Annotated in this window: 108 protein-coding genes, 1 pseudogene and 1 riboswitch (2 of these 110 only partly in view); of the genes and pseudogenes, 55 read left to right on the forward strand and 54 right to left on the reverse strand. The window is 68.1% G+C overall.

The features are described 5' to 3' along the window. On the reverse strand, nt 1-858 hold the beginning of the coding sequence (locus tag H6844_01325; protein ID MCB9928047.1) for a N,N-dimethylformamidase large subunit. The gene continues 1278 nt to the left of window position 1, outside the view; only the first 858 of its 2136 coding nucleotides appear in the window; its start codon is at nt 856-858; its stop codon lies beyond the left edge, outside the window. Nucleotides 859-1016: 158 nt separating this feature from the next. On the opposite strand from H6844_01325, the gene H6844_01330 reads away from it, so the two are divergent. Continuing rightward, nucleotides 1017-2579, forward strand: coding sequence for a GNAT family N-acetyltransferase (locus H6844_01330; protein ID MCB9928048.1), 1563 nt, complete (start codon nt 1017-1019; stop codon nt 2577-2579). Between the two features lie 165 nt (nt 2580-2744). Beyond that, on the forward strand, nt 2745-3392 hold the full coding sequence (locus H6844_01335) for a CoA transferase (protein ID MCB9928049.1): 648 nt from the start codon (nt 2745-2747) through the stop codon (nt 3390-3392). Nucleotides 3393-4117: 725 nt separating this feature from the next. Here H6844_01335 and H6844_01340 read toward each other — a convergent pair. The 5 genes from H6844_01340 to H6844_01360 all read right to left on the reverse strand — a co-directional run bounded on the left by H6844_01340 (nt 4118) and on the right by H6844_01360 (nt 10430). After that, nucleotides 4118-5284: an acyl-CoA dehydrogenase gene (locus H6844_01340; protein ID MCB9928050.1), complete on the reverse strand. Its 1167-nt coding sequence runs from the start codon at nt 5282-5284 to the stop codon at nt 4118-4120. 92 nt (nt 5285-5376) lie between these two features. After that, a complete protein-coding gene (hflB, locus tag H6844_01345; protein ID MCB9928051.1) occupies nt 5377-7209 on the reverse strand; it encodes an ATP-dependent zinc metalloprotease FtsH in 1833 nt (610 codons plus the stop codon). Between the two features lie 70 nt (nt 7210-7279). Beyond that, on the reverse strand, nt 7280-8632 hold the full coding sequence (locus H6844_01350) for a GTPase (GenBank protein ID MCB9928052.1): 1353 nt from the start codon (nt 8630-8632) through the stop codon (nt 7280-7282). Nucleotides 8633-8727: 95 nt separating this feature from the next. Continuing rightward, nucleotides 8728-9621, reverse strand: a complete 894-nt coding sequence (locus tag H6844_01355) for an LLM class F420-dependent oxidoreductase (protein MCB9928053.1) — start codon at nt 9619-9621, stop codon at nt 8728-8730. Between the two features lie 23 nt (nt 9622-9644). Then, nucleotides 9645-10430, reverse strand: a complete 786-nt coding sequence (locus H6844_01360) for an aldolase (protein ID MCB9928054.1) — start codon at nt 10428-10430, stop codon at nt 9645-9647. Between the two features lie 156 nt (nt 10431-10586). On the opposite strand from H6844_01360, the gene H6844_01365 reads away from it, so the two are divergent. Further along, nucleotides 10587-11693, forward strand: coding sequence for a FliM/FliN family flagellar motor switch protein (locus tag H6844_01365; GenBank protein MCB9928055.1), 1107 nt, complete (start codon nt 10587-10589; stop codon nt 11691-11693). 3 nt (nt 11694-11696) lie between these two features. Here H6844_01365 and H6844_01370 read toward each other — a convergent pair whose 3' ends face one another. The 5 genes and pseudogenes from H6844_01370 to maiA form a co-directional block, all read right to left on the reverse strand. After that, the gene (locus H6844_01370) at nt 11697-12455 is read right to left on the reverse strand and encodes an aspartate/glutamate racemase family protein (protein ID MCB9928056.1); all 759 of its coding nucleotides are present in this window, start codon (nt 12453-12455) and stop codon (nt 11697-11699) included. Beyond that, nucleotides 12455-13300: an LLM class F420-dependent oxidoreductase gene (locus H6844_01375; GenBank protein MCB9928057.1), complete on the reverse strand. Its 846-nt coding sequence runs from the start codon at nt 13298-13300 to the stop codon at nt 12455-12457. The genes H6844_01370 and H6844_01375 overlap by 1 nt, the downstream gene beginning before the upstream one ends. A 76-nt stretch (nt 13301-13376) precedes the next feature. After that, nucleotides 13377-13991 (reverse strand): 2-hydroxychromene-2-carboxylate isomerase, encoded by a 615-nt coding sequence (locus H6844_01380; protein MCB9928058.1) that lies wholly within the window; start codon nt 13989-13991, stop codon nt 13377-13379. 44 nt (nt 13992-14035) lie between these two features. Then, nucleotides 14036-14801: pseudogene (locus tag H6844_01385) on the reverse strand (SDR family oxidoreductase). A 111-nt stretch (nt 14802-14912) separates the two neighbouring features. Further along, nucleotides 14913-15593: a maleylacetoacetate isomerase gene (gene maiA / locus H6844_01390; GenBank protein MCB9928059.1), complete on the reverse strand. Its 681-nt coding sequence runs from the start codon at nt 15591-15593 to the stop codon at nt 14913-14915. Nucleotides 15594-15748: 155 nt separating this feature from the next. Between maiA and H6844_01395 the strand changes: the two genes are divergently transcribed. Next, on the forward strand, nt 15749-16690 hold the full coding sequence (locus tag H6844_01395) for an NADP-dependent oxidoreductase (protein ID MCB9928060.1): 942 nt from the start codon (nt 15749-15751) through the stop codon (nt 16688-16690). Nucleotides 16691-16705: 15 nt separating this feature from the next. Here H6844_01395 and H6844_01400 read toward each other — a convergent pair whose 3' ends face one another. The 5 genes from H6844_01400 to H6844_01420 all read right to left on the reverse strand — a co-directional run bounded on the left by H6844_01400 (nt 16706) and on the right by H6844_01420 (nt 21128). Then, nucleotides 16706-17914 (reverse strand): MFS transporter, encoded by a 1209-nt coding sequence (locus H6844_01400; GenBank protein MCB9928061.1) that lies wholly within the window; start codon nt 17912-17914, stop codon nt 16706-16708. Next, a complete protein-coding gene (mntR, locus tag H6844_01405; GenBank protein MCB9928062.1) occupies nt 17911-18354 on the reverse strand; it encodes a manganese-binding transcriptional regulator MntR in 444 nt (147 codons plus the stop codon). The genes H6844_01400 and mntR overlap by 4 nt, the downstream gene beginning before the upstream one ends. Before the next feature lie 137 nt (nt 18355-18491). Continuing rightward, nucleotides 18492-19457, reverse strand: coding sequence for a complex I NDUFA9 subunit family protein (locus H6844_01410; GenBank protein MCB9928063.1), 966 nt, complete (start codon nt 19455-19457; stop codon nt 18492-18494). A 115-nt stretch (nt 19458-19572) separates the two neighbouring features. Next, nucleotides 19573-20271 (reverse strand): hypothetical protein, encoded by a 699-nt coding sequence (locus H6844_01415; protein ID MCB9928064.1) that lies wholly within the window; start codon nt 20269-20271, stop codon nt 19573-19575. Between the two features lie 188 nt (nt 20272-20459). Then, nucleotides 20460-21128, reverse strand: coding sequence for a glutathione S-transferase family protein (locus H6844_01420; protein ID MCB9928065.1), 669 nt, complete (start codon nt 21126-21128; stop codon nt 20460-20462). Between the two features lie 127 nt (nt 21129-21255). Here H6844_01420 and H6844_01425 point away from each other — a divergent pair, with 127 nt between their 5' ends. The 3 genes from H6844_01425 (at nt 21256) to H6844_01435 (ending at nt 23252) form a co-directional block, all read left to right on the forward strand. Further along, nucleotides 21256-22077 (forward strand): undecaprenyl-diphosphate phosphatase, encoded by an 822-nt coding sequence (locus H6844_01425; protein MCB9928066.1) that lies wholly within the window; start codon nt 21256-21258, stop codon nt 22075-22077. 30 nt (nt 22078-22107) lie between these two features. Next, nucleotides 22108-22791: a tRNA (adenosine(37)-N6)-threonylcarbamoyltransferase complex dimerization subunit type 1 TsaB gene (tsaB, locus tag H6844_01430; GenBank protein MCB9928067.1), complete on the forward strand. Its 684-nt coding sequence runs from the start codon at nt 22108-22110 to the stop codon at nt 22789-22791. Between the two features lie 80 nt (nt 22792-22871). Continuing rightward, nucleotides 22872-23252: a GNAT family N-acetyltransferase gene (locus tag H6844_01435; GenBank protein ID MCB9928068.1), complete on the forward strand. Its 381-nt coding sequence runs from the start codon at nt 22872-22874 to the stop codon at nt 23250-23252. A 3-nt stretch (nt 23253-23255) separates the two neighbouring features. On the opposite strand, the gene H6844_01440 is transcribed toward H6844_01435, so the two are convergent. Beyond that, nucleotides 23256-24797 carry a long-chain-fatty-acid--CoA ligase gene (locus H6844_01440; protein MCB9928069.1) on the reverse strand — a complete coding sequence of 514 codons (1542 nt, stop codon included), beginning with the start codon at nt 24795-24797 and terminating at the stop codon, nt 23256-23258. A gap of 125 nt (nt 24798-24922) precedes the next feature. After that, nucleotides 24923-25125, forward strand: a riboswitch (cobalamin riboswitch). 190 nt (nt 25126-25315) lie between these two features. Between H6844_01440 and H6844_01445 the strand changes: the two genes are divergently transcribed. Continuing rightward, a complete protein-coding gene (locus H6844_01445) occupies nt 25316-27232 on the forward strand; it encodes a TonB-dependent receptor (protein ID MCB9928070.1) in 1917 nt (638 codons plus the stop codon). 14 nt (nt 27233-27246) lie between these two features. Here the strand turns inward: H6844_01445 and H6844_01450 are convergent, their stop codons facing one another. The 5 genes from H6844_01450 to H6844_01470 all read right to left on the reverse strand — a co-directional run bounded on the left by H6844_01450 (nt 27247) and on the right by H6844_01470 (nt 32634). Then, nucleotides 27247-28413 (reverse strand): acyl-CoA dehydrogenase family protein, encoded by a 1167-nt coding sequence (locus H6844_01450; GenBank protein ID MCB9928071.1) that lies wholly within the window; start codon nt 28411-28413, stop codon nt 27247-27249. A 22-nt stretch (nt 28414-28435) separates the two neighbouring features. Further along, nucleotides 28436-30205, reverse strand: a complete 1770-nt coding sequence (locus tag H6844_01455; GenBank protein ID MCB9928072.1) for a DHA2 family efflux MFS transporter permease subunit — start codon at nt 30203-30205, stop codon at nt 28436-28438. Between the two features lie 18 nt (nt 30206-30223). Then, complete coding sequence (locus H6844_01460; protein ID MCB9928073.1) at nt 30224-31300, reverse strand: HlyD family secretion protein; 1077 nt, start codon at nt 31298-31300, stop codon at nt 30224-30226. A 74-nt stretch (nt 31301-31374) separates the two neighbouring features. After that, the gene (locus tag H6844_01465) at nt 31375-31821 is read right to left on the reverse strand and encodes a MarR family transcriptional regulator (GenBank protein MCB9928074.1); all 447 of its coding nucleotides are present in this window, start codon (nt 31819-31821) and stop codon (nt 31375-31377) included. Between the two features lie 87 nt (nt 31822-31908). Continuing rightward, on the reverse strand, nt 31909-32634 hold the full coding sequence (locus tag H6844_01470) for an SDR family oxidoreductase (protein MCB9928075.1): 726 nt from the start codon (nt 32632-32634) through the stop codon (nt 31909-31911). Nucleotides 32635-32736: 102 nt separating this feature from the next. Here H6844_01470 and H6844_01475 point away from each other — a divergent pair, with 102 nt between their 5' ends. The 7 genes from H6844_01475 (at nt 32737) to H6844_01505 (ending at nt 39852) form a co-directional block, all read left to right on the forward strand. Beyond that, on the forward strand, nt 32737-33138 hold the full coding sequence (locus H6844_01475; protein ID MCB9928076.1) for a carboxymuconolactone decarboxylase family protein: 402 nt from the start codon (nt 32737-32739) through the stop codon (nt 33136-33138). A 148-nt stretch (nt 33139-33286) separates the two neighbouring features. Then, nucleotides 33287-34537 (forward strand): MFS transporter, encoded by a 1251-nt coding sequence (locus H6844_01480; GenBank protein MCB9928077.1) that lies wholly within the window; start codon nt 33287-33289, stop codon nt 34535-34537. Between the two features lie 31 nt (nt 34538-34568). Further along, nucleotides 34569-35912, forward strand: a complete 1344-nt coding sequence (locus tag H6844_01485) for a TldD/PmbA family protein (GenBank protein MCB9928078.1) — start codon at nt 34569-34571, stop codon at nt 35910-35912. Between the two features lie 6 nt (nt 35913-35918). Beyond that, nucleotides 35919-36635, forward strand: coding sequence for a lysophospholipid acyltransferase family protein (locus H6844_01490; protein MCB9928079.1), 717 nt, complete (start codon nt 35919-35921; stop codon nt 36633-36635). Between the two features lie 13 nt (nt 36636-36648). Continuing rightward, complete coding sequence (locus H6844_01495) at nt 36649-37944, forward strand: 3-deoxy-D-manno-octulosonic acid transferase (GenBank protein ID MCB9928080.1); 1296 nt, start codon at nt 36649-36651, stop codon at nt 37942-37944. After that, nucleotides 37931-38902 carry a tetraacyldisaccharide 4'-kinase gene (locus tag H6844_01500; protein MCB9928081.1) on the forward strand — a complete coding sequence of 324 codons (972 nt, stop codon included), beginning with the start codon at nt 37931-37933 and terminating at the stop codon, nt 38900-38902. The genes H6844_01495 and H6844_01500 overlap by 14 nt, the downstream gene beginning before the upstream one ends. Next, a complete protein-coding gene (locus H6844_01505; GenBank protein ID MCB9928082.1) occupies nt 38899-39852 on the forward strand; it encodes a lauroyl acyltransferase in 954 nt (317 codons plus the stop codon). The genes H6844_01500 and H6844_01505 overlap by 4 nt, the downstream gene beginning before the upstream one ends. 131 nt (nt 39853-39983) lie before the next feature. On the opposite strand, the gene H6844_01510 is transcribed toward H6844_01505, so the two are convergent. The 7 genes from H6844_01510 to H6844_01540 form a co-directional block, all read right to left on the reverse strand. Continuing rightward, entirely contained in the window at nt 39984-41057 is a 1074-nt protein-coding gene (locus H6844_01510) for a hypothetical protein (GenBank protein MCB9928083.1), read from the reverse strand. Between the two features lie 115 nt (nt 41058-41172). Then, complete coding sequence (locus H6844_01515) at nt 41173-42312, reverse strand: amidohydrolase/deacetylase family metallohydrolase (GenBank protein MCB9928084.1); 1140 nt, start codon at nt 42310-42312, stop codon at nt 41173-41175. Continuing rightward, nucleotides 42305-42829: a paraquat-inducible protein A gene (locus H6844_01520; GenBank protein MCB9928085.1), complete on the reverse strand. Its 525-nt coding sequence runs from the start codon at nt 42827-42829 to the stop codon at nt 42305-42307. The genes H6844_01515 and H6844_01520 overlap by 8 nt, the downstream gene beginning before the upstream one ends. Beyond that, a complete protein-coding gene (locus tag H6844_01525) occupies nt 42826-44142 on the reverse strand; it encodes an LLM class flavin-dependent oxidoreductase (GenBank protein MCB9928086.1) in 1317 nt (438 codons plus the stop codon). Before H6844_01525 ends, H6844_01520 begins: the two co-directional genes overlap by 4 nt. A 45-nt stretch (nt 44143-44187) precedes the next feature. Further along, entirely contained in the window at nt 44188-45087 is a 900-nt protein-coding gene (locus tag H6844_01530; protein ID MCB9928087.1) for a C40 family peptidase, read from the reverse strand. Beyond that, complete coding sequence (locus H6844_01535; GenBank protein ID MCB9928088.1) at nt 45084-45983, reverse strand: PhzF family phenazine biosynthesis protein; 900 nt, start codon at nt 45981-45983, stop codon at nt 45084-45086. Before H6844_01535 ends, H6844_01530 begins: the two co-directional genes overlap by 4 nt. 29 nt (nt 45984-46012) lie before the next feature. Continuing rightward, nucleotides 46013-47212 carry a CoA transferase gene (locus H6844_01540; GenBank protein ID MCB9928089.1) on the reverse strand — a complete coding sequence of 400 codons (1200 nt, stop codon included), beginning with the start codon at nt 47210-47212 and terminating at the stop codon, nt 46013-46015. Nucleotides 47213-47490: 278 nt separating this feature from the next. On the opposite strand from H6844_01540, the gene H6844_01545 reads away from it, so the two are divergent. From H6844_01545 to H6844_01625, 17 genes are all read left to right on the forward strand, one after another. After that, a complete protein-coding gene (locus tag H6844_01545) occupies nt 47491-49383 on the forward strand; it encodes a type I secretion system permease/ATPase (GenBank protein MCB9928090.1) in 1893 nt (630 codons plus the stop codon). A 3-nt stretch (nt 49384-49386) separates the two neighbouring features. Continuing rightward, nucleotides 49387-50760, forward strand: a complete 1374-nt coding sequence (locus H6844_01550; protein MCB9928091.1) for an HlyD family type I secretion periplasmic adaptor subunit — start codon at nt 49387-49389, stop codon at nt 50758-50760. Nucleotides 50761-50794: 34 nt separating this feature from the next. Further along, nucleotides 50795-51601 (forward strand): YdcF family protein, encoded by an 807-nt coding sequence (locus H6844_01555; protein ID MCB9928092.1) that lies wholly within the window; start codon nt 50795-50797, stop codon nt 51599-51601. 2 nt (nt 51602-51603) lie between these two features. After that, entirely contained in the window at nt 51604-52614 is a 1011-nt protein-coding gene (locus tag H6844_01560; protein ID MCB9928093.1) for a lytic murein transglycosylase, read from the forward strand. 20 nt (nt 52615-52634) lie between these two features. Further along, nucleotides 52635-53495 (forward strand): septal ring lytic transglycosylase RlpA family protein, encoded by an 861-nt coding sequence (locus H6844_01565; GenBank protein ID MCB9928094.1) that lies wholly within the window; start codon nt 52635-52637, stop codon nt 53493-53495. Between the two features lie 34 nt (nt 53496-53529). After that, on the forward strand, nt 53530-54657 hold the full coding sequence (locus H6844_01570; GenBank protein ID MCB9928095.1) for a D-alanyl-D-alanine carboxypeptidase: 1128 nt from the start codon (nt 53530-53532) through the stop codon (nt 54655-54657). Continuing rightward, nucleotides 54654-55301, forward strand: coding sequence for a dTMP kinase (locus H6844_01575; protein ID MCB9928096.1), 648 nt, complete (start codon nt 54654-54656; stop codon nt 55299-55301). The genes H6844_01570 and H6844_01575 overlap by 4 nt, the downstream gene beginning before the upstream one ends. Further along, nucleotides 55295-56305 carry a DNA polymerase III subunit delta' gene (locus H6844_01580; GenBank protein MCB9928097.1) on the forward strand — a complete coding sequence of 337 codons (1011 nt, stop codon included), beginning with the start codon at nt 55295-55297 and terminating at the stop codon, nt 56303-56305. The genes H6844_01575 and H6844_01580 overlap by 7 nt, the downstream gene beginning before the upstream one ends. A 75-nt stretch (nt 56306-56380) precedes the next feature. Next, the gene (locus tag H6844_01585) at nt 56381-57049 is read left to right on the forward strand and encodes an ATP phosphoribosyltransferase (GenBank protein ID MCB9928098.1); all 669 of its coding nucleotides are present in this window, start codon (nt 56381-56383) and stop codon (nt 57047-57049) included. Next, nucleotides 57033-58331, forward strand: a complete 1299-nt coding sequence (hisD, locus tag H6844_01590; protein MCB9928099.1) for a histidinol dehydrogenase — start codon at nt 57033-57035, stop codon at nt 58329-58331. The genes H6844_01585 and hisD overlap by 17 nt, the downstream gene beginning before the upstream one ends. Then, nucleotides 58294-58818 (forward strand): UPF0262 family protein, encoded by a 525-nt coding sequence (locus H6844_01595; GenBank protein MCB9928100.1) that lies wholly within the window; start codon nt 58294-58296, stop codon nt 58816-58818. The genes hisD and H6844_01595 overlap by 38 nt, the downstream gene beginning before the upstream one ends. A 17-nt stretch (nt 58819-58835) precedes the next feature. Continuing rightward, a complete protein-coding gene (locus tag H6844_01600; protein ID MCB9928101.1) occupies nt 58836-59267 on the forward strand; it encodes a low molecular weight phosphatase family protein in 432 nt (143 codons plus the stop codon). Nucleotides 59268-59286: 19 nt separating this feature from the next. Further along, a complete protein-coding gene (gene maf, locus H6844_01605) occupies nt 59287-59865 on the forward strand; it encodes a septum formation protein Maf (protein MCB9928102.1) in 579 nt (192 codons plus the stop codon). Beyond that, on the forward strand, nt 59862-61256 hold the full coding sequence (locus H6844_01610) for a ribonuclease E/G (GenBank protein MCB9928103.1): 1395 nt from the start codon (nt 59862-59864) through the stop codon (nt 61254-61256). The genes maf and H6844_01610 overlap by 4 nt, the downstream gene beginning before the upstream one ends. Before the next feature lie 10 nt (nt 61257-61266). Further along, a complete protein-coding gene (gene yacG, locus H6844_01615) occupies nt 61267-61488 on the forward strand; it encodes a DNA gyrase inhibitor YacG (protein ID MCB9928104.1) in 222 nt (73 codons plus the stop codon). A 9-nt stretch (nt 61489-61497) separates the two neighbouring features. After that, a complete protein-coding gene (locus H6844_01620) occupies nt 61498-61908 on the forward strand; it encodes a hypothetical protein (protein MCB9928105.1) in 411 nt (136 codons plus the stop codon). Nucleotides 61909-61965: 57 nt separating this feature from the next. Beyond that, nucleotides 61966-62838: an enoyl-CoA hydratase gene (locus tag H6844_01625; protein MCB9928106.1), complete on the forward strand. Its 873-nt coding sequence runs from the start codon at nt 61966-61968 to the stop codon at nt 62836-62838. Nucleotides 62839-63023: 185 nt separating this feature from the next. On the opposite strand, the gene H6844_01630 is transcribed toward H6844_01625, so the two are convergent. Continuing rightward, entirely contained in the window at nt 63024-63635 is a 612-nt protein-coding gene (locus H6844_01630; GenBank protein MCB9928107.1) for a 2-hydroxychromene-2-carboxylate isomerase, read from the reverse strand. 14 nt (nt 63636-63649) lie between these two features. After that, the gene (locus H6844_01635; protein MCB9928108.1) at nt 63650-65383 is read right to left on the reverse strand and encodes a hydantoinase B/oxoprolinase family protein; all 1734 of its coding nucleotides are present in this window, start codon (nt 65381-65383) and stop codon (nt 63650-63652) included. 128 nt (nt 65384-65511) lie between these two features. Here H6844_01635 and H6844_01640 point away from each other — a divergent pair, with 128 nt between their 5' ends. Then, nucleotides 65512-66729 (forward strand): CoA transferase, encoded by a 1218-nt coding sequence (locus tag H6844_01640; GenBank protein MCB9928109.1) that lies wholly within the window; start codon nt 65512-65514, stop codon nt 66727-66729. A 41-nt stretch (nt 66730-66770) separates the two neighbouring features. After that, nucleotides 66771-67640, forward strand: a complete 870-nt coding sequence (locus H6844_01645; protein MCB9928110.1) for a TIGR03620 family F420-dependent LLM class oxidoreductase — start codon at nt 66771-66773, stop codon at nt 67638-67640. Nucleotides 67641-67784: 144 nt separating this feature from the next. On the opposite strand, the gene H6844_01650 is transcribed toward H6844_01645, so the two are convergent. Further along, on the reverse strand, nt 67785-68960 hold the full coding sequence (locus H6844_01650) for a CoA transferase (GenBank protein MCB9928111.1): 1176 nt from the start codon (nt 68958-68960) through the stop codon (nt 67785-67787). A gap of 225 nt (nt 68961-69185) precedes the next feature. Between H6844_01650 and hslV the strand changes: the two genes are divergently transcribed. Continuing rightward, complete coding sequence (gene hslV / locus H6844_01655; GenBank protein ID MCB9928112.1) at nt 69186-69746, forward strand: ATP-dependent protease subunit HslV; 561 nt, start codon at nt 69186-69188, stop codon at nt 69744-69746. Then, nucleotides 69743-71053 (forward strand): ATP-dependent protease ATPase subunit HslU, encoded by a 1311-nt coding sequence (hslU, locus tag H6844_01660; protein ID MCB9928113.1) that lies wholly within the window; start codon nt 69743-69745, stop codon nt 71051-71053. Before hslV ends, hslU begins: the two co-directional genes overlap by 4 nt. A 151-nt stretch (nt 71054-71204) precedes the next feature. Here hslU and H6844_01665 read toward each other — a convergent pair whose 3' ends face one another. From H6844_01665 to H6844_01675, 3 genes are read right to left on the reverse strand one after another with little or no spacing between them, the layout of a single operon-like run. Then, nucleotides 71205-72083, reverse strand: coding sequence for a 4-(cytidine 5'-diphospho)-2-C-methyl-D-erythritol kinase (locus H6844_01665; GenBank protein ID MCB9928114.1), 879 nt, complete (start codon nt 72081-72083; stop codon nt 71205-71207). A 17-nt stretch (nt 72084-72100) separates the two neighbouring features. Further along, nucleotides 72101-73735, reverse strand: coding sequence for a tetratricopeptide repeat protein (locus tag H6844_01670; protein MCB9928115.1), 1635 nt, complete (start codon nt 73733-73735; stop codon nt 72101-72103). A gap of 57 nt (nt 73736-73792) precedes the next feature. Beyond that, nucleotides 73793-75433, reverse strand: a complete 1641-nt coding sequence (locus H6844_01675) for an electron transfer flavoprotein-ubiquinone oxidoreductase (protein MCB9928116.1) — start codon at nt 75431-75433, stop codon at nt 73793-73795. A 158-nt stretch (nt 75434-75591) separates the two neighbouring features. Here H6844_01675 and H6844_01680 point away from each other — a divergent pair, with 158 nt between their 5' ends. The 3 genes from H6844_01680 to moaB all read left to right on the forward strand — a co-directional run bounded on the left by H6844_01680 (nt 75592) and on the right by moaB (nt 78904). Continuing rightward, a complete protein-coding gene (locus tag H6844_01680) occupies nt 75592-76443 on the forward strand; it encodes a uracil-DNA glycosylase (GenBank protein ID MCB9928117.1) in 852 nt (283 codons plus the stop codon). A gap of 90 nt (nt 76444-76533) precedes the next feature. Continuing rightward, nucleotides 76534-78372 carry a transglycosylase SLT domain-containing protein gene (locus H6844_01685; GenBank protein ID MCB9928118.1) on the forward strand — a complete coding sequence of 613 codons (1839 nt, stop codon included), beginning with the start codon at nt 76534-76536 and terminating at the stop codon, nt 78370-78372. Next, complete coding sequence (gene moaB, locus H6844_01690; protein ID MCB9928119.1) at nt 78359-78904, forward strand: molybdenum cofactor biosynthesis protein B; 546 nt, start codon at nt 78359-78361, stop codon at nt 78902-78904. Before H6844_01685 ends, moaB begins: the two co-directional genes overlap by 14 nt. A gap of 24 nt (nt 78905-78928) precedes the next feature. On the opposite strand, the gene H6844_01695 is transcribed toward moaB, so the two are convergent. Next, entirely contained in the window at nt 78929-80224 is a 1296-nt protein-coding gene (locus tag H6844_01695) for an O-acetylhomoserine aminocarboxypropyltransferase (protein ID MCB9928120.1), read from the reverse strand. A gap of 127 nt (nt 80225-80351) precedes the next feature. Between H6844_01695 and H6844_01700 the strand changes: the two genes are divergently transcribed. From H6844_01700 to H6844_01715, 4 genes are read left to right on the forward strand one after another with little or no spacing between them, the layout of a single operon-like run. Further along, nucleotides 80352-80654, forward strand: a complete 303-nt coding sequence (locus H6844_01700) for a DUF4387 domain-containing protein (GenBank protein MCB9928121.1) — start codon at nt 80352-80354, stop codon at nt 80652-80654. Next, a complete protein-coding gene (locus tag H6844_01705; protein ID MCB9928122.1) occupies nt 80651-82066 on the forward strand; it encodes an acyclic terpene utilization AtuA family protein in 1416 nt (471 codons plus the stop codon). The genes H6844_01700 and H6844_01705 overlap by 4 nt, the downstream gene beginning before the upstream one ends. A 58-nt stretch (nt 82067-82124) precedes the next feature. After that, complete coding sequence (locus tag H6844_01710) at nt 82125-83351, forward strand: acyl-CoA dehydrogenase family protein (protein MCB9928123.1); 1227 nt, start codon at nt 82125-82127, stop codon at nt 83349-83351. Beyond that, complete coding sequence (locus tag H6844_01715) at nt 83351-84430, forward strand: acyl-CoA/acyl-ACP dehydrogenase (protein ID MCB9928124.1); 1080 nt, start codon at nt 83351-83353, stop codon at nt 84428-84430. Before H6844_01710 ends, H6844_01715 begins: the two co-directional genes overlap by 1 nt. Before the next feature lie 174 nt (nt 84431-84604). Here the strand turns inward: H6844_01715 and H6844_01720 are convergent, their stop codons facing one another. From H6844_01720 to H6844_01740, 5 genes are all read right to left on the reverse strand, one after another. Continuing rightward, the gene (locus tag H6844_01720; protein ID MCB9928125.1) at nt 84605-85036 is read right to left on the reverse strand and encodes a peptidylprolyl isomerase; all 432 of its coding nucleotides are present in this window, start codon (nt 85034-85036) and stop codon (nt 84605-84607) included. A gap of 399 nt (nt 85037-85435) precedes the next feature. Beyond that, entirely contained in the window at nt 85436-85711 is a 276-nt protein-coding gene (locus tag H6844_01725; GenBank protein ID MCB9928126.1) for a hypothetical protein, read from the reverse strand. A gap of 132 nt (nt 85712-85843) precedes the next feature. After that, nucleotides 85844-86242 (reverse strand): hypothetical protein, encoded by a 399-nt coding sequence (locus H6844_01730; protein ID MCB9928127.1) that lies wholly within the window; start codon nt 86240-86242, stop codon nt 85844-85846. A gap of 65 nt (nt 86243-86307) precedes the next feature. Continuing rightward, complete coding sequence (locus tag H6844_01735; GenBank protein ID MCB9928128.1) at nt 86308-87261, reverse strand: ABC transporter permease; 954 nt, start codon at nt 87259-87261, stop codon at nt 86308-86310. A gap of 24 nt (nt 87262-87285) precedes the next feature. Then, nucleotides 87286-88257 (reverse strand): ABC transporter permease, encoded by a 972-nt coding sequence (locus H6844_01740; GenBank protein MCB9928129.1) that lies wholly within the window; start codon nt 88255-88257, stop codon nt 87286-87288. A 152-nt stretch (nt 88258-88409) separates the two neighbouring features. On the opposite strand from H6844_01740, the gene H6844_01745 reads away from it, so the two are divergent. Next, nucleotides 88410-90041 (forward strand): long-chain-fatty-acid--CoA ligase, encoded by a 1632-nt coding sequence (locus H6844_01745; protein MCB9928130.1) that lies wholly within the window; start codon nt 88410-88412, stop codon nt 90039-90041. A 22-nt stretch (nt 90042-90063) separates the two neighbouring features. On the opposite strand, the gene H6844_01750 is transcribed toward H6844_01745, so the two are convergent. The 6 genes from H6844_01750 to gloB all read right to left on the reverse strand — a co-directional run bounded on the left by H6844_01750 (nt 90064) and on the right by gloB (nt 96310). Beyond that, complete coding sequence (locus H6844_01750) at nt 90064-90909, reverse strand: metallophosphoesterase (GenBank protein ID MCB9928131.1); 846 nt, start codon at nt 90907-90909, stop codon at nt 90064-90066. Nucleotides 90910-90939: 30 nt separating this feature from the next. Further along, nucleotides 90940-93162, reverse strand: a complete 2223-nt coding sequence (locus H6844_01755; protein ID MCB9928132.1) for a mechanosensitive ion channel family protein — start codon at nt 93160-93162, stop codon at nt 90940-90942. Next, nucleotides 93159-94061 carry an ABC transporter permease gene (locus H6844_01760; GenBank protein MCB9928133.1) on the reverse strand — a complete coding sequence of 301 codons (903 nt, stop codon included), beginning with the start codon at nt 94059-94061 and terminating at the stop codon, nt 93159-93161. Before H6844_01760 ends, H6844_01755 begins: the two co-directional genes overlap by 4 nt. Then, entirely contained in the window at nt 94058-95020 is a 963-nt protein-coding gene (locus H6844_01765; protein ID MCB9928134.1) for an ABC transporter permease, read from the reverse strand. Before H6844_01765 ends, H6844_01760 begins: the two co-directional genes overlap by 4 nt. A 70-nt stretch (nt 95021-95090) precedes the next feature. Further along, nucleotides 95091-95525 (reverse strand): cupin domain-containing protein, encoded by a 435-nt coding sequence (locus H6844_01770; GenBank protein ID MCB9928135.1) that lies wholly within the window; start codon nt 95523-95525, stop codon nt 95091-95093. 14 nt (nt 95526-95539) lie between these two features. Continuing rightward, the gene (gloB, locus tag H6844_01775; protein ID MCB9928136.1) at nt 95540-96310 is read right to left on the reverse strand and encodes a hydroxyacylglutathione hydrolase; all 771 of its coding nucleotides are present in this window, start codon (nt 96308-96310) and stop codon (nt 95540-95542) included. Between the two features lie 66 nt (nt 96311-96376). On the opposite strand from gloB, the gene H6844_01780 reads away from it, so the two are divergent. Next, nucleotides 96377-97177, forward strand: a complete 801-nt coding sequence (locus tag H6844_01780) for a methyltransferase domain-containing protein (protein ID MCB9928137.1) — start codon at nt 96377-96379, stop codon at nt 97175-97177. Between the two features lie 175 nt (nt 97178-97352). Here H6844_01780 and H6844_01785 read toward each other — a convergent pair whose 3' ends face one another. Next, nucleotides 97353-98756: a FliI/YscN family ATPase gene (locus tag H6844_01785; protein MCB9928138.1), complete on the reverse strand. Its 1404-nt coding sequence runs from the start codon at nt 98754-98756 to the stop codon at nt 97353-97355. 121 nt (nt 98757-98877) lie between these two features. On the opposite strand from H6844_01785, the gene H6844_01790 reads away from it, so the two are divergent. From H6844_01790 to H6844_01830, 9 genes are read left to right on the forward strand one after another with little or no spacing between them, the layout of a single operon-like run. After that, the gene (locus H6844_01790; protein MCB9928139.1) at nt 98878-99270 is read left to right on the forward strand and encodes a flagellar biosynthesis protein FlgG; all 393 of its coding nucleotides are present in this window, start codon (nt 98878-98880) and stop codon (nt 99268-99270) included. Nucleotides 99271-99314: 44 nt separating this feature from the next. After that, the gene (gene flgC / locus H6844_01795) at nt 99315-99710 is read left to right on the forward strand and encodes a flagellar basal body rod protein FlgC (protein ID MCB9928140.1); all 396 of its coding nucleotides are present in this window, start codon (nt 99315-99317) and stop codon (nt 99708-99710) included. A 15-nt stretch (nt 99711-99725) separates the two neighbouring features. Further along, nucleotides 99726-100073 (forward strand): flagellar hook-basal body complex protein FliE, encoded by a 348-nt coding sequence (locus H6844_01800; GenBank protein MCB9928141.1) that lies wholly within the window; start codon nt 99726-99728, stop codon nt 100071-100073. A 30-nt stretch (nt 100074-100103) separates the two neighbouring features. After that, nucleotides 100104-100370 carry a flagellar biosynthesis protein FliQ gene (gene fliQ / locus H6844_01805; GenBank protein ID MCB9928142.1) on the forward strand — a complete coding sequence of 89 codons (267 nt, stop codon included), beginning with the start codon at nt 100104-100106 and terminating at the stop codon, nt 100368-100370. Between the two features lie 16 nt (nt 100371-100386). Then, nucleotides 100387-101031 (forward strand): lytic transglycosylase domain-containing protein, encoded by a 645-nt coding sequence (locus H6844_01810; protein MCB9928143.1) that lies wholly within the window; start codon nt 100387-100389, stop codon nt 101029-101031. A 20-nt stretch (nt 101032-101051) separates the two neighbouring features. Further along, complete coding sequence (gene flhA / locus H6844_01815; GenBank protein ID MCB9928144.1) at nt 101052-103136, forward strand: flagellar biosynthesis protein FlhA; 2085 nt, start codon at nt 101052-101054, stop codon at nt 103134-103136. 20 nt (nt 103137-103156) lie between these two features. Continuing rightward, nucleotides 103157-103915, forward strand: a complete 759-nt coding sequence (locus H6844_01820) for a flagellar biosynthetic protein FliR (GenBank protein MCB9928145.1) — start codon at nt 103157-103159, stop codon at nt 103913-103915. Between the two features lie 15 nt (nt 103916-103930). Next, entirely contained in the window at nt 103931-105061 is a 1131-nt protein-coding gene (locus H6844_01825; protein MCB9928146.1) for a flagellar biosynthesis protein FlhB, read from the forward strand. Beyond that, complete coding sequence (locus tag H6844_01830; GenBank protein MCB9928147.1) at nt 105051-105479, forward strand: hypothetical protein; 429 nt, start codon at nt 105051-105053, stop codon at nt 105477-105479. The genes H6844_01825 and H6844_01830 overlap by 11 nt, the downstream gene beginning before the upstream one ends. Nucleotides 105480-105701: 222 nt before the next feature. Here H6844_01830 and H6844_01835 read toward each other — a convergent pair whose 3' ends face one another. From H6844_01835 to H6844_01855, 5 genes are all read right to left on the reverse strand, one after another. After that, nucleotides 105702-106457: an SDR family NAD(P)-dependent oxidoreductase gene (locus tag H6844_01835; protein MCB9928148.1), complete on the reverse strand. Its 756-nt coding sequence runs from the start codon at nt 106455-106457 to the stop codon at nt 105702-105704. A 15-nt stretch (nt 106458-106472) separates the two neighbouring features. Continuing rightward, a complete protein-coding gene (locus H6844_01840; protein ID MCB9928149.1) occupies nt 106473-107066 on the reverse strand; it encodes an outer membrane lipoprotein carrier protein LolA in 594 nt (197 codons plus the stop codon). A gap of 43 nt (nt 107067-107109) precedes the next feature. Next, entirely contained in the window at nt 107110-109563 is a 2454-nt protein-coding gene (locus H6844_01845; GenBank protein MCB9928150.1) for a DNA translocase FtsK 4TM domain-containing protein, read from the reverse strand. Between the two features lie 211 nt (nt 109564-109774). Continuing rightward, nucleotides 109775-111127: an ammonium transporter gene (gene amt, locus H6844_01850; protein ID MCB9928151.1), complete on the reverse strand. Its 1353-nt coding sequence runs from the start codon at nt 111125-111127 to the stop codon at nt 109775-109777. A gap of 36 nt (nt 111128-111163) precedes the next feature. Continuing rightward, nucleotides 111164-111502: a P-II family nitrogen regulator gene (locus tag H6844_01855; protein ID MCB9928152.1), complete on the reverse strand. Its 339-nt coding sequence runs from the start codon at nt 111500-111502 to the stop codon at nt 111164-111166. 197 nt (nt 111503-111699) lie between these two features. Here H6844_01855 and H6844_01860 point away from each other — a divergent pair, with 197 nt between their 5' ends. Further along, nucleotides 111700-112923 carry a UbiH/UbiF/VisC/COQ6 family ubiquinone biosynthesis hydroxylase gene (locus H6844_01860; protein MCB9928153.1) on the forward strand — a complete coding sequence of 408 codons (1224 nt, stop codon included), beginning with the start codon at nt 111700-111702 and terminating at the stop codon, nt 112921-112923. 193 nt (nt 112924-113116) lie between these two features. Here H6844_01860 and H6844_01865 read toward each other — a convergent pair whose 3' ends face one another. Further along, nucleotides 113117-113242 carry the 3' end of an AsmA family protein gene (locus H6844_01865; GenBank protein MCB9928154.1) on the reverse strand. The gene runs 2082 nt beyond the window's last position, so the window shows 126 of its 2208 coding nt (coding positions 2083-2208); its start codon lies off the right edge, out of view; it ends in the stop codon at nt 113117-113119.

Here is a 113242-nt window from a genome sequence, read left to right on the forward strand (position 1 = left end):
ATGGATGGCGCCATAGTGTTCGGGCTTGTGCTGCCAGTTCATGGCCGAACCGTCCCAGGCGGAACCGGTCATGGCGCGGGCCGGGTGGTTGACCAGGCGCCCGTGATGGCCGCCCGGGCCAACATCCTCGACGGTGAGAGAGGAAGACTGGCGGGCGAAGTCCCAATAGGCCGCCAGCCGGCCCGGATCGGCGGACGCGGCGGCATAGATCGCCGGCGCCTCGATCTTGCCGTCGAAATGGCGGTCGGCATGACCGTCACATAGCGCGGCCGCGATCAGCAGCGGCCGGCCGGCGTCATAGGCGGCGCCCGGCGCGGCGGTATGCGCATCCGCCGCCTCGCCCCAGATGCCGTAGGGGCTCTGGGCCACGGTGAGGCTGCCGTTGGCTGCGTCATAGGACAGGCGCACGTCGCACCACTGTCGCGCCAGCAGCGGCTTGCCGGTCGACACCGCCACAGCGCCGGCCTTGGCGGCCAGTGCGCCGGTCGCGTCCAGGTACAACTCGAAGCCGCCGGCGGACAGAATGGCCTGTTCGCCGTCGCCGGGCAGGGTCGGCCAGATCGTGGCGGCCAGGGTCACGTCGCCCGCGACCGCCGGTCCCCGCTCGACACGGGCATAAGAACCGGGATTGAAGGCTTGCTGCCGGCAGGGATAGTCGCCGGCCAGGGCGGCTTGTACCGGCTGTTCGACGATGCCGGGGCCGTCGCGGTTTGGGTCGGCGCAGATCGAGCGCAGCAGCCGGGCCGAGAACGCCCCGGGTTCGGCGCACGAGACCTTGAAGCCGATGGTCTCCCCGGGCCGTACCGAGAGCGGATCGCAATAGCCGATGACTGGGATGCGCGGAAACTGGCGGGACATGGGACAAGGCTCTCTGGCGACCGGGGGAGGGAAGGCCGCGATTGTTCCGCAAGGCGCAGGCCGCGTCCAGAGGGCGCAACGCTCCCTTGCGTTTATGCGAAGAATGCCCTTATAGGCTGCCGAACGCCATCGCTACGACGGTATCGGGACCAAGTTCTATGCAAGACACAAAAGCCAAGTTGCTGATCCGCAATGCGTCACTCGACGACGTGGCGGAAGTCGTGGCGCTCTCTCGCCGTGTCTATGCGGCGGAACTCGCCTATTCGCCGCAACAGGTGCGCGGCCAGATCAACAATTTCGCCGACGGCGTGTTCGTCGCCGTCTATGACGGCAAGATCGTCGGCTATTGCGTCACCTGCATCGTCGAGGAGCGGATCGCCCGGCGCCAGCACACTTGGCAGGAGATCAGCGGCGGCGGCTTCAGTTCGCGCCACAATCCCGAAGGCGACATCCTCTATGGCCTGGATGTGTCGGTCGACCCCGACTATCGCCGCCTGCGCATAGGCCAGCGCTTTTATCGTGCCCGGCGCGAACTCTGCCGGCGGTTGGAGCTGAAAGGCATCATCTTCGGCGGGCGCATGCCCGGTTATCAGCGCCGGCGGCGGGACTATCCGGAGCCGGAAACCTATCTGGAGGCGGTGCGGGGGCTGGCGGTCAAGGACCAGGTCATCAATTTCCAGATGAAACAGGGCTTCGAGCCCATCGGCATCCTGAAAAACTACCTGCCGGACGACAAGCCGTCGGGCGGGCACGCGGTGCACATGCTCTGGACCAATCCGCTGGCGGCGGAAATCCCGACCTCGCGCACCACAAGGCCGGACCACCGGCTGCCGGCCCAGGTGCGGGTGGCGACGGTGCAGTTCCAGATGCGCCGCATCGCCAATGTCGAGGAGTTCGAGCAAAATATCGAGTATTTCGTCGACGTCGCCTCCGACCACCGCGCGGACTTCGTTACCTTCCCCGAACTGTTCACCACCCAGTTGCTGTCGCTGGAAACGGAGAAAAAGCCGCCGCAGGAAGCCATTATCAAGGTGACGGAATACACCGAGCGCTACAAGGCACTGATGTCGCGCCTGGCGGTATCCTACAACATCAACATCATCGGCGGCTCGCACCTGACCATGACGGAAGGCGGGTCGATCCGGAACACCTGTTTCGTGTTCCTGCGCGACGGTGCCATTTACGCCCAGGACAAGCTGCACCCGACGCCGTCGGAGAACGAATACTGGAACATCGAAGGCGGCGACGGCGCCACGGTGATACCCACGGACTGCGGCCCGATTGGCGTCATGATTTGCTATGATAGCGAGTTTCCGGAACTGGCCCGCATTCTGGCCGACCAGGGCGCGCTGATGCTGTTCGTACCCTTCTGCACCAACGAGCGGCGCGGCTATCTGCGTGTGCGCTATTGCTGTCATGCCCGCGCCATCGAAAACCAATGCTACATGATCCTCTCCGGTGTGGTCGGCAACCTGCCGAACGTGGATGCGATGGACGTGCACTATGCGGAAAGCTGCATCCTGACGCCCTCCGACTTTCCTTTCGCCCGCGACGGCGTGGCGGCGGACACGGCGCCCAACACCGAGACCATCGCGCTGGCCGATCTGTCGCTGCCCTCGCTGCTGACCAGCCGGCACACGGGCACGACCCGCAATTACGCCGACCGCCGCTTCGACCTCTATCGCATCACCTGGTCGAAAACCGCGTTTCCGCCGTTGTAGTCGCGCCGCCTCGCCAATCGGGAAAAACCGCGACACAATGGCGCCGGGAATGTGCGGCCTCGGCGCGGTCACCCGGCGCCGGCAAGCTGGAGGAAACACCATGCAGCCGTTGGAGGATATCCGCGTGCTCTCGGTCACCGTCTTTCTGGCGGGGCCGTTTCTCGCATGACGCTGGCGCGGTTCGGCGCCGAGGTGATCAAGGTGGAGGCGCCCGGCATCGGCGACCTGATCCGCAATGTCGGCCCTTATGCCGGTCCGAAGGGTATCCACCCGGACCGGCAGACCGACGACGACCTGTCCGTCCGCTTCCTGAAACGCTCGGAAGGGGTGAAGAGCGTCACGCTGAACCTGAAACACCCGGAAGGCCGCCGCCTGTTTCTGGAGATGGCGAAGCAGGCGGATGTGGTGATCGAGAACCTGTCGCCGGGCTCGATGCGGCGTATGGGCCTCGGCTACGAGGACGTGGCGGCGGTCAACCCGGGCATCGTCTATTGCTCGATTGCCGGCTATGGCCAGACCGGGCCCTACAAGGACCTGCCGGCGCACGACCACCAGATTCAGGCCATGTCCGGCATCATGGATATGAACGGCCCGGCGGACGGTCCGCCGACCCCGTGTTGGCTTTTTCGTCGGCGACCTGGTGACGCCGCTCTATGCCGCCTACGCGATCCTGGGGGCGCTCCGGGTGCGGGACAAGACCGGCCAGGGCCAGTATCTCGACGCCTCGATGGCCGACACGCTGGCCACCCTCATGTTCATGGAGCCGGTGGAGCACGTGGTGGCGGCGCGGTCGGTGCCGCGTGCCGGCAATGACAGCCGCGACGACGTCACCGGCCTCTATCGCCTCACCGACGGCGACGTCATCATCACCGTTGGCGGGGAAGAGCGCTGGCGGAAGCTTTGGCAACCTGCAGCGCACTGGGCGCGGACGACCTGCTGAACGATCCGCGCTATGCCACCAATGCGGGCCGGCACGAACACGTGGCGGAGCTGCGCCGGAGGTGCAAAGGCGGCTTGGCCCGTATTCCTGTGCCGAAGGGATCGCGCTGCTGGAGGCCGGCGGCATTCCCGTCGCCCGGGTGCGCACCCTGCCGGAGGTCATGGACGACCCGCATTTCCGCGAGCGCGGCACGTTGCGGCCGATGCTCCGCTATGGCTCGGACCAACCGGTGGAGCCGGGCATTCTTCGGGCTTTCCCATCATCTTTCCGGTGGCGACCTGCCAAAGCTGGATGGCGGCGCACCGCTGGGCCAGCACAACGACGAGGTGTTCTGGCAACCTGCTGGGACTGGACCGGGCCGCACTCGACCGACTGCACGACCAGGTGGTCTAACCCGCCCGGCTCGGTCGATACGGAGCGCCGATCCGAGGCAGCGCCAGCCAGCCTCGCGTCCTACCCGCCTTCCGTTCTCGCAAAAATCGAGATTCCCCGGCCTGTGGGCCGGGGAATCTCGGAGCGTGTCTCCCCAAAACCTGGTGCAGCGGGAGACTCTCGGGCTTGGCCCCGCATTGGGTGCGGGCCCGCAGTGGAAGCGCGATCAGCCCAATTCGCGCAGGGTGCGCCGCGAGATCACCATGCGGTGCACCTCGCTCGGGCCTTCATAGATGCGCATCAGCCGGGCGCGCTGGGCCATGAGTTGCAGCGGCAATTCCTTGGTCATGCCCATGGCGCCGAAGGTCTGCATGGCATGGTCGAGGACCTCGCTCACCATCTCGGTCGCAAAGAGCTTGATCATGCTGGCCTCGGTGCGCAGGTCGGCGACGCCGGCGTCCTGTTTTTCCGCCGCGTCCAGCACCATCAGCTTGGTGGCGTGGATCTTGGTGGCGGCATCGGCGATCCACCACTGGATGGCCTGCTTCTCGGCCAGGCGCGATCCGAAGGTGACGCGCTGCTGCGCCTGCTCGCACATCATTTTCAGCGCCCGGTTGGCCATGCCGACGCACCAAGCCCCCATTTGCAGGCGGCGCACGGTGAGGCGGTGCTGCATCGGGCCAAAGCCGTTGCCGATCTCGCCCAGCACCTGGCTTTCCGGCAGGCGCATATCCTCGAACACCAGTTCGTAGGTGCGGGCGCCGGCCAGCATCTTGATTTCGCGCTCGATGGTGAAGCCGGGCGTGCCCTTGTCGACGAGGAAGGCGGTGATGCCGCCGCGAGCCTTCTTGGCCGGATCGGTGACCGCCATCAGGATCAGGAAATCGGCCTTGGGCACGCGGCTGACCCAGATCTTGCGGCCGTTGATCACCCAGTGGTCGCCGTCCTTCACAGCGCGGGTGCGCATTTCCGCCGGATCGCCGCCGGCGCCGGGCTCGGAAATGCCGATGGCGGAGCCGAAATCGCCTGTCACATAGGGGTTCAGGTATTTGCGCTTCTGCTCCTCGTTCGCGACCTTCACCATCATATGCATGTTGGGCGCGTCCGGCGGGAAGACGAAGGGCACGGCGGTGCGGCCCAGTTCGAAATTCACGCCCACCAGGGCCAGGGCCGGCAGGTCCATGCCACCCACTTCCTCTGGCGCGTCCAGGGCCCAGAGCCCCAACTCCTTGCACTTGGCGAACAGGCCGGCCTCTTCCTCGGCCGAAAGGCCGCCGACGCCGCCGGACGCCTCACGGTCCAGCACGTTCTTCTCCAGTGGCATCAACTCCTCGTCGACGAATTTGGCGACGAGTTCCTGGAGCATGCGATGTTCTTCGGCGATCTGGGCCATCGGGGCGTTCCTCGAATGATGGGAGTATGAACTCTGCTGCCCGAAGACTAGCCCCAACCGCCAGCAGTCAGCAATGCGGATGGCAGACCGGGCTAGGCGGTCGGCGTTGCCTCGATGGCATCGGATTTCGCGATCAGGCGGCGCAGCGTCTCCGCGTCCAGCGTTTCCTGCTCCAGCAGGGCGTGGGCCGTGTGATCCAGTTCGTCTCGGCGGCTGTTCAGGATGGAAACGGTGCGCTCGAACACGTCGGCGATGATCTGTTTCACCGCCCGGTCCAACTGCGCCGCCGTGGCCTCGCTGTAGCGCCGCTCGAAATAGGTGGAGGCGCCGTTCTGGCCCAGAAACGTGGTGCGGTCGGAATCGTAAGTGACCGAGCCCAGGTCCGGGTCCATGCCATAGCGGGCCACCATGCTGCGCGCGATGTCGGTCGCCTTGGCCAAGTCGTCCGCCGCGCCGGTGGAGAAATGTCCGAACACCAGATATTCGGCCGCGCGCCCGCCCATCAGCACGGCGATCTTGTTCTCCAGTTCCTCCCGGGTCATCAGGAAGCGGTCCTCGGTCGGGCGCTGGATCGTGTAGCCGAGCGAGCCGACGCCGCGCGGGATGATCGAGACCTTATGCACCTCGTCCGTGCCGGGCAGGGACATGCTGACGATGGCGTGGCCCATCTCGTGATAGGCGACGATTTCCCGCTCTTTCGGGTTGAGCAGGCGGTTGCGCTTTTCCAGGCCGGCGACGATACGTTCGATGGCCTGGGTGAAATCCTGCATGTCGACGGTTTCGCTGCGCCGGCGCGTCGCCATCAGCGCGGCCTCGTTCACCAGATTGGCGAGGTCGGCGCCGCTGAAGCCGGTGGTGAGCGCGGCGATCTCTTCCGGATTGGCGTCTCGCCCGGCCGCGATCTTGCGCATATGCACTTTGAGGATTTGCACCCGTCCGACCCGGTCCGGCCGGTCCACCAGGATTTGCCGGTCGAAGCGGCCGGCGCGCAGCAGCGCCGGATCGAGAATTTCCGGCCGGTTGGTGGCGGCCAGCAGCACCAGCCCCTCGCTCGGGTCGAACCCGTCCAGTTCGGCCAGCAACTGGTTCAGGGTCTGCTCGCGCTCGTCATTGCCGCCGGCCATGGGCATGGCGCCGCGGGCGCGGCCGAGCGCATCCAGTTCGTCGATGAAGATGATGGCCGGGGCCTGTTTGCGGGCCTGCTCGAACAGGTCGCGCACGCGGGCGGCGCCGACGCCGACGAACAGTTCGACGAATTCCGAGCCGGAAATTGAAAAGAATGGCACGCCGGCCTCGCCGGCCACGGCGCGGGCCAGCAGCGTCTTGCCGGTGCCGGGCGGCCCTACCAGCAGAACGCCCTTCGGAATATGCGCTCCCAGGCGGCCATAGCTCTGAGGGTTGCGCATGAACTCGATGACTTCCACCAGTTCCGCCTTGGCCTCGTCGACGCCGGCGACATCGTCGAAACTGACCTTGGTGTCGGTTTCCGCATAGATTTTGGCGCGGCTCTTGCCGACATTCAGCATGCCACCCAGGCCACCGCCCCCCATGCGTCGGATCAACAGCATCCAGAGGCCGAAGAACAGCAGCACCGGCAGGAACCAGGACAGCAGCGTCGTCAGCCAGGTGCGCTGGACCGCGCCGGAATAGATGATGCCCTTGCCCTGCAATTCCTTGGCGAGGTCCGGTTCGACCCGCGTGGTGACGAACGCCGTTTTCCCGTTGCGCGGTTCTTTCAGGGTTCCCCGAACCGAGGTGTCGCTGATGGTCACCTCCTTGACGATGCCGTCGGCGACGTATTGTTCGAATACGCTGTAGGGAACGGTGTCGACATACTCGTTTTCGACCCAGAGGTCGCGCAGCAGGACGACGCCCAGCAAGGCCAGGATAAAATACCAAAAATTGATCTGGGTGCCGCGATCCATACCGGGTTCCGTTTCTCAATTCTGTCCGCGCGATGCGCTGCCGTTTGGTAACATTTCGCCGGCCCCGACCTTAGCCCGATCCGGACTCCGACGCCAAATCCAGGCGCCCGGCAACCGCGGACCAGAGGTCGTGGCCGGGCCGGTCCGCATAGGCATAGCGCGCCCGCACGACCGGCGGGCCGTCCCACTGGACGGCCTCCAGGCGTTTCGCCAGGTCGATCGGCGTTCCGGCCACCACGACATCGGCGCCGCTGCAGCGGATCGTCTCGGCCAGGGCGCGCTGCTGGTCCGGGCTGTAGCCGACCGCGGGCAGAACCGGTCCGATATGCGGATACTGCCGGTAGACCGCCGCGATGGCCGGGGTGGCGCTATGGCGGGGATCGAGGATCTCGGCCGGCCCCGCCGTCAGGGCGGCGGCGTAGCCGGCGCCGGTAGCCATGCCGCCATGGGTGATGGTGGGGCCGTCCTCCACCACCAGCACACGCTTGCCGCGAACCGCGTTTTCGTCCTCGAGCCGAACCGGCGACGCGCCCTCGATTACCAACGCGTGGGCATTGTGGCGGCGGACGGCCTCCGATACCGCGGCGATGTCCTCCGGCCGGGCGGCATCCGCCTTGGCGATGACGACGATGTCGGCCATGCGCAGGTTGACCTCGCCCGGCCAGTATCGCGTTTCGTGGCCGGGCCGCAACGCATCTACCAGTACGACGGAGACGGTGGGGCGGACGAAGCCGAAATCGTTGTTGCCGCCGTCCCAGAGCACCACGTCCGCTTCCGCCTCCGCGGCCGCCAGGATCCGCTGATAGTCCGCACCGGCGAAAATGGCGAGGCCGGCCTCGACATAGGGCTCGTATTCCTCGCGTTCCTCGATGGTGCATTCGGCGCGGTCGAAATCGTCGAAGGCGGCGAAGCGTTGCACCGCTTGCCGACCGAGATCGCCATAGGGCATCGGGTGGCGGATGACGCCTGCGCGGATGCCCGCCCCAGCCAGGCGGTTGGCCAGATAGCGGCTGACCTGGGACTTGCCGCAGCCGGTGCGGACCGCCGTGACCGAGACGACCGGCTTCCGGCTGTCCAGCATGGTCCGGTCCGGTCCCCACAACTCGAAGTCGCATCCGCAGGCTGCGGCGCGGGCGGCGGTGTGCATGACGTGCTCGTGGGTGACGTCGCTGTAGGCGAAGATCGCCGCATCGACCGATTCGCGCCGGCAAATGGCCTCCAGGTCGGCTTCCGGCAGGATGGGAATGCCCTGGGGATAGAGCGGGCCGGCCAGCTCCGCCGGGTAGCGCCGGGCGTCGATCCCGGGGATCTGGGTCGCCGTGAAGGCCACGACTTCCAGGTGTGGGGCGTCGCGACAGGCGATGTTGAAATTGTGAAAGTCGCGCCCTGCCGCGCCCATGATGACCAGTCGGCGCCGTGCCATGCCTTGCCTCCGTTCCGGTTCGCTCACTGGACATATGGCGCGAACGATCCGGCCGCGAAAGCCAACACGGCGGTATGACGACGACGTGGCGCGCCTCAGAACAGGTCGGCGACAGCCTCGTGATAGCGGACCATGGCTTGCAGATGGGCCGCGACGGTGCGGCCTTCGATACGGGTGAACTCGTTGCGGGAATAGGCGTTGTGCAGGGTGAAGTGCGAGACGCCGGCGTCCTGCCAGAATTTGATGGTGTGCCGCCAGTCCGCTGGTGTTCCGGCACCAGCGGAAAGCCGGACGGACAGGCCGGGCTCGCCGCTGCGTCCGGCCTTCGCCCATGCAGCCCGCAGCGTGTCGAAGTCGCGGAGGGCGTCGTCGCCCGGCGGATGGTTCAGATACATCCAACCGTCGCCATAGCGGGCGAGGCGCCGGATCGTCTGTGGCGCGTGCCCGCCGAACCAGAGCGGCACCTTGCCGGACGGCGGGCGCGGGTTGATGCCGGCATCCTGGATATCGTGCCATTCGCCCTTGAAGGTGACGTGATCGTCGGCCCAGAGCGCTTGCATCACCCGCACCTGCTCCTCCGACCGCCGGCCGCGGTTGGCAAAGTCCATGCCGAGGCCGACGAACTCCACCGGGTTCCAGCCGATGCCGACGCCGAAGCGGAAGCGCTCGCCGCAAAGGGTGGCGAGCGAGGCCGCCTGCTTGGCCACCAGCACCGCCTGGCGCTGGGCCAGGATCATCACCTCGGTGGAAAACCCGACCTTGGGGCAGACGCCGGCCAGAAAGCCCAGCAACACGAACGCATCGACGAACGTGTCCGCCGAGGTGTTCATCTGCCCCCAGTCGGGCCGGCTGGCGGCGTTCACACCCAGCACGTGATCCGGGCAGGCCAGATAGGAGAAGCCGAGCCCTTCCGCGGTCTGCGCCAATGTCTTGACGTCGACGGGGTTGCCGCCGGTGTCGGCGAGCGGCAGGGCATAGCCGAGGGGCATGGGGCCGGTCCTCCCGCCGCGGGCTAGCGCTTGATCGAGCGCAGGAAGCCGGAGCGGGCCTTGGCGGCCTGCATCATCCAGCCCAGATCCTGGCCGCTGAGAATGAGCTGGGCGCCCTTCTGGATGTATTTGCTCGCCAGTTCTTCGTCATAGACGCCGCCCATGCCGAGGAATTTGCCGTTGTTGCGGCAGGCGGCGGCCGCGGTGTCATAGGCGTTGGCGACATTCTCGTGACCGTACTGGCCGTGAATGCCCATCTCGGCGCAGAGGTCGTTGGTGCCGATCAGCAGGCAGTCGATGCCGGGAACGGCGGCGATGGCGTCGGCATTGGCGATGGCCGTCGGCGTCTCCAGCATCACCGTGACCAGCAAGTTGTCGTTGATGGTCTTGGCCATGTCGGCAATCGGCATGCTCTGATAGCCGAGCAGCGGCTGCGTGCCGGAGATCGAGCGGTGACCCAGCGGCGGGAACAGCGCCTGGTCGGCGACGCGCTTGGCTTCTTCGACCGTGTCCACATGCGGCACGACAATGCCCTGGGCGCCGCCGTCCAGCGGGCGCGAGGTCTGGAAGCGTTCGTGCGCGCTGGCCCGCGGGATCGGCGTGATGCCGGCATCGAGGGCGGCGAGCGAGATGTTCACCGCCATGTCGATGGTCATGGTGTTGTGTTCCAGGTCGATGAACAGCCAGTCATAGCCGCAAACCTTGGCGATCTTGGCGATATCGACGCTGCGGGCCTGGCGCACGCCGAAGCCGAGCGCCAGTTCGCCGGCGCGCAGCTTGTCCTTGGCAATGTTCGGAATGATGCTCATCGCGCAGAGGTCTCCCATGGGGCGTTTCGTTGCCGCGAAGCTTAGCGGATCGCGTCCTTGCCGCAAGGCCGGCATTAAGCGGGCCTTCACCGCCATCGATCAGATTGTGCGGGTGGAGTTGTCGCTCCCGTCGTCTTTTCGGACAGATCCGGAGCCATGGAATTGACCGCCGCGTCGCGCCCATCCCCCGCCCATCCGCCACACGGCAACACGCTGCGGGGCAAGCTGGACAAGACCACGGACCGGTTCGACCGGTACCCGTTGCTGGACGTGGTGTGCGGGCAGTTCGTCCGGTTGCTGTCGCAGCGCTTGACGATCCTGTACGGGGCGCCGGTGGCCGCCTATCCGACGCACAAGGACATCAAGCGCTTCGGTGCCGTTCTCGAGACCGTGACCCATCCGGCCCTGTATTGCGTGTTCGCGGCGACGCCCTGGCCGGAAAGCGGGCTGGTGGTGATCGACGGCGGCATTGCGGAGGCCAATCTGGAATTTCTGCTGGGGGCCGACGAAGACGCGGGGTTCGAGCCGGAATGGCGGGTCGCGACCCGGTTGGATCGGGTGCTGGCGTCGCGGATGGTCGATGCGGCCCTGGGTGAGTTGGCGCTCGCCTTCACGGCGGCGCGCGCCGAAATCGGTACGGTTTCCCTGGTGTGTTCGCGGGTCGAGACCGCGCCCCAGTTTGCCGCCATCGCCGCCGACCAGTCACTGGCGCTGGCCCTGGGCCTGCACCTGGAAATCGGCGAGGCCAACCGCAGCGGCCAAATGGACGTCGTCCTTCCCATGGCGATGCTGGAGCCGATCCGACGCTATTTGAGCGATGTCTATCGCGGCGAACGGACCGGACAGGATCGCGAATGGGCACGCCACCTCACCGGTGCGGTGATGGACACCCGGCTGGCGGCCGACGTCGAACTGGAACGGCTGTCCGTTCCGTTCGAACGGGTGATGTCGTGGCAGGTGGGCGACGTGCTGCCGCTGTCCTCCGATGCCGATACCTTGCTGGAAATCCGCGTTCCGGACACGGCCGGCCGTACCACCCTCTTGCGCGGATCGCTGGGCGCGATGCGCGGCCACAAGGCGATCAAGCTGGTCTCGGACGACGCGGCGGAGTTTGCCGCACCGATCGGCCGGCTGGCCCGAAGCCTGGGCGTGCCGGTGCCTGCCCCGCCGAACGAGCCGCCGCCAGCGCTTTCGGGCGCCGTGCCCGACGGCGGCCTGGACGACGAAGCGGCCTTCGGTCTGGCCACGCCCGGGGCGGACTGAGTCTCAGCCGGCGACGGCCAGGCGGCAGGGCCAGGGCAGGGGCTCGCGCACACCCAGCCGCTGCAATGTGTGCCACGCGCTTGCCAGGTTGGAGGTGATGACGGGCTTGCCGCAATCCCGCTCCAGCGCTTCGACCACCGGCAGGCTGGCCATGGCGGTGCAGGACAGGAACAGCACGTCCGCGTCCGGGCGGTCCGCCGCTCGGCCCAGGCGATAGCAGACCTCCGGCGGGATGCGGTTGATGGCCCGCCGTTCACGCTCGGTCTCACCCATGTCGAGGCCGAGGGCGGCCGTGACCGCGAAGCCCTCCGCTTCCAACCATGCCACCTCGCCGTCGGTGATGAACCGGCGATAGGGGGTTGCCAGCGCCACGCGCTGCGCACCCAGCGCCCGCAGTGCGGCCAGGACACAGGCGGCCGTGGTCGTCGCCGGTGTGCCGGCGATGGCTTCCAGGCGGGCCACCAACCGCTCGCCATCGGTCATGAAACTGCCGGACGTGCAGCCGTAAAGGATCAGGTCGACCTCGGCGCTGGCCAGATCTTCGGCGGCGGTTTCGGTTCCCGCCGCCATCGCGTCCAGGCTGGCCTGGCTGGGCACGCCGCGCACCGGCGTGCGGGCGCCGTGATAGGTGACTCCGACCGGCGCCAGTTTGGCCAGTTCCGGCTCCATGACCGAGTTGGCGGAGGGCAGGATCACTCCGACCGTCCCAAGCCAGCCATAGGGCCGATATTGGCCGAGCGCTTTCAGCGGATCGGCAGCCATCAGGCGACCTGGGGCAGGAACCCGGCCAGATGGTCCATCGCCTTCAGCGCATCGTCCAGGCGCCGCGGCGTCACCAGGACCGTGCGCTTCACCCCCATGTCGCGATAGGCCTTCAGCGCGTCCAGGTCAGCACCCTGGAAGGCGAACACCGAGATTTCGATGGTGTCGGGGTTGCGGCCATGGGCAGTAGCGCGGCGGCGCACGTCGGCGATGTGATCCGGCAGGTCCTGGATCAGCACGTCGATGGGAATCCATCCGTCGCAATAGCGCGCCACCCGCTCCCGCCCCTTTTCGGTCGCGCCGCCATAGATGACGGGCGGGCCGCCGGCCTGGGCCGGCTTCGGGTAGGAGATGATGCGCTCGAACCGGACCATGTCGCCGTCATAGGAGGCCTCTTCCTCGCGCCAGATGCGCTTCATCGCCTCGACGCTTTCGCGCAGATACTTCCAGCGCCGGGGGAAGGGCACGCCGTGGTTCTCGCACTCCTCGCGGTTCCAGCCGCCGCCGACGCCCAGCAGCACGCGCCCGCCCGAGAGATGATCCAGCGTCGCCACGGTCTTGGCGAGCGCGATCGGATGGTGCTGCGCCACCAGACAGACGCCTGTGCCGAGCTTGATGGTCTTGGTGACGGCCGCCGCCGCCATCAGCGACACGAACGGGTCGGCCATGTGGTAGTAGGGTTTCGGCAACGGGCCGGGGCCGGGATAAGGGGTCTGGCGCGAGGCGGGGATGTGGGTGTGCTCCCCGACCCAGAAGCTCTCGAAGCCCCGCTCTTCCGCCGCCCGGGCCAGATCGTCCGGGCGGGCGCCGTATTCGACATTGTAGGTGAACAGGCCCAGTTGCATGGCGCGGCAGATCCTTTTGATCGCTCAAGAATGGGGGAGCGGACCGCCAGGGTCGCGTCCCCCCCCCCCCTTTGGGTCAGGCGGCTGTTTTCTTGCCTTTCAGCGCCCACTCGACCAGTTCCATCTGGTCGTTGCCGAAATACATGTCGTCGCCATTGACGAACAGGGTCGGCGAGCCGTAGCCGCCGCGTTCGATCAGTTCGTCGGTGGTGTTGAACAGGCGCTGCTTGATCTCGTCGGTGGCGATCTTGGCGAAGAAGTCATCCGGGTCCATGCCGGCCTTCGTCACCACGGCCCGCAACTCGTCTTCCTTCGAGATGTCCTTGTCGTCGCGCCAATAGGCTTCGAAACAGGCGCGGGCATAGTCGACGATCTTGCCCTGGTCGATGGCGACGAACGCGCCGCGCAGCGCCTTGACGCTGTTCAGCGGGAACACGCTCGGCCGGATCAGGGTGAGGCCCTGATAGGCGGCCCAGTCTTCCATGCTCTTGCGGTAATGCGCGTCTTTCACCGGAACCGGGTTTTCGCGGCGCTGATAGACCGACGGGTTGACCTTGTTGAACACGCCACCGACCAGGAAGGGCTTCCAGACCAGTTCCGCGCCGGTGCGGGCGGCGACGCCTTCGATGCGCTCGAAGGCCAGATAGGTCCAGGGGCTCGAGACGTCGAAAAAGAATTCGAGAGTGGGCATGGGGAGAAACTCCAGATGCGGTAGGAAATGCGGTGGCGGAAACGTTACCGTGAGGACGCGCCGCCGTCGATGTTGATCACCGTGCCGGTGATATGGCTGGCCCGGTCGCTGGCCAGATAGACCACCAGGTCGGCGATCTCCTCCGGCTTGCCGGGGGGGCGGGTCCTTCTGGACCATTTCCTGCCACCGGCTTTCGTCGCCCAGCCGGTCCTTGGCCCAGCCCTTGCACATGGTGATCATGCGCTCGGTCACCACCAGCCCGGGATTGCAGCCGACCACGCGGATGCCGTCGTCGACGGAGCGGCCGCCCATGGCGCGGGTGAAATGCATCAGACCGGCATTGCCGGTCGAGCCGGCGATATAGGCGAAATTGGGGGAAAAGCCGGCCATGCCCAGCACGTTGACGATGACGCCGCCGCCCTTGGCTTTCAGCATTGGATAGACGGCGCGGGTCAGGTTGATATAGCCGAACACTTTCAGGTTCCAGGCCTCGCGCCAGATCGCTTCGTCGACGTCCTGCAGGCTGCCGGGCGGGATGGCGCCGGCATTGTTGACCAGGATATCGATGGCGCCGCAATCCGCCGCCAGCCGTTCGGAATTGCCTCGCACCGCGATATCGATCGGATGGACCGAGACATTCACCTGATGGGCCGAGCGGATCTCGTCCGCGGCCTGGAGCAGGTCCGCCTCGGTGCGGGAGGCGAGATGCAGGTGGCAGCCCTCCGCCGCCAGACCCTTGGCACAGGCAAGCCCGATGCCTTTGGAAGCGCCGGTCACGAGCACAGTTTTTCCGGCCAGATGCAAGTCCATGGCGCGCCGTTCCTCGATTGATTGGTCGTTGGCAACCAGACTAGCGGATGGCGCCGCGGCGCGGCAAACGGATCGTGCGAGACGGATACCGCCGGGCGGTCGCGAACCGGGTCAGACCAGCCCTTCGCCGGCATTGATGTCGGGTTCGGTCCATTCGCCCGGGAAATCCGGCTGGTTCCGCGGCTCGGCGGCGATGAAGGCGGGCAGCGCAGCGCAGCGCTCGAAAATGCCGGCGATCAGCGGGAAGGGCGTCATGTCGACCTTGAAGCGGCTGATGCCCTTGCGGACCTGGGGGACTAGATGCAGGTCGGCCCAGCCCGGCGTTTCGCTGAAGCAGAAGGCCCAGGGTTCTTCGCGGCGACGCAGATGCTCCTCCAGGGTGCGGAAGCCGACGTCGAACCAGTGTCGCTGCCAGAGGGCGATGCCGGCCTCGTCCACCCCCAGCTGGTTGTGCAGGAAACGGCGCACGCGGATGACGTCGATGGCGTGCATTTCCGAGGTGATGTGCTGGCCGAAGGCGCGGGCTTGGCCGCGCCGGACCGGGTCGTCCGGCAGCAAGGGCGGCGTCGGATAGGTTTCTTCCAGAAACTCCAGGATGGCGGTCGCCTGGGCGAAGGTGCGGCCCTCCACCTCTAGGGCGGGCATCAGCCCTTGCGGGTTCAATTGCTTGTAGGCGTCGTAGCCGATGGCGCGCACGGACACGTATTCATAGGGGATGCCCTTCAGTGCCAGGGCGATCCGCACCCGCTCGCCGGCGGAATTGACGAAATTCGAATAGAGTTTGAGCGTCATGGCGCGCGGCCTCCCGGTTGGTCCTCCGATGTTTCCACCGGTCGCCGGCTTTGTCGACCGTCTCCTGGCCGTGGGAGGCCATGAAAATCGGGGTCGAGACCGATCCGGCTTCGCCCTATCCTGGACGCCCACAGCGAGGGAAAAGGAAGCAAGTCATGCGCGCAGTCGGTCTGATGGTCCATGGCGGGCCCGAAGTGCTCCAGGTGGTCGACGTTCCGGAAGTCCACGCCGGGCCGGGACAGGTCCGCATCCGCGTGCAGGCGGCGGCGGTCAACCCGACCGACACCATGGCGCGCAATGGCTCACGGGCCGAGCACCAGAAAAAGGATCCGCCGCCCTATGTGCCCGGCATGGACGCGGCCGGTGTCGTCGACGAGGTGGGCGAAGGGGTCTCCACCGGCGTAAAGGTCGGCGACCCCGTCATGGCCATGATTGTGCCGGACGGCGCACATGGGGCCTATCGCGAGCAGATTGTGCTCGACCAGCGGGCCGTTGTGCCGGTGCCGCGGGGCGTCGGCCCGGTCGAGGCCTGCACCCTGCCGATGAACGGCCTCACCGCCCGGCTGTCCCTGGACCTGTTGCAACTCCGGCCGGGGCAGGTTCTGGCCGTCACCGGCGGCCCGGGCGCTTATGGCGGGTATGTGATCCAACTGGCCAAGTGCGAGGGGCTGACCGTCATCGCCGACGCGGCGCCGAAGGATGAGGCCTTGCTGAAATCCCTGGGTGCCGACATCGTCGTTCCCCGCGGCGACCGGTTCGCGGACGCGGTCCGCCGGCATTTTCCCAGCGGAGTCGACGGGCTGGCCGACGGCGCCCTGCTGAACGAGGCGGCGATCCCGGCGGTGAAGGACGGTGGCGCGTTTACGGCCATTCGCGGCTTCAAGCCGGCCGAGCCGGTCCGCGGCATTCGCTTCACGCAGACCTGGGTGCGCACTTATGACGGCGAATACGAAAAGCTCGACCGTCTCCGCGCCCTGGTGGAGGAAGGCAAGCTGACCCTGCGGGTCGCCGGCACGGTGACACCGGAGCAGGCCCCGAAAGCCCACGCCGCGCTGGAAGCCGGCGGCAGCCGGGGCCGCTGGGTGATCCGCTTCTGACGCGCGGGCCGTCCGTTATCGCAACGTCGTCAGCGGGCGGAGCCGGGGACGGGTTCCGCCGAACAGCCAGAGGCCGGCAATGGCTGCGGGCAGGCCGCACACGGTAAACGCCACCAGATAGCTGTCGCTGACGACGACCAGCAGGCTGAAGGCGCTCGGTAGCAGGATCTGGCCCAGATTGCCGAAGGCGAGCACGCCGCCAGTCAGGCTGCCGACCTGACCCTCCGGTGCGAGGCGGGCGGTTTCCGCCAGCAGAACGCCATGCCAGCTCACCGCGGTCGCGGAGCAGGCCAGCACGACGCCGACAATGCCGGCCATGGGCCAGGTACTGTCGATCAGGCCCATGCAGGCCACGGCGACGAACATGGCGAGGCCGAACCCGGCCAGCATGCGGTTGGCGGGCAGCCAGCCGCTGGCGACCCAGCCCCAGACGATGCGCGCGGGAATGGCGATGGTCATGGCGAGCCCGAACACGCCGCCCGCGGTCGCGACCGACTGCCCCACCACCTCGACCAGATAGGTGACGGTGAAGGTGGTGAACACCGCCTGAAGGCCGATGAAGGAAAACCCGGCCGCCGCCAGCGGGCGCAGGTCGGGCGCGGAGAGGACCATGCGCAGCGTGCCGAACGCATCGGTCCAGGCCAGTTTCTGGCTGGGGATGCGGTCGGCATCGAAGCGGGCGCGGATCGGCTGCAGCAGCAGCGCCAGCAGGCAACAGCCGGCGGCAGCGGTCAGGGCGGCGGCGGGCCAGCCATGGGCGGCGGCGATGTGCGGTAGGGTGAGGCCGGTCAGCATCACGCCGACCGGAACTCCGGTTTGCTTGATAGAGAACACCACCGGCGCGTATTTCGGTGGCGCGTGCTTGGCCAGGATGTGACTGGACGCGGGCGTGGCGACGGTCGCCCCCAGGCCCAGCAATGCCGCCGACAGCAGCATGGTCGGCAGCAGGCCCAGGCTGAGCACAGCCAGACCGCTGCCGACCAGCAGCAGCGTGAGCTGGCTCATGCGCAAGGCGCCATAGCGGCGGATGAAATTGCCGCAGGACAGCGTCGCGAACAGGCCGAACGCAGCCGTGACGCTGACGAAGACGCCGATATAGGCGGGGTCCAGGTGCAGGTCGTCGGCGACCAGGGGGCCCAACACCGGCAGCGTCGTTTTGGCGACGGTGGCAAACGCCTGCTGGATCAGCATGGCGCCCAGGCCGGTGAGGAGCAGCGAGTTCAACTCTTGGCCGGCCCGTCGCGGGTGATCGCTTCCATCGCGGCCAGGGTCTCGTCCGAGACGTGATGTTCCATGCCTTCCGCATCGCTTTCGGCGGTGGCGGCGCTCACGCCGATGGCGCGCAGGAAGGCCAGCACGATGCGGTGGCGCCGGCGGGATTCGCTCGCCATCGCCTCACCCTCGTCGGTCAGGAAAATGCTGCGATAGGGGCGCGAGACCACGAGGCCGTCCCGCTGCAGGCGGGCCAGGGTTTTGTTCACGGTGGCATGGCTGACGCCGAAGCGTTCGGCCAGGTCGACGGCCCGCGCCTCGCCGTTGACCGCGATCAGGTCGCTGATCAACTCGACATAATCCTCCGCCATTTCCGTCTGATGGGCTTGGCGGATGCGGTCGAAGCTGGCGGCCTGACGGCCGGCGTCACGAAGGCGGCGAGGTTGGGGCATGCCGACGGGAAGGTCCGTTCTGTGATCGACGGTTCGGTTGTGCCGATTTCGCGCGCGCATGGCAAGCTTGGAAGCCTACCGTGCGACGCGCGTTATGGTTGTGTTTCGATGGTCGACATCGACCATCGGACCATGTTTCAGGCGTCCGCAGGGCCGGCCGTGCCGTGGGAGTCCGACGGTTGCAGGCCGCGGAAACGGCCGAGATAACGCGGTACCACCGATTCGACCGGCGTCGGCGTGATCCCCAGATCCTCCAGCCCTTTGGCACCCGTACCGACGACATTGTCGGTCGCCAGCAATTTCAACTGGTCCCGGGTCAGCGGCGGGTTGGGGAGCAGTTCGAATAGCCGGGCCTGGATCGCCGCAAACGGCGCAGGCAAGGGCAACAGCAGGCGCTTCATGCCGGTGATGGCCAGCGTGTAGGCCATGATCTCTTTCAGCGACATCACCCGCGGGCCGCCGAGCTCATAGGTCTCGCCCGCACAGGCATCGTCGCTCAGCGTGCGGCAGATGGCGTCTGCCACATCGCCCACATAGACCGGCTGCATGCGGGTCTCGCCGCCGTCGATCAGCGGCAGGATCGGCGAGAAGCGGGCGAGGTCGGCAAAGCGGTTGAAGAAATCGTCTTCCGGACCGAAGACCACGCTGGGCCGAAGGATTGTGGCGGACGGAAAAACCCTGCGGACCGCGGCCTCGCCGGCGGCCTTGCATTGCGCGTAAAAGGACTCGCTCGCGGCGTCGGCGCCGATGGCCGAGACATGGACCAGTTTGGCGGCGCCGGCCGCCGCGGCGTAGCGGGCGACGTATTCCGCGCCCTCCGTCATCACGGCATCGAACTGCTGCGCGCCGCTTTCGTGCAGGATACCGACCAGATTCACCACCCAGTCCATGCCCTCGCAGGCCGCCGCGACCGTTTCCGGATAGCGGATATTGGTGAGGACCGGGGAAATCTGGCCGACGGCGCCCATCGGCTTCAGCGTCTTCGCTGCCTCGACGTCGCGGCATGCGACGCGGACCGGGTGCCCGGCCGCCGCGAGCCGCTGTACCACATGCCGCCCGATAAAGCCGGAGCCGCCAAACACCACTACGCGCGCTAGAGCCATTGTCCGAAACCCTGTGCAAACCGACGCGCCCCGAGCGAGGCGCTTACCATATCTCTGTTTGATATGCCGCAGACCGGCGTCTGCGGCAAGGTGGGCATAGGGTCGCCTTTGGCGCCTACCGGTCGGACGAGGCGATAATCACCCGTGCCGTCATCTCCATGCGCTCCGACACCGGCTCTTGTGCGGGCGGTGCCGCGGCCGCCGCATCGTACTGTTTTTCGGCCGCCATGGTGCGCACCTGTGCGGGCAGGGGGCGGGGCATTTGGGCGCCGTCGCGGAACATCACCTCGTGCACGTGGAAACCCCGGTCGGGAAACTGGCTCGCAACGGCTTTGGCCTCGGCTGCGGCGCGCGCATAGATGGTCTGGCGGAGTTTCGCAGCCGTGGCCTCGCGCTCCTGCAGCGACGGCGAGAAATCCACCGCCAGCACCCGCACGGTGCGCCCTTTTTCGCCCGCGCTCTTGGCGCGGTCGTAAATGCCGGCCAGGGCCGATTGTGTCAGCCGCGCCTCGGCTACGACCAGCAATTGCTCGTAGCCGGTGTCGGTCTGCGCGCGGTGCGAGCCGGTGATGTGCCATTCTCCTAGGCCGACCTTGTCCAGCACCGCCGTCGGGTTGGCGGCCTTGTCCCGGCTGGCGGCGTCGGTCACCAGCGTTTTGACCTCAACGATGACCCGTGCGGTCTCGGTCTTGACCCAGGCTTCCTCGGTGACGGCCAGGACCATGCGATCCTGGACGGGCGCAGCCGTTTCGGCCAGCACGGGCGTTGTCATGGCGCTGAGCCCGATCAGGCTGGCGACAAGGATGGCTCGCATGGATGGGTCCTTTCCGTTTAGGGATCGGCGCAACGGCCGGGGAGGCGATCCGTTAGGGACTAGATAGGCTCGGGCGAATGCCTGCCAAGACCGCATCGGCCGTAATTTGATACGCCTGTGCGGTTCGCGACGGAAGAAAAGGGGCAAAGTCCTTGGCCGACAGGGCTTCGCAGATGTCCGGCACGGCCTCAGAAATCGAGGTCGGCATAATGCGCCGGCGGCAGGAAGCCAGGCAGGGAATCCGCCAGGATGGACCGGAAGGTCGGGCGCGACTTGATGCGCTGATACCACTCCTTCGCGCCCGGTGCCTCGTCCCAAGGCACCTCCCCCAGATAGTCGAGCACCGACAACTGCGCCGCTGCGGCGATATCGGCGAGGCTGTAGTCGTGACCGGCCAGCCAGTTGCGGTGGTCGGTCAACCAGTCGATATAGGCCAGATGCGTGACCAGATTCTGCCGTCCGGCCCGGATCGCTGCCGAGTTCGGCTCGCCGTCGCGCCGCAAGCGCTTCAGCAGCCGTTCGCCATGCACATAGCGGGTGACTTCGTCGTGAAACTTGCCGTCGAACCAGGCGGTGAGCCGGCGGGTCTCCGCCCGCTGGATCGGCTCCTCGCCGATCAGGCCGGGCGGATCGGAAATCTCGTCCAGATATTCGCAGATGGCGGCCGAATCGGCGATGGTGGTGCCGTCGTCTTCCATCCAGACCGGCACGGTGCCGCCCGGGCTCATGGCCAGGAATTCGGGGCGGCGCTGCCACGGCGTTTCCTGTTCGAGCGCGACCGGAATCGACTTTTCCGCCGCCAGGATCCGAACCTTGCGGCAAAAGGGAGAGAGCGGGTGGTGGTAGAGCGTTGCCATGCGGGGAATATAGCGCGCCACCGGCCGACCGCGAGAGGGAATGCGCGCTCGCGTCCGCTTGTGCGGCGATACTACCGGCTTAGAACTTGCCCACGCCTTTCGCCCGAACAGCCGGACCTGTAAGCCCATGTCGCTATCCGCCGTTGTTTTGCTGGCCCTCGTTCAGGGCATCACCGAGTTTTTGCCCATCAGTTCGTCGGCGCACCTGATCCTGGTGCGCGTGTTCGGCGCCGAGGAGGGGATGGCGACCATGGGTGCGAACGCCGGCGCCGACCTGGTGTTCGATGTCGCACTGCATGTCGGCACCCTGTTGGCGGTCATGCTGTATGCCCGGCGCGACCTTTGGCTGATCGTGCGCGGCGTGATCGGCGGCCTGGGCGGCAAGCGCGGCGAAGGCTGGCATCTGGGCTGGCAACTGGTGCTGGCCACGATCCCCGTGGTGGTGGTCGGCTTCCTCGCCAAGGACCTGATCACCGACTCGGCGCGGTATGTCGGCTTGATCGCCTGGACGACGCTGATCTTCGGGATCGTGCTCTGGCTGGCGGATCGGGTGAGCGACCGGCTGCATCTCTCGCACCTGGGTTATGGGCGCTCGCTCGCGATCGGCGTTGCGCAGACCCTGGCCCTTGTGCCCGGTGTGAGCCGGTCCGGCATCTGCATGACCATGGGCCGTTTCGTGGGGCTCAACCGGGTGGATGCGGCGCGGTTCTCGTTGCTGCTCTCGATCCCGACCATTATCGGCGCCGCCGTCCTGGCCGGGGTGGATCTCTACCGGTCCGGCAATGTGCAACTCGAATACGACGCGCTGGTGGGGATGGTCCTGTCCTTTGTCAGCGCCTGGGTGGCCATCCTGCTGATGATGCGCTGGCTGGCGCGCGCGAGTTTTTTGCCCTTCGTGCTCTACCGCATCGCCCTCGGTCTGGTGTTGCTCGCGATTGCCTACGCTTGACCCGGCGATTGTGCTAGGCCTTGCCCTGTCATGAAAATTCTCGCCTTCGATACCGCCGGACCGGCTTTGAGCGTTGCCGTCACCCATGATGCACGGGTGATTGCAGCCCTGCATCAGCCGCTGGAACGGGGGCATGCGGAATGCCTCTTGCCTGCCATCCAAGGCGTGCTGGTGGCCGCGGGCCTTCGGCTGTCGGACCTCTCTGCCATTGCGACGACGGTGGGGCCGGGCTCGTTCACCGGCCTGCGCACCGGCCTTGCCGCGGCGCAAGGTCTGTCGATCGGCGCCGGATTGCCGGTGGTCGGCGTCAGCCGGTTCGAGGCCCTGGCTGAAGCATCCGGTCGGCTGGGACATGCCCCTGTGGCGGTGGCCATGGATAGCCGGGCCCGTACCCTCTACCTCCAGGCGTTCGCGGCCGATGGGGCCGTGGCCGAGGGCTGGCCCGCCGACGGGCACAACCGCGCGCCGGACGCGATGTCAGACCTGCCCTGGCCGGACGGAGCCGCCGTGATCGGCGACGGTGCGCCGTCCGTGCTGGCAGCGGGCGCGCCGCTCCTCGATACCGACCGCCGCCAACTGCCCGCCGCCGCCGTCGCCGCCTGCGCCCGGCGGACGCTTCTGGCCGGCGGTTCCGGCCTTCCGGCGCAGCCGCTTTATCTGGCGCCGCCGCGGGCGGTGCGGCCGCGGGATGGCGGCCGGATCCGGCCGCGGTGAGCGGTGAGGACGCGCGCATGGACCTGCTGCCCCTGACCCCCGACCGTGCCGGGGAGGCCGCCCGCATCCACGCCGCGGCCATGGCCGACGGTCTGGGCGGCGAGGCCTGGACAGAGGCATCGTTTCGCGCCCTGCTGGGGGGAGACGGCTCCGTGGGCTGGATTGCCGGCGGTGCGGGTCTGGTGCTGGCCCGCGCCATTGCCGGCGAGGCGGAAATCCTGACCATCGGCGTTCACCCCGCGGCAAGGCGCCAGGGCGTGGCCCGCGGCTTGCTGGGCGCCTGCTACGCGTTGCTGCCGGCCCTGGGGGCGGAGCGGCTGGTGCTGGAGGTCGCGGTCGACAATCTGCCGGCACAGGCGCTTTATCGCAGCGAGGGGTTTGCCGTCGTCGGCCGCCGGCCCGGCTATTACAGGCGGGGCGCTGCGCGGATCGATGCACTGGTCATGGCGCGCTCGCTCTGACCGCTATTCCGGCGCCGGACCCGGGAAGCGCTGGCGCAGCTCGAATTTGAGCGCCTTGCCGGACGGATTGCGGGGGATGGCGTCGACGAACTCGACCGCTTTCGGCAGCTTGTAGCGGGCCAGCCGGCCGTCGCAATAGCGCAGCACCGACGCCTCGTCCACGTCCGGGTTGGCTCGCACGGCCACCACCAGCGGTGTCTCGCCCCAGCGCTCGCTCGGAATGCCGATGACCGCGCATTCGCGGACGTCGGGGTGTTGCAGGACGACGTTCTCGATCTCTGCCGGATAGATGTTCTCGCCGCCGGAGATGATCATGTCCTTGATCCGGTCGTGAATCGTGACGAAACCGTCCTCGTCCATGATGGCGAGGTCGCCGGTGTGCAACCAGCCATCTTTGAGCGTGGCCGCGGTCGCTTCCGGGTTTTTCCAGTACTCTTTCATGACATGGCCGCCCCGCAACAGCACCTCGCCCGGCGTGTTCGGGGGCACGTCGCGGCCGTCCGCATCGACCAGGCGCAGATCGGTGTGGAAGAAGGCCTTGCCGGTGGAGCCGATACGCTGCATCGCGTCCTGCGGGCTGATGAGGCAGCCCGGGCCGCAGCATTCGGTCAGGCCGTAGACCTGATGGATCTCGATGCCGATCTCGCGATAGCGGTCCATCAGGGCGATGGGAACCGGTGACGCCCCGCTCATGATCCAGCGCAATTGCGCGTAGGCGTCCGGCGAGGGCAATGGCACCTGCAACATGAAGCCCAGCATGGCCGGCACCGCCAGCGTGACCGTGATGCGCTCCTCGGCCGTCACCTTCCACATCAGCGCCGGGTCGAAATTCCGCATCAGCACGCTGGTGCCGCCGCCATAGACCGTCAACAACAGCGGCGCCAGCGCGCCGACATGGAACAGCGGCAGCACGATGGAAAACCGGTCGCCCTGGCGCATGTCGATGGTGGGGGTCATGGTGAGCAGCGCCCAGAACGTGGTCGCATGCGTGTGCACCACGCCCTTGGGCAGGCCGGTCGTACCGCTGGTGTACATGATGTAGAGGTCGTCGTCGCCGGTTGCGCCCGGCTCCGGCTCTGCTGCGGAGGCGTCCTCGCACAACGCCCGGTAATTCCGGGCGAACACGGCCAGGGCTTCGTCCGCCGGCACTTGCAGCCAAGTTTGCACGTCGGTTTTGCCGCCCGCATGCAGCGCTTCGGCCTGGGGTGCGAAATCCGTGTCGAAGACCAGGGTTTTCGCGCCGGCATTGTCGAGAATGTAGCAGAGTTCGTCGACGACCAGGCGCCAGTTGAGCGGCACTGCGACCGCGCCGATCTTGGCGCAGGCAAAATAGCACTCGAAGAAGGCGGAGCCGTTCATCAGCAGCAGGGCGACGCGGTCGCCGGGCCGGACGCCCTGGTCAATCAGCATGTTCGCCGCGCGGTTCGTGCGGGCGTTGATCGCGCCATAGGAGAAACGCTCGCCGGACGCCAGATCCACCAGCGCCTCCATCCGGGGATCGCGGCGGGCCCGGTTGGTCAGAACCTGGCCGATATTGACATGCATGGCGAACACCTCCCTGAGCATTGACTGTTTCCCGAAACTGTACCCCCGCGCCTGCGACAAGTCATCCGATACCGTGCCGGCGGCGGGCGGCGCCTGGACAATTGCGTTTCTCTGTCGCCCGCACTAACGTCCGCGCCAGCAACGGTTTCCCGGCTCGGTCCGGGAACGCAAGAGGGAACAGGGAGCCGGCTGTCGCCGGTGTAGCCCTGGCTGCCCCCGCAACTGTGAACGGCGAGCGTCCGCCACCGATGGCCACTGGGCAACTGGGAAGGCCGGTCGACGCGAGGACCCGTGAGCCAGGAGACCTGCCGTCGCGAGCGTCACCCATTCCCGTGGCCGGGGTGTGCCAGGGGAGCGGAGGCCCGTTTGCGGTGACGCGGGGAGTTGCGTCGCTGGTCGGGGTCGGGTGTTCGTTGCCAGCCTCTTACACCATGGACGCGGCTCCGCGCCAAATGCGGGGTGGTCGGTCTTTGCGCCGCCCCGCGTGTTGTCCGCCGAGCAAGCCAGAGGCTGTCCGCATGATCCATCGCCCCGTTCTCGCCGCCGCATTCGTCCTCGCCGCGGCGCCCCCTGTTGCCTGGTCGGCCGAAGAGCCGGTCCGCCTCGCGCCGCTGGTGGTGTCGGCCAGCGCGACTCCCGTTGCCGCCAGCGAGGTCGGCAGCGCCGTCACCGTCATCACCGCCGAGGAGATCGAGCGGCAGCAGGCGCGCAGCCTGTCCGACGTGCTGAGCCGGGTGCCCGGCGTGGCGGTGTCCCGCTCCGGCCCGACCGGCAGCCAGACGCAGGTGCGCATTCGCGGCGGCGAGGCCAACCACACGCTGGTTCTGATCGACGGCGTCGAACTCAACGACCCCAGCGGCGCCTCGGAATTCGACTTCGGCAACATGCTGGCCGCCGACATCGAACGGGTCGAGGTGCTGCGCGGCCCGCAAAGCGCGCTTTATGGCAGCGAGGCCATCGGCGGCGTCATCAGCATCACCACCAAGCGCGGCGCCGGGCCCATGAGCCTGACCCTGTCGGCGGAAGGCGGCTCGTTCGAGACCGGCCAGGTCCACGGCCGTTTCCAGGGCAGCGGCAAGGGCTATCGCTTTTCGGTCGGGGGCACCGCGTTCCGGACCGGCGGCGTCTCGGTCGCGCCCACATCCGAAGGCAATCACGAGCGCGACGGCAACGACAACAAGACGCTGGACATCAATCTGGGGTTCAACCCGCTCGACAATCTGGAAGTCACCCTGTTCGGCCGGTTGGTCGAGAGCACGATCGAGACCGACCCCCAGCCCTTCGTCGCCGGAATCATCGGCACGGTCGATGGCAATGACGAAACCGATACCCTGCAACGCACCGGGCGTGCCCAGGTGAAATACAGCCTGTTCGACGGCCACTGGGAACACATTGCCGGCATCGGCTATCACAGCGACCGCGCGAATTCCGTATCGGACAGTTCCGGTGCCTTCAGTTCGGTCGGCGAGAAGACGCGTTTCGACTATCAGTCCAACCTGTTTTTCGACACGCCGGAGTTTGCCGGCGCGAAACACACGTTGACCGTCCTGGTCGAGCGCGAGAACGACAAGCAAAAGACCGCGAGTGCCTATGGCGGCTCCGATCTCGACATCACCAATCACGGGTTGGTGGGCGAGTATCGCCTCGGCCTGTTCGACCGACTGTTCCTCTCGGGCAGCGTCCGGCACGATTTCAACGAACTGTTCGCCGACGCCACCACCTACCGCGCGACGGCGGCCTATCTGTTCCCCGCAACGGGAACCCGCCTGCACGGCAGCTTCGGCACGGGCGTGAAGAACCCGACCCTGTTCGAGCTCTATGGCTTCGGGCCGAACTTCGTTCCGAACCCGAACCTGCAGCCGGAAAAAAGCCGCGGCTTCGATATCGGCGTCGAGCAGAGCGTGTGGGACGACCGCCTGACCGTCGACCTGACCTTTTTCCGCAACCGCATCACCGACCTGATCGATGGCGCCGGCGTCACGGCCATCAACTTGCCCGGCACGACCAAGACGCAGGGCCTGGAAGTGAGCCTGACGGCGGAGCCGGTGGACGGCCTGACCCTGAACGGCCAGTACACCTACACCGACAGCCAGGACCCGAGCGGCACCCAGTTGGTGCGTCGGCCGCGCCACGTGGCCAGTCTGAACGCCGGCTACGGGTTTTTGGGCGGGCGCGCGACCATAGACCTGGGCATCGACTACAACGGCGACCAGCGGGACTACCAGTTCTCGAACTTCTTCGCCGACCGGCGCCAAGTGACGCTCGACCGCTATGTGAAGGTCAATGTCGCGGCCTCCTACAAGGTGACCGAGCGGGTCGAACTCTATGGGCGGGTCGAAAACCTGTTCGACGAGGACTACCAGAACGTGTTTGGCTTCAGCAATCCGGGGATCGGCGCCTATGCGGGTCTGAAAATCCGCATCGGCGGCGAATAGGCCGGGATGAGGCTTTAGCCGGCGCGAAGCATGGCCTTGGCGATTTGTTGCTGCTGCATCTGGCTGGTGCCCTCGAACAGGCGGAACAGGCGCACGTCCCGGTACAGGCGGGTGATGGCGTTGTCCTCGATATAGCCGGCCCCGCCCAGAATCTGCACGGCGCGGTCGGCCACCCGGCACACCATTTCCGAGCCGAAATACTTGGCCGCGGCGATGTCGGGGAAGGGTAGGGGCGTGCCGGCCTCGACCGCCCGGTCGAAGGCGCGGGCCACGTCCAGCACCAACGCCTTGGCCGCCAGCATGTCGGCCTGCATTTCCGCCAGCATCGCCTGCACCATCTGGAACTCGCCGATGGGCTGGCCGAATTGCTCGCGCTTACGGGCGTGTGCAACGGCTTCGGCGATCAGCCGGATCGCCTGGCCGACGCAGGTGGCCGCCACATGGGTGCGGGCGGAGTTGATGCCGCGTAGCGCAGCGCCCAGCCCCCGGCCTTCCACATGGCCCACCAGATTCGCCGCCGGCACGCGGCAGTTTTCGATATTCATTTCGGTGGAGTGCGAGCCGCGCAGGCCCAAGAGCGGCGGCGCCGGCAGCGCTTCGATGCCGGGCGTCCCCGCGGGCACCAGAAATGCGGAGACGCCGGCGGACCCTGTGCTGGCCGGGTCGGTGCGGGCCATGACCAGGAACAGGTCGGCCTCGGGCGCGTTGGTGATGTAGCGCTTCCGGCCGTTCAGCACATAATCGTCGCCGTCGCGCACCGCCGTCGTTTTCAGGCCGCCCGCATCGCTGCCCGCGTCCGGCTCCGTCAGGGCGAAGGCACCGGTGACGGCGCCGGAGGCCATCCGCGGCAGCCATTCGCGCTTCTGGTCCTCGGTCGCGAAATCCAGAATGGCCTGGCTGGTGAGCCCGATCGTGGTCGAAAAGCGCGAGCGGAAGACGGCGGAGGCGCGGGTGAACGCCATGGTCAGGCGCACCTGTTCTTCCTGGTTGCAGGCAAGGCCGCCGTATTCCTCGGGGATGGAAATGCCGAACAGGCCCAGCTCGCGCATGCGCTCGACCAGGGGTTCGGGCACGCAGTCTTCCGCTTCCAGGCGAGGCTCCGCCGGGATCAACTCCTCGTCCGTGAACCGTTCGATGGCGGTCAGATAGGTTTCGAAATCTCGGAAGCTTGCGGAGGCAATCACGGGGACCGGCCCTTTCGGTTTATCGCATCAGGCGACGCGCGCGGCGGGATTGGGCGCGCCGTTTCAGCATGCCGGTACGACGAACCGGACGCGGTTGCAACGGCCGTTTGGAAAGCGGTGGCGGCAGTGGCGGCGCATGTTCGGCCCGGTCGGTATCGGTCGACGGAGCCGGTGGGCGCGCCGAGACCAGGGTCGGCGCCGTTGCCAGGACGGTGGCCGGCTTGGGCCGGCGCACGAACCAGGCCGGGATGGTCGCGGCCAACGTCACCAGGCCCAGCACCAGGAACACATCCTGGAAGCCGAACATATAGGCGTTGGCGTGGACGATTTGGCCCAAGAAGGTAATGGCATAATTCTGGGCCGTGCCGTCGGGCAGCCCGGTCGGCGCCAGCATGCTTGCGACCATGCCCAGGGTTTCCGCACTGGTGCTGTTGGCCGGCGTCTGCGTCGCCGTCAGGGCGGTGGCATGGAAGGCGGTGCGGGTCTCCAGCACGGCCACCAGCACGGCGATGCCCATGCCGCCGCCCAACTGGCGGAAGAAATTGGCATTGCTGGAGGCGCTGGCCAGCTTTTCCGGTGGCACATAGCGCAGCGAGGTGGCGTTCAGGGGCGTCAGCACCCAGGACAGGCCGATCCGGGTGAAGGCGCTCAGCCCCGCCATCAGGAAGAAGCCGACATTCACGTCGACCCGGTGCATCAGGATGAAGCCGATCGCGAAGGTGACCAGGCCGCTGAGGATCAGCCATTGCGGCGGCAGCGTGTCGGAGACACGGCCGCTCAGCGGGAACATGAACACCATGATACTGCCGCCGAGCGCCAGCAGCCAGCCCGCGCGCATGGCGGTGTAGCCTTGCACGGTCTGTGCGAAGACCGGCACCACATAGGACGAGCCGAACATGCAGACGCCGAAAATGAACGAGACCGCCATGGCGCAGGCGAAGCGCGGATTCCGGAACAGGGTGAAATCCAGCAGCGGCCGCTTCGCCCGGCGTTCCCACCAGACGAAGGCGGCGACGATGATGCTTCCGAGCGCCAGCCGGCCGATCACTGCGTCCGAGGTCCAGCCGAGGCGCTGCCCACTGGTCAACCCGCTGAGGATCAGCGCGAGCGCCGTTGCCAACAGGGCGAGTCCGGTCCAATCGAACGGCGGAAACGGTCCTTTCTGTGCCCGCTCCGGCAGGAACAGCGAGCCAAGCACCAGGGACACCGCGATGAAGGGCAGCGGCATGGCGAAGATGTAGCGCCAGCCCAGCGTGTCGATGGCGATCCCGCCCAGCAAGGGGCCGAACACCGGCGCCAACACGACGCCCATGCCGAAAATTCCCATGGCCGTGCCGCGGCGCTCCGGCGGGAACACCTGGAAGTTCACCATCATCGAGAACGGCTGCATCACACCCGCCGGAATGCCCTGCATGATCCGCGCGACAATCAGCATGTCGATGCTGGTGGAGGTCGCGCCGATGGCCGAGCCGACCAGGAACACCGCGACGATGACCAGAAAGGTCAGGCGCTGGCCGAGCGCGGCGATCAGCCAGGCGTTCAGCAGCATGCCGATGACCATGGTGGCCAGATAGCCGGTGGCGATCCATTGCGCCTGATCCTGGCCGACGCCGAACGCGCCCATGACGCTCGGAACCGCCACATTCATGCTGACCGACGATAACACCATGCCCAACGCCCCGGCCAGGCAGGCGGAGACGACCAGCCAGCGGTAGCGGGCGGCCCCGTACCGCGCGCTCAACACCTCGATGGTTTCTGCTTCGCGTTCGGGGGTCGGGGCGGCGGTCATCTCAGATGTCCGGACGGGCTATTTGCGTACGTCGATTTCGACCTCGACCATCATGCCGGGCGAAAGGTCGATATCCGGTGCCGCCGACCGGTCGAGCGCGATGCGGACCGGCACGCGCTGGGTGATCTTGGTGAAGTTGCCGGAGGGGTTGGGGGTTGGCAACAAGGCAAACTTGGCCGTCGTAGCCGAGCCTACCCGTTCGATCGTGCCCCGGACGTCCGCATCCGGAAATGCGTCGACGAAAACATGGACCGGCTGGCCGAGTTTCAACAGGCGCAGTTCGGTTTCCTTGATGTTGGCTTCGACCCAGACCGCGTCCGGATCGTGCATCATCAGCACGCGCTGGCCGACCCGCACATATTCGCCCTCTTCCACGAACAGGCGGTCGATGACGCCGGCGATCGGTGCGTGGATGATATGCTCCTCGATCTCCACCCGTTTCTGTTCCAGCTCCGCTCTCAAGGCGGTTGCCTGATGATCGAGCATGGCCATTTCCTGGTCGATCATCTCGACCTCGCCCCGCCCGGCCTCGGTCTCGGCGATGGCACCGCGAGCGCGCTGCATCTGCGCTTCGGCCTCTGCGACGTCGCTGCGCAGCCGGCCGACCGTCGCCCGCGCCTCGTCGAGGCGGGCGCGGCTGATCACCTTGCGGGAAAACAGCCGCTCGACGCGGTTGAGATCCTGCTCCGCCAGGGCCAGTTCCGCGCGCAGCGAAGCGCGCTTGGCCTGGTTGGCCTGCAATTCGGAGGTGCGCGATGAAATCCGGCTGCCGGTTTGCTGGTCCATCATTTGCTGTTTGTCGCCGAGCCGGGCCCGGTCGGAGTCCAGCGATGCCAGTCGGGCCTGGATCGCCTCGGCCTCCAGGCGGGGGATGCGGTCATCCAGGCGAGCCAGCACGGCGCCGGCTTTCACCTTCTGGCCTTCCTCGACTTCCAGTTTCAGCAACTGGCCGTCGCGGCGACTGGACATGGTGACCAGGTCGGTGGTGATGCGGGCGTCGTACTCGAAAACATGGGTCAGCCGCGCCATGATTTCGGTGTAGCCCCAGCCGACCGCGGCCAGGGCGACGATGGCAATCACAACATAGCGAACCATGCTGCGACCCAGCCGGCTGCGGCGTACGGGCTGCGGCAAGGGTTGGGTCGGGGGGGCTTTGGGTTTGTCTTCGGTCATTTGGCGCTATCGGACATTCGGATCGTTTCCAGCCGCCGCAAGACGCAGGCGAGCGACGCGTTCAGGCTCGTCAGTTGTGACGCGGGCAGGTCGGCCACCAGTTCCTGCCGCAGGGCAAGCGCGATGCGGCTCGCGTCGCAATGGGTGGTGCGGCCTGCTGCGGTGATGCAGACATGTTTCACCCGCCGGTCCTCGGGCGCATCGCGGCGTTCGACCAGACCGGCGCTTTCCAACTGGTCCAGCTGGCGCACGAGCGTCGGCCCGCTGATTCCCGCCTGCTCGGCCAGATCGTTCTGGGCGATGGGCCCGCTCACCTCCGCCAGGAGGGTCAGCAAGACATAGCGCGCCTGGCTCAGGCTGTGCGGGTGCAGCCGGCGATCCAGCTCCCCGCGCCAGAGGCGCGCCACGACGGCGATTTGACGGCCAAGAGTGTATTGCGGCATGGCTATTTGATAGCACGCTAATGAATAGCAGGTCAAACTATCCTCGCACGGCCGTTTCTCTAGTCACGCCGTCGATGCGGGGCGGACTCACAAGTTACAGGACAGGCCGCCATCGACCGTCAGGGTCTCGCCGGTGATGAACGCAGCGGCGTCCGAGGCCAGGAACAATGCCGCGCCGGCAATATCGGCGGGGGTTCCCCAGCGGCCCAGCGGCGTGCGTTGCAGAATCCCCTCGTTCACCGCACCCGACTGCGAGACCTTGGTCATTTCGGTCGCGACGAAGCCGGGCGCGATGGCGTTGACCCGGATGCCGTCGCGCGCCCAGGCGACCGCCAGGGTCTTGGTCAGTTGCAGAATCCCCGCCTTGGAGGCGCCATAGGCCGGGTTGCCGCGACTGCCGAAAAACGCCGTGACCGAGGTCAGATTGAGAACGCTGCCGGCACCGCTGGCGGCCAGCTTCGGCCGCATCAGGCCCGAAAGCGTCATCATGCCGGTCAGGTTCACGTCCAGGACACGCTGGAAGTTGTCGCGTTCGTATTCCTGCCCCCGATACAGCACCATGCCCGCATTGTTCACCAGAATGTCGAGCGTCGGCAGGGATGCCGCCAGGCGTTCCAGGGCCGCCGCGTCGCCGATATCCGCCTGGTGGAAGGTCATGCGGTCGAGGTCGGTGTCATAGCTCTCGCGCGGCCGCGTGCCTGTCGCGTGCACCGCTGCACCGGCGTCGCGGAAGGCGCAGGCGATGGCGTTGCCGATGCCGGCAGAGGCACCGGTCACCAACACCGACCGACCGGAAAAATCGAAACGGACCAAGATTGTGACATCCCTTTTGGAAGCAAGGCTTGCAAGCCGCTTATGCTTTGCTTCAGATGCGCGACCGTCAACCCATTCCCGATAGGCAAAGGATCACGACCGATGGACACGTCCAAGTACAACAACACCGAAGCGTTTCAGGCCGGCCTGAAGGCGCGGCGCGAAGTGCTGGGCGACGGCTATGTCGAGCCGTCGATCGCGCGCGGTGCCGAAGACGCATTCACGCGGAAGTTGCAGCAATTCGTCACGGAGTTCGCCTGGGGCACCGTCTGGTGCAGCGACGGATTGGACCGCAAGACCCGCTCGACCATCAATATTGCGTTACTCGCCGCGATGGGACGTTCGGCCGAGCTGAAGCTGCACACCCGCGGCGCCATCGCCAATGGCATGACCAAGGACGAAATTGCGGAAGTCTTTCTGCAAGTTGCGGTTTATGCGGGCGCTCCCGCCGCGGTCGAGGCCTTCCGCGAGGCCAAAACGGTGTTCGACGACATGGGGATCTGATCCGCTCTCCGCCCTGCAACGCGTTGACCGCATCAATGGCTCGTTAACCACTTCCCACGCACTCTCCTCCAGCGTCCCGGCCTTCGGGTTTGACGCTGGATTTTTTTTGGCATTCAAATGCGGTTTCCGGTGAGTAGGAGCAATGGTGTTGGCCGGGATTTCCGATCCTAGCAAGTGGGCGCTGCCGGCTGCTGTGATTGCAATCTGTGCGTTTCTGACCGCCGTGATGCGGATCAGCTATGACAGCTTTGCCATTTTCCTGTTGCCGCTCAGCCGTGAATTCGGATGGGCGCGCGCCGAGACCGCGGGCATTTACGGCGCGATGATGCTGTGTTTCGGCATCGGTTGCCCGATCGCCGGCCGTTTGATGGACCATTGGGGCCCCCGTTGGACCTATGTGCTTGGCGCGGTGGGGCTGGCGCTGGGGTTTTGGGCCGCCCGGTCCTCCAGCGCCCTCTGGCAGTTTTATCTTGCGATTGGCGTGTGCGTCGGCTTGTCGGGCGCCTTGGTCGGTACCGTCAGCCACGCGGCGCTTCTGGCCCGATGGTTCGGCGCCAATCTGACCATCGCGATTGCCGCCGCCGCCGCCGCCTCCGGCATTGGGGTGCTGGTGTTCGCGCCGTTGCTGCAATGGCTGATCGACGCCGATGGCTGGCGCTGGACCTATGCCATGCTGGCTGCCGTGGCGCTGGGGCTGGCGGTGATTCTGTTCGCGCTGCCGTGGCATCGTTTGGGCGGGCCGAAAACACCGGTTCTCGCCCGCCGCGCACCGCCGGCGTCGGGTTCGGATCCGGTCGCCCTGTCTCCCCCCGTGACCGGAGCGCGCGATGCCTATCGCCAGACCCGGTTCTGGGCCCTGTTCGGGTTGCAGTTCCTGACCGCGGTCAGCGTGTTCAGTCTCAACCCCCAGATCGTCGCGCTGTTGGTCGACCATGGCTTCGATCCGCTGGCTTCGGCCAGTGCATTCGGGGCCGCCGGCTTTATGGGAACGGCCGGCTTGATGGTGTTCGGCTGGCTGGCGGATCGGCGTGGCCGCACCCTGGCCTTGAGCCTGAGTTTTGCCATGACCATTGCGGGGTTCGCGGCCCTGGGCCTGGTGACGGTCGTGTCGTCCTGGTGGTTGGTCGGCCTGTTCGTCCTCATTTACGGACCGACCTTTGGCGCGCGCGGGCCCATCGTCAACGGCCTGATTCCCCGCGTCTTTGGCCGGGGTCCCAGTTTGGGGCTGATCCTGGGATCGGTCCATATGGGCCTGGGCCTGGGGGCCGCGACCGGGGCCACGCTGGGGGGATATCTGCACGACATCAGCGGCTACCGCGCCGTCATTCTGGTTGCGATCGCCGCATCCGCTGCGGCCTTGACCCTGTATTTGTCAGTGGGGTCGGTGCGCAAGGCGTGACGTGGCGGGCGGCTTGGGCTAGAAACGCCGAATGACCGACACAACCGTCTTATCGCTTCTCGATGACCTCGTCGCCCGGGCCCGTTCGGCCGGCGCGGACGCCGCCGACGCCGTCGCCGTGCGCGGCGACAGCCTGTCCGTGGCCTGGCGCCGCGGCGCCCTGGAACACGTCGAACGCAGCGAGGGTGAGGATATCGGCCTGCGCGTTCTGATCGGCCGCCGCCAGGCCGCCGCCTCCAGCGCCGACCGCTCGCCCGCCGCCCTGGCCGCTCTGGTCGAGCGCGCGGTGGCCATGGCCAAGGTCGCGCCGGAAGACCCGACCGCCGGGCTAGCCGATCCGGCGCAACTGGCCCGCGACTGGCCCGACCTCGACTTGTTCGATCCGTCGGAACCCACTGTCGAGGAACTGAGCGGGTTCACCGCCGCGGCGGAAGAGGCGATGCTGGCCGTGCCCGGCGTCTCCGCCAACAGCGAGGGGGCCGAGGCCAGCTGGGGCCGGTCCGCCCTGGCGGTGGTCGCCAGCAACGGCTTCGCCGCCCAGTACCAGCGCACCGGCTCCTCGCTCACCGCGGTCGCGCTGGCCGGCGAGGGCACCGGCATGGAGCGCCAGTACGATTCCCACAGCGTCGTGCACCGCGCCGACCTGGAGCCGCCGGACCTGATCGGCCGCCGCGCCGGCGAGCGCGCGGTCAAGGCGCTGGGCGCCCGCAAGCCGAAAAGCCAGGCCGTCCCCATCGTGTTCGAGCGCCGGGTGGCGAGCGGCATGCTGATGACACTGGCCGGCGCCATCAACGGCCAGGCCATCGCGCGCGGCACCAGTTTCCTGAAAGGCGCCATGGGCGAGCCGGTGTTCGCCAAGGGCGTGCGCGTCATGGACGACCCGCGTCGCCACCGTGGTCTCGCCTCGCGCCCGTTCGATGGCGAAGGGCTGCCGGCCGAACCTCTGGCCCTGATCGAGGACGGCGTGTTGCAGTGCTGGCTGCTGAATCTTGCCACGGCCCGCCAGCTCGGGCTGGAGAGCAATGGACGGGCGACGCGCAGCATCGGCGCCGCGCCGGGCATCGGTGCAACCAATCTTTACATGGAGCCGGGCGAGCAGACGCCGGAGGCTATGATCCGCGAGATCGAGCAGGGCCTGTTCGTCACGCAGTTGATCGGTCAGGGGGTCAACATCGTCACCGGCACCTATTCCCGCGGCTGCACCGGCTTCTGGATCGAGAAGGGTGAGATCGCCTACCCGGTCAGCGAAATCACCATCGCCGGCAATCTGCGAGAGATGTTCCAGGGCATAAGGCCGGCCAGCGATCTGGAATTTCGCTCCAGCGTCAATGCGCCGACCCTTCGGATCGACGGCATGACGGTCGCAGGGGCGTGACGCGCGGTGAAGCGGTTTCTGGGCAGTGAGGCCGTACAGGCCGCCTTGCCGTCCGTCGCGGCGGCGTATCTAAAGACGGCGCGCGCCTGTTTCCGGTTGGTGCGTGACGACTCGGCGAAGGGTGAGGCGATCCTGGCGCGCGGCAAGCCGGTGCTGGCCTGCTTCTGGCACGGCCGGTTGTTGCCCATGGCGCTCTGCTGGCGCAGTACGCGGGGCGATATCCTGATTTCGCGCTCGCGCGATGGCCGCCTGATCGCCAACACCGCCCGCAAGCTGGGCTATGGCGTGGTCGAAGGTTCGACCGCCCGTGGCCAGCGCAACCGGGGCAGCGTTTCCGCAGCCCGGCAGGTGGTGTTGCGCCTGCAGGAAGGCCGGCTTATCGGCATCACCCCGGACGGGCCGCGTGGCCCGCGCATGCGCGCCAGCGCCGGTGCGATCCGCCTGGCCCAGATGGCCGGGGTCGATCTGGTGCCGGTGTCGGCGGCGCTCTCTCCCGCCATCCGCATCGGCTCCTGGGACCGGATGATCGTGCCGGTGCCGGTGCCGTTCACCCGCGCGGCGTTCCTGGTCGGCGACCCGATCGTCATCCCCGCCGATGCCAGCGCGACCGAGCGCGAGCGCCTGCGCCTACAGCTCGAAACCGAGATGAACCGCCTGACGGCGGAGGCCGACGACCTGGTTGGGGCGCCGGCGGTGAAGCCGGCCGAGCCGGCGCCGGCATGAGGAGGCCGGCCTCGTGCTCCTGTCGCTCTATCGTCTTCTGACCCGGCTGGCCGGGCCGTTCGTCCGGCTGTATCTGCGCCGCCGCCAGGCCGAGGGCCGCGAGGACCCGGTGCGCCTGCCGGAGCGTCTGGGCCATCCGGGACTGGCCCGACCCTCGGGCCGGCTGGTCTGGTGCCACGCCGCCAGCGTCGGCGAGGCGATCTCGGTGCTGCCGTTTCTCGACCGCTTCCGCCTGGAAAACCCGGACTGGCGCATTCTCCTGACCACCGGCACGGTCACGTCGGCGCGGCTGATCCAGGACCGGGCGCCGGACGGGGTGCTGCACCAGTATGTGCCCGTGGACCGGCCCGGTCCGGTCGGTCGCTTTCTCGACCACTGGCAACCGCAACTGGCCCTGTGGGTGGAGTCCGAACTCTGGCCCAATCTGATCTCGCTCACCCACGAGCGCGGCATCCCCATGGTGCTGCTGAACGGCCGCATGTCGGACCGTTCGGCCAGCGGCTGGCGCCGTTGGCCGCGCACGGCCCGCCGCTTGCTGGCGTCGTTCGACCTGGTGCTGCCGCAAACCGCGGAGGATGCCGCCCGCTTCATCCGCCTGGGCGCGCCGCATGTCGAGGTGCGCGGCAATCTGAAATCCGCGGCCCCGCCCTTGCCCTACGACGCCGACGAACTGCGTCGCCTGCAGGCGATCATCGGCCAGCGGCCCTGCTGGGTCGCCGCCAGCCTGCATCCGGGCGAGGACGAGGCGGTGGCGGCGGTTCATGAGGCGCTGGTCCGGGAACGGCCGGACCTGCTGACCATTGTCGTGCCCCGCCATCCGCATCGGGGCGTGACCTGGGCCGAGACCAGCTTCCAGCGTTTCAAGCCGCAATTGCGCAGCCGCGGCGACTGGCCGGACGGCGCGGTCTATATCGCGGATACGCTGGGCGAGCTGGGCCTGTTCTATCGCCTCGGCAAGGTGGCTTTTGTCGGCGGCTCGCTGGTCGAAATCGGCGGCCACAACCCGCTGGAGCCGGCGCGCCTCGGCGCCGCCATCCTGTTCGGCCCGCACGTGTTCAATTTCCGCGAGGTGTGCGAGAGCCTGTGTGCCGCCGGCGGCGCCTATCGCACGCCGGATGCCGAGGCCGTCGCCAAGGCCGTGTGGGCACTGCTGGAGGATGACGGGCTGCGTCGGCATATGATCGACGCGGCCGCCCGCGTTGCCGCTGCGGAAAGCCAGGTGCTGGAGCAGGTGCTGGCCGCCCTTTCGCCCCACATTGCCGCCGCCACGCCGGCCCGGCCGCGGACCGAGCCGCATGCGCACTCCTGAGTTCTGGCAGCGGGACTCCCTCTGGTCGTGGCTGCTGGCGCCTGCGGGGTGGCTCTACGCCGTCGCCGGCTGGTGGCGCTGGCGGCGCGCGCGTCCGGTGCGGGCACCGGTGCCGGTCGTCTGTGTCGGCAATCTGGTGGCGGGCGGTGCCGGCAAAACGCCGACAGTGCTCGCATTGGCCGATCTGCTGCGGGATCGGACCCCGCACGCGCTCAGCCGCGGCTATGGCGGGCGCCTGTCCGGTGTGGTCCGGGTCGACCCCGCCCGGCATTCGGCCGAGGATGTCGGTGACGAACCCTTGCTGCTGGCTCGCCATCTGCCGGCCTGGATCTCGCGCGATCGTCCGGCGGGCGCCCGTGCCGCGGCAGAAGCCGGCGCGGGCCTGATCCTCATGGATGACGGCTTCCAGAACCCGACACTGGCGAAGACCGTCTCGCTACTGGTGATCGACGCGGCTCAGGGCCTGGGCAATGGCCGCTGCCTGCCGGCGGGGCCGCTGCGCGAGCCGGCGGCGCGGGGGTTTGCCCGGGCCGATGCCGTGGTGCTGATCGGCGAGGGCTCGCCGGCCCTGCCGTTCGCCGGCCCCGTGTTCCACGCCCACGTCCGGCCGTTAGCGGCGGGCGCGTCGTGGCGGGGCCGCGCCGTGGTTGCCTTCGCCGGCATCGCCCGGCCCGAGAAGTTGTTCGCGACCCTGCGCACGCTTGGCGCCGACCTACGCTCCACGCAGGCCTTCGCCGACCACCACCGTTTCCAAGACACCGAATTGCAGGCTCTGGCCCGTGTGGCCGGATCGGACGCGGTGCTGGTCACCACCGAAAAAGACCATGTCCGGTTGCCGGCGGACTGGCAAAAGCGGGTGGAGCCGTTGCCCGTTGCCCTGCAATTCGAGGACCCGGCCGCCCTGACCGCCTGGCTGACAACCCGCCTCGCATCCGCTCGCCTGGAAGCCGCCCCATGACCCGAACCCGCTTGCAACGCTGGCTGCTCGACCCGTTGGAATATGCGCTGTTGCGATCGCTGTTCGGCCTGCTGGGCCTGCTGTCGCCCGAGCAGGCGTCGAACCTGGGAGGCTGGGTGGCGCGCACCATCGGGCCGCGTATCCCCGCCTCCAACCGCATCCGCCGCAACCTGGCCCTGGCCATGCCCGAACTCGGTCCCGCGGAATGCGAGGCCATCGTCCGGGCTTGCTGGGACAATCTGGGGCGCATTTTCGGCGAGATGCCGCATCTGGACGCGATCACCGGCGACGACCGGGTGGAACTCGACCCGGCGACCCTGGATCGGTTGTGGGCGGCGAAGGGCGAGGGACGGGCCATGATCTTCGTCGGCGCGCATCTCTCGAATTTCGAGGTGTTCGGCCGGGTTGCCGCGCGGTCGGGCTTCCCTCAGGCGTTGATCTACCGCCGCGCCAACAACCCGCTGGTCGATGCCTATTTCCGCCGCATGCGTGGGCCGGACCTGCAACTCTTCCCGAAAAGCCTGGATGGTTTTCGCGCCATTCAGCGGGTGATGGCGGCCGGCGGCAATCTTGGCATGTTGATCGACCAGAAGCTGAACGAGGGCATTGCCGTGCCGTTTTTCGGCCGGCCGGCCATGACCACGCCGGCGCCCTCGCAAATGGCGATGCGCTTCCGGGCCGTCGTGGTCATCGGCTATGCGGAGCGTATGGGGCCGGCCCGCTATCGTCTGCACGCCGAAGTGATCGACCTGCCGCAGCCGGCAGACCGGTCGGTGAAAGCGCGTAAGGCGGCGGACTATGAGGCGACCGCCCTGCTGAACCGCCGCATCGAGGCACAGATCCGGGCCCAGCCGGGCAACTGGTTCTGGCTGCACCGCCGCTGGCCGGACTCGAAAGGCCCCTGGCCCGACCCCAATTTGCCCCCGTCCTCCCGGTCGCCCGGGCCCTGAGGGGGGCCCGATCCTCGCCGCAAGTATTGTGCGTCTCCCCCTGGAGATCCCGGCCCTCACCTCCGGCTCGGCCGGGAAAGCGCTGAAGCTAAGCCGCTTTCCCGGCCTTGAGCCGGGATCTGCCGCCGCTCCTACCAGTACATCACCGCGGTTTCGCCCCTGCGGAACGACCAGTACAGGCGAACGCGCACCACATAGCTTCGGCCGCGCTCCAGGCGCTGCTCCAACTTGGCGTTGCGATCCGAGCCGCTGTCGTCATCGCCGGCGACATAGCGCAGGTCGCCATTGTCCTCCTCGGTGAACAGGACGAGTACGGCGTCCGATTGACCGAAGGTCTGGAGGGTGTAGCTGCGGCTCATCTGCGGCTTGATCCGGAAATCCGCCTGCTCGCTCGGCTCCAGCGTGATCCGGCGCGACTCGAACAGGTCGAGTTCGGGGATTATGGGCGCCATTGGCGGGTAGAAATGCCGGACCTGTTCCTTGTCGGCGTCGGAGAGCCCCGCTTTCGGGATCAGGCCGGTGCGGCCCAGCGGTTCCGGCTTCAGGATCAGACCGGGTGCGAAGCGGTAGTGCATGATCGAGTCGCGATCCCAGGGCGAGCCGCTGACCTGGTCGAACGGCAGCTTGCGCAGGATGTTGTGGCGGATTGTCTGCTCCGGCCAGCTGTTCGGCGGGCCGCTGAACTCTTCCAGCACCGCCGGCTCGTCCCAGACGATGCCGGCCATCGGGTTCTGGTGTTCGTGCGGGAAGCCCATGGCGTGGCCGATTTCGTGCAAGGCGGTGTCGTGGCCATAGGGTGTGGTCAGGTCCCAGCCGAAATTCATGGTCCGGTTGTCCGGGCTCTTGGCCTCCCAGTAATCGATATTGTCGCGGCCGACATAGGACCAGGAGCCGTCGTTCTGGTCGAAGCCGATGCGGATCTCGGCCTCGGTCGGCTCGTGCACCTCTTCGAATTCCAGGCCGATGCCCAGATTCTTCCAGGTCTTGAAGGCATCGCGCACGGCCTGCATCTGGGCGTCGTCGGCGCCCCAGGGGGCGTCGCGGAAGAAGAAATAGTGCAGGACGGTGCCGTTGGTCCATTTCTTCTCGTTCATGCGCACCAGCGACAGGCGCCGGCCGCTGACCGTGTCGGCCACGGGCCGGACCGGAACCACCGGTTCGGCGCAATACGGAACCTTCTCGAATTTGGGTTTGCGCGCCGCCATGACTTGTCCTCCAACCGGTCCCGGTCCACCGTCCGACTATCGGCACAGGCGGCCGAAACCCGTTGAAGGTTAACACAGATCGGGCGCGCTCCCAACGCCCGTTGCGGCGATGGCGTCAGGCAATCGGCGGCAGGGTTGCGCGGAACACGCCTTGCATCACCATGCCATGGGCGCGGACATGCTTGCCGGCGTGCCGTTCCAGCCCCTTCACGTCCCGCAGGGTGTAGTCGCCGTCGTCGATGGAGAGCACCGAGGCGTCGCCCGGCGTGCCGATCTCCAGCGAGCCCAGTTCGGGCCGGCCGATGGCATTGGCCGGGCCCTGGGTGGACGCGCGGATGACCTCGGCCTCGCTCATGCCCAGGTGCAGGAATTTCGACATGGTCACCAACTGGTCGTAGGCCGGGCCCTCGATGCTGAGCGAGTGCACGTCGGACGAGATGCAGTCGGGCAGGAAGCCGGCCGAGACCATGTCGTCCGCGGTTTTCCAGCCGAACGAGCCGCCGCCATGGCCGACATCGAAGATTACGCCGCGCTCGCGCGCCGCTAGCACTTCCTCACGCACGCGGCCGTCATAGTGGCTGGGTGCGCCGGGGAAGGGGCGGAAGCAGTGGGTGAGCACGTCGCCCTTGCGCAGGCGGGCCAGCACCTCCTTGCGCGACGGTGGCGGGTAGTCCAGGTGGCACATGACCGGCAGGCCGGCAGCGTCCGCGACTTCCAGGGCGATGTCGAGCGGGGCTGCACCCTTGCCGCCGGAGGCGGTCATGCCGATGCGGACCTTGACGCCGCAGATGATGTCGCGGTGCCGCTCGATCGCGTTCAGGCAGGATTCCGCATGCAGCAGGCGGAAATCGGCGCATTCCCCGACCATGACGGTTTTCGAGAACGCAAAAATTCCGGCAAACGAGATGTTGATATAGCTGACGATGTTGACGTCCGCCGGCTCGACGATGTGGCGGCGATAGCCATCGAAATTCGCCGGACCCGCGGTGCCGGCGTCGACCAGCGTGGTGCAGGCGGTCGCCAGCGCGTAAGGATCGGGCTCGATGCCGATGGAGGTGTGCCCCGCATAGACATGGGTGTGCAGGTCGATCAGGCCCGGGGTCACCATCTTGCCCGACACGTCGCGCACGTCGCGGGCTTGCAGCCCGTCGCCGATCGCGGCGACCTTGCCGTCGGCAAAGGCGATGTCGGTGACGCGGTCGATCTTCTGGGCCGGGTCGACGATGCGGCCGCCTTTCAACACCAGGTCATGCATGGGGGGAACTTTCGTCTGCGGTGGAAACGGTTACGGCCAGGCGGGCAAGCCGACCGTAAGCCCATCCCGATAGCACGACCGCTGCGGCAAACAAAGCGATCCCGAGCCCCAGATTGGCCGCAGTCAATAGTGAACCTTCCAGTGCGAGGATGACGACGGCGACGATGAACACGTCCAGCATCGACCATTTCGCTATCGCCGCCAGCGGATGCAGCCAGCGCTTCGCCGGCAGGCTGGCGATGTCCGCCCCATAGAACACCCAGAGGCCCAGCCCCACCTTCGCCAGCGGCAGCACGACCGTGAAGGCGAACAACACCGCGAACAGGCTGTAATGCCCCTTGTTCCAAAAGGTCCACGCCGCCCCCCAGAGCGAATAGTCCTGGCTCAGAACCCAGAGATTCTGGAAGTGCAGGCTTGGCAGGACCAAGCCAGCCACCAGCAGCGGCAGGCACACAAGCAAAGCGGGGCCGACCAGCCGGTCGGCCCCGGATGCGCTGCGTCCCAGCGTTCGCGTCATTTCGCCTTGGCGGCGGCCTGGGGATTGGCGCGCGGGTCGGCGTGCGGAATCGGGATGGCGCCGCCGCGGGTCTTGTCGACGAAGGCGCCGCCGGTGGGATCGACCTCGCCGGACTCGATCCGCCGCTTGCCGGCCGCCTTCACCGTCGGGATTTGGTCCCGCGGCAGGTCAGCCATGCGCTCCTTGCGGGCCAGCGCCGCCTCGATATAGGGGGCAAGTTCGGCCTGTTTGGCCTTTTGCCGCTTGTCTTCCCGCTCCTTGAAGGCCGGCAGCAGGGTGTCGGCAAAGGTTTCCAGCGTCTCGCAAATGTGCTCGTGCGCGTTGCGGCCCACCTGCTGGACGAAGATGATCTGGTCGAGGCCGATGTCCTCATAGCCGCGCAGATGCGCCTCCACCTGCTCCGGCGTGCCGATGCCGCCGCGACCGGCATTGTCGGGCAGGGAGTCGTAGACCTCGTCGAACATCTCGGCCACGCCCGTTACCGTTGGCGTGTGTGCGCCGAAATTGGTGTAGTGCGCCAGCGAGTAGCCGAAATAGCGGAAGCCCGGCAGGCCGCGCCGCTCCGCCTCGGCCTCGTCCTTGTGCAGGGAAAAACCGCTCACCGCCGCCAGGTTCGGGTTGACCGTGTGGCCCAGGGGCACACACTCGTCCGACTTGATGATGGCGTAGTAGTCCTTCACCCACTCGGCTGCCTGCTCCGGCTCGACGAAGCCGAAAATCAGCGCGCCCATGCCGAACCGTGCGGCGCGCAGGATCGAGTCGCGGCGCGAGCAGGCGAGCCAGAGCGGCGGGTGCGGTTTCTGGAACGGCTTCGGCAGCACGTTGCGCGCCGGCATGGAGAAATACTGGCCCTGATAGCCGGGATAGGGCGCCATCGCCATCATGTTGGCGGCCTGCTCGGCGCCTTCGCGCCATTGGGAGTGTTTCTCCTCCGGCACGATGTTGAAGCCTTCCATCTCCATCAGCGTGGCGCTTTCGCCCGTGCCCCATTCGACGCGGCCATTGGAGAGCAGGTCCAGGGTCGCGACGCGCTCGGCCACCCGGGCCGGGTGGTTGTAGAGCGGCGAGGTCAGGTTGATGCCGTGGCCGAGCCGGATGTTTTTGGTCCGCTGACTGGCGGCCGCCAGGAACACTTCCGGCGCGCTGGAATGCGAGTATTCCTCCAGGAAGTGATGCTCCACCTCCCAGACATGGTCGATGCCGAGCCGGTCGGCCAGTTCGATCTGTTCCAGGGACTCGTGAAACACCCGGTGTTCCGAGCGCTCGTCCCAGGGGCGGGGCACCTGGTGCTCGTAAAACAGGCCGAATTTCATGGGGCGATATCCTCTGCGTGCTAGCGTTCTGCGTTGGGCGAAACTCTAACCGCTTAGCCCTTTCGGGTCGAGGCGGGGCCGCCGCACGGCCGTCACCGGCAGCCCCAGCCCGGCGAGGCGGGCGAGGCACACCTCGCGCGGCTCCTCGATCACGCTCCAGGTGCGGCCGGTGGCGTGCACCACCGTGCCCTCGCCGGTGTCGATGACCACATGGCCTTTCACATAGATCGTGTCGCCGCGTTGCCAGGCGTCCGGTTGCGGTGGCACCGGCGCGCCGATGCTCGCGGCCTGCTGGTCGCTGTCGCGCCGGCAGGCAAGGCCACAGGCGGCGAGCGCGATTTGCACCAGGCCGGAACAGTCCACCCCGCCGGCGCCGCGCCCGCCCCAGAGATAGGGCAGGCCGATCAGGCGTCGCGCCACTGCCACCCAATCGCGTTCGGGTTCGGCGATGGGCCGCAAATGGCCGGCAAAGACATAGCCGCCATCCTCCAGTCGTGCGAACCGGCCTCCGTCTTCCGCGACGGCGAGCGGCGTGCCCAGGCTCGGATAAGCCGTTGGCGAGCCTTCCTGCTTCGCGTCCGGCAGCACCACGGTCTGGCGCGCACAAACCACATGCGTGGCCTCCCGCCAGCCGTCGGCCAGCGCCCGGCGGCGGACATAGCCGACATAGCCGTCATGCCGGCTTTGCACCCAGGCCCAGTCGCCGGCCTCGTCGAACACGGTGACCGCCTCGCCGGGCAAAAGCTGGCTGTCCATCGGCGCCGGTGGTTCGGGGCGACGCAGCAGCGGTTCGGCGGCGCCGACAATCCGGGCGGGCCGGCCCGCGACGAACCGGGGTGCCGGGACCCGGCCACGCAGCCGCGCATCCGCCAGATCCGGGCGAAACGCGTGCAGGCGCCAGTCGAGCGGTTCGGAAGGGGTGTCGGGAGTTTCGGGGGCGCTCAAACCGTCAGGAACCCTTCCATCGCCGCCACTGACGGGCCGCCGACCCGCACCGCCGCGACCTGGTTGCCGCTCTTGTCCGCGGCGCCCTGGATCAGGCTCGGCCGACCCATTTCCAGTCCCTGGGCGATGGTGAGCGGGACGGTGCCGTCGCTCTTCGCGTCCAGATGGGCCAGAAAGCCGGTGAGTGCCGCCGCGGCGCTGCCGGTGGCCGGGTCCTCGATCACGCCGTGCAACGGCGCCAGCATTCGCGCCTGCACCTGGTGCGCCCCAGTGCGGACATAGAGGTAGAGCGCGTCGCCGCTGCGTCCGGCGAAATGCGTCTCGAACGCCGCCAGGTCCGGCTTGACCGCCGCCAGCGCCGCCAGGTCCCGCACCTCGGCCAGGGTGAAGGGCAGCCCGACCGAGGCGGTTTGCGGTGTGTGGCGTGAGGTGGAGAAGGCGTCCGCCGGCAGGCCCGACGCCGCGGCCACATGCGCGAGGGGCACGCTCTCGCCCAGCTCCAGCGCCGCCGGTGCGGTGAACTCGGTGGCGAGCGGTGCGCCCATGCCGTCGCGGGCGATGCTGAGCGTCACCAGACCGGCTTCTTCCTCGAAGCGCAGCACGTCGCCCACCGGCCGACCCTGCACCCGCCCCAGCAGTGCGAGCGCGTGGGCGGTGCCGACATTGGGATGGCCGGCGAACGGCACCTCGCGGGCCGGCGTGAAAATGCGGACCCGGGCATCATTCTCCGCCGCGCTGGCGGGCAGCACGAACGTGGTCTCGGAGTAGTTGAATTCGCGCGCGATGGCCTGCATTTGCTCCGTTGAGAGCCCGCGTGCATCCGGCAACACCGCCAGCTGGTTGCCGCCGAAGCGCCGCTCGGTGAACACGTCGAGCGTCAGATAGGAAAAGCGCATGACATCGGGTCTCCTTGGGAGCGGACGGGTCAGATCGTCCCCGCTTCGCGCAGGGCTGCGATCTCATCGCTCGAATAACCCAGTTCCGCCAGAACCTCGTCGTTGTGCTGGCCCAGCAAGGGCGGCGGGCGATCCGGCCGCGGCGCGTCCTCGTTGGCGAGGAAGGGGGCGCCGATGCCATAGGCCGGCCGCTGGATCGGTCCGAACTGGCCCAGTTGCGTGAACACCTCGCGGTGTTCCAATTGCGGATGCTTGCTGGCATCGGGCAGGGAGTTCACCGGGGCCGCCGGCACTTTCGCCTCGCCCATGATCCGGTCCCATTCCGCCGTGGTCCGGGCGCTGAAGGCCTCGTGCATCGCGGCTTCGACCACGTGGTAATGCTGTTTGCGCGAATCGAAATCCTGGAAGATCGGGTCCGTCAGCCAGTGTTCCCGGTCCACGGCCTTGGCGGTGGCGCGGAACTGGCCGTCGGTCAGGCAGGTGACCATGATGAAGCCGTCCGCAGTGGTGAACACGCCGGCGGTCGGGATCAGCGCTGGCGAGGAATTGCCGACCCGGGGCGAGTCCGCGCCCGTGTTCAGATAGTTCGAGACCTGCGGCCCCAGGATCGTCATGGCGGTGTCCAGCATCGACACGTCCAGCTGCTGGCCCTGGCCGGTGCGCTCGCGCCGCACCAGCGCCCCCAGAATGGCCATGGTCGCGCTGATGGCGGTGGGCACGTCGACGCTCATGAAGCCGGCCCTGACCGGCGTTTCCGGCAGGCCGGTCACCGCGATCATGCCGCTGGTCGCCTGGATGGCGCCGTCATAGGCGGCGGCGCCGGCGTAGGGGCCGGTCTGGCCATAGCCGGTGACCGAGCAGTAGACGATATCGGGCTTGACCGCTTTTACGGCCTCGTAGCCGAAGCCCAGCTTCTCGATCACGCCGGCCTTGAAGTTCTCCATCACCACGTCGGCGCGCTCGATCAGCCGCCAGACGATGGGCTTGGCCGCCTCGCTTTTCAGGTCCAGCGTGATGCTGCGCTTGCCGGCATTGCAGGCCAGGAACATCGGGCTGAGGCTCGCCTTGCCCCAGTCGTTGTCGCCCAGGAGCTTGCGCCCCTGGTCGCCGACGCCCGGCTGTTCAATCTTGACCACATCGGCGCCGAGCAGCGCCAGGTGCTGGGTGGCGAATGGGCCGGCGATGACCTGGGTGAAGTCGACGACACGAATGCCTTCGAGCGCGCGCATGGGCAGATTTCCTCGCGAATGTCCGTAGTTGTCCGCGATCATGGCGGGCCGTGCGGCGACCGGCAAGCCATCCGCGGGCGGATGGGGCCCGTTCCGCCCGCATTCATCCGCCCTTGACCTGTGATAGTTACGCTGACGCGCAGCAGATACAACGTGTCGCTGGCGGTCGGGTTCAGGTTCTGCTTTAAGGTCGCTCTTCGAATTCTATATCGACGAAGCGCCCCCCTGTAAAAAAAACCGCGAACCAAATCCGGAGTACAAGGGTCTTGGGGGAGACAATGCAACCGCGTGCCGCACTGAGACGGGCTGTCGCCGGCGCCCGCCGGGCGATGTTTGCCGTCGCCATTTTCAGCATCGTGCTCAACCTGCTGATGCTGACCGTCCCCATCTACATGATGCAGATGTATGACCGGGTTCTGCCGACCCGGCACACCGATACGCTGCTGTTGCTGAGCCTGATGGCGCTGGTGGCGCTGATGGTGATGGCGGCAATGGAAGTCGTGCGCTCGCGCATCATGGTTCGTTTGGGTACCTGGATCGACCGACAGCTCTCCGGGCCGCTGCTCATGGTCAGCATGGTGGAGAGCCTGCGCCGCTCCGGTGCCGGCATACAGGCGGCAAGCGCGCTGCGCGAACTGAACACGCTGCGGCAGTTCGTGACCGGGCCGGGCGTGTTTCCGCTGTTGGATGCGCCCTGGGTCCCCATCTACATCGCCATTATCTTTTTCCTGCACCCGCTGCTTGGCTGGCTGTCCATTGCCGGCGCGGTCGTGGTGTTCCTGTTTGCCGTCGCCAACGATCTGCTGACGCGCCCGGCGCTGTCGCGGGCATCGCGCGGCATCAACCAATCGCTCTACCGGGCCGATGCGGCGGTGCGGAATGCGGACGTGATCGAGGCGCTGGGCATGGGCCCCGCCGTGGTCGACAAATGGCGGTCGGCGGGCGAGGTGGGCCTGGGCTATCAGGCGGATGCGAGCGATGCCTCCGGCCTGATATCGGCGGTGGCGCGGATGATGCGCCTGGTGGTGCAGATCGGCATTCTCGGCGCCGGTGCCTATCTGGTGATCCTGGGCGAGCTGACCGGGGGCGGCATGATCGGGGCTTCCATCATTCTCGGCCGGGCCATGGCGCCGATCGAGCAGTCGATCAACGCCTGGCGCGGCTTTACCGGTGCGCGCAACGCCTTTCGCAGCATTCGCGGCCTGATCGAACGCCAGGAAGACGAGGGCGAACCGATGAGCCTGCCGGAGCCGAAAGGGCAGGTCTCGGTCGAGGGGGTGACGTTCGTTCCGCCGGGACAGCGCGAACCGGTGTTGCGTCAGGTCAGTTTCGAGGTGCGGCCGGGCGAGCAGGTCGGGCTGGTGGGGCCGTCGGCCTCGGGCAAGACCACGCTGGCGCGCCTGCTGGTCGGCAGTTGGCTGCCGACGGCGGGCACGGTGCGACTGGACGGGGCCGATCTGGCTTACTGGCACGCCAACGACCGCGGCCGGCATATCGGCTATGTGCCCCAGGACGTCGAGCTGTTCGACGGCACGGTGCGCGAAAACATCGCCCGGCTGACCGATTGCGAGCCGGAGGAGATCGTCGCGGCCGCGCGCCTCGCCCGGGTGCATGAAATGATCCTGCGCTTGCCCGATGGCTATGACACCCAGATGGGCGAGGGCGGCGTCTGGCTCTCCGGCGGGCAGCGTCAGCGCATCGCCATGGCGCGGGCCGTGTTCGGGCAGCCGAAATTCCTGGTCCTCGACGAGCCCAATGCCAATCTCGACCGCGAAGGCGACATGGCCCTGCTCGAAACCCTCAAAGAGCTCAAGGCCATGGGGTCGACCGTCATCATCGTCAGCCATCGCCCCAGCGTGTTGAGCTTCGTCGATAGCGTCATCGTGCTCAATCAGGGCCGGCTCGAGGCCAAGGGGCCGCGGGATGAGGTGCTGGCCAAGTTGATGCCGGGCGGTGGTGCCCAGGCGCAGATCGCATCGCCGCCGGGTTCAGCGCCGCAGGGTGAGCCGGCTCCGGCGCGACCGGCGGCCCGGGGCAATGGCTCCGGCGGCGTTTCGGTGCAACCGCTGAGCCCTGGCGCCGATTCCCGGATCCGCATTCGCCCCGGCGCGGCCGAGCCGAATGCTGTCGCGCCGGATGCCGTCCCGCCCGCGGCCAAGGGAGAGGGCTGAGCCATGGCCCGCCGCGCCGTAGTGCCGCGTCAGGGCGGCAGCCAGGTCGCCACCTTCACCGAGGCTCCGCCGCCGCGGCCCGGATTTCGCGACATGGGCTTTGCCAGCACCTTGCGCATCGGCCTGTTGATGATTCTGGTGTTCATCGGCGGGTTCGGTGCATGGGCTGCCCTCGCCCCGCTGGAAAGCGCTGCGATCGCACACGGCGAGGTCATCGTTGAGGGCGACCGCCGCAGCGTCGAACACCTCGAAGGTGGCATTGTCCGCAAGATCCTGGTGCGGGACGGCGACGAGGTGACCGCGGGCGAGACGCTGATCCAGCTGGACGATACCCAGGCTCGCGCCAGTGTCGGCGTGCTGGAAACCCGTCTGGTCTACGCCACCGCCCTGGCGGCGCGGTTGACGGCCGAGCGGGACGGGGAGGAGGCCCTGGACGTGCCGGCCTGGCTCACCGACGAGGCGACGCGCGACCCGCAGGTGCGGCACGTGATCGAAGTGCAACGCAATATCCTGCACAGTGGCGCGGAGACGATGGCCAGCCAGTTGGCCATTCTCGACAATCGCAAGCAGCAGTTCGGCGAGGAAATCGACGGTCTCACCGCCGAGGTTGCCGCCATCGACCAGGAACTGGTGCACATTCGCGCCGAGTTGGGCGACGTCAGATCGCTGGTCGACAAGAGCCTGTCGCCGCGCGCGCGCCTCTATGCGCTGCAACGGCAGGAGGCGCAGATTCTGGGGCGGCGCGGCCGCAACATGGCGGACATCGCCCGTGCCCGCCAGAGCATTGCCGAGGCGGACCTGCGCGCCACCAATCTCAAGACCGAGGCTGTGGAAAAGGCGATCCGCGAGCTGCGCGACACCCAGGGCGAAATCGCCGACCTGCAGGAACGGCTTTCCGCCGCCCGCGACGTGTTCGCGCGGACCAGCATCGTCGCGCCGGTCGCCGGCGTGGTTGTCAACATGCAGATCCATACCGCCAACAGCATCGTCAAGCCGGGCGAGCCGCTGATGCAGATCGTGCCGCTCAGCGAGGGGCGCATCATCCGCGCGCGGGTCGATCCGACCGATATCGACGTGGTGCACACCGGCCTGCGGGCGAATGTGCGTCTGACCGCGTTCAGCGCCCGGCGCACGCCGGAACTGCGCGGCACCGTCATCAACGTCTCGGCCGACCGTCTCGTCGATCCGAAGACGGGGGCTCCCTATTATGACGCGCGCATTCGCCTGGACGAGGGCGAGACAGCGCGGATCAAGGACCTGCAGCTTGCACCCGGCATGCCGGTGGAAGTGATGATCACGACCGGCGAGACGACCTTGCTGAACTATCTGGTTCAGCCGTTCACCGATCTGTTGCGCCGCGGCGTGACCGAATCGTGACCGGAACGCCGGACCGGGCCCGCGCGGGCGGACGATGAGCGACCTGCTGTTCACGCTTTCGAAGCTGGCCCAGATCCTGCTCGAGCCCGATGCGCTGTTGCTCCTGGTGTTGGCCGTGGGGGTGGGGCTGCTCTATTGGCGGCCGCGGGTGGGGCGCATCGTCGTGACCGGCGCGGGCGCGCTGCTCCTCGCCGTCTCGGTGCTGCCGGTGGGAGCCTGGCTGCTGGCGCCATTGGAAAACCGCTTCCCGCGGCCGGACCTGGACGCGATCGGTCCGATCGACGGAATCGTCGTGCTGGGCGGTGCGTTGCGCACCGACATTGCCGACGCGAGGAACGCCCTGTCGTTGAACCGCTATGCCGAGCGGGTGGTTGAAATGACCATGTTGGCGCGCCGTTTTCCCAAGGCGCGGCTGGTCTATTCCGGCGGTTCCGGCGACGTGCGGCGGGTCCGTATCACCGAAGCCGCCGCGCTGGCGCCCTACCTGCCGGCGCTGGGCCTGCCGCCCGGCCGGGTGCTGCTGGAAGACCAATCCCGCAACACTTACGAGAACGCGCGCGACACCCGGGCCCTGGTCAAGCCGAAAGCAGGATCCCGCTGGCTGCTCGTGACCTCGTCCTACCACCTGCCGCGCGCCATGGGGGTGTTTCGGGCGGAGGGTTGGGACCCGATTGCCTATCCGGTCGATTACCAGACGTCGGGCCGCGAGCGCTGGCCGGTGCTGGCCCCGGCCCTGCACTGGCGCGATCTGGATCTGGCGGCGCACGAATACGTTGGCTTGCTGGCCTACTATGCCGCAGGCTATAGCAACAGCGTGTTTCCCGGCCCCCGGAAGGAATGACCATGATGCGGCGCCCTGTTGCTGGTTGGCTTGGCCTGATGGCCTCCGTGCTGTTAGCGGGGCTGTTGGCGGCGCCGGCATTGTCCGCTCCGGCCGACTGGGCGGACTGGCTCGCCGGATTCCGCGCCAAGGCCAAGGCTGAGGGCATTGGCGAGACGACCCTGCACGCCGCGCTCGACGGTTTGGAGCCGATCCAGTCCATTCTGGAGCGCGATCGCAAACAGCCCGAATTCACCCTGACCTTTCCCCAGTATATCGACCGGGTGGTGACGGATGCCAAGGTGCAGCAAGGCCGGGCGATGGCGCGCGACCATGCGGACCTGCTGGCGCGGATCAGCCGCAAATACGGGGTCCAGTCGCGGTTCATCCTGGCGATCTGGGGTATTGAGAGCTTTTACGGTCGCCACACCGGCAAGGAAGCCGTCGTCGCGGCGCTGGCCACGCTGTCCTATGACCGGCGCCGCTCCAGCTTCTTTCAGTCCCAATTGCTGGCGGCGCTGCGCATGGCCGACAAGGGCTATATCGATCTGGCGACGATGAAAGGGTCCTGGGCGGGCGCCATGGGCCAGCCGCAATTCATCCCGACCAGCTATCTGGCCTATGCGGTGGATGAGGACGGCGACGGCAGGCGCGACATTTGGAACTCCCTGCCGGACATTTTCGGGTCCATCGCCAACTATCTGGCCCGCCATGGCTGGACGGCCGATCAGACCTGGGGCCGTCCGGTTCAGGTGCCGGCAAGTTTGCGCGGGCGCTGGGCGACGCTGTCCGAGGATGCGAACAAGTCTAAGCCCATGCCCTTGCCGCGCTGGGGCGAGCTGGGCGTACGCATGCCGGCCGGCGGGGCACTGCCGACCCGGCCGCTGCCGACGGTTCTGGTCGCCCCCGACGGCAAGGATGGCCCGATGTTTGCCACATATCCGAATTACAGGCGGATATTGAACTACAACCCGTCGCATCTTTATGCGCTGGCGGTTGGGGTCTTGTCTGATCGGATCGAATCGGTGCAATAAGCGACGATTCGGCTAAGGGAGTGAACGCCCTGCTACGTTTGATGATTCTGGCGGCCGGCGCCATGCTGCTGCTGGCGGGCTGCTCGGGGACGCAAACCCCCGCCCCATCCCCGTCGGCCCTGTCGGACGAAAGCGCGGCCCGCTTGGCACGGGCGATCGAGCCCGGCTACAAGATCGGCCAGCCCTATCGCATTGCCGGCCAATGGTACCGGCCGCAGGAACAGTTCGACATGAGCGAGTCGGGCATTGCGTCCTGGTACGGCCCTGGCTTTCATGGTCGGCTGACGGCGAATGGCGAGCGTTACGACATGCACGCCTTCACCGCGGCCCATCGCACGCTGCAACTGCCCAGCGTGGTCCGGGTGCAGAATCTCGACAATGGCCGCTCGATCATCGTGCGTGTCAATGACCGCGGTCCGTATGTCGACGGCCGGATCATCGATCTGTCGCGCGCGGCGGCCGAAGCGCTGGACCTGCAGCACCAGGGGCTGGCGCAGGTCAGGCTGACCGTTTTGCCGAACGAGAGCCGGCGCATGGCGCAGATGGCGCAGCAGGGCGCGTCGGTCGGCAGCATGGACGACCGCATCGTCCAGCTCAACGAAGGGCCGCCGCCGGAGCCGCCGGTCCGGCTGGCGCGAACCGGCCCGGCCGGGACGCTGTTCCTTCAGGCCGCGGCCTTTTCGAGCGAGGACTATGCGGAGCGGGCTCGCGGCATGCTGCGCGGCGTCGGACCGGTGAAAATCACGCCTTTCGTGCGCGGCGATCGCACCCTGTACCGGGTCCGGGTCGGCCCCTATGCTGACCGAAACACGGCCATGACGGCCCTGGAGCGACTACGCGAGGTGGGTTTTGAAGGCGCACATTTGGTGGCGAGCAGCTAGGTCGGTCGGCCTGTTGCGTTTCAATCCGGCAGCCCTGGTCCTGCTGGTTCTGGTCTCTGCGTCGGCGCTGGTTTCGGTGCCGGCACTGGCCCAGTCCATCGAGACGCCCGCGCGGTTCGCCTATTTGATCGATGTATCCAGCGACGCCGTGCTGATGGAGAAGGACGCGCACACGCCGACCGCGCCAGCCTCCATGAGCAAGATGATGACGGTGTACATGCTGCTGGAACGCCTCAAGGCCGGCACCTTGTCCCTGGACGATACCTTCCCCGTCAGCAAGAAGGCGTGGGAGATGGGCGGCTCGAAAATGTTCGTCAAGGTCGACACGCGCGTGCGCGTGGAGGACCTGATCCAGGGCATTGTCGTCCAGTCTGGCAACGACGCCTGCATCGTTGTCGCCGAAGGATTGGCTGGCACCGAGGCGGCGTTCGCGGAGCAGATGACGGCGCGGGCGCGTGAACTGGGCCTGAACGACAGCCATTTCGTCAATGCCACCGGCTGGCCGGCCGAAGGGCAGGTGATGTCGGCGCGCGATCTGGCGAAACTCGCGGAATTGCTGATCGCCGACTTCCCCGACTATTACAAGTATTTCTCGGAGCAATCCTTCACCTACAACGGCATCACCCAGCCGAACCGCAATCCGGTCCTCTCGAAGGAGATCGGCGCCGACGGGCTGAAGACCGGCCATACGGAGGCCTCCGGTTATGGTCTGGTCGCTTCGGCGAAGCGCGGCGACCGGCGGCTGGTGCTGGTGCTGAACGGCCTGGACAGCACCAGCCAGCGCTCGCGCGAGGCGGAACGCCTGCTAGAATGGGGGTTCCGCTCGTTCCAGGGGGTCACCCTGTTCGACGCCCAGGATCGGGTCGAGGAAGCGCCGGTCTGGCTCGGCGAGCGGGCGAGCGTGCCCCTGGTGCTGGCGCAGCGGCTGGCGGTGACGCTGCCGCGGGCATCCAGCGGCAAGATGGCGGTCTCCGTGCGTTATGATGCGCCGATTCCGGCGCCGATCCGCAAGGGCGACCGGTTGGGCGTGTTGCGGGTGACGGCGCCTGACTTCGAAACGGTGGAGCGGCCGCTGATCGCCGGCGCCGATGTCGGCGCGCTGGGACCGGTCGGCCGCGTGCTGGCCGTGACACAGCACTGGCTGGCCAGCGTGCTGCCGTGACGACCGCCGGCCCGGCCCGCCTGGTGACCTTCGAAGGCGGTGAGGGCGCGGGCAAAACCACACAGATCGCCCTGCTTGCCGAACGGCTGCGCAGATGCGGCCAGACCGTGGTCGTCACCCGCGAGCCCGGTGGGACGCCTGACGCCGAAGCCATCCGGGCGCTGCTGGTGGAGGGGGAGGCCGGTCGCTGGGACCCGCTCGCGGAAACCCTGCTCCACCTCGCCGCGCGCCGCCAGCATCTGGCCCGCAAGGTGTTTCCGGCGCTGGAGCGCGGCGACTGGGTGCTTTGCGACCGGTTCCTGGATTCGACCCGCGCTTACCAGGGGGCCGGCCAGGCGGTGCCGCTGGATGTGATCGACGCTCTGGCCGCGCCGGTGATGGAAGGGCTGGAGCCGGGCCTGACCGTGATCCTCGACCTCGCGCCGGAGGACGGGCTTGCCCGCGCTGCGGCCCGCAGCGCGGCCGGCCGCTACGAGCGCTGGCCGCTCGCCCGTCACCAGACCATCCGGCAGGCGTTTCTCGCCATCGCCGCAAACGAGCCGGACCGTTGCCGGGTGCTGGACGCCATGCAGTCCGTCGATGCCGTCGCCGCTGGGATCTGGCAGGCGGTGGCGGGGCGGTTCCCGGACCTCGGCCCATGCTGACGCCGCGCACCAACCCCGGCCTGGTCGGCCACGCCCGGGCGGAGGAAACGCTGCTGGCCGCCGTGACCGGCGGCCGCCTGCCACACGCCTGGCTGTTTCTGGGTGCCAAGGGCATTGGCAAGGCGACGCTCGCCTTCCGCTTCGCCCGCTTCCTGCTGGCCGGTGGCGCCGGAGCGCCGGTCGACGAAGGCCCCGGCCTGTTCGGCGAGGAGCCACCGCCGACCGCCGCCACCGCCGGTCTGGCGATGGACCCGGAGGACCCGGTGTTCCGCCGGGTCGCCGCCAAGGGCCATGCCGACCTGATGGTTCTGGATGCCGATAGCGCCACCGGCCGGAGCACGACCATCCCGGCCGAGGCCGTCCGCGGGCTCGGGCCGTTCCTGCACCAGACCGCGGGCGAGGGCGGGCGGCGCGTCGTCATTGTCGACGCCCTGGACGAGTTGAACCCGACCGGGGCCAACGCCCTGCTGAAACTGGTGGAGGAGCCGCCGCCCGGCGCGGTGCTGCTGCTGGTCGCCCACAGCATGGCGCGGGTGCTGCCCACCATCCGCTCGCGCTGCCGCCTGCTGCGTCTGGCCCCCCTGTCGCAGGAGGACGTCCGGACCGTGTTGGCCGAGCAGCGGCCGACGGAAGATCCGCAGGCCCTGGCCGATGCCGCGGCACTGGCCGAGGGCAGCCCCGGCCGGGCCCTCGCCCTGCTGGAAAGCGACGGCATCGCCATTCACCAGGCGCTGGCCCAGTTCTGGCGCGCGCCGGCCCGCGTGCCGGCGGAGGCGACGACGGCGCTGGCCGGGCTCGCGGGCCAGGACGCGGCCCATTTCGCCCATTTCGCCGAGGGGTTTTGTCGCCAACTGGTCCAGGCCGCCCGCACCGCTGGCGGTGGCCCGGCCTGGGATGCGCTCTGGTCCGACACGCTGCACCTGCTCGACCGGACCGAGGCGGTCTATCTCGACCGCCGGCAGGTGGCGCTCAATCGTCTCACCGCTGCGGCGAAGGTGGGGTAGACCGCCGGGCGTCGCGCGACTAGGTAAGAGGCTGGATATCCACAGGCCAGGAATGGTCCCATGACCGTCGTTACCATGAGCGGGCGGGAGCCGTTGGTGCTCGCTCTGCCGAAGGGCCGGATTCTGGACGAGGCCATGCCGCTGGTGCGCGGCGCGGGCATCGAGCCGGAAGCCGACTTCGACAACCCCAAAAGCCGGGCGCTGCGCTTTGCCACCGATCACGACGGGCTGTCCATCGTGCGGGTGCGCAGCTTCGACGTGGCCACCTTCGTCGCCTTCGGCGCGGCGCATATCGGCATTTGCGGCCGCGATGTGCTGATGGAGTTCGACTTCCCGGAAATCTATGCGCCGCTCGACCTGGGCATCGGCCATTGCCGCCTGGCCGTGGCCGAGCCGAAGGAACTGGTGGCCCGCGACGACCCCAGGACCTGGAGCCATATCCGCGTCGCCACCAAATACCCGAACATTACCAAGCGCCATTTTGCGGCCCGCGGTGTGCAGGCGGAATGCATTAAGCTGAACGGCGCCATGGAACTGGCGCCGTCGCTGGGCTTGTGCCGGCGCATTGTCGATCTGGTCTCCACCGGCGCGACGCTGAAGGCGAACGGGCTGGAAGTGGTAGAGGAAATTGCTGACATCACCTCGCTGCTGATCGTCAATCGCACGGCGCTGAAAACCCGACCCGCGGAGATCAACGGCTGGATCGAACGCTTTCGGGAGGCGACCCGTGCCGCAGCGGCTTGACGCCTCCGCCGCCGGGTTTGCCGGGCGGTTTGCGGCCTTCCTCGACGCCAAGCGCGACACCGAGGCGGCCGCCGACCGCGCCGCCGCCGACATCGTCCAGGCGGTGCGGGCCAAGGGCGACGAGGCGCTGTTCGCCTATACCGAGCGTTTCGACCGCTTTCCCGTCGGCCCGGATACCGTCCGCATCCGGCCGGAAGAGATGGCCGCCGCCTTCGCCGGGACGCCGCCTGCCCAGCGTGAAGCCCTGGAACTGGCGGCCGAGCGGATCCGCGCCTTTCACGAGGCCCAGCGCCCGCAAGACCTGGACTGGACCGACGCCGCTGGCGTCCGCCTCGGCCTGCGTTGGACGCCGCTCGACAGCGTCGGTGTCTACGTGCCGGGCGGTACCGCGGCCTATCCGTCGTCGGTGCTGATGAACGCGGTCCCGGCCAGGGTGGCGGGCGTTTCGCGCATCGCCATGGCCGTGCCGACGCCGGACAACCGGCTGAACCCGCTGGTGCTGGCTGCCGCCCACATCGCCGGCGTGGACGAGGCCTACCGCATCGGCGGTGCCCAGGCCGTTGCGGCGCTGGCCTACGGTACCGACAGCGTGCCGGCGGTGGACAAGATCGTCGGCCCCGGCAACGCCTATGTCGCGGCGGCCAAGCGTTTGGTGTTCGGCCGCGTCGGTATCGACACCATCGCTGGCCCATCGGAAGTGCTGATCGTTGCCGAGGATGGGCAGGCGCCGGCGGAATGGCTCGCGGCCGACCTGCTGGCCCAGGCGGAGCACGACACCGCGGCCCAGTCCATCCTGGTTTCCGACAGTGCCGATCTGCTCGACCGGGTCGAAGCGGCCGTCACGGCCACGCTCGCGACCTTGCCTCGCGGCGAGATCGCGGCGGCCAGTTGGCGCGACCACGGCGCCCTGATTCTCGTGCCCGGCCTGGCCGCCGCCCTGCCGCTGGTCGACGCCATCGCGCCGGAGCACCTGCAACTGGTGCTGGCCGATGCCGACGGCTTTGCCGCCCGGGTCCGCCATGCCGGCGCCATCTTCCTCGGCGCACACACGCCGGAGGCGGTGGGCGATTATGTCGGCGGGCCGAACCACGTGCTGCCGACCGACCGCAGCGCCCGCTTTGCCAGCGGTCTCAGCCTCTACGACTTCCTGAAGCGCACCACCCTGCTTGGCTGTGACGGGCCGGCGCTCGGCCGGATCGGGCCGGCCGCGGTCACGCTGGCAGAGGCCGAAGGGCTGGGGGCGCATGCGCTCTCGGTCGCGCTGCGGCTTGGCCGTGGCTGAGCCGGATGCTCCCATGGACGCCCACGCGCGCATTGTGAGCCTGAGTCTCGACGACTCCTTCGGCCGCGGCCGCCGGCCCGAGGTCGAGCAGGAACGTGCCGTCGCCATCGACGACCTGCTGGACGAGAACCGCTTCGCCCTGGAAGGCGGGCCGGACGGACCGTACAATATCGTCCTCGGCATTGCCGACAATCGGCTGTTGCTGCGGGTTCAGGATGAAAAAGGCGAAGACCTGCGCATCATCGGCTTGGCACTGGGGCCGTTCCGGCGCATTATTCGGGACTATCACGGCATCTGCGAAAGTTATTACGATGCCATCCGCACCCTCAGTCCTTCGCAGATCGAGACCATCGACATGGCCCGCCGCGGCATTCACAATGACGGTACGGAATTGTTGCGCGCGCGTCTTGACGGTAAGGCGGTGGTGGATTTCGATACGGCGCGCCGGCTGTTCACGCTGCTGAGCGTGCTGCATCTGAAAGCCTGACGGGCGGCCCGGCCGGCATGGCGCAGCGCATCCAAGCCGTCCTGTTCGCGTGCGAGATGAACGTCGCCCGCTCGGTCATGGCCGAAGCCTGGTTGAAACATTTTCACGGCCAGAGAATCTATGTGGACTCCTGCGGTCTCCATGCCGGCCATCCGGACCCGTTCGTGGCGACGGTGATGCTGGAAGTCGGGATCGATGTCTCGCGCCACGCCTCGAAAACCTTCGACGATCTGGTCGACGGCTATTTCGATCTGATCGTGGCGCTGGCACCGCCGGCCCAGGTGCGGGCCATCGCCATGGCCCGGATGGCGGCGATCGACGTGGAATTCTGGCCGACCATGGATGCCACGGTCGAATACGGCAGCCGCGAGCGCCGGCTCGACGCCTATCGCGCCGTGCGCGACTATCTGCGCGACCGGATTCTGCAAGCCTTTCCGGTGTCGAAATGATGGGGCCGAAGTAAGTCGAATGTCTGACCAAGCGTCTTTCCTGATCCTGGCCAGCGCCTCGCCGCGGCGGGTCGACCTGTTGGCGCAGATCGGCCTTGTCCCGACCGCGATCCGGCCGGCCGATGTGGACGAGACTCCGGCCGCGGACGAGAAACCCCGCGAACTGGCGGCGCGTCTGGCCGAGGCGAAAGGCGCGGCCGTGGCCGAGCCCGGCACGTATACGCTGGCGGCGGACACGGTGGTCGGTGTCGGCCGACGTATCCTGCCCAAGGCCGAGACCGAGGCGGAGGCGCGGGCCTGTCTCGCCCTGCTGAGCGGTCGCCGACATCGCGTCTATGGCGGTGTGGCCCTGATCGCGCCCGACGGCCGCGTGACCCGACGGCTGGTGGTGACCGACGTTCGGTTCAAGCGCCTCGACCGGGACGATGTGCAGCGCTATCTCGCGAGCGGCGAATGGCACGGCAAGGCCGGCGGCTATGCCATCCAGGGCGTTGCCGCGGAATACGTCGCCTGGATCGGCGGCTCCTATTCCAACGTGGTCGGGTTGCCGCTGTTCGAGACGGCCGCCCTGCTGCGGGGGGCCGGCTTCCGGTGGTGACGGAGGATGTCTTTCGCCTGCCGCCCGTCGATGCCCTTGCCGTTTCGGCATCGCCGGGCGAGTGGCTGATCGCGGGATTGCGGGCCGGCGAGGTCTGGGACCTTGGCTGGCACTGGCCCGATCGGCCCATGCTGGTCGGCGCGATCCATGCGGTGCGCGTCGTTCGTCTCGCCCCCCAGGCGCGGGGGGCGTTCGTCGCCATCGACGACCGGGGCGGAGAGGGTTTTCTGGACCTGAGCCGCCATCGCGGGTCCATGCCGCACGAGGGCCAGCGCCTGCTGGCGCAGGTGACGCGCCTGCCGGTGGCGGGCAAACGCCTGACCCTGTCGCCGGCCGCGCGGTTGGCCGGCCGGTATCTGGTCTATACGCCGGGCCGCGCCGGCGTCAGCGCCTCGCGCGATCTGGCCAAGGGCGCCGCCGCGCGCCTGCAAGGTGTGGTCAAGCGCGCCCTGCGCCCCGGCGAGGGGGTCATTGTCCGCGCCGCGGCCGCACATCTGACCGACCATCCGGACCCGCTGCTTGCGGAGTTGGAGCGTCATCGGGCGGCGTGGCAGACGCTGTCGCGCGAGGCCGGCCTCGGCCTCGTGCATCGGCCGCCGGCTGGAGTCGATGCCGCGCTGATCGACCGGGTGGGCAGTGGCCCGCTGCGCATCGTCGTGGGCTCGGCCCGTGCCCGTGCTGCGGCCCGGGCCGCGGCGGAGACCTGGGCGCCAAGCGAGCCCATCCGGGTCGACCTGGAAGCGGCCGACGCGTTCACGGCGCTGGGTGGGGCCTATGCCCTGGAACAGGCGTTGCAGCCTTCGGTTCCGCTCGCATCCGGCGGAACGCTCTGGCTCCAGCGCACCCGCGCCTGCTGGGCCATTGACGTCGATTCCGGCAGCGCCCAGGGGGATGCCGCGGCGATCCGCCAGCAAACCAATCGCGAGGCCGCGATTGAACTGGCGCGGCAGGTCCAATTGCGCCAGATCGCGGGGCTGTTCGTCGTCGACTTCCTGCGCGTGCGGGACGGCAAGGCCGAGGCGGCGGTCCTGCGCGATCTGCAGGCGGGGTTCGCCGAGGACCGGGCGCCGTTGCATTTCAACCCCAGGTTCGATCCGCTGGGCTTTTATGGCTTCAGCCGCGCGCATATCGCGCCGGCCCTGTCGTCGCGGCTTGCCGATGGCGGCATCGGCGCGGCCATTCTGGCGGGATTGCGTGCCATGGTGCACTCCAGCCTTGCCGAGCCCCACCGCCGCTTGGCATTACACCTGCACCCGGCGACCCTGGTGGCCCTGGCCGACTGGCCACTGGCCCTGGCGGAAGCCGAGGCGGTGCTGGGGCAGAAGCCGCGCCTTGAACCCGATCCGGACGTGCGGCAAGTCGACTTTGCGGTCCGCACCGTCGCGGAGTGAAGGAGAGACCATGACCGAACCGCCGACCAGCAATGTCGTGCCGTTGCGCCCGCGCCGCCGCGCGGCCCCCTGTCCGATCTGCGCCAAGCCCTCGGCGGCGGACTACCGGCCGTTCTGCTCCAAGCGCTGCGCCGACATCGACCTGCACAAATGGCTGGGCGAAGGCTATCGGGTCGAGACCGAGGAACCGGCGGACGGGGCCGACGCGCCGTCGGATCCGGACGGGCGATAGGGGCATAGCATGAGTTTGTTGGGTTGGCTGTTCGGGCGCCGCCGCAAGGCGCCGAAAGATAACACGCCGCAAATCGTCGAGCTGGGTGAGCGCAAGCCGATCCATTCGTTCGAGACCACGTTGTCCGGCATCGACCTGGAAAATCCGGACGGCTCGATGCGGCAGGACATCATCGCCCGCACGACGGTGGGTACCGAGACCATTCTGGTCGCGCAGATGGGGGCGCTGAAACTGGCCGCCGTGTTCGTGGCCGAAACCGGCGAGCAGTTGGGCTATCTGCCGCGCGAGGTTTCGACCAAGATCATTCGCGAGGCCAAGGGCCACGACTACGGTACGCGCGTCGCCGCCATCGGCGAGCCGGACCCGGAAACCGGCGTTCGCGACGTCACCCTCGCCATTGATGTGTTCGAGAAGGGTTGAAGGCGCTAGGCTGGGGCAAAGCCTCCCCGATACCACGGAGCCCTGGCCATGACCGACCTGCCCTGTTTCGAAACCCTGCTGATCGACCGCCCGGCCGAGAATGTCCTGCGCGTGACGATGAACCGTCCCGATGCGCGCAACGCGCAGGACCTGCAGATGACCTATGATCTGAACGCGGCGTTCGATTTCGCCGCGCACGATGCGGAGACCAAGGTCATCATCCTGGCGGGCAAGGACCCGCACTTCTCCGCCGGCCACGACCTGCGCGGCAAGGCGGGCAAGACCCTGGACGATTTCGCGCCCATCTCCACCTGGGGCGGCCACGGCGAGCCGGGCGCGGCCGGCCGGCTGTCGCGCGAGCACGAAATCTACCTGGACGTGAGCCAGCGCTGGCGTGACCTGCCGAAGCCGACCATCGCGGCGGTGCAGGGCAAGTGCATCGCCGGCGGCCTGATGCTGGCCTGGGTCTGCGACCTGATCGTCGCCGCCGATGACGCCCAGTTCTGCGACCCGGTGGTGGCCATGGGCGTCTGCGGCGTCGAATGGTTCGCCCACCCGCACGAACTCGGCTATCGCAAGGCCAAGGAATTGCTGTTCACCGGCGACTTTTTCAGCGCCGACGAGGCCTACCGGCTCGGCATGGTCAACCATGTGGTGCCGCGGGCCGAGATGATGGATTTCGTCGTGGCCATGGCCGCCAAGATCGCCACCAAGCCGATGTTCGCGCTGCGCACCACCAAGGAGGCGGTGAACAAGGCCCAGGACGCTGCCGGCTTCCAACAGCAGATGGCCACCGCCTTCGCCCTGCACCAGCTCTGCCACAGCCACAACATGCAGGTGCACAACATGGCCGTTGATCCGGGCGGGCTAGCGCCCAGCGTCAAGGGCCGCACCGACGCCCGCCTGAAGGCGAAGCCCGCGGCGGAGTAGGGCGCCGGCGCTGGTCGGAGAGGATGCGAGGAGGCGCGGTCACTGCTTCCCGCATCCCACCGTCCCGCACTTGATGCGGGACCCACGCCTGAGCGTCGCCCACAGAGCGGGGCGGCGGCGAGAGAGTCTCAGGCATGGGCTCCCGCCTGCGCGGGAGATGGGGGGAAGGGAGGCAGTGGCGGCAATTACCGCCGGTAGGGTTGCCTCAACGCGCGTTCGACCAGTTCCAGCCGGTCCTGGCCATAGAACATGTCGCCGTCGACGAAATAGGTCGGCGAGCCGAATACGGAACGCGCGATGGCCTCCGCGGTGAAGCGTTCGTAGGTGGCCCCGGTCGCGTCGTCGCGGGCGGCGGCCAGCAGCGCGGCGCCGTCCTGGCCCAGCCCATCGGCCAGGCGGACCAGCGTATCGGCGTCGGCCAGGTCCGCGTCGTCGCGCCAGTGTGCCTCCAGCAGGGCGTGGGCGAGGCGGTCGATGGCCTCGCCCTGCTCACCGGCGGCGATCAGGAAGCGGTTCGGCAGGTCGATGTCGTGGTGGTGATAGGTCGGCAGGCCCGCCACCACCGGCGCGCCCCGCTCCTCCGACCAGCGCTGGATCTCGCGGCCGAAGAAATAGGCGCGGTGGCCGGGCGTCCGCTCGGTGGTGGGCGTCGAGCCCGAGGCCGGCACCACCCGGCGCAGGTCCATCGGCCGGTGCCGCAGGGTGGCGCCCGAGGCTTGAACGATCTGCATCAGTCGCGCCGAGCCCAGATAGGCGAAGGCGGAATGGGCGGCGTAGAAATACTCGATCACGGCCATGGACCCGGCCCTCCTCAGGCGGAGGCGCGCAGGGTTGCGGTGGCGGCTTCGTCGACCACGCCGTCGGCGTTGCAAACCACACCATAGGCTGCCTGCGCGGCTTCGACCGAGACCAGGCCGTTGCGCACGTCCTCGGCCACCAGGGCTGCCGGCCGGGCGATGGGCGAGCCGAGGCCGCCGCCGCCCGGCATTTCCAGGCGCAGGCGCTGGCCGGCGGGGATGGTCTGGCGGCCCTTGCCTTTCAGCGTCGCGCCCGCCTGGATGCGGATCACGCCGCGGGCGCCTTCGCCGCCGCCATTGCGGCCGCGCGGCGGGTTGTCGATGCGGTCGAACATGCTGGAGATGGCAAACGGCGCATCTTCGGCATGGCCGATCTCCATGATCTGGCCGGTGCCGCCGCGGTGTTCGCCGGCGCCGCCGGAGTCGGGTCGGTATTCCTTGCGCCAGAACACCAGCGGCGCGATGGTCTCGTTGATCTCCACGGGCGTGTTGCGGACGCCGGAGGGGAAGGCGGTGGCGTTCAGGCCGTCCTTTTCCGGCCGCGCGCCGGTGCCCCCGGTGTGGAAGGTGTTCATGGCAAAGGCCCGGCCGCGCTGGTCCAGCCCATCGACCACGCCGTGGCCGCCCATCAGAACCGGGTTCCAGAGGCAGGATGTGCCCTCCGCCGGCACCTGGTCCGGGATAATCTGGTTCAGGCAGCCCAGCACCACGTCCGGCAGCATCTGGCCAATGACGTGCCGCGCGGTGACGGCGCAGGGCTCCGGCGCGTTCAGGATGCAGCCCTCGGGCGCGGTGATCCGCACCGCCCCCAGCGAGCCGGCATTGTTGGGCACGCGGTTGCCGACGACGCAGCGCACGCCGAAGCTGGCATAGGCCTCGGTATAGCTCATCGGCACGTTGATGCCGTAGGCGGACACCGGCGAGGTGCCGTCGAAATCCACCGCGATGCGGTCGTCCTGGATGGTCATGGTCGCGACCAGGTCCAGCGGCGCCTCGTAGCCGTCGATGCGCATGGCGTTCTTGTAGGTGCCGTTCGGCAGCTTGGCGATTTCCGCGCGCATGCCCGCCTCCGACGCGGCGATGATGTGGCTGGCGAGCGGGCCGACATCGGCCATGCGGAACTCTTCCATCATCTCCAAGAGGCGTTTGGAGCCGACCGCGTTGCAGGCCACCAGCGAATAGAGGTCGCCTTCGACCTCCACCGGGTTGCGCACATTGGCGGCGATGATGTCCAGCACATGGCGTAGCATCTCGCCCTTTTTGGCGAGGGGCATGATCGGCAGGCGGATACCTTCCTCATAGACCTGCCGGCCGTCCGGGCCGAAGCCGCGGCCGCCGATGTCGGCGACATGGGTGGTGCAGGCGAACAGTCCGACCACCTTGCCCTGGCGGAAGGTCGGGGTGACGACGGTGAAGTCGTTCAGGTGGCCGGTGCCCAGCCAGGGATCGTTGGTGAAGAAGACATCGCCTTCCTCCATGGTCGCCACCGGGAAGCGGGCCAGGAAATGCTGCACGCTGGCCGCCATGGCGTTGACGTGGCCGGGCGTGCCGGTGACCGCCTGGGCCAGCATGCGGCCCTGCACGTCGTAAACACCGGCCGAGATGTCGCCCGCCTCACGCGCGCTGGTGGAAAAGGCCGTGCGCACCAGGGTTTGCGCCTGTTCCTCTACCACGGCGAGCAGGCGGTTCCACTGGATCTGCCGCTCCAGGTTTTCGAGGGCGGGCGGCTGGTTCGGCGTGGCGGACATGGACGGCTCTTTTCCGGGGCGGGCGATGTGGGCGGGGCGGGACGCGGGGAAGGCTACCAAAGCGCAGGGCGCGCGGGTAGGCTTTGCGGCCATAGCTTTTAGACCAACAGGAAGCGCCTGCTGCCGCCATGACAGACAACCTCCCCCTTGCGGGCCTGACGGTGATCGACTGCGCCTCGTTCATCGCCGCGCCCGTCGCCGCCACCGTGCTGGCCGATTTCGGCGCCGACGTGATCAAGATCGAGCCGCCGTCCGGCGAGCCCTATCGCCGCGACGACCCGAGGCAGCGCCAGCCCTATAGCGAATATCCCTACAACTACGTGGTCGACAACCGCTCCAAGCGGGCGATCACGCTGGACCTGAAGGCGGAGGCGGGACAGCGCGTGCTGCACAAGCTGCTGGAGACCGCCGACGTGTTCGTCACCAACGCGCCCTTTCCGGCGCGCGAGCGGCTGAAGGTGCGCTATTCCGATCTGAAAGAGCGCTATCCGCGCCTGATCTATGCCAGTGTCACCGCCTATGGCGAGACCGGGCCGGAGGCGGACCGCACCGGCTTCGACTCCACGGCGCTGTGGGCGCGCAGCGGGCTGATGGATCTGTGCAAGCCCTCGCCGGAGAGCGCGCCGGCGCGCTCGCTGCCGGGCATGGGCGACCATCCGACGGCGATCAGCATGGTGGCGGCCATCATGATGGCGCTCTACCGGCGCGAGCGCACGGGGCTGGGCGGCGAGTGCGCCACCAACCTGATGGCGAACGGCCTCTGGTGGAACGCGATCTGGACCCAGGCGGCGCTTTGCGGTGCCAAGGTCGAGGGGCGGCCGCCGCGGGAGGCGGCGGACAATCCGATGCACAACCTCTATTGCTGCGCCGACGGGCGCTGGTTCCATCTGGTGATGATCACCAAGCCGGACCGCTTCCCGGAGGTGGCGCGGGCGGTCGGCCTGCCGCATCTGGCCGACGATGCCCGCTTCCAGACGCCGGAGGGGCGTCAGGCGCATGCGCGCGAACTGATCGACGCCTTCGACGCCGCGTTCCGCACCAAGCCCTGGGCCGAGTGGAAGGCGATCCTGACCGAAAGCCGCTTCACGTTTGGCGAGATCGGCACGGTCGATGATGTCGCCACCGACGTGCAGATGCGCGAAAGCGGCGCCATCATTCCCCATCCGGAGCCGGAGAAAGCCGGGGCGGCCTGGACGCTTTCCAGCCCGTTCTGGCTGACCGGCGTTGAGAAGCGCGCGCCCGGCATGTCGCCGGCGCTGGGCGAGCACAACGCCGCGGTGCTGGCGGACCTGGGCTACAGCGAAGACGAGGCCGAGGCGCTGCGCAGCCAGGGGGCATTCGGTTGACGGACGCTTGCCACGGTCGAAACACTGGAAAGGATATGAGGATGAAACTCGGCAAACTCGGTGTCTGGTATGCTTCGGACAAGCTGAAGCCGGCGGAGATGGCCGCCTTTGTGCAACAGGTGGAGGGGCTGGGCTTCGGGTCCTACTGGTACCCGGAAAGCCGGTATTACGAGAGTATTGCTGCCGGCGCCTGGCTGCTGGCGAACTCCAAGACCATCACGGTCGGCTCGTCGATCGCCAACATCTATGCCCGCGATGCCTTCACGGCGGCGGCAGCCCGGCGCTCGCTGAACGACATGTATGGCGGCCGCTACGTCTCCGGCCTGGGGGTGAGCCATATCCCGATGGTGGAGGGGATGCGCAAGCACGACTACGGCCGGCCGGTGACGACCATGCGCGCCTATCTCGACGACATGGCGGCGGCGCGGCAGCCGGACGAGGGCGACTGGCCCGTCGCCATTGCCGCGCTGGGGCCGCGTATGCTGGATCTGGCTGCCGAGAAGTGCGACGCCGCCCTGCCCTATAATGTCACGCCGGAGCACACGGCCCGGGCCAAGCAGGCCATGGGCAGCGCCAAGGCGCTGGTGGTGGAGCAGAAATTCTGCCTGGAGAGCGACCCGGCCAAGGCCCGCGCCATCGCCCGGGCAGAGTTGAAGCGGTACATGGCGCTGCCGAACTATGCCAACAACTGGTTGCGCCTGGGCTTCACCCAGGACGACATCACCGGCGAGGGCTCGGACCGGTTCATGGATGCCATGGTGGTCTGGGGCGACGAGGCGGCGATCCACGCCCGCATGCAGGAGCATTTCGACGCCGGCGCGACCACGGTGGTGATGCAGCCGCTGCACGCCGAGGGCGACACCGCCACCCGCACGCGCGGGTTGGAGGCGGTGGCGCGCTACGGCGCATAGGGTGCCCCAATGGCGGCGTGTTCCCCGGAGGGGGCGGAGCCGCCGTCCGGGGCCGGTTGCGGCGTGCGAACTCGAGCGGGCCGGTGTTCGCGAGGGCAGCCGATCCCGGATCGGTGCTCCGCACCGTCCGGGAAACAGAGGGCTTCAGCCGTCGGTGAGGAGGGCTTGCACCTCCTCGGCGCTGTAGCCGACTTCGGCCAGGACCTGGGCGCTGTCCTCGCCCAGCTGGCGGGCGCCGAAGCGGTGTTCGGGCTCCGTGCCTTCGAAGCGGGCGGCGGGGCGGGACTGGCGCAGGCGGCCGGCCTGGGGATGGTCGTATTCCCGCACCACGCCATTGGCGACCACTTGCGGGTGCTGGATCATTTCGCGCCGGTGCAGGACGGGGGCGCAGGGCACCCCGGCCTCGTCCAGGATCGCCATCCACGCATCCGTGCTCTTGGTGATCATGGCCGACTGGATCAGTTCCAGCCGGGCGTCGATGTTGAGGTCGCGGAGCGCCGTGGTGGCAAAGCGCGGGTCGTCGATCCAGTGTGGATGGCCGGAGGCGCGGCAGAAGGCCTGCCACTGGCCGTTGGTCATGGTCGAGACCGCCATATAGCCGTCCGTCGTCTCGTAGATCAGGTCGAGGAAGCTGGCGGCGCGCTGGAGCGACACCTCCTTATCAACATAGGTCTGCGAGCCCATGTCGGACGACCAGAGGAAGGCGACGATGGCGTCCAGCATCGAGAGGCGCACGTGCTGGCCCTTGCCGGTGCGCGAGCGGGCGAGCAGGGCCGCGGTGATGGCCTGGCTGGCGGTGAGCGCCGTCACCTTGTCGGGCACGATGGTGCGGATCAGGCGCGGCCGCCGCTCGTCAGAGCCGCCCTGGACCGAGCACAGGCCCGAGAGCGCCTGCACGATCGGGTCGTAGACCGGCTTGTGCGACCACGGCCCGACCTCGCCGAAGCCGGAAATCGAAACATAGACCAGGTCGGGCTTGACCGCCTTCATGTCCTCATAGCCGATACCCAGCCGCTCGACCACGCCGGGGCGGAAATTCTGCACCATGGCATCGGCGGTGGCGGCGATGCGCTTTAAGGCTGTGATGTGATCGGGCCGCTTCAGGTCGAGCACGACCGAGCGCTTGTTGCGGTTGTTGTTGAGGAAGCTGGCCGAGAGCCCGCCCTGCTGATTGCCGGCAGACCGGGTGAAATCGCCGGAGCCGGGCGGCTCGATCTTGATCACGTCGGCGCCCTGGTCCGCCAGGATCATGGTCGCGTAGGGGCCGGAGATCACGGCGGATAGGTCGAGGATGCGAAAGCCGTCGAGCGGGCCGGGCATGGGCGGGGAACCTCGGGCTGGGGAAACATGGGACGCGCAACCGTACCGGTTCGGGCTGCGGCCGGCTAGAGGCCGGGGAGGGACAGGTGCCTTGCGGCCCGCGAACGGGATCGCGCGGGAACGGTGTCCGGGCGGCCGATCCGCGGCGCGGGGCAGAGTCGCCTTGACGGGTGGGGTGAGCGGCCTAAATCGAGGGGCGAATGTCCGCTACAGAAACTCTTCACCATGTCTGATTCCCAAGCGCCGGTTCTGCACGGCACCACCATTCTGGCCGTGCGCAAGGGCGGGCGCGTCGTCATCGCCGGCGACGGCCAGGTCTCGCTCGGCAACACCGTGCTGAAGGGCACGGCGCGCAAGGTGCGCCGGCTCGGCAAGGACGGCAAGGTTATCGCCGGGTTTGCCGGCGCCACCGCCGACGCCTTCACCCTGTTCGAGCGGCTGGAAGCGAAGCTGGACCAGTATCCGGGCCAGCTGACCCGCGCCTGTGTCGAACTGGCCAAGGACTGGCGCACCGACCGCTATCTGCGCCGGCTGGAGGCGATGATGGCCGTGGCCGACGCCCGTGTCAGCCTGGTGCTGACCGGCACCGGCGACGTGCTGGAACCGGACGACGGCCTGATCGGCATCGGCTCCGGCGGGGCGTTCGCGCTCTCGGCGGCGCGGGCGCTGCTGCCTTTGGACGGCCAGGACGCCGAGACCATCGCCCGGCGCAGCCTGGAAATCGCCGGCGAGATCTGCATCTACACCAACAACAACATCACCGTTGAAAGCCTGGACGCCGCATGACCTCCTTCAGCCCGAGAGAAATCGTTTCCGAACTCGACCGCTACATTGTGGGCCAGAAGGAGGCCAAGCGGGCCGTTGCCATCGCGCTCCGCAATCGCTGGCGCCGCCAGAAGCTGGAAGGGGCGATGCGGGAAGAGGTGCTGCCGAAAAACATCCTCATGATCGGGCCGACCGGCGTCGGCAAGACCGAGATCGCCCGGCGGCTGGCCAAGCTGGCGCAGGCGCCGTTCCTGAAGGTGGAGGCGACCAAATTCACCGAGGTCGGCTATGTCGGCCGCGACGTCGAAAGCATCGTGCGCGACCTGGTCGAGACCGCCATTCACATGACCCGCGAGCGCATGCGCGAAGAGGTGAAGGCGCGGGCGGAACTGGCCGCCGAGGAGCGGGTTTTGACGGCGCTGGTGGGCAGCAATGCCGGCAAGGAAACCCGCGCGAAATTCCGGCAGATGCTGCGCGACGGCGACCTGGCCGAGCGCGAGATCGAACTGGAATTGCAGGACACCGGCGGCATGCAACTGCCGACCATGGACATTCCCGGCATGCCCGGTGCGCAGATGGGCATGATCAACCTGAACGACATGTTCGGCAAGGCCTTCGGCGGGCGCACCAAAACCCAGAAAATGACCGTCGCCGAGAGCTATGAAGTGCTGGTGGCGGAGGAAAGCGACAAGCTGCTGGACGACGACAAGGTGGTGCGCACCGCCATCGAAACCGTGGAGAATGACGGCATCGTCTTCCTGGACGAGATCGACAAGATCTGCGCCCGCTCGGAGCGGGTGGGCGGCGATGTCAGCCGCGAGGGCGTGCAGCGCGACCTGCTGCCCCTGATCGAGGGGACGACGGTGGCGACCAAGCATGGCTCGGTCAAGACCGACCATATCCTGTTCATCGCTTCCGGCGCCTTCCATCTGGCGAAGCCGTCTGACCTGCTGCCGGAATTGCAGGGCCGCCTGCCGATCCGCGTCGAACTGGATGCGCTGACCCGCGAGGACTTCGTGCGTATCCTGCGCGAGCCGGAATCCTCGCTGATCAAGCAATACGTGGCCCTGATCGGCACGGAAGAGGTGACGCTGGTGTTCGAGGACGGCGCGATTGAGGAAATCGCCGGCCTAGCCGCGGACATCAACGGCACGGTCGAGAATATCGGCGCGCGGCGGCTGCAAACCGTGCTGGAAAAGCTGCTGGAGGATATCTCCTACGACGCCTCCGACAAGCCGGGCAGCGAGTATGTCGTGACCGCAGCCATGGTGCGGGAGAAGGTCGGGGTCCTGGCGAAGGACGCGGATCTCTCACGGTTCATTCTGTAGGGTCCACGCGGTCGCTTCCCTGTTCCCCGGACGGTGCGGAGCGCCGGTCCGGGGCCGGTTGCGAGGTGCGAACACGGGCGGTGGCGGTGTTCGATGATGGACACCTGCCCCGGATGGCGGCTCCGCCACCTCCGGGAAATAACGGTATCGGTCAGGCGTCGGTGCCGCGGAGGAGGGTTTCGCGGATCCACCAATGCGGCGCGCGCTGGCGCAGCGAGCGGGCGGCCCCGGCCGCCGCGGCCTCCGTGGCGAACAGGCCGAAGCAGGTGGTGCCGCTGCCGGACATGCGGGCCAGCAGTGCGCCCGGCGTGCCGGCAATGGCGGCCAGCACCTCGCCCACCGCCGGGGCGATCTCCATGGCGGGCCGGGTCAGGTCGTTGCGCTGGCGTGCGAGCCACGCGACGAACGCGGCCATGTCCGCTTGCGGCGGCGGCATTGGCGTTGCGGCAGGCGCCCCGAAGCGGCCGGCGAGTGCCGCGAACACCGCGCCGGTGGCCGACGGAACCGCCGGATTGACCAGAACCGCCGGCAGGCTGGGCAGCGACGGTACGGGCGTCACCCGCTCGCCCATGCCCTCCACCAGCGCCGGCCGGTTGACGAGACAGACCGGGATGTCGGCGCCGAGATCGGCCCAGTCCGCCGGTGCGCCGGTCGTCCCGCCCCAGAGGCGGGCCAGCAGGCGGATGGTGGCGGCGGCATCGGCCGAACCGCCGCCGATGCCGGCGGCCACGGGCAGGTCCTTGCCGAGGCGGAGCGCCATTGGCCGGGCCGCCGGCACGCTTGCCTGCAGTCGGCGCGCGGCCCGCAGCACCAGATTGTCGGCGGCGCTGGTGTCCTCCAGACGGTCGGCGAACGGGCCGTCGACGTCCAGTGTCCAGTCCGGCGCGGGCCCCGTGGCCGTGACCCGGTCGCCGCAATCGGCGAAGGCGACCAGGGATTGCAGCTCGTGATAGCCGTCCGGCCGGTGCCCCAACACGTGCAGATAGAGGTTGAGCTTGGCGGGGGCCGGTTCGGTGGGCGCGGCGGGCACCGTTTGGGGCACGAGGCTCAATCCGTCTTGTCGGGCACCGCGCAATCGCCAAGGCCACAGCGCAGCTTCTGTTCGAGCACGGGCACCTGCTTGTCCTCCGGGGCGAGGTTCAGGGCGCGCTGCCACTGGTAGCGGGCTTCGGCCTTGCGGCCGACGCGCCAGTAGGCGTCGCCCAGATGCTCGTTGATGGTGGGGTCGACGGGCTCCAAGGTGGCCGCCCGTTCCAGCTCGCGCGCCGCTTCCTGAAAGCGGCCGGTGCGGAAATAGGCCCAGCCCAGGCTGTCGACGATGAAACCGTCTTCCGGGCGCAGTTCGACGGCGCGGCGGATCATGTCCTCGGCCCGTTGCAGGTTCTCGCCGCGGTCGATCCAGGAATAGCCCAAATAGTTGAGGACGCTGGCCTGGTCCTTTTGCAGCGAGATGGCGGCGAGCAGATCGCTTTCGGCGCGCGCCCACTGGCCGGAGCGTTCCAGGGCGATGCCGCGGTGATAGAACAGACGCCAGTTGTCGGCGGTGATGGTGCCGACGCGGGCGGCGGCCTCGTCATAGGCGACCACCGCCTCGTCGAAGCGGGCCTCGGCGCGCAGCACGTCGCCCAGCAGGCTGGGGGCGGCGGCGTTGGTCGGCTCGGCGGCGGCGAGGCCGCGCAACACCTCCACCGCCTTGTCGGCCTGGTCGGCACGGGCCAGGTTGCGGGCGCGGGCAAGCTGGGCGTCGTAGTAATAGGGCGAGGCCGGGTCGATGTCCGCGTACATTGCCGCCGCTTCCGGATTGCGGTCCTGGTCGGCGAGGATCTGGGCCACCAGCAGGCGGGTGAGGTCCAGCTTGGGGGCGATGTAGAGGGCAATCTGGCCGTAGATCAGGGCCGAGAGGCTGCGGTCGCCCTGGTTCAGCGCCGCAGCGATGCTGAACAGGCCCTCGGCCAGGCCGTCGCCGGGCGTGGCGACGATGCGGGGCACCGTCGAGTCGGCCTGGCGGGCCTTGAAATTGGCATAGAGCGCGGCGCCCTGGCTGGACTTGAATGCCCCGGCCTCGTTGGCCGCGGCATAGGCGGCGACGGCATCGCCGCCGGTCAGGTCTTCCACCAGCGCCCGGTGCATGGCGACCAGGGTTTTCCAGGGAGGCTGGTCGGCGCTGAACGCCAGTACGGCGCGGGCGGCGGACGGGTCCTTGGCGCCCACGGCGGCCCAGGCCTGGCCCAGCAGGCGGATCAGGCCGGAAAGGCCGTTATTGTCCAGGTCGGCGAACCGGTCCAGGGCCGTTGCATAGTCGCCGGCCTTCATCGCCGCCGCGGCCTCGACAATGGCCGGCAGGGCGGGGTCGGCGCTGTCGCGTTCCAGCGGGCGCGCGTGCGGCAGGGCGTCCTCGACGCGGCCTTCGGCCAGCAGCAGCAGGAACACGCGCCGGCGCAGGTCCAGATTGTTCGGGTCCCAGGACAGCGCGCCTTCGAGGAAATCGGCGGCGCTGCCATAGTCCCGCCCGGTCTGGGCCTGCCGGCCGGCCAGATACTGGCCCGCACCGGAATGGCCCCAGTTCTGGCCCGAGAGCGCCAGCGCCTGTTCGCGGCTGATCAGCCGCTCCAGCCCCGCCGCCGAGGCGGATGTGGCACTGAGGGCGGCCACAAGGGCCAGAGCAATGGCTCCGATCTTCATCGTGCGCCGCCTATTCCCAGGGTCAACGGAACCGGACTCTCTGCCAGTTGGAAGCCATTACATGTTCGGATAATTGGGGCCGCCGCCGCCTTCCGGCGTGACCCAGTTGATATTCTGGGTCGGGTCCTTGATATCGCAGGTCTTGCAGTGGACGCAGTTCTGGGCGTTGATCTGCAGCCGCGGCTGACCTTCGTCCTCGACGAACTCATAGACGCCGGCCGGGCAGAAGCGCTGTTCCGGCCCGGCATAGCGGCCGAGATTGACCTGTACCGGCACGCTGTCGTTCTTCAGCGTCAGGTGGACCGGTTGGTCTTCCTCGTGATTCGTGTTCGAGAGATAGACGCTGGAAGGCTTGTCGAAGGTGATGACCCCGTCCGGCTTGGGATAGTCGATCGGCTTCGCCTTGGACTTCTCCACCAGACTATCGTGGTCGGTGCCGTGGTGGCTGAGGGTCCAGGGCGCCTTGCCGCGGAAGACGAGTTGGTCGATGCCGGCATAGAGCGTGCCGCCGATCAGCCCCCATTTGAAGGCCGGGCGCACATTGCGGGCGCGGTAGAGCTCGTCATGCAGCCAACTGGCCTCGAACGCCTTCGGATAGTCCTCCAGCACGCCGTATTCCTCGCCGCGGGAGAGGGCGGCGGCAATGGCCTCCGCGGCCATGCTGCCGGACTTGATCGCAGCATGGCTGCCCTTGATCCGGGGCGTGTTGAGGAAGCCGGCCTCGCAGCCGACCAGGACGCCGCCGGGGAAGACCAGCTTCGGCAGCGATTGCAGGCCGCCTTCGTTCAGGGCGCGGGCGCCGTAGGCGATGCGCTTGCCGCCCTCGAACACGCCGCGGATATAGTGGTGCGCCTTCCAGCGCTGGAACTCGTCGAACGGCGAGAGATAGGGGTTTTTGTAGTCGAGGCCGACGACGAAGCCGCAGGCGACCTGGTTGTCTTCCAGATGATAGAGGAAGGAGCCGCCATAAGTGTCCGACTTCATCGGCCAGCCGGCGGTGTGCATGACGGTGCCGGCGTGGTGCTTTTCCGGATCGACCTGCCACAGCTCCTTGATGCCGATGCCGTAGGTCTGCGGCTGGGCGCCCTGGCGCAAGCCGAACTTGTCCATCAACTGCTTGCCGAGCGAGCCGCGGCAGCCTTCGGCGAACACGGTGTATTTGGCGCGCAATTCCATGCCGGGCTCGAAGGTCGGCTTGTGCTCGCCGTCCTTGCCGACGCCCATGTCGCCGGTGGCGACGCCGCAGACGCGGCCCTGGTCGTCATAGAGCACCTCCGAGGCGGCGAAGCCAGGGAAGATCTCCACGCCCATGGCCTCCGCCTGCTCGGCCAGCCAGCGGGTCAGATTGCCGAGCGAGATGATGTAGTTGCCGTGATTCTTCATGGCCGGCAGCATCAGGAATTCCGGCCAGGGCAGGGACGAGTTCTCGGTCAGGAACACGAATTTGTCGCGCAGCACCGGCTGATTCAGCGGTGCGCCCAGATCCTGCCAGTTCGGCAGCAGTTCGGTCAGCGAGCGCGGGTCGAGCACGGCGCCGGAGAGAATGTGAGCGCCGACTTCGGAGCCTTTTTCGAGCACGACGATGGCAAGTTCTTCGCCTGTCTCCTCCGCCAACTGGCGCAGACGGATCGCGGTCGCCAGCCCGGCCGGGCCGGCGCCTACGATCACGACGTCTACTTCCATGCTCTCGCGTTCCATGGCACCCTTTGTCCTTGCGTATGGTCGTCGTTCGCGTGTGTATAACGACCATAACCCACCATGGCTAGGTGGGCCAGAGCGCGCGGGCGCATGGTCCCGCGCATCCGGTCACGGGCCGGCGCCTTGATCGCGGCGACGGGAAGGGCACATTAGGCAGGATGAACCACTGGCTCGAAACCTTGCGCTGGTACGCGGACATGGGCGTGGACGAGGCGGTTGCCGACCGGGCCTGGAACCGGTTTGCCGAGCCCGAGGTGCGGCCGTCTCCGGCGAACCAGGGGCGGCCGCTGCTGGCGGCAGCATCCCGTCCGTCGCCGCCCGCCTCGCCATCCACACCGCCGTCGGCGACGACGTCTCCCGTGCCCCCGCCCCGCGACGCGCGCCCGGCGCAAATGGACGCGCTCCAACCGGCGCTGGCAGCGGAACTGGCGGCGATCGAGACGCTCGACGGGTTGCGCGACCGGCTGGAGCGGTTCGACGGCTGTGCGCTCAAGACCACCGCCACCAACACGGTGTTCGGCGAAGGCCCGGCGCATGCCCGGCTGATGATCATCGGCGAGGCGCCGGGCGAGGAAGAGGACCGGCAGGGCCGTCCGTTCGTCGGCCCGTCGGGGCAATTGCTCGACCGGATGCTGGCGGCCATCGGCCTGGAGCGCGGCGAGGTCTATATCGCCAACACGCTCTACTGGCGGCCGCCGGGCAACCGGACACCCACCCCCGCGGAGGTGCAGGCCTGCCTGCCGTTTTTGCGCCGCCAGATTGCCATCATCCGGCCGCAGGCGCTGCTGATGGTCGGGGGAGCCGCGGCCAAGACCATGCTGGAACGCAAGGAGGGGATCATGCGGCTGCGTGGCCGATGGACCGAATACGACCCCGGAGGCGGGGCCGGCCCGATCCCGGCGCTGGCCACGTTTCACCCGGCCTATCTGTTGCGTTCGCCGGCGCAGAAACGGGAGGCGTGGCGCGACTTTCTGGCTATGCAGGCATACCTGCTTGCCAGTCGCGACTAAGGATTGTATTCAAGGCGAAATACATGGTCCTGTATGCGAAGGATCGGGGCCGGGTAGTGGTTTTCCAAGAAGACAGCAAGTTGTAAGCACGTGCCCATTCAAACTCTGATCGGCCTCATCAATCCCACCGTCAAAAAACTGGCGATGGCGGGGGCTGTCGCGGCACTGGGGTGCGTCGGAGCCCGGGCCGAGCCCGATCGCTGGGTCAGTGCGGATGCGAGCCTGGCGGTGCCCCAGCCTGCACCGCGCGCGATGCGGGCCGTCTCGCAACTGCCGCAGCCGCTCGACGCAGAGGATGTCGGCCGCTATCGCCGCATCTTTGCGTTGCAGGCGCAGGGCGACTGGGATGATGCCAACCAGGAAATCCGCGGGCTGCATTCCAAGATCCTGATGGGGCATGTGCTGTTCCAGCGCTACATGCACCCGACCGCCTACCGCGCGAACTATCCCGAACTGGCGCAGTGGCTGCGGCAATACCGGGGCCTTCCCGGCGCCTACCGTGTCTACAGCCTGGCCTCGAAGCGGCAGCCCGAGGGGGCCGCAAAACTGACCCTGCCGGTCTATGGCCGCGAACACCTGCGCCATCTGCTGGGCGAGGCCAAGACGGCCCCCACACTGAGCAACAAGGCCACATACCGCGCGCGGGCGCAGGAGATCCGGTCGCGGATTGCGCGCGGTCATCTGAGCATAGCCACCCGGATGATCGACCAGGCGGGGCTGCCGCCGGCGGCGTCCGACCGGCTGCGGGCCCAGGTGGCGCTCGGCTGGCTGGCGCTAGGGGAGGCGGCCAAGGCGCAAACGCTGGCGGGGCAGGCGGCGGAGCGGTCGCGCAAGCACACCTCGGTGCCGGATTGGGTCGCCGGCCTTGCCGCCTTTGCCAAGGCGGATTACCCGGCGGCGGTCCGGTATTTCGGCCTGCATGCGGACTCGGCGATGGCCGGGGAGTGGAACAAGGCGGCCGGGGCCTTCTGGGCGGCGCGGTCGGAGGCGAAGCTGAATCACCGCCCGGCCGTGCGCAAATGGCTGGAAACGGCCGCGCGCTATCCGCTCACCTTCTATGGGCAATTGGCGCTGGAGGCGTTGCGCCGGCCCTTGCTGCCGAAGGCCGCCCAACGGCCGGCCACCGCCGGCGATGTCGCCCGGCTCCAGGCCCTGCCGAGCGGCAAGCGCTTGTTCGCGCTGATCCAGGTGGGGCAGGTGCGGCGGGCCGACGAGGAATTGTTGCAGGTGCTGAGCAAGGCGGACCGGCCGCTGGCGCGGTCGATCATGGCGATCGGCGCAATGGCCAAGCTGCCGCAGGCGGCGATGCGCGGCGGGTTTTACCTGGCCAATCTGAAGGAACATCCGCCGGCGGCCGTGCTGTATCCGACGCCCGACTGGCAGCCGCAGGGCGGCTTTGCGGTCGATCAGGCCTTGCTCTGGGCCTTTGTGCGGCAGGAGTCGGTGTTCAACCCGTTCGCCACCAGCAGCGCCGGCGCCCGCGGCCTGATGCAGTTGATGCCGGCCACCGCCAATTACGTGGCGGGCGAAGACCGGTTTGAGGGCGCCCACCGCGATGCGCTCTACAACCCGTCGCTCAACCTGGCTCTGGGCCAGCGCTATCTGCGCTACCTGATGGACAAGAGCCAGATTTCCAACGACCTGTTCCGCCTGGCGGTCGCCTACAATGCCGGCATCGGCAATCTGGACACCTGGCGGCGCGAAGGCGTGTTGGCCCGCGACCCGCTGATGTTCATCGAGACCCTGCCGCTGCTCGAAACCCGCTTGTTCGTGGAGCGGGTGGTGGCCAATTATTGGATCTACCGCGCCGTGATGGGCCAGCCGCGGCCGTCGGTGCATGCGGTGCTGAAAGGCCAATGGCCCCGCTATCGGAGCCAGGAATCGGCCGACGTGGAAATAGCGGAGGACGTGCGCAATGGCCATCGATGAAACCCGACCGTTCGTGCCCGTGAACATCGCGGTGCTGACCGTCTCGGATACGCGCACCCTGGCGGACGACCGCTCCGGCGACACGCTGGTCGGGCGGATCGAGGCGGCGGGGCATCGGCTTGCGGCGCGGGCCATCGTCACCGACGACGTGGAGAAAATCGCGGGGCAGTTGCGGGCCTGGATCGCCGACCCGCAGGTCGATTGCGTGATCTCCACCGGCGGCACCGGGGTCACCGGCCGGGACGTGACGCCGGAAGCCTTCGCCAGTATCTATGAGAAGGAAATCGCCGGTTTCGGCGAGGTGTTCCGCTGGATCAGCTATCAGAAGATCGGCACGTCCACCATGCAGTCGCGGGCGACCGCGGGCGTTGCCGGCGGCACGTATCTGTTCGCGCTGCCGGGCTCGACCGGCGCGGTGAAGGATGGCTGGGACGACATCCTGGCCTATCAGCTCGACAACCGCTTCCGTCCCTGCAATTTCGTCGAGATCATGCCGCGCCTGCTGGAGCACGTGCCCCAGCGCGGCCAGTAAAGCCGCCGGGCCACGGCTTGTCCGTCACATGGCGGCGGCCAGGGCCTGATCCAGGTCGGCGATGATGTCGGCGGGGTCCTCGATGCCGATGGAGAGACGCACCACGTCCGGGCCGGCGCCCGAGGCGATCTGGGCTTTCTCGTCCAACTGGCGGTGGGTGGTGCTGGCCGGGTGGATGATGAGCGAGCGGGTGTCGCCGATATTGGCGACATGGCTGAACATCTCCACCGCATCGACCATTTTCAGGCCGGCCTCGTAACCGCCCTTCAGGCCGACGGCAAAGACCGAGCCGGCGCCCTTGGGCATGTATTTCCGGTGCAGGTCGTAATATTTCGAGCTTTTCAGGCCCGGATAGGACACCCAGTTCACCGCCGGATGCGCCTCCAGATACTCGGCGACGGCGAGCGCGTTTTCGCAATGCTTGGCGACGCGCAGGCCCAGCGTCTCGCAGCCGGTGATGGTGAGATAGGCGTTCAGCGGCGCCATGGTCGCGCCCAGGTCGCGCAGGCCGATGGCGTGGCCGTGCACGGTCAGCGCCAGATCGCCGAAGGTCTCGTAGAAGGTGAGGCCGTGATAGGCGGGCTCCGGCTTGGTCAGCGACGGGAATTTGTCGTTCTGGCCCCAGTCGAACTTGCCGGAATCCACCACGACGCCGCCCATGGCATTGCCGTGGCCGGACAGGAATTTCGTGGTCGAATGGGTGATGATGTCGGCGCCCCATTCGAACGGCCGGCAGAGATAGGGCGTGGCCGACGTGTTGTCGACGATCAGCGGGATGCCGGCTTCGTGGGCGATGTCGGCAAAGGCGGCGATGTCGGCGATGACGCCGGTGGGGTTGGCCAGGCTCTCGATGAAGATCGCCTTGGTCTCCGGGCGGATGTGTTTGCGGAATTCGGCGGGGTCGTCCGGGTCGAGCACGGTGGCGTCCCAGCCGAATTTCTTGAACGTGTTGGTGAACTGGGTGAGCGAGCCGCCATAAAGCTTGTTCGACGCCAGCATGTGGGCGCCCGGCTCCATCAACACGAACGAGATCAGCATCTGCGCCGCGTGGCCGGAGGCGGTGGCGATGGCGCCGCGGCCATCCTCCAGCGCCGCGATGCGCTCCTCCAGCACCGAGGTGGTGGGGTTGGTCAGGCGGCCATAGATATAGCCATAGGTTTGCAGGTTGAAGAGAGAGGCAGCGTGGTCGGCATCGTCGAACACGAAGGCCGTGGTCTGGTAGATCGGTGTCGAGCGTGCGCCGGTGGCCGGGTCGGGCGAGGCGCCGGCATGGACGGCCAGGGTATCGAAACCGGGGCCTCGGTTCGGACGGTCGGTCATGGCGGGCGTTCCTCGAGGGGCAGACGGGCGGATCGGGCGTTTCGGCCAGCTTAGCCTCTGGCCAGGGCCGCCGCCAGGGCGCAGACTGGTGGAAATCTTGCCGATGCCGCGGGAGGACCGCCGACCCATGCGCCTGATCGAGCTTGCCCGTGTGGTGCGTTCCAAGAACGCCGGGCCACTGCACCTGACCTTCGATCTGATGTTTGCCGACCGCGCCAGCTATGAGCGCTGCGTGCAGTCGCCGGAACTGAACGCGGCCCGCATCGCGCCGCTTTATGGCGTGTCGGCCGACAGCGTGCGCATCCAGCCCTATCCGGTGGCGTTGGCGGTGAAGATCACCCTGCCGCGCCGCATGCCCGCCGGCAGCCCCGGCGACCGCGACGTCTATGGCGCACAGCAGCATGTCCCGCTGCTGGAGTTGGAGCTATGAGCGCCGTCCGCCGCCTGCGCGAGCGCTTTGCCGCCGATCCGAGCCGGCCGCTGAAGCTGGTCGGTGCCACGGGCCAACTCGGCTATGGCATTCCCGCCGCCGCCCTGGCCGAGGCGCTCAGGCGCGAGCCGGACATGATCGGCGCGGACATGGGCTCCACCGATATCGGCCCGACCTTTCTCGGCAGCGGCCAGATGGCGACGGCGCCGGAGCAGACCAGGCGCGATCTGGCGGCGTTGATCAAGGGCGCCCGCGCGCTCGACATTCCGCTGATCATCGGCTCGGCCGGCAGTGCCGGCGCCGGTCCGCACCTGGACGCGACGCTCGCCATGGTGCGCGAGATCGCGGCGGAGGAAGGGCTCAGCTTCCGCCTCGCCGTGATCCGCTCGGACATGCCGCGCGCGGAGGTCAAGGCGGCGGTGCGGGCCGGGCGGGTACAGAGCCTGGGCCTGCTGGCAGACCTGACCGAGGCGGAGGTGGACGCTGCGGCCGCTCTGGTCGGTCAGGCCGGCACCGAGGCGTTCGTGCGGGCGCTGGAGCAGGACCCCGACGTGATCGTCGCCGGGCGCGCCTGCGATACCGGCATCTATGCCTGCATTCCGCAGATGCTGGGCTTCCCGTTCGGGCCAGTGATGCATATGGCCAAGATCATCGAATGCGCCTCGCTCTGCTGCGATCCCGGCGGGCGCGACCCGATCCTGGCGACCCTGGATGCGGAGGGCTTCGTGCTGGAGAGCATGAACCCGGAGCGGCGGGCCACGCCCATGTCGGTGGCGGCGCACAGCCTGTACGAACAGGCGGACCCGAACGAGATCATCGAGCCGGAAGGCCGGGCGAACGTCGCCGGCGCGCAATACGAGGCCCTGGACGAGCGGCGCACCCGCGTCTCCGGCGCCACCTGGGAGCCGGCGGCGCGGATGACGGTGAAGCTGGAAGGCGCCACCCGCGTCGGCGAGCGGGCGGTGCTGCTGGCCGGCTCCGCCGATCCGCGCTTCATCGCCGGCGCGCGCGACCTGACCGAGCAGGTCAAGGGCGTGGTGCAGGGCCTGGTCTGTGCGCCGGGAGAAGAGCCGGACTATGCCCTGACCTTCCGCCTCTATGGCCTGGACGCGGTCTATGACTGGCCGCAGCCGCCGGCGGTGCCGCCGCGGGAGATTTTCGTCATGGCCGAGGTCATCGCCGAGACCATGGCGCGGGCGCTGACCGTGGCGAAGTCGACCAAGCAATACCTGCTGCACCTGGGCTTTCCCGGGCGGCTCTCGACCAGCGGCAATCTGGCGTTTCCGTTCACGCCGCCGGAACTGGCGGCCGGCACGGCCTACCGGTTCAGCGCCTATCACGTCATGGCGGTCGACGATCTGGCGCCGCTGTTCCCGGTGACGCTGGAGACGATCGGACGCCAGCACCCTTGACCGGGCGGGGCCGTCGGGCTTGCAATGGGCGCCAACGAACACAGAGGACACGGCCCCAATGGATCTCTCCCTCGACCAGCGCTATGTGGATTTCCGCACCGAGGTGCGCGGCTTCATCGCCGAGCACCGCAGGCACGCCCCGCCCGCCGTTACGGTCCGCGATCGGGTGGCGCCGACGCCGCAACAGTTCGACTGGCAAAAGCGCCTGATCGCCGCCGGCTATGCCGCGCGCACGGTGCCGGCGGACTACGGCGGCTTCGGTGCGCCGGACGACATTCTGGAAACCATGATCATCAACGAGGAATTCTCCGCCGCCGGCGTGCAGGCGGGGTTGCAGGGCATCGGCATCATGATGCTGGTGCCGACCCTGCTGGAGGTCGGCACGGCGGAGCAGAAGGCGCGCTATGTGCCGAAGGCGATCACCGGCGAAGAATGGTGGTGCCAGGGCTATTCCGAGCCGGGCTCCGGCTCCGACCTCGCCAGCCTGCGCACCAGTGCCCGGCTGGAGGGCGAGGAATGGGTGATCAACGGCCAGAAAATCTGGACCTCCGGCGCCCACTACGCGCAGATGATGTTCTGCCTGGTCCGCACCGAGCCCGACGCGCCGAAGCACCGCGGCATCTCCTACCTGCTGATCCCGATGGAGACGCCCGGCGTCACGGTCTCACCGCTGAAGACCATGACGGGGCGGAGCGAGTTCAACCAGGTCTTCTTCGACGAGGTCCGCATTCCGGCAACCAACATCGTCGCCGGTCGCGGCGAGGGCTGGAAGGTGGCGAACGTGACGCTGAAGCACGAGCGTGGCGGCCTCGGCGATCCGGCGAAGTCGATCTCCCGCTTCGACGGCCTGGTGAAGCTGATGCGGCGCGAAAGCGTCGACGGCCGCCGCGCCATCGACGACCCGTTGCTGGCCGACCGGCTGATGCAGTTGGAGGCCAAGGTCCTGGCGCTGAAATTCAACAATATGCGGGTGCTGACCGCCGACCTGGACGGGGCCGACCCCGGTCTCGCGCGACTGGTGACCAAGTATTACGGCACGGTGCTGAACCACGAGCTGGACGCGCTGGCCATCGACGCCATGGGCGAGCTGGGCGTGCTCTACGAGGACGGCGACTATCTGCGCGACGAGGGCGCCTGGCAGGCCTGGTACATGCACGATCTGGGCCTGATCATCGGCGGCGGCTCGACCAACATCCAGCGCAATATCATCGCCGAGCGCGGCCTGGACCTGCCGCGGGAGCCGAAGGCGGTGATCCCGCCCCAGGGTATGGGAGGGCGCCACTGATGCGGTTCGGACTGTCGAGCGAACAAGAGACCTTCCGCGACCAGTTGCGTCGCCTGCTGGCGGAGCGCGCGCCGCTGGCGCGGGTGCGCGAGGTGGCGGCGGAGGGCTCCGGCTATGACCAGCGGCTCTGGAGCGGCCTGACGGAACTGGGCGCCATGGGCGTGCTGGTGCCGGAGGACTATGGCGGCCTGGGGCTCGGCGCGTTCGAGGCCGGGCTGGTGCTGGAGGAGTTGGGCCGGTTCGTGGCGCCGGCGCCCTATCTCGGCACGGCTTTCGTGGCGCCCCTGGTCTTGGCGGAAAGCGGCAGCAATGGGCTGGCGGCGGAATGGTTGCCGCGGATTGCGGCTGGCGAGGCGCGCGTCGGCCTGGCGCTGGCCGAGGCGGTCGGTGCGCGCGAGGGCGCCGGCGTGCGCAATGCGGGCGGGCGGCTCTCCGGCAAGGCGCTGGCGGTGCTGGACGCCGGGGCGGCGGATGCGTTCTTGACTGCTGCCGACGGCGAATTGTGGTGGGTGCGCAGCGACGCCCATGGCCTTTTGCGCACGCCCATGACCAGCATCGACCGCACCCGCGCGCTGGCGGAACTGCGCTTCGAGGCGGTGGAGGCGGAGCCGGTCGCTGGCGGTGCGACGCTTACCCGCCGGGCGCTGGACCTGGCGCGGGTGGCGCTGGCGGCGGATACGCTGGGTGCGGCCGATGCGATGCTGGAACAGGCGACGGCCTATTCGAAGCAGCGGGTGCAGTTCGAGCGGGTGATCGGCTCGTTTCAGGGCGTGAAGCACGCGCTGGCCGACATGGTCACGGCGCTGGAGCCGGCCCGCGCCCTGGTCTGGTACGCCACGCACGCCCAGACGACGTTGCCGGGGCCGGAGGCGCACCGGCTCGCCTGCCACGCCAAGGCGCATCTGGCCGAGGTCGGGCGCATGGTGGCCCGCGGCGCGACCGAGGTGCATGGCGGCATGGGCTTTACCGACGATCTGGGCCTGCATGTCTGGTTCAAGCGCATCGGCCTGGACCGGCAATTGCTGGGCTCGCCCGAGCAGATCCGGGCCGAGGCCGCCGCCGCCCTGGCCGCGGCCTGATACGCATCGACCGATGGTGTGGCGTTTCCCGGCCGCCGCAGAGCGGTGGGCCGGGATCGGTCGCGCTCGCGAACACGGGCGGTGACGGTGTTCGAAGGGAGGCACCGGCCCCGGCCCGGCGCTCCGCGCCGTCCGGGGAACACGGGCGCTCCGCACCGTCCGGGGAACTGGGCGTCAGGCGGCGATCTTCGCCAGCGTCAGTTCGAAGGTCAGCGCCTTGCCCGCCAGCGGATGGTTGGCGTCGAGCGTGACCTTGTCGTCCTCCATGGCGATGACGGTCAGCTGCATCTGGCCGCCCTGCTGGTTGGTTGCGGTGAGCGTCATGCCCAGTTGCAGCGGGATTTCCGCGGGGATCTGGGCGCGGTCGACCTCGTGCACCAAGCCGGGATTGGCTTCGCCATAGGCCTCTTCCGGCGGCAGGGTGACGGTCTTGCTCTCGCCCTCGCTCATGCCCATCAGCGCATTTTCGAAGCCGGGAATGACCTGGCCCTGGCCGAGCGTGACCTGAAGCGGCTCGCGGCCGGCGGAGTTGTCGAATTCGGTGCCGTCGTCCAGCGTGCCGCGATAGTGGACGTGAACGGTGTGGCCGGTGGTGGCCTGGGTCATGGACGATCCCTTCTGCGTTGCAATGCGGGCGGACACACGATGCGGCCGCCGGGGCAGCCTCAACCAGAACATCACTGTGTAAAGCCGAGGCCTCAGCCGGCGGGCGCCATACGCAGAGAGCGGTCCGAAGAAAAGGACAGCGTAAACGTGGTGGTCTGGCATGGGGATGTCAACGCAAGGGCGGAGCCTTGCCGGCAGGCCAAAAAAAAGGAAGCACCAGCGAACCGGTGCTTCCAGAGATCCGGGATGCCGCAGATGAGGGACTGCTGCACCCCAGGTTCGGGGAGGGTAGTGGGACACAGGTCGGTGTTTGCGTTCCCACTTCCGTTAACCTAGGGGCGCCGGGCCTGTACGTCAGTGACGCCCGTCACAGTTTGGTCCGCTCTCCCCGGCCGTCGGTCAGTTCACCGGGGGTTCGCCGACCAGACTGGTGGTGTCGCTTTGATCGGTGCGGCGGACGACGCCGGCTTCCACCAGCTTGTTCAGCAGATCCTGCATCATGCCCATGGACTGGAGGAAGGCGCGGGGTGTTACGATGATGCGGTGGTGCACCTCCGCAGTCGGGGCCGCCCCGCCTTGAGCCGGGACCGGCGGCGTCGAGGCCAGGTCGATGCGGACCATGCCGTTGACGAAGGTGATGTTGGAAATGCCGTCGGCATAAATCTGTGGGATCATGAAAACTGTGCTCCTGCCAGGAAAACGACGCGGCAACCGCCCCGTGCTTCGCCGGTGTCCGGCGGTTTGCCCGGGACTGTATGCCCCGACCGTTGCAGCACAGCCGACGGGCAACGGCAAGCCCCATGGGTATCAGCGGGTGTGGCGGTCCGGCTCGGTAAGCAGGTCGGCGACGGTTGCGAGCATGGCGTCTTCCGGCGGGGCCTGGCCGGCGATGCGGCGCTCCACCTCTGCGGCCAGAACCCGCCAAAGCCGGTCGCGCTCGCCGATGCAGTCGTTGCAGAACCGCCAGGCGCAAGCCCGACAGCGACGGTCGAGCACGTGTGCAACCTTGCCGAGGTGCGGCGCCCCGGCCAGGGCGGCGGTGCCGGAGATATCGTGCAAGAAGGTCGCGAGGACGGGCGCTGCGGTGGCATCGGAGCCGGTGCGAACGGAACCATAGGCCCGCCGCGCTTCCGGCCATTGCCCTACCAGCCAGCTGTTGAACGTGTCCTGCAACAGGGCGACGATATCTGGTTCATGCTCTTGCATACCGAATCCACCCAACAAATCCCAATTCCAGCACTGAACATACAACTATGGAGATTTGATGGCCATCACCGGCGCAGCTTGGGATTGAGTGCGTCCCGCAGCCAGTCGCCGATAATGTTGACCGACAGCACCAGGAGGATGAGCCAGAGCGCGGGAAACAGGGTGATCCACCACTCGCCGCTGAACAGGTACTCGTTGCCGATCCGGATCAGCGTGCCCAGCGACGGGTTGGTCGGCGGCACGCCGACACCCAGGAAGGAAAGCGTGGCCTCGGCGATGATCGCCAGCGCCAGGCCGATGGTGGCGATCACCAGGATCGGCCCCATCAGATTGGGCAGGACATGGCGCAGCATGATGCGGCGTGCCGGCAGGCCCAGCACCTTGGCGGCGGCGACATAGCCCTTGTTCAGTTCCACCAGGGTGGCGCCGCGGGCGACGCGGGCGAACCGGGGCCAGTCCGAGAGGCCGATCGCGACGATCAGGACGAAAATGGCCACGTCCTCGAACGCGACGCCGGTCAGGATGGCGCGGTCGGCCAGATCGGTGAGGACCGAGCGCACCACGCCGGCGATCAGCAGCGCCACCAGAATGCTGGGGAAAGTCAGCTGCATGTCGGCGAGGCGCATGATGACGGCATCGACCCAGCCGCCGAAATAACCGGCGACAATGCCCAGGCCGACGCCCAGCACCATGCCGAACCCGACCGCCGCGAAGCCGACCACCAGCGACACCCGCGAGGCGTAGAAAATCGACGAGAGGATGTCGCGGCCCTGTTCGTCGGTGCCGAGGGGGAAGGCGGGGACGCCGGACTCGGTCCAGGCGGGCGGGGTCAGGCCGTTCATCAGGTCGAGGCAGACCGGCTCGATGCAATGGGGGGCGATCAAGGGGGCCAGGGCCGCCACCGCAAAACAGGCCAGGGTCGCCAGCGTCGCGGCAATGGCCAGCGGCGAGCGTTTGAAACTGTAGACCAGGTCGCCGTCGAGGAAGACGCGCAGGCGGGATTGCTGGTTCTGGGCCATGCCGGTTGCGGGCTCCCCCTTGGGTCAGCTGGTCTGCGTGCGCAGGCGCGGGTCGACGACGAAATAGAGCACGTCGACGAGGAAGTTGATGGTGACGAAGATCAGCGCCACCAGCATCAGATAGGCGGACATCACGGGGATATCGACCAACTGCACCGCCTTCAGGAACATCAGGCCGACGCCCGGATACTGGAACACCGTCTCGGTGATGATCGAGAAGGCGACCAGCAGGCCGATATTCAGGCCGGCAATGGTGATCACCGGCACCAGCGTGTTGCGCAGTGCATGCCGGTAATAGACCGTCCGGCGGCCGAGGCCGCGGGCGCGGGCGAACTTGATGAAGTCGGTCTGCAACGTCTCCAGCATCTCGGTCCGGACCAGGCGCAGCACCAGGGTCATCTGAAACAGCGACAGCGTGATGGCGGGCATGACGATGTGCGCCCAGCCGTCGAGCGTCAGCAGGCTGGTCTGCCACAGGCCGAGATCGACGGTTTCGCCCCGTCCGAACGACGGCAGCCAGCCGAGGATCACCGAGAACAGATAGATCAGCCCGATGCCGATCAGGAAGGTCGGCAGCGACACGCCCACCAGGGAAACGGTCATCAGCAGCCGCGCGCTCCAGTGATAGCGGTGGATCGCGGTCACCACCCCCAGCAGCATGCCGAGGCCCATGGCCAGAACCGCGGAGACGAACACCAGTTCCAGCGTGACCGGCAGGCGGCTCGCGATCAGTTCGTGCACGGGCTTCTTCCAGAACCAGCTCTGGCCGAAATCCCCCTGCACGGCATTGCCGACGAAGTGCAGGAACTGGATGTAGAACGGGTCGTTCAGCCCCAGGGAGTCACGAATGGCCGCGCGCTGTTCGAGCGAGGTGTCCTGGCCGACCAGGTTGGCGACGGGGTCGCCGACGAACGTGAACAGCAGGAACGACAGCAAGGCCACCGCCAGCATGACGATGATCGACTGAAAGATTCGTTTAACCAGGTAGGCGAACACGACTTGCGTCCGATCAACTGTTTCGATGCAAAAGGCAATCCTTCCCCGAATAGCGATCCGCGACGCCTGAGGCAAGGCCGGCCCTTGCAGGATGGCGCCAAGCGGGGCATTGATCGGGGAGTGCAAGCATAATCGATCAAGGACCCTCGCCCATGTTCGCCAATATGATGGACAAGCCGCTGCTGATTTCCAGCCTGATTGCGCACGCCGCCCGGTATCATGGCGAGACCGAGATCGTCACGCGCACGCTGGACGAAGGCATTCACCGCTACACCTGGGCGGATGCCGAACGGCGGTCGAAACAACTGGCCAAGGCGCTGACCGCGCTGGGCGTGCAGCCGGGGCAGCGCGTCGGCACCATGGCCTGGAACACCTACCGCCATCTGGAGGCGTATTACGCCATTGCCGGCCTGGGCGCGGTCACCCATACCATCAACCCGCGCCTGTTTCCGGAGCAGATCGACTACATCATCAACCATGCCGAAGACCAGTATGTGTTCGTCGACACCTCCTTTGCCGAGCTGATCGCCGAGCAGGCGCCGAAGCTCAAAACGGTGAAGGGGGTGATCTTCATGTGTCCGCGCGAGCACATGCCGGCCGTGACCCTGCCGAATGCGCTCTGCTATGAGGAGCTGATCGCGGGCCAGGACGCGGATTACGAGTGGCCGCAGTTCGACGAGCGCAATGCTGCGGCACTGTGTTACACCAGCGGTACGACGGGCAATCCGAAGGGCGCGCTGTACGGCCACCGCTCGACGCTGTTGCACACCTTCGCCGCGGTCTCGCCGGACGGGCTCGGCATCGGCTCGCGCGAGACGGTGATGCCGGTGGTGCCGATGTTCCATGTCAACGCCTGGGGCATTCCCTATGCCTGTGCCATGGCCGGCGCCAAGATCGTCATGCCGGGCCGCGACATGGACGGCAAGAGCATCTGGGAATTGCTGGACAGTGAGAAGGTCTCGCTGACGGCGGCGGTGCCGGCGGTCTGGCTCGGCCTGCTGAACCATCTGCGCGCGACCGGCAGTACGCTGGAGCATCTGGACCGGGTGGTGATCGGCGGCAGCGCCTGCCCGCGGGCGATGATGGAGGCGTTCCAGGACGATTACGGCGTCGAGGTGCTGCACGCCTGGGGCATGACCGAGATGTCGCCGCTCGGCACCGTCAACACGCCGAAGCACAAATACCGGGACCTGACCGGCACGCCCAAGGTGGACCTGCAGCAATCCGCCGGCCGGCCGCTGTTCGGCGTCGATATGATGATCGTCGACGAGAACGACCAAGAACTGCCCTGGGACGGCGAGAGCGTCGGCGAACTGATGGTGCGTGGCCCCTGGATCATCGAGAAGTATTTCAACACCGACCCGCAGCCGGCGCACCGCATTCCCGGCTGGTTCGGCACCGGCGATGTCTGCGCCATCGACCATGACGGCTATATCTGGATCACCGACCGGATCAAGGACGTGATCAAGTCGGGCGGCGAATGGATTTCCTCCATCGACCTGGAGAATATCGCCGTCGGTCATCCGAAAGTGGCCGAGGCCGCCGTCATCGGCATCTTCCACCCGCGCTGGGACGAGCGGCCGCTGCTCTGCGTCGTGCTGCAACCGGGCGAGACGATGACCAAGGACGAAATGCTGGCCTGGTTCGACGGCAAGATCGCCAAATGGTGGACGCCGGACGACGTCGCCTTCGTCGACGATCTGCCGCACACGGCGACGGGCAAGCTCTCCAAGCTGCAACTGCGCGACCGGTTCAAGGACTACACCCTGCCGACGGCGGGGTGAGGGGGCCGCGGGGGCGGGCGGATCAGCCGCCCCGCAAGCCCCGCTCGGGCAGGTGGATGGTGGAGCCGCGGAATTTGTTCCAGTTGCGGACGTCCAGGTTCAGGAACAGCGGCGGCTCCACGAAGCTTGCGGTGAAGCCGGACCGGGTGAAACGGTAGCGCATATAGCCGAGGCGGGCGGCCCCCGGCAGCTTGCGACCGCCCATCAGAAAGGCGGTGGCCGGCGCCCAGATCAGGCGGGTCGGGCCGACGCGCAGGCGGCGGTAGCGGTGCAGGTGGCCGCTGCCGACCAGGGCCACGCCATGGCGTTCGCAGAGCGACAGCAGGCGGGTACGGCCCTCCGGGAACAGGGCGGTGAGATGGCGGCCCCGGTCGGTCGGCTCGCGCACGAACAGGGGCTTGTGCACCCAGAGCGCCAGGCGGCGGTCGCCCGCATCCGCCAGCGTCTGTTCCAGGAACGCCCATTGCGCGGGCTCGCTCGGCAGGCCGCTGTCGATGAGCTGGGCGTTCAGGCCGACGAAGCGCCAGCCCGCCAGATCCTCCGCCCACCAGTCGGCGTCGATATGGCGGTGGAAGGTGGCGCGTAGCGGCTCGGTCAGCGGGTGGTTGTTGCGTTCGTCCGGTGGGGTGTCGCCGGCGTCGTGGTTGCCGGGGATGGCGCGCCATCGCACCGGCAGCCGGTCCAACTGTTCGCGGGCATAGGCGAACTCCCAGTCCCGGTCCGGCCCGTTGACGCAGACATCGCCGGTGACGAAGACGAAGTCCGGCGGATCGGCCTGCATTTCGTCGACGAACACGTCCCAGTTGTCCTGGAACCAGGCATGGGTCGGCGACAGGTGGATGTCAGACACCTGGACGATGTCGAGCATGGGGGAGGTGTCTCCGAGACGGGGGGCGGGTCAGGCTTTGGCGGCGGCGTTCTGTTCGGCTTCCAGCACGGCCTGGGCCGCGCTGGCGCCCTCGTCGCTGCCATGCTCGCCCTCCACCTGGATGCGGCGGCGGGCGAACTGGATGCCGTTTTCCATGAACAGGCGCTGGATGTTGAGATTGGCATAGCGGCGCAACAGGAATTGCTGGCGCGGCTTGCAGGTGAACTTGGTCCGCACCACCATGCCCGCCTCTTCGATCCGCGTGACGCCCTGGCATTTCAGCGGGTCGATGAAAAGGTGGCCATAGTCAGGGTGTTCCAGCATCTGCTGGCCCAGCTTCTTGATCATCTTGCGCACCTTTTCGATGTCGGTCTCGAACGGCAGCAGGAAGTCCTGTTTGTAGATCACCCAGTCGCGGCTGTAATTGGTGATGTGGCGCAATTCGCCGAACGGGATGGTCTGGACCATGCCGCGATGGTGGCGCAGTTGCATGGAGCGGATCGAGATTTTCTCGACCTCGCCGCGCAGATTGTCGATCTCCACATATTCGCCGACGCGGAAGGCATCGTCGATCAGGAAGAAAATGCCGCTGACCACGTCACGCACCAGCGCCTGCGCGCCGAAGCCGATGGCGATGCCGACGACACCGGCACCGGCCAGCAGCGGGCCGATATCCACGCCGATATTCGACAGGATCATCAGCGCGGCGATGGCGATGATGACCACCAGCATGGTGGCGCGGAACAGGGGCAGCAGGGTTTGCGCCCGGGTGCCGATGACGGCGCTGCCGCCTTCGCCTTCGCCGACGCCGGTCATGTCGGCATTGGCGAGCGCGATGGCCTTTTCCCGCTTGATCCAGCGGTCGATCCAATCCCGCAGAATGGCCCAGACCGCGGCGGCGATGACGACGGTGACCGCTACCCGGACCAGGCTGCGGACGACGAACCGTCCGTCGGGGGTCTGGAGCAGGGCCAGCAGCGGAATACCGGCGCCCTGGGCCAGGAAGGCGAGCGCCAGCGCGAGCGCCAGGCCCACCAGCGTGCGGCAGGTGATGCGGGCCGTGCCCCGTTGCAGTTCGCTGTCGGGGTCGGTCGGGGCCAGCCAGGCCCGCAAGGTGGCGTCGATGGTGGGAATGCTCATGAACAGCACGAGCCCCAGCAGGGTTGCGGTGTTGCCGTGTTCGGCACCGAGTACGGCGTTCAGCACCCAGAGGGCGCCGGCAATGGTCAGCACGCCCAGGCCGAGCCAGGGCCAGGCGCGGAGAATGGGCGGCGCCGGCGGCGCGACGCGGGCGGTCAGCAGATAGACCACGCCTAGCACCACGGCGATGACGGCAACCGCGATGCGCAGGATCGCCACCAGTTCCTCGCCGCCGTTCAGCAGTTCGACCAGGCCGACCGAGGCGTTGGACAGGGCGTAGAGGAAGGCGATCAACACGGCAAGCCAGGTCGCCCGCTTCGCGGTGCGGTCGTCCATGACGAACAGCCGGTGTTGGGCCATGCGCGGGGCGAGCACGAAGCGGGCGGTCACCCAGACCAGCAGGGTCACGGCGACGGCGCCCGCGGCCGCCTCGACGAACAGGCGCATCGGGTCGTTGCTGTCGAAGAAAACGAAGGTGATGGCGATGCAGACCAGGCCGAACACCAGGATGCTGACCAGCTCCAACGCCAGGCGCGCGGCCAGCAGGCCGAATTTCAGCGGCCAGTTTTCGGTGTCCTGCTCCAGCCAGCGCCGGCACCGCTGGCGGGTAAACCGCTGGACGCCGAACGCGACAAGGCCGCCGGCGCCGAGGGCGACGGCCAGGGCGAACAGCCCCTCGGGCATGGGCGACTGGTTGGTCAGCAGCAAATGCATGAAGGCGAGGCGGTCCGGCAGGGCCCGCCAGAACTCGCGGATGTCGCGGAAATGCTCGCCCAGCATGGCGGTGGCCATCCGCCGTTGCTGCAACAGCATCGCGAACTGGTTGGGCGATTCGGCGGTTTGCGCCGTGGTCTCGGTCGCGGCCGCCCGGGCGTGCAGTTCCGAGATCAACACGGCGCGCGCCTCGCGGTCGCTGAGCGGGGCGACATAGGCCTCCACCTGATCCGGCCGCAGGTCGGCCGGCGGCGTCGGTGCAGCGGCGGCAGCGGGCGCGGGCGCCGTACCGCCCTGGGTCAATGCCAGTGTTGCCGGGTTGGCATGGCCCACATGCGGAACGGCCAGCAGCAGGGCCAGGAGAGCGAGGGCCAATGACAGGGCGGTGATCGGTTTCATGGTGGATTTTCCCACTCTGTTGCTCGTGGCGCCAGCGCATCTTGTAACGCATCGCCCAGAAAATTCACGCAGATTACCGTTACGAAGATAGCGATGCCAGGATAGACCGCGAGCATCGGGGCTTGCCAGATCAACTCTTGCGCACCGGTCAGCATATTGCCCCAGCTCGCCGTGGGCGGCTGGATGCCGAGGCCGAGAAAGCTGAGCGCGCTCTCGAACAGGATCACCTGGCCCATGGCCAGCGTGGTCGCGACGATGAGTGGGCCGGAGACGTTCGGCAGGATGTGGCGCAGCGCCACTGCTATGGGCGGCACCCCCAGCGCGCGGGCGGCCCGGACATAGCCCTGGGCCCTTGCGGCCAGTGTCGCGCCGCGCACCAGCCGGGCCGGGGTCGTCCAGCCGACCAGGGCGACGATGACGACAATGCGGGCGAGGCCGAAGCCCTGGTCGCCCGCCAGGGCGTCCAGGCCCAGCTTGGCCGGATCGATGGCGGCGAGCACGATCAGCAGCGGCAACAGCGGCAGGGCGATGACGCTGTCCACCAGGCGCATCAACAGCGCGTCGAGCCAGCCGCCGCTATAGCCGGCGGCCAACCCGATGACGGTGCCGAGTCCGGCGGCGGCGATGGCGGCGGTGACGGCGACGCTCAGCGAGACCTGCCCGCCCTCCAGCAGGCGCAACAGCACGTCGCGGCCCAGCTCGTCCTGGCCGAGCGGGTGGGCGGCGGACGGCGGGCCGAACTGGCCGAACAGGTCGACGGCACCGGGGTCGATGCCGAGCGCCGATGCCAGCCAGCCGGCGCCGAGCGCGGCGACGGCCAGCAGGGCCAGCACCGCCAGCGAGGCGAGGCCGAAGCGGTGGCGGCGAAACCGGTGCCAGGCGCGGGCGCCGGGGCTCATGCCTGCTCCAGCCCGCCGAAACTGACGCGGGGATCGATGGCGGCATAGGCGATGTCGGCGGCCAGATTGGCGGCCAGCGTCACGCCGGTGCCGAACAGGAGCGCAACCAGCGCCAGATTGTAGTCGTTGCCCATGACCGCATCGAACAGCAGCTTGCCCATGCCGGGGTAGCCGAACATCATCTCGACGATCAGGGCGCCGCTGAACAGGCCGCCCACGTCCAGGGCCAGGATCGAGACCACCGGGATCAGGGCGTTGCGCAGCGCATGACCCCAGATCACCGCCGCCTCGCTCAGGCCCTTGGCACGGGCGGTGCGGATATGGTCGGCGGCGAGCGCGTCGCGCATGGCCGCGCGCATATAGCGGGCGATGCCGCCCGCCTGCAGCAGGCCGAGGGTGAGCACCGGCAGCACCAGGTGATAGAGCCGCGGCCCGAGGCCCGGCTCCAGGGCGACGGCGCTGGCGGGGAACCAGGGCAGCGTCACCGCGAACAGCAGAATCAGCAGCAGCGCCAGCCAGAAGGCCGGCATGGCGACGCCGGCAAAGCAGACCAGATTGACGATATAGTCCAGGCGGGAATGCGGCCGGGCGCCGGCGGCCATGCCGGCGGGCAGGCCCACCAGCAGCGCCACCAGAAAACTGCCGCCCATCAGCAGCAGGGTCCGGCCCAGGGGCTCGACCAGGGCGGCGATAACGGGGGCGGCGAACAGGCGGGAATAGCCGAACTCCCCTTGCAGCGCCTGCGCGGCCCAGGCGAGATAGCGTTGCAGCCAGGGCTCGTCCAGGCCATAGAGGGCGCGCAGGCGGGCCACGTCGTCCGGCGTCAGGCGGGGGTCGGCGGAAAGCGCCAGGTCGATCGGATCGCCGGGCATCAGGCCGATCAGGCCGTAGATCGCCAGCGACATCAAGGCCAGCACCACCAGGGATTGGGCCAGCCGCAGGACCAGAAATCGCGCCACGCTCCCTCCTTCGGACCGTTCGCCCCCGCACTATCGACCCGCACTCATCCGGTTGCCGGAGGCCGGGGCCTCAGGGCAGCGGATCGCCCGGTTGCCAGTCGGGCGGGGCCATGCGGAAGCCTTCGTAGACGAAGCCGGGGGCGCAGGTGCCGCCCACCAGGCTCCAGCCGCCATGGCTCTCCGCCCGCGCCCAGGCGCCTTTCGGCACGATGGCCTGGGGCCGTTCGCCGGCGGCATAGTCGGTGCCGAGGCGGTGGATTTCCACCGTGCGACCGTCGCGGCTGACCGAGAGGCTGAGCGGCGCGCCGGCGTGGAAGCTCCAGACCTCGTCCGCGTCGATCATGCGCCAGCGCGAAGGCCGGGCGAGCGGCGGCATATAATAGATCGAGGTCATGGCGCCGCGGCTGCCGCCCGGCCCGGCGGCGCGGAACACCTCGCGGAAATAGCCGCCTTCGGGATGCGGCTGGAGGCCGAGCGCGCGCACGACCCCCTCCAGGGACGGCATGTCCTGGCTCACGCCTAGAAATTGTCCTTGCGCTTGCGGATTTCCGCAAACACGTCGGCCGGGTCCGCGCCCGCCATGCCGACGGCGGCCTGCAGGGCCGGGTCGTCGGCGCGCAGGAACGGGTTGATGGCCTTTTCCTGGCCCAGCAGCGACGGGATCGTGCCCTTGCCCTCGGCCCTGAGCGCGTCGATCTCGGCGGCCCGTGCCTTCAACGCCGCGTTGTCGGGATCGACGGCGACGGCGAAGCGGGCGTTGGACTGGGTGTATTCGTGGCCGCAATAGACCCGGGTCGAATCCGGCAGCGCCCGCAATTTCAGCAGCGAGTTCCAGAAGCCCGGCGGGTTGCCCTCGAACATGCGGCCACAGCCGAGCGCAAACAGGGTGTCGCCGCAGAACAGTGCGTCCGAGTCCTTGAACCAGAAGGCGATGTGGCCGGTGGTGTGGCCCGGCACCTCGAACACTTCCGCGGTCTGGGTGCCGACGGCATAGCGGTCGCCCTCGGAGACCAGGACGTCCATGCCCGCGATGCGGGCGGCCTCGGCACGGGGGCCGACGATCGGGCAGCCCCATTTGGCCTTCAATTCCTGGTCGCCGCCGATATGGTCCATATGGTGGTGGGTGTTGAGGATGTGCGTCAGCTTCCAGCCGCGCGCGGCCAGGGCGTCCTCGACCGGTGGGGCCTCGGCCGGGTCGACAACCGCGGTGTCGCCGGTGTCGGCGTCGTGCAGCAGATAGACATAGTTGTCGCTCAGCGCGGGCACCAAAACGATCTCTAGGGCAGCCATGACGTGCCTCCCATATGTGGCGTGGCGGGCAAGGGTCTGGCACGTTCTAGCATTGGTGGAGGTGGAATGAGAACCGACGTTCGGCATTTGCGCGATTTCTACGCCACGCCGCTGGGCCAGGCCGCCGGGCGGCGGCTGGAAGCACGGGTGCGGGCGCGCTGGCCGGACGTGCGCGGCCTGCGGGTGGCCGGGGTCGGCTATGCCGTACCGGCGCTCACGCCGTTTCTGGGTGAGGCCGAGCGGGTGGCCGCGCTGATGCCGGCGACCCAGGGTGTGGTGCCCTGGCCGCGTCAACTCGCCAATGTGGCGGTGCAGGCGGAGGAGGTGGACTGGCCGTTGCCGGATGCGATGCTCGACCGGCTGGTGCTGCTGCACGCCCTGGAAACATCGGAGCAATTGCGCCTGTTCCTGCGGGAATGCTGGCGCGTGCTGGCGCCCGGCGGCCGGCTGCTGGCAATCGTGCCGAACCGTAGCGGCCTCTGGGCGTTGCAGGACGGTATCCCGTTCGGCCAGGGGCGGCCCTATACCGGCCGACAACTCCGCCGGCTGCTGCGCGAGCAGATGTTCGAGCCGCTGGCGACCGAGCGGGCCTTGCACCTGCCACCCGTGACCAACCGCACCCTGTTGCGTGTCTCTGCCCCGTTGGAACCCCTGGGGGCGTGGCTGATGCCGCGCTTCGGCGGCGTGCTGCTGGTGGAGGCGGAGAAAACCGTGGCCGGCGCCGTGCCGGTCCGCGCCCGGGTGCGCCGCTATCTGCCGGAACTGGGCGTGCTGCCAAAGCCGGAGGGCTTGCCGCTGCCCGGCGCGGCGCGTCGGGAGGCGGCGGCCGGCGATCCGGCCGACCTGCCTTCAGGCGGTCGCGCCTAGGGCGCTTTTGGTCCTGGTTGAATCACTCTCCTGCCCCATTCTCCCGCGGAAGCGGGAGCCCATGCCTGAGCGCTTCTCACAGAAACCGGACTCTGTCTTTGTCTCTCAGGCATGGGTCCCCGCTTCCGCGAGGACAGGGAAGATGGGGGGTGAGCCAGCCGGAACAGAATCCGCCCTAGCGCAAGGCCGGCGGCCGCCGCGGCGCGGTCAGGGCGGTCTGGTCGAGGATGGTCTTCAGAAAGCCGAAGCTTTCCGCCACGACCGGCCGTTCCGCCCCGGTGGCAAGGAATTTCTCCAGCGGCTCGTGCGCGGCGATGGCGGCGTCGGTGTCCGGGTCGGTGCCGGGACGGTAGGCGCCGAGCCGCAGCATGGTCTCCATTTCCCGGTGCAGGGTCATGCGCCGGCGCGCCTCCAGCAGCAGCGCGTTTTCGGCCTCGCTGGCGCAGAAGGGCAGGGTGCGCGAGACGCTGCGCAGCACGTCGATGGCGGGATAGCGGCCGCGCTCGGCGATCTCCCGGTCCAGCACCACATGGCCGTCCAGCAGGCCGCGCACCGCGTCGGCCAGCGGTTCCTCCTGGTCCGATCCCTGCACCAGCACGGTGTAGAGCGCGGTGATGTCGCCCGATGACGGGTCGTCCCGGCCGGGGCCGGCCCGTTCCACCAGATGGGCGAGCTGGGCGAAGGTGGAAGGGGGAAAGCCGCGGGCGCTGGGCGGCTCGCCCGCGGCCATCGCGATGTCGCGATGTGCCTCGGCGAAGCGGGTCAGGCTGTCGACCAGCAGCAGCACCTGGCGGCCGCGGTCGCGGAAATACTCGGCCAGCGCCGTGGTCAGGTGCAGCGCCCGGCGCTTCAGCAGCGGCGGGTCGTCGGAAGTGGCGACCACCACCACCGACCGCGCGAGCCCTTCCGGCCCCAGGGTGCGCTCGACGAACTCGCGCACTTCCCGGCCGCGCTCGCCGATCAGGCCGATCACGGCGACGTCGACCGCAGCGCGCGCGGCGAGGGTGGCGAGCAGGGTCGACTTGCCAACGCCGGAACCGGCGAACAGGCCCAGGCGCTGGCCCTGGCAGAGCGGCAGGAAGGCGTTGAAGACATGGGTGCCGGTGTCGAGCCGCGGCCCCACCGCCCGGCGCTCGGTCGCGCGGGGTGGGTCGGCCAACAGCGGCACCGCCTCCGCCCCCGGCGGCAACGGGCCGTGGCGGCGAAGGTCCAGCGGCCGGCCGAAGCCGTCGACAATGCGCCCCAGCCAGCCGGCGTCCGGACGCACCGGCTCGCCGTCGCAGAGCGTCACCCTCGTGGCGGGGGCGACGCCGTCGGCCTTGCCGTACAGCATGACCAGATGCCGGCCGTCGCGAAAGCCGATCACCTCGCCCATGACCGCGTTATGCGGATGCGCGCGGGTCTCGATCCGGCAGAGCGTGCCCACCGGTGCGAACCCGTGCAGGCCCGCCACCTCCAGCAGCGGCCCGCGCGCGGCGGCGACCTGGCCGAACACGGCGAGCGGCTGCGGCTCCAGCGCCTGGAGGGCGCGGGTCAGGCGGTCGTAAGTGGCGAGGCGCGCACGCGCTGCGGTGAACATACCCGATGACCTAGCCGGGGTTTGGTGAACGGCGGGTTACCGGGAATGCGGTTCGATTTGCACCGATTTTTAAGGACCTTCGGCGCATAAGGGCGGCGGTGGGAACGAATGGAGGTGTTCCATGTTGAACGGGATCGGCGTGTTCGACCTGACCTCGGCCCGGCTCTCGTACGAGACCGCGGGCCTGCGGGTCGTGGCCGACAATATCGCCAATGCGGATACGCCGGGCTTTCATGGCCGGGCGGTGGTGCCGTTCGAGGAGACGCTGCGGCATGCCGGCGGACTGCCGCCGCTGGTGCCGGGCGCCACGCGCCGGGCTTATGCCGATGGCGGGGCGACGGTGGTCATCCCCACCGAGGCCGCCGCGGTGGACGAGGAAGCGCCGAACCGGAACACCGTCTCGCTCGAGGATGAGATGATGCAGGCCGCCCGTCTGCGCGCCGGCCACGCCCTGGCGGCGACCACGTTCGAGAAAAACCTGGAACTGATGCGACTGGCCGTGGGGTCGTCGTAGGCGGTTTCGCCCGGTTTGCATGACCTTGCCTCTGGGAGAACCCGATGCAGGACAATTTTTCCCAAATCATGACGATCAGCGCCGCCGGCATGCGCGCCCAGGGCCAGCGGCTCAAGGTGGCGTCGGAAAACCTGGCGAATGTGGATTCGCCCGGCTACCGCCGCAAGCTGGTGTATTTCCGTGAGGCGTTGGACGGCAACGATGACACCTCGTCGGTGCGGGTCGACCGTATCGGCCGGGACACCGCACCGCTGACCCGGAGCTATGACCCGTCCAACCCGCTGGCGGACCGGGACGGCTATGTCACCACCTCCAACGTCAACCCGCTGATCGAGATGATGGACATGAAGGAGGCCGACCGCTCCTACAGCGCCGGCCTGCGCGCCTTCGACCAGGCGCGCGACATGTTCATGCGCACGCTCGACCTGTTGCGCCGCTAGGGGAAGGCCCGACCCATGGATCTGAATGTCAGCCGCGCGCTGGCCGGCTATGCCGCTGCCCGCAAAAACGCCCCGCCCATCGGCGAGGTGCCGGACAAGACCACGGCGCCGAAGGCCCTGGGGGCCGGAGAGAGTGTCGACAAGACCAAGGATTTCGGTGCCGTCGTCGGAGACATGGCGAGTGAGGCCGTTGGCACGCTCCGCACCGCCGAGGCGAAATCGCTGGAGGGCGTGGCCGGCGAGGCTGACGTCCAGTCGGTGGTGGAAGCCGTGGCCGCGGCCGAGATGACCATGCGCACCGTGGTCGCCATCCGCGACAAGGTGGTGGAGGCCTATCACGATATCCTGCGGATGCCGATCTAGCCCGGCACCGAGCGGAGAAAGGGCGGGCCCATGTCGGCCGAAGCCTTGATGGATCTGTCGCGGACGGCGGTCTGGACCGCGTTGGTGGTGGGCGGGCCGGTCATGGCGGTTGCCCTGATCGTCGGCCTGGCGATCGGCTTGTTTCAGGCCCTGACCTCGATCCAGGAGATGACGCTGACCTTCGTGCCGAAAATCGTCGCCATCCTGCTGACCCTCTGGCTGCTGGGCGATTTCATGGCGACCGAACTGGGCGATTTCCTCAAAGGGCCGATTGTCGATGCGTTGTCCCATATTTAGCGCTGGCGTCGGGTTGGTGTTGTTGCTGGCTGCGGCCCAGGCTGCGCCCCGTGCGGCGCCGACCGTCTGCGCGAGCGCCGCAGCCACCGCCGCGCGCGAGAGCGGCGTGCCGGAGGAATGGCTTCAGGCCATCGCCCTGGTGGAAAGCGGCCGCGTTCAGCGTCAGGGCCGGACCGCCTGGCCCTGGGCCGTGAACGACCATGGCGAAGGGCTCTGGTTCGCGAACAAGCGCGAGGCGGTGCGCCATGTGCAGCGGCAACTGGCCGCCGGTCGCACCTCGGTCGATGTCGGCTGTTTCCAGATCAACTGGCGCTGGCACGGCGAGGCGTTCGACGGTGTCGCAGACGCGTTCGACCCGCTGGCGAACGCCCGCTATGCCGCCCGCTTCCTGCGCCAACTGCGCGACGAGACCGGAAGCTGGCCGGAGGCGGTGGGCCGCTACCACTCGGCGACGCCGCACCTGAACCGCGCCTATCGCGCCCGCGTCGCCCGCGCTCGCGAGGTGGTCGAAACCGGGCCGCGGCCGGTGCGGAGGGCGCTGCCACCGGCCGCCGGCGGCGTGGTCCTGGCGATGCTGCATGCGGCGGAGCCGTTGCTGCGCGCGCCGGCCCGACCCTTGCTGGTTCGCGCCGAGCCCGGCATGGGAGGCCATGGCCAATGACCGCCTCGCTGCGCGATTCCATGGCGATCCGCATTTTCTACAACCCCACTGTCATGGTCAGCCTGGCGCTGATGGCGGTGATCGTCATGATGATCCTGCCGGTGCCGAGTTGGGTGGTGGATATCGGCCTCACCGCCTCGTTCGCGCTGGCGATCCTGATCTTCATCACGACGCTGTTCATCGAGCGGCCGCTGGACTTCTCGGCCTTTCCCACCGCCTTGCTGGCCTCGCTGATGCTGCGGCTGTCGCTGAACGTCTCGTCGACCAAGCTGATCATCGGCCAGGGGCACACCGGCACCGGCGCGGCCGGCGGCGTGATCGAAGGCTTTGCCATGTTCGTCATGGGCGGCGACCTGGTGCTGGGCATCGTCATTTTCGCGGTGCTGCTGATCGTCAACTTCATCGTCATCACGAAGGGCGCCGGCCGTATGGCCGAGGTGGGCGCGCGCTTTGCCCTGGACGGCATGCCGGGCAAGCAGCTCGCCATCGACAGCGACATGGCCGCGGGCGCCATCGGTCATGACGAGGCGCGCGAACGCCGCCGCATCGAGCAGGAGGAGACGACGTTTTTCGGCTCGCTCGACGGCGCGTCCAAGTTCGTGAAGGGCGATGCGGTCGCCGGCCTGCTGATCACCGGGCTGAACCTGGTCATGGGCGTGGTCATGGGCACGGTCTGGCGCGGCATGGATTTTGCCACCGCGGTCCAGACCTATGCGGTCCTGACCGTGGGCGATGGGCTGGTGACCCAGATCCCCGCGGTGGTGATCTCGGTCGCCTCCGCCATCCTGATCGCCAAGGGCGGCAGCCAGGGCTCGGCGGACAAGGCGTTGCTGGCCCAGCTGGGCGGCTATCCGCTGGCGCTGGGCACGGTGGCCGGGCTGATGGGCTTTTTCGCGCTCGCCCCCGGCCTGCCGACCCTGCCGTTTCTGTTGGGGGCCGGCGGTTTCGCGGCCTGGGCCTGGTATGCGGTCAAGGCGGACGAACGGCGCAAGGCCGAGGCCGAGCGCGCCGAAGCCGCGGACCAGGCGCCGCTGCCGGACCGGCAGAAGACGCTCGGCGACTATATGGAGGTGGACGAGATCCGGGTGGAGTTCGCCAAGGGCCTGATCCCGTTGGTGATGGACGACCATTCCGGCTTGGTGAACCGCGTCGCCAGCATGCGCCGGACCATCGCCATCGACCTGGGCTTCATTATCCCCGACGTGCGCCTGACCGACAATCCGAGCCTGGACGGCGACCGCTATCGCATCCGGGTTCAGGGGGTGGAGGTCGGCGAGGGCGAGGTCGACCCGGCCGGCGTGCTGGTGATCGCCCGCGGCGAGATGCCGGTGCCGCTCGACGGGCGCGACGTGCTGGAGCCGGTCTATGGCGCGCCGGCGCGCTGGGTGCGCGAAAGCGACCGGGACGAGGCGATGATCCTGGGCTTCCCCGTCGCCACGCCGAACGAAGTGATCGCCACCCACCTGATGGAGGCGATCCGCAGCAATATCGAAGAATTGGTGACCCGGCCGGCGCTGGATCGGATGATCAAGGCGTTCACCAGCCTGTCGGTCACCGCCAAGGCGGCGGAGAACAAGACGCTGTTCGACGAGATCGTGCCCGACCGGGTCAACCGCGAGCGCCTGCAACAGGTGGTGCGCGCCCTGCTGGCCGAGCAGGTGAGCGTGCGCAATTTCGCGGCCCTGCTGGAAGCGACGGCCGAGGCGCAGGCGATCACCAACCAGTTGGAACCGGTGGTGGAATATGTGCGCCAGAAGCTGGGCCGGCAGATCACCCAGCCGCTGCTGGCGGACGACGGCGTGCTGCCGCTGATCCAGCTGTCCCCGGAATGGGAGGAGGTGTTCCGCGCCCATGAAGTGCCGGCGGCCGACGGGCAGGCAACGGATATCGCCCTGCCGCCCTCGGAGATCAACCGACTGGCCGAGGCGATTTCGAGCCGGATCGGTGAGGCGGCGGCCCAGGGACGCCAGGCCGCCGTGGTCGCCCCCGCCCGCCGCCGCCGCATGGTGCGCACGCTGCTGGCGGCCAAGGGGGTGAAGGCGCCGGTGCTCTCGTTCGAGGAAATCGGCACCCGCGTCCGCCCGGCCATTGTCGGCATGGCCTGAGCGAAGACGGTCACCCGCCCATGAGCGCCACCCTCAGCAGCCTGCTCACCCTGCAGGTCTACACCTATCTGCTGGTGTTCTGCCGCGTCGGGGCGGTGTTCTTTCTGATGCCGGGCTTTGGCGAGACCTTCGTGCCGGCGCGCGTGCGCCTTGGGGCGGGGCTGGCGGCGAGCCTGGTGCTGACGCCGCTGCAGGCGGGTGTCATCGCCGCGGTGCCGCCGCCGGCCCACCTGGCCGCGCAGGTGGGCTCGGAGCTGCTGATCGGCCTGACCATCGGCGTCTGGCTGCGTCTGTTCGTCTATGCCCTGTTCATTGCCGGCGCGGTGATCGCGCAGCAACTGGCGCTGAACCACATCTTCAACGGCGTCGCCGAGAATATCGGCACCTCGGCGCTGTCGAACCTGCTGATGCTGACGGGCATCAACCTGTTCTTTGCCCTGAACCTGCACGGCAGCACCCTGGCCGCCCTGGCGGACAATCTGCGCGACATGCCGCTGGGCCAGGGGGTGGTGCCGGTCGAACTGTTTACCAACCGCATCCTGGAGGCGGTGGGATCCACCTTTGCCACGGGCATCAGCCTGGCGGTGCCGTTCCTGGTGGTGGGCACCCTGCTCTATGCCGCGCTGGGCTTCGTCAACCGGGCCATGCCGCAGATGATGGTGTTTTTCGTCGCCGCGCCGGCGATCACCGCCACCGGGCTGGTGCTGTTTCTGATCGCCCTGCCGATGATCCTGACCCAATGGGCCGGCGGGTTCGAAGCCCTGCTGGCGAATTTCTGAGCGGAGGGGGCGCCGATGGCCGGGAGCGACGACGACCAGAGCCAACCGAAAACCTTCGATCCGACGCCGCGGCAACTGGACCGGGCGCGGGAACAGGGCGACGTGGTGCAGTCGCGCGACCTGCACACCTTCGCGCTCTATGTCATGCTGGCGGTGGTGCTGCTCGCCGCCGCCGATCCGCTGGTGCGCGGGATCGGCAGCGCGGCGATGGGGCCGCTCTGGCACGCGGACATGGCCGACCGGCTGAAAGCTTATCCCGACTTCGCGGCACTGGTCCGGGCCGTGGCGGCGGCGGTCGGCCCGTGGTGGCTGGCGCTGCTGGCGATCCTGGCGGTGGGGCCGCTGGTGTCGCTGTGGGGGCAGCGGGCGGTGGTGTTCGCCGGCGGCAACATCCAGCCCAAGCTCTCGCGCATCTCCCCCATACAGAACGCCAGGAACAAGTACGGGCCCAAGGGGCTGGTTGAGTTCCTGAAATCCATGGTCAAGCTGGGGGCCGTGGTGGCGATCACGGCGGCGGTGCTAACGCCCTTCATTCACGCCTCCCCCAGCTATACCGGTCTGGCGCCGGGGTTTCTGGGCGGCATCCTGCACCGGGAACTGGTGTCGGTGGTGCTGGGCGTAACCGGTCTCTATGCCGCCTTCGGCGCCATCGACTATCTCTGGCAGCGCCATCTGTTCATCGCCAAGCATCGCATGACCCGCAAGGACATGGAGGATGAGCAGAAGGAGACCGAGGGCAACCCGCATATGAAAGGCAAACGCCGCGACCGGGCCGTCGCCATCGCTTCGAACCGGATGCTGTTCGACACCCGCTCGGCCAGCGTGCTGGTGGTGAATCCGGAACACTATGCGGTTGCCCTGAAATGGCAGCGCGGCCAGGGCGGGGCGCCGGTCTGCGTCGCCAAGGGTGTGGATCATCTGGCGCTGGCGCTGCGCAAGGTGGCCAAGGCGCACCGGGTGCCGATCTTCCGCGACCCTCCGCTGGCACGCCTGCTGCACGGCTCCATGGAGGTGGGCGAGGAAGTGGACGAGCGGCACTACCAGGCGGTGGCCGTCGCCATTCGCTTCGCCCTGAAACTGCAACGCCAGCAGCAGGAGGCGATGCGCGAGTCCGGTGCCGAGGCGGAGGCCGGCGATGGCGCATGACCGACAGGGGCGGGCGTTGGCCCAGCTGGTGCAGGTGAGGCGGATGGAGGCTTTGGCGCGGCGCAGCGAGGCCCTGGCGGCGCTGGGCCGGGTGGCGGCGCTCGACCGGCAGATCGACGGGATCGACGCCCGGGTTGCGGCCGAGGCCGCGGCACTGGCCGACTATGCCGACATGCCGGCGCTGGGGCGTTGGGCGGATGGGATGGACGCCAACCGCCGGAGCCTGGTCCGGCGCCGCGCGGGCGAACAACGACAGGCCGATGCGCTCGTGGCGCGGGCGGCGGCGGCGGAGATGGTGACGGAGCAGCATCGCGAACTGCTGGCGGACCACCGCCGCAAACAGACCGAAGCCCGCCGCCGCGCCGCCGAGCGGGCGGAGTGGGAGGCGCTGGCCGCGCGCTTTGCCGGGCCGCGGTGAGCGGAGGGGGTGGAAGGAACCGGTGTTCCCCGGAGGTGGCGGAGCCGCCGTCCGGGGCCGGTGTCATCCTTCGAACACGGCGGGCGGTGGTGTTCGCGAGAGCGACCGGTCCTGGCTCACCGCTCCGCGACGGCCGGGAAACACGGGATGGGGACGGGCCGATTGGGGCGACGTCGCGAGCGGCCCCGGACCGGCGCTCCGAACCGCCCGGGGTGCAGCGAACTACAGTGCCGGCAGGCCGATGCGCTCGCGCAGGGCGGCGTCGTAGATCGAGAGTTCCTCGCCGGCCAGGTCGCCAGCGGCGTCGGAGCAGAGATAGACGATGCCGGCAGCGGGCTGGTCGACCCCGCCCAGCTTCTCGCGCGGGATCTGGCTGATCGGGTTGAGGCCGGAGGCGCGGATTTTCACCTGCATCTCGGTGTCGACCGTGCCGGGCGCGAGGCCGTAGGTGCGCACGCCGCGGCCGTGCGTCTCCAGATGCAGGGCGCGGGTCAGCATCGTCATGCCGGCCTTGGCGCTGCAATAGGCACTCCAGCCCTCCAGCGGCCGGTGGGCGGCGCCGCTGGAGACGTTGACCACGAAGCCCCGGCCCGCCGCCACCATGCCCGGCAGCGCATAGCGCGCCATGGCATAGGCACCGGTCAGGTTGATGGTGACATTGCGGCCCCATTCCGCCGGGTCGCACTCCAGCACCGAGCCGATGGGCTCGATCACGCCGGCGTTGTTGACCAGGATCGAGAGTTTGCCGAAGCGGTCGATCACCCGGGCCACGCTCGCTTCGGCCTGGGCCGGGTCGCTGACATCGCAGACCAGGCCAAGCGCGTCGCCGCCGACAGCGGCCGCCGCCTCTTCCACGCCGGAGCGGGCGGTCACCGCCACCTTCGCGCCCGCCGCGGCCAGGGCCTGCGCCGTCGCGAGGCCGATGCCGCGGGTGCCGCCGGTGACCAGCGCCACCTCGCCCGAAAGATCAATCGCCATGTCGCTGTTACACCCTCAATAGTTGGTCGGTCGGAACTGGAACATTTCGGGGTCGATCGGCTGGCCCAGTTTCTCGGACCGCAGGCGCACCTGCACCCGGCGGCCATTGCCGTCGATCAGCCACCAGCCCAGCAGGCGGATCGGATCGCGCTCGAACACCAACGTGACGGCGCCCTGTTCCGGCGCGCTGCGGCGGGTGGCCGAGACCTCGATGATCGGGCCTTTGTGTTCCACCTTGGTGACGGTGAAATCGTCGTTCCAGGTGACCTTGTCGGCCAGCAGGAACCAGGCCGGCGTGTCCTTCTGGTCCAGGTAGTTGGTCTCTTTCAGGGACTTGTCATAATAGACCAGGAAGGAGCCGCGCGCGACGACCAGGATCGGCACCGGTGGGTCGTATTCGAAGCGCAGGCGGCCCGGCCGGTGCAGCCAGAAATGACCGGTGGCCACTCCGCCCTGGTTGTCGTTCTGGAGGAAATCCGCCTCCATGGTGGTCACGCCGTTCAGATACTGGCGCAGCCGCTCCACCTCCGCCCGTTCGGAATCGGTGAGGGCAAGGGCGGGGCGGGCAATCGTGACCGCAACTAAAAGGACAAGCAACAGCCGCAGCATCGGCAGGCCTTTCGAACCGGAGGGTAGCCTCTTCAGATAGGGGTTACAGGTCCTGCTCGCCAGTGTTAGATTTCACCAGCACTTCGCGCTTGCCGACATGGTTGGCGGCGCTGATGAGCCGTTCCGCCTCCATCCGGTCGATCAGCGAGGCGGCGCGGTTGTAGCCGATCTTCAGATGCCGTTGCAGGAAGCTGGTGGACGCCTTGCGCTCGCGCAGCACGATGCCCACCGCCTGGTCGTAGAGATCGTCGCTGCTTTCGCCCTCGAAGCCCGGAATGCCGGCGGCGACGTCGTCGTCCTCCGTCACGCTGTCGACATAGTCGGGCTCGGCGGTGTTGCGCAGGTATTCGGTGATCTCCTGCACCTCCTCGTCCGAGACGAACGGCCCGTGCACGCGCTGGATGCGGCCGCCGCCGGCCATGTAAAGCATGTCGCCCTGGCCCAGCAACTGCTCCGCCCCGCCCTCGCCCAGAATGGTGCGGCTGTCGACCTTGCTGGTCACCTGGAACGAGATCCGGGTCGGGAAGTTGGCCTTGATCGTGCCGGTGATGACGTCGACCGAGGGGCGCTGCGTCGCCATGATCAGATGGATGCCGGCGGCGCGCGCCATCTGCGCCAGACGCTGGATTGCGGCCTCGATTTCCTTGCCGGCGACCAGCATCAGGTCGGCCATCTCGTCGACGATGACGACGATATAGGGCAGCGGGCGCATGTCGAGCGCCTGTTCCTCGATCACCGGTTCGCCGGTGTTCGGGTCGAAGCCGGTCTGGACGCGCCGGGTCATCGGCTCGCCCTTGCGGATCGCCTCCTCGATGCGCTCGTTGTAGCCGCGGATGTTGCGCACCCCCAGCGTCGACATGGCGCGGTAGCGGTTCTCCATCTCCCGCACCGCCCATTTCAGCGCCACCACCGCCTTGCGCGGGTCGGTGACCACCGGGGTCAGCAGGTGCGGAATGTCGTCGTAGACGCTGAGTTCCAGCATCTTCGGGTCGACCATGATGAAGCGGCAGCGCTCCGGCGGCAGGGCGTAGAGCAGCGAGAGGATCATCACGTTGATCGCCACCGACTTGCCGGAGCCGGTGGTGCCGGCGATCAGCAGGTGGGGCATGCGCTCCAGGTTCACCACCACCGGCTGGCCGCCGATATCCTTGCCGAGCACCAAGGGCAGGCCGTTTTGCGCCTTGTCATAGGCCTGGCTCGCCAGAAGCTCGCGCATCAGCACCATTTCGCGCTTGGCGTTCGGCAATTCGATGCCGATGGCGTTCTTGCCGCGGATGGTGGCGATGCGCACCGACACCGCCTCCATGTTGCGGGCGATATCGTCAGCGAGGCCGATGACGCGGCTGGCCTTGGTGCCGGGGGCCGGCTGCAATTCGTAGAGGGTGACGACCGGGCCCGGCCGCACGGTCATGATCTCGCCGCGGACGCCGAAATCCTCCAGCACGTTTTCCAGCAGGCGGGCATTTTCGGTCAGGGTCTCGGCGTCGACCGCGGGGCCGCTGCGACTGTCCGGCTCCTGCAGCAGCGAGATCGGCGGCAGCGCCGGGAGGTCGCTGAGCGGCAGGTCCGTTTGCTGCCCCTGGTCGAAGCGCCGGCTGGGCTTAGCCGACTGGGTGCGCTGCACGTTGATGACCGTCGCCGCCGCGGCCTCGGATTCCGCTGCTTCACCCGGCGGCTCTGCGGCGCGCGGCGGCGGTTTCGGGGTGGCGGCGGTGGGCGCGGCCCAGGGCGTGCCGGGATGGCGCAGGAAGGCGGGCGCGGCCTCCGGCTCCGGCGGCGAGCGCCGCAGCCGGGGGAGCGAGGGCAGGGAAGGAAGTTTCGGCCAGAGGCGGCCGAAAGCGCCCGGCCGATCCGGCTTGGCGGCGGCGTCCGGCTCGCTTCTGCCGAGGAGATGGCGGAGGCCGGTCGTCGTACCCGTTGTGGCCAGGCGCCAGGCCATGGCTGCGGACCGGCGGACCAGATGCATGGCGAGGCCGAGTTCGGCCACGTCCAGCGCCAGCACGGCGACGGCCAGCACCAGGGCCAGCACGGTGGTCGCCGTCCAGATCAGGCCGCCGTCATAGCCGACGCCGGCCACCAGTGTGGTCACGTGGCGCAGCCCCAACTGCCCGGCCGCACCGCCGGGGCCTTCGGCCAGGCCATAGGGGCCGCCCAGATGGGTGCCGGCCAGCATCATCGCCAGCAGCAGCCAGGCAAGCGGCAGGCCGATCAGGCGCAGCCGCCAGGCGGGCAGGCCATGATCCTTGACCAGGCGCCAGCCCCAGGCCAGCGCCACGACCACCGGGAACAGGGCCGCCCAGCCGGCGCCGCGATACAGCAGGTCGGCCAGGGCCGCGCCGGTCGGGCCGGTGACATTGTGCACCGTGCCACCGGTGGCGAAATTCAGGCTCGGATCGCCGCGGGTGAAACTGGCCAGGGCGAACCCGACGACGCCGCCCCCGACCCACAGGCCGAGGCCGGACAGTTCGGCCAGCCGCCGAATCGCCTGGTGAATCAATTGCGGCGGGAACAGGCGGCGATGGAACGGATATGCGCTGGTCAGGGGTGATTCTCCTGATTTTCGGCGGCTTTTCTGAGAGTTACCGGCCGCCACAACCGCGCCGGCGGCACCGCTCGCACAGGGCCGCCAAGCTCGGCGTCACTATACAAAAAAAAGGCGGTGTGCGCGAGGCACACCGCCCTGTCGGGGGATACGGGTTGGGAACGGATCAGGAAATCTGCGCCCGCGGCCCGAACTCGGGATAGGCTTCCAGACCCAGTTCGGCCTGGTCGAGCCCGCGGAACTCGTCCTCTTCGTCGACGCGGATGCCCATGGTGAATTTCAGGGCGAACCACACCAGCGCGCTGGTGATGAAGATGAACGCGCCGATCGCCAGGATGCCGATGATCTGGGTCACCAGGCTGCCGGAGCCGAAAATGCCGACCGCCAGCGTGCCCCAGATGCCGCCCACCAGGTGGACCGGGATCGCGCCGACCACGTCGTCGATCTTCAGCTTGTCGAGCATGGGAACCGCGAACACCACCAGCACGCCGCCGATGCCGCCGACGATCACGGAAAGCAGGTGGTTCTGCAGGTCCGGACCGGCGGTGATCGAGACCAGGCCCGCCAGCGCGCCGTTCAGCGCCATGGTCAGGTCGATCTTGCCATAGAGCAACTGGCTGGTCGCCATGGCGGCCACGACGCCGGCGCAGGCGGCCAGATTGGTGTTCACATAGACGATGGCGATGGCGGAGGCGTCGAGCGCGCTGCCCAGCGCCAGCTGCGAGCCGCCGTTGAAGCCGAACCAGCCGAACCACAGGATGAAGGCGCCGATGGTGGCCAGTGTCAGGTTCGAGCCGGGGAAGGGGTGCACCTGGCCCTGCGCGCCGAACTTGCCGCGCCGCGCGCCCAGGATCAGCGCGCCGGACAGGGCCGCCCAGCCACCGACCGAGTGCACGATGGTCGAGCCGGCGAAGTCGCTGAAGCCCATCTGGCTCAACCAGCCGCCGCCCCAGGTCCAGGAGCCGATGATCGGATAGAGCACGCCGGTCAGGATGGCGACGAAGATCAGGAACGGCCAGGACCTGACGCGCTCGGCGACCGTGCCGGACACGACCGAGGCCGCGGTGGCGACGAACACGACCTGGAAGAACCAGTCGGACATCACGGAGTAATTGTTGCCGACGACGGCGGCGACCTGTTCCGGCGTGGCCGCGTCCGCGCCGGCGCCGATCAAGGCCATTTCCACGCCGGACGTGTTGTAGAACAGGCTGAACGACCCGATATAGCCGCTCACGTCCGTGTACATCAGGTTATAGCCGATGATGTAGAACATGAGGCAGGCCACGGCGTAGAGGGCCATGTTCTTCAGGCAGATCGTCGCGGTGTTTTTCGACCGGACCAGGCCCGCTTCCAGCATGGCGAAGCCGGCGGCCATGAACATGACCAGAACGCCGTGGATCAGGAAGGAAAACGTGTTGAAAATAAAGGCCGTTTCTGCGTCCGGCTTGGCCAGCGCGAGGGAGGGCGCAATGATTGCGGATGCCGCAATAACCGCCCCTCCTAGCAACGATTTTCTCATGGGATTACAAGCTCCGGATGATGGGAATTCGGGGGGTTAGAGGGCGTCGTTGTCGGCTTCGCCGGTGCGGATGCGGACGGCCCGGGTCACGTCGATGACGAAGACCTTGCCGTCGCCGATGCGCCCGGTATGGGCGGCATTCTGGATGGCCTCGACCGCGGCGGTGACGCGCTCGTCCGGCACGACCACCTCCACCTTGACCTTCGGCAGGAAGGCGACGGTGTATTCGGCGCCGCGGTAAATCTCGGTCTGGCCCTTCTGGCGGCCAAACCCCTTGACTTCGGAGACGGTTAAGCCTTCGACATTGATGGCGGTGAGCGCTTCGCGCACATCCTCCAACTTGAACGGCTTGATGATGGCCATGACCAGTTTCATAAACGGCTCCTTCGGACGGGTGGCAGAGGCAATCGCGTCTCGCCCTTCAAGTTTCGTGCCAAACGCGATTCCGACCTGCCAAACCCCGGAAATATCAGAGAAAACATTGGGCGCGGGAGCGCGGTATGATGCGGGCTTGGGCAAAATATGCCTAAAAAATAGCCAATGTAGTTTGGCGACAATCGAGTGGTGAAAAAATGAGCAATTCCGATTCGATCCTGTTCGACGTGCTCGTGGTCGGTGCCGGTCCGGCGGGCCTGTCCCTGGCGCTGGGCCTGGTCCGCGGTGGCGCCCGGGTTGCGCTGATCGAACGCCAGAGCCCGGCCGCTTTGGCCGCGCTGGAAGTGGACGGACGCACCACGGCGCTGGCGGCCGGCGCGCGGACGACGCTCCGCGAACTGGGCGCCTGGGAGGCGCTGGAGCCGGAGGCGGGGCCGATCTGGGATATTCGCGTCTCCGACCGCGGGTCGCTGCTGCACCTGCATTTCGACCACTGCGCCGTCGGGCCGGAGCCCATGGGCCACATCGTCGAAAACCATGTGCTGCGCCGCGCCCTGCTGGCCGCGCTGGAGGGCGAGCCCTTGCTGAGCCCGCGCTGGCAACGCAGCGTCACGGGCATGGAAGTGCACGAAAATGCGGCCGTGCTCACCCTGGACGACGGCGAGGTGCTGCGCGGCCGGCTGGTGGCCGCCGCCGACGGCCGCGGCTCCGTGCTGCGGCGGATGGCGGGCATCGGCGTCCGCGCCACCGATTACGACGAGACCGCCATTGTCTGCACCGCCTGGCACGAGCGGTCGCACGAGGGCATCGCCCACGAGCGCTTTCTGGCCGGCGGCCCCTTTGCCATTCTGCCCATGGCCGATGGCCCAGAGGGCCAGCATCGCGCCTCCATCGTCTGGACCGAACGCCGGCCGCTGGCCGAGCATCTGGTCGGCCTGCCGCGAGCGGACTTCGAGCGGGAACTGGCGCGCCGGTTCGGCGATTTCCTGGGCCGGGTGTGGGTGCCGGGCGACAGCTGGAGCTATCCGCTGTCGCTGATGCTGGCCAAGCGCCTGACCGGTCCGCGCCTCGCCCTGGTCGGGGAGGCGGCGCATGCCATGCACCCGATTGCCGGGCAGGGCTTCAATGTCAGCATGCGCGACGTGGAAGGGCTATGCGCCCGTGTCGGCACCGCACTCCAGACAGGAGCCGATCCCGGTGCGCCGACGGCGCTGGCCGCCTATGCGCGCGGGCGCTGGCCCGACATTCTGGCCATGGCGGCGGCGACCGACGGGCTGAACCGGCTGTTTCGGAACGATTTGCCGCCGCTGGCGCTGGCGCGGCGGCTGGGACTGGGGGCGGTCAATCGGCTGCCGCCGCTGAAGCGGCAATTCCAGCGCCATGCCATGGGCATGCTGCCCTTCGCTGGCGGTGGCTCCTGAGGCGATTGCGGCGGGGGCGATAGCGGCGGCGGTGTTTCCCGGCCGCCGCGGCGCGGCGGGCCGGGATCGGTGTCATCCTTCGAACACCTGCGGCGGCGGTGTTCGCACGCCGCGAGCGGCCCCGGATCGACGCGCTGCGCCGTCCGGGGAACACCGGCGCTCCGCACCGTCCGGGGAACAGGGAGAGCCGGACTTAGCGACCGAACAGCTTTTTCAGCGAGTCGGTCGGGCTGCTGGGCTCGGTCGTCGGGGTGCCGGAGTCCGTGCCGGTGGTTGTGCCCTCCGTCGTGCCGCTGGTGCCCGGCACCAGTTGCTTCAG

The organism is Alphaproteobacteria bacterium (genome assembly GCA_020638555.1).
In the GTDB taxonomy this organism is placed as follows: domain Bacteria; phylum Pseudomonadota; class Alphaproteobacteria; order Bin95; family Bin95; genus JACKII01.

Coding starts and splice junctions, on each gene's coding strand:
- H6844_01330 (MCB9928048.1), top strand. CDS start 1,017: ATGCAAGACACAAAAGCCAAGTTGCTGATCCGCAATGCGTCACTCGAC.
- H6844_01335 (MCB9928049.1), top strand. CDS start 2,745: ATGACGCTGGCGCGGTTCGGCGCCGAGGTGATCAAGGTGGAGGCGCCC.
- H6844_01340 (MCB9928050.1), bottom strand. CDS start 5,284: ATGGCCCAGATCGCCGAAGAACATCGCATGCTCCAGGAACTCGTCGCC.
- hflB (MCB9928051.1), bottom strand. CDS start 7,209: ATGGATCGCGGCACCCAGATCAATTTTTGGTATTTTATCCTGGCCTTG.
- H6844_01350 (MCB9928052.1), bottom strand. CDS start 8,632: ATGGCACGGCGCCGACTGGTCATCATGGGCGCGGCAGGGCGCGACTTT.
- H6844_01355 (MCB9928053.1), bottom strand. CDS start 9,621: ATGCCCCTCGGCTATGCCCTGCCGCTCGCCGACACCGGCGGCAACCCC.
- H6844_01360 (MCB9928054.1), bottom strand. CDS start 10,430: ATGAGCATCATTCCGAACATTGCCAAGGACAAGCTGCGCGCCGGCGAA.
- H6844_01365 (MCB9928055.1), top strand. CDS start 10,587: ATGGAATTGACCGCCGCGTCGCGCCCATCCCCCGCCCATCCGCCACAC.
- H6844_01370 (MCB9928056.1), bottom strand. CDS start 12,455: ATGGCTGCCGATCCGCTGAAAGCGCTCGGCCAATATCGGCCCTATGGC.
- H6844_01375 (MCB9928057.1), bottom strand. CDS start 13,300: ATGCAACTGGGCCTGTTCACCTACAATGTCGAATACGGCGCCCGCCCG.
- H6844_01380 (MCB9928058.1), bottom strand. CDS start 13,991: ATGCCCACTCTCGAATTCTTTTTCGACGTCTCGAGCCCCTGGACCTAT.
- maiA (MCB9928059.1), bottom strand. CDS start 15,593: ATGACGCTCAAACTCTATTCGAATTTCGTCAATTCCGCCGGCGAGCGG.
- H6844_01395 (MCB9928060.1), top strand. CDS start 15,749: ATGCGCGCAGTCGGTCTGATGGTCCATGGCGGGCCCGAAGTGCTCCAG.
- mntR (MCB9928062.1), bottom strand. CDS start 18,354: ATGCCCCAACCTCGCCGCCTTCGTGACGCCGGCCGTCAGGCCGCCAGC.
- H6844_01410 (MCB9928063.1), bottom strand. CDS start 19,457: ATGGCTCTAGCGCGCGTAGTGGTGTTTGGCGGCTCCGGCTTTATCGGG.
- H6844_01415 (MCB9928064.1), bottom strand. CDS start 20,271: ATGCGAGCCATCCTTGTCGCCAGCCTGATCGGGCTCAGCGCCATGACA.
- H6844_01420 (MCB9928065.1), bottom strand. CDS start 21,128: ATGGCAACGCTCTACCACCACCCGCTCTCTCCCTTTTGCCGCAAGGTT.
- H6844_01425 (MCB9928066.1), top strand. CDS start 21,256: ATGTCGCTATCCGCCGTTGTTTTGCTGGCCCTCGTTCAGGGCATCACC.
- tsaB (MCB9928067.1), top strand. CDS start 22,108: ATGAAAATTCTCGCCTTCGATACCGCCGGACCGGCTTTGAGCGTTGCC.
- H6844_01435 (MCB9928068.1), top strand. CDS start 22,872: ATGGCCGACGGTCTGGGCGGCGAGGCCTGGACAGAGGCATCGTTTCGC.
- H6844_01440 (MCB9928069.1), bottom strand. CDS start 24,797: ATGCATGTCAATATCGGCCAGGTTCTGACCAACCGGGCCCGCCGCGAT.
- H6844_01445 (MCB9928070.1), top strand. CDS start 25,316: ATGATCCATCGCCCCGTTCTCGCCGCCGCATTCGTCCTCGCCGCGGCG.
- H6844_01455 (MCB9928072.1), bottom strand. CDS start 30,205: ATGACCGCCGCCCCGACCCCCGAACGCGAAGCAGAAACCATCGAGGTG.
- H6844_01460 (MCB9928073.1), bottom strand. CDS start 31,300: ATGGTTCGCTATGTTGTGATTGCCATCGTCGCCCTGGCCGCGGTCGGC.
- H6844_01465 (MCB9928074.1), bottom strand. CDS start 31,821: ATGCCGCAATACACTCTTGGCCGTCAAATCGCCGTCGTGGCGCGCCTC.
- H6844_01475 (MCB9928076.1), top strand. CDS start 32,737: ATGGACACGTCCAAGTACAACAACACCGAAGCGTTTCAGGCCGGCCTG.
- H6844_01485 (MCB9928078.1), top strand. CDS start 34,569: ATGACCGACACAACCGTCTTATCGCTTCTCGATGACCTCGTCGCCCGG.
- H6844_01500 (MCB9928081.1), top strand. CDS start 37,931: ATGCGCACTCCTGAGTTCTGGCAGCGGGACTCCCTCTGGTCGTGGCTG.
- H6844_01505 (MCB9928082.1), top strand. CDS start 38,899: ATGACCCGAACCCGCTTGCAACGCTGGCTGCTCGACCCGTTGGAATAT.
- H6844_01510 (MCB9928083.1), bottom strand. CDS start 41,057: ATGGCGGCGCGCAAACCCAAATTCGAGAAGGTTCCGTATTGCGCCGAA.
- H6844_01515 (MCB9928084.1), bottom strand. CDS start 42,312: ATGCATGACCTGGTGTTGAAAGGCGGCCGCATCGTCGACCCGGCCCAG.
- H6844_01520 (MCB9928085.1), bottom strand. CDS start 42,829: ATGACGCGAACGCTGGGACGCAGCGCATCCGGGGCCGACCGGCTGGTC.
- H6844_01525 (MCB9928086.1), bottom strand. CDS start 44,142: ATGAAATTCGGCCTGTTTTACGAGCACCAGGTGCCCCGCCCCTGGGAC.
- H6844_01535 (MCB9928088.1), bottom strand. CDS start 45,983: ATGCGCTTTTCCTATCTGACGCTCGACGTGTTCACCGAGCGGCGCTTC.
- H6844_01540 (MCB9928089.1), bottom strand. CDS start 47,212: ATGCGCGCGCTCGAAGGCATTCGTGTCGTCGACTTCACCCAGGTCATC.
- H6844_01545 (MCB9928090.1), top strand. CDS start 47,491: ATGCAACCGCGTGCCGCACTGAGACGGGCTGTCGCCGGCGCCCGCCGG.
- H6844_01550 (MCB9928091.1), top strand. CDS start 49,387: ATGGCCCGCCGCGCCGTAGTGCCGCGTCAGGGCGGCAGCCAGGTCGCC.
- H6844_01555 (MCB9928092.1), top strand. CDS start 50,795: ATGAGCGACCTGCTGTTCACGCTTTCGAAGCTGGCCCAGATCCTGCTC.
- H6844_01560 (MCB9928093.1), top strand. CDS start 51,604: ATGATGCGGCGCCCTGTTGCTGGTTGGCTTGGCCTGATGGCCTCCGTG.
- H6844_01580 (MCB9928097.1), top strand. CDS start 55,295: ATGCTGACGCCGCGCACCAACCCCGGCCTGGTCGGCCACGCCCGGGCG.
- H6844_01585 (MCB9928098.1), top strand. CDS start 56,381: ATGAGCGGGCGGGAGCCGTTGGTGCTCGCTCTGCCGAAGGGCCGGATT.
- H6844_01595 (MCB9928100.1), top strand. CDS start 58,294: ATGCGCTCTCGGTCGCGCTGCGGCTTGGCCGTGGCTGAGCCGGATGCT.
- H6844_01600 (MCB9928101.1), top strand. CDS start 58,836: ATGGCGCAGCGCATCCAAGCCGTCCTGTTCGCGTGCGAGATGAACGTC.
- maf (MCB9928102.1), top strand. CDS start 59,287: ATGTCTGACCAAGCGTCTTTCCTGATCCTGGCCAGCGCCTCGCCGCGG.
- yacG (MCB9928104.1), top strand. CDS start 61,267: ATGACCGAACCGCCGACCAGCAATGTCGTGCCGTTGCGCCCGCGCCGC.
- H6844_01620 (MCB9928105.1), top strand. CDS start 61,498: ATGAGTTTGTTGGGTTGGCTGTTCGGGCGCCGCCGCAAGGCGCCGAAA.
- H6844_01630 (MCB9928107.1), bottom strand. CDS start 63,635: ATGGCCGTGATCGAGTATTTCTACGCCGCCCATTCCGCCTTCGCCTAT.
- H6844_01635 (MCB9928108.1), bottom strand. CDS start 65,383: ATGTCCGCCACGCCGAACCAGCCGCCCGCCCTCGAAAACCTGGAGCGG.
- H6844_01640 (MCB9928109.1), top strand. CDS start 65,512: ATGACAGACAACCTCCCCCTTGCGGGCCTGACGGTGATCGACTGCGCC.
- H6844_01645 (MCB9928110.1), top strand. CDS start 66,771: ATGAAACTCGGCAAACTCGGTGTCTGGTATGCTTCGGACAAGCTGAAG.
- H6844_01650 (MCB9928111.1), bottom strand. CDS start 68,960: ATGCCCGGCCCGCTCGACGGCTTTCGCATCCTCGACCTATCCGCCGTG.
- hslV (MCB9928112.1), top strand. CDS start 69,186: ATGTCTGATTCCCAAGCGCCGGTTCTGCACGGCACCACCATTCTGGCC.
- hslU (MCB9928113.1), top strand. CDS start 69,743: ATGACCTCCTTCAGCCCGAGAGAAATCGTTTCCGAACTCGACCGCTAC.
- H6844_01670 (MCB9928115.1), bottom strand. CDS start 73,735: ATGAAGATCGGAGCCATTGCTCTGGCCCTTGTGGCCGCCCTCAGTGCC.
- H6844_01675 (MCB9928116.1), bottom strand. CDS start 75,433: ATGGAACGCGAGAGCATGGAAGTAGACGTCGTGATCGTAGGCGCCGGC.
- H6844_01680 (MCB9928117.1), top strand. CDS start 75,592: ATGAACCACTGGCTCGAAACCTTGCGCTGGTACGCGGACATGGGCGTG.
- moaB (MCB9928119.1), top strand. CDS start 78,359: ATGGCCATCGATGAAACCCGACCGTTCGTGCCCGTGAACATCGCGGTG.
- H6844_01695 (MCB9928120.1), bottom strand. CDS start 80,224: ATGACCGACCGTCCGAACCGAGGCCCCGGTTTCGATACCCTGGCCGTC.
- H6844_01700 (MCB9928121.1), top strand. CDS start 80,352: ATGCGCCTGATCGAGCTTGCCCGTGTGGTGCGTTCCAAGAACGCCGGG.
- H6844_01705 (MCB9928122.1), top strand. CDS start 80,651: ATGAGCGCCGTCCGCCGCCTGCGCGAGCGCTTTGCCGCCGATCCGAGC.
- H6844_01710 (MCB9928123.1), top strand. CDS start 82,125: ATGGATCTCTCCCTCGACCAGCGCTATGTGGATTTCCGCACCGAGGTG.
- H6844_01715 (MCB9928124.1), top strand. CDS start 83,351: ATGCGGTTCGGACTGTCGAGCGAACAAGAGACCTTCCGCGACCAGTTG.
- H6844_01720 (MCB9928125.1), bottom strand. CDS start 85,036: ATGACCCAGGCCACCACCGGCCACACCGTTCACGTCCACTATCGCGGC.
- H6844_01725 (MCB9928126.1), bottom strand. CDS start 85,711: ATGATCCCACAGATTTATGCCGACGGCATTTCCAACATCACCTTCGTC.
- H6844_01730 (MCB9928127.1), bottom strand. CDS start 86,242: ATGCAAGAGCATGAACCAGATATCGTCGCCCTGTTGCAGGACACGTTC.
- H6844_01735 (MCB9928128.1), bottom strand. CDS start 87,261: ATGGCCCAGAACCAGCAATCCCGCCTGCGCGTCTTCCTCGACGGCGAC.
- H6844_01745 (MCB9928130.1), top strand. CDS start 88,410: ATGTTCGCCAATATGATGGACAAGCCGCTGCTGATTTCCAGCCTGATT.
- H6844_01750 (MCB9928131.1), bottom strand. CDS start 90,909: ATGCTCGACATCGTCCAGGTGTCTGACATCCACCTGTCGCCGACCCAT.
- H6844_01755 (MCB9928132.1), bottom strand. CDS start 93,162: ATGAAACCGATCACCGCCCTGTCATTGGCCCTCGCTCTCCTGGCCCTG.
- H6844_01760 (MCB9928133.1), bottom strand. CDS start 94,061: ATGAGCCCCGGCGCCCGCGCCTGGCACCGGTTTCGCCGCCACCGCTTC.
- H6844_01770 (MCB9928135.1), bottom strand. CDS start 95,525: ATGCCGTCCCTGGAGGGGGTCGTGCGCGCGCTCGGCCTCCAGCCGCAT.
- gloB (MCB9928136.1), bottom strand. CDS start 96,310: ATGGCTGCCCTAGAGATCGTTTTGGTGCCCGCGCTGAGCGACAACTAT.
- H6844_01780 (MCB9928137.1), top strand. CDS start 96,377: ATGAGAACCGACGTTCGGCATTTGCGCGATTTCTACGCCACGCCGCTG.
- H6844_01785 (MCB9928138.1), bottom strand. CDS start 98,756: ATGTTCACCGCAGCGCGTGCGCGCCTCGCCACTTACGACCGCCTGACC.
- H6844_01790 (MCB9928139.1), top strand. CDS start 98,878: ATGTTGAACGGGATCGGCGTGTTCGACCTGACCTCGGCCCGGCTCTCG.
- flgC (MCB9928140.1), top strand. CDS start 99,315: ATGCAGGACAATTTTTCCCAAATCATGACGATCAGCGCCGCCGGCATG.
- H6844_01800 (MCB9928141.1), top strand. CDS start 99,726: ATGGATCTGAATGTCAGCCGCGCGCTGGCCGGCTATGCCGCTGCCCGC.
- fliQ (MCB9928142.1), top strand. CDS start 100,104: ATGTCGGCCGAAGCCTTGATGGATCTGTCGCGGACGGCGGTCTGGACC.
- flhA (MCB9928144.1), top strand. CDS start 101,052: ATGGCGATCCGCATTTTCTACAACCCCACTGTCATGGTCAGCCTGGCG.
- H6844_01820 (MCB9928145.1), top strand. CDS start 103,157: ATGAGCGCCACCCTCAGCAGCCTGCTCACCCTGCAGGTCTACACCTAT.
- H6844_01825 (MCB9928146.1), top strand. CDS start 103,931: ATGGCCGGGAGCGACGACGACCAGAGCCAACCGAAAACCTTCGATCCG.
- H6844_01830 (MCB9928147.1), top strand. CDS start 105,051: ATGGCGCATGACCGACAGGGGCGGGCGTTGGCCCAGCTGGTGCAGGTG.
- H6844_01835 (MCB9928148.1), bottom strand. CDS start 106,457: ATGGCGATTGATCTTTCGGGCGAGGTGGCGCTGGTCACCGGCGGCACC.
- H6844_01840 (MCB9928149.1), bottom strand. CDS start 107,066: ATGCTGCGGCTGTTGCTTGTCCTTTTAGTTGCGGTCACGATTGCCCGC.
- amt (MCB9928151.1), bottom strand. CDS start 111,127: ATGAGAAAATCGTTGCTAGGAGGGGCGGTTATTGCGGCATCCGCAATC.
- H6844_01855 (MCB9928152.1), bottom strand. CDS start 111,502: ATGAAACTGGTCATGGCCATCATCAAGCCGTTCAAGTTGGAGGATGTG.
- H6844_01860 (MCB9928153.1), top strand. CDS start 111,700: ATGAGCAATTCCGATTCGATCCTGTTCGACGTGCTCGTGGTCGGTGCC.